The sequence below is a fragment of the Photorhabdus antumapuensis genome (assembly GCF_020387775.1).
GTDB classification, from domain to species: Bacteria; Pseudomonadota; Gammaproteobacteria; order Enterobacterales; family Enterobacteriaceae; genus Photorhabdus; species Photorhabdus antumapuensis.
Genome location: NZ_JAHZMK010000033.1, coordinates 1 through 115343, shown reverse-complemented (window position 1 = coordinate 115343; position 115343 = coordinate 1). Strand labels below are relative to the sequence as shown.

The 115343-nt window shown below is 43.8% G+C and carries 58 protein-coding genes (1 of these 58 running past the window's edge); 19 read left to right on the top strand and 39 right to left on the bottom strand.

What is annotated here, in order from left to right; translation table 11 throughout:
• The 3 genes from epd to fbaA all read left to right on the top strand — a co-directional run.
• A protein-coding gene (gene epd, locus KZ793_RS14270; RefSeq protein WP_225815945.1) for an erythrose-4-phosphate dehydrogenase crosses the window boundary here: on the top strand, nucleotides 1–27 show its final stretch. Its footprint begins 993 nt before the window's first position; 27 of the gene's 1020 nt are visible here — the last part of the coding sequence; its start codon lies off the left edge, out of view; its stop codon occupies nucleotides 25–27.
• Between the two features lie 82 nt (nucleotides 28–109).
• Nucleotides 110–1273, top strand: coding sequence for a phosphoglycerate kinase (gene pgk / locus KZ793_RS14265; protein WP_225815944.1), 1164 nt, complete (start codon nucleotides 110–112; stop codon nucleotides 1271–1273).
• Between the two features lie 62 nt (nucleotides 1274–1335).
• Nucleotides 1336–2412 (top strand): class II fructose-bisphosphate aldolase, encoded by a 1077-nt coding sequence (fbaA, locus tag KZ793_RS14260; protein ID WP_225815943.1) that lies wholly within the window; start codon nucleotides 1336–1338, stop codon nucleotides 2410–2412.
• 96 nt (nucleotides 2413–2508) lie between these two features.
• On the opposite strand, the gene KZ793_RS14255 is transcribed toward fbaA, so the two are convergent.
• Nucleotides 2509–5256, bottom strand: coding sequence for an RHS repeat protein (locus tag KZ793_RS14255; RefSeq protein ID WP_225815942.1), 2748 nt, complete (start codon nucleotides 5254–5256; stop codon nucleotides 2509–2511).
• 672 nt (nucleotides 5257–5928) lie between these two features.
• On the opposite strand from KZ793_RS14255, the gene KZ793_RS14245 reads away from it, so the two are divergent.
• From KZ793_RS14245 to KZ793_RS14235, 3 genes are read left to right on the top strand one after another with little or no spacing between them, the layout of a single operon-like run.
• Nucleotides 5929–6129: a hypothetical protein gene (locus KZ793_RS14245; RefSeq protein WP_255619362.1), complete on the top strand. Its 201-nt coding sequence runs from the start codon at nucleotides 5929–5931 to the stop codon at nucleotides 6127–6129.
• 29 nt (nucleotides 6130–6158) lie between these two features.
• Nucleotides 6159–6566: an MFS transporter gene (locus tag KZ793_RS14240; protein WP_225815940.1), complete on the top strand. Its 408-nt coding sequence runs from the start codon at nucleotides 6159–6161 to the stop codon at nucleotides 6564–6566.
• A gap of 32 nt (nucleotides 6567–6598) precedes the next feature.
• Nucleotides 6599–6886: an SDR family NAD(P)-dependent oxidoreductase gene (locus KZ793_RS14235; protein WP_225815939.1), complete on the top strand. Its 288-nt coding sequence runs from the start codon at nucleotides 6599–6601 to the stop codon at nucleotides 6884–6886.
• A 367-nt stretch (nucleotides 6887–7253) separates the two neighbouring features.
• On the opposite strand, the gene KZ793_RS14230 is transcribed toward KZ793_RS14235, so the two are convergent.
• Both KZ793_RS14230 and KZ793_RS14225 read right to left on the bottom strand, forming a co-directional pair.
• Nucleotides 7254–11699, bottom strand: coding sequence for a SpvB/TcaC N-terminal domain-containing protein (locus tag KZ793_RS14230; RefSeq protein WP_225815938.1), 4446 nt, complete (start codon nucleotides 11697–11699; stop codon nucleotides 7254–7256).
• Between the two features lie 56 nt (nucleotides 11700–11755).
• A complete protein-coding gene (locus KZ793_RS14225) occupies nucleotides 11756–19312 on the bottom strand; it encodes a Tc toxin subunit A-related protein (protein WP_225815937.1) in 7557 nt (2518 codons plus the stop codon).
• A gap of 694 nt (nucleotides 19313–20006) precedes the next feature.
• Here KZ793_RS14225 and KZ793_RS14220 point away from each other — a divergent pair.
• Nucleotides 20007–20921, top strand: a complete 915-nt coding sequence (locus tag KZ793_RS14220) for a LysR family transcriptional regulator (protein WP_225815936.1) — start codon at nucleotides 20007–20009, stop codon at nucleotides 20919–20921.
• A 187-nt stretch (nucleotides 20922–21108) separates the two neighbouring features.
• Here the strand turns inward: KZ793_RS14220 and KZ793_RS14215 are convergent, their stop codons facing one another.
• Nucleotides 21109–28245, bottom strand: coding sequence for a Tc toxin subunit A-related protein (locus KZ793_RS14215; RefSeq protein ID WP_225815935.1), 7137 nt, complete (start codon nucleotides 28243–28245; stop codon nucleotides 21109–21111).
• A gap of 728 nt (nucleotides 28246–28973) precedes the next feature.
• On the opposite strand from KZ793_RS14215, the gene KZ793_RS14210 reads away from it, so the two are divergent.
• Complete coding sequence (locus KZ793_RS14210; RefSeq protein ID WP_225815934.1) at nucleotides 28974–29885, top strand: LysR family transcriptional regulator; 912 nt, start codon at nucleotides 28974–28976, stop codon at nucleotides 29883–29885.
• A gap of 78 nt (nucleotides 29886–29963) precedes the next feature.
• Here the strand turns inward: KZ793_RS14210 and KZ793_RS14205 are convergent, their stop codons facing one another.
• The 9 genes from KZ793_RS14205 to hpaB form a co-directional block, all read right to left on the bottom strand.
• Nucleotides 29964–32861, bottom strand: coding sequence for an RHS repeat protein (locus tag KZ793_RS14205; protein WP_225815933.1), 2898 nt, complete (start codon nucleotides 32859–32861; stop codon nucleotides 29964–29966).
• 160 nt (nucleotides 32862–33021) lie between these two features.
• Nucleotides 33022–33342 carry a phage holin family protein gene (locus tag KZ793_RS14200; protein ID WP_225815932.1) on the bottom strand — a complete coding sequence of 107 codons (321 nt, stop codon included), beginning with the start codon at nucleotides 33340–33342 and terminating at the stop codon, nucleotides 33022–33024.
• 52 nt (nucleotides 33343–33394) lie between these two features.
• Nucleotides 33395–37813, bottom strand: a complete 4419-nt coding sequence (locus KZ793_RS14195; RefSeq protein ID WP_225815931.1) for a SpvB/TcaC N-terminal domain-containing protein — start codon at nucleotides 37811–37813, stop codon at nucleotides 33395–33397.
• 56 nt (nucleotides 37814–37869) lie between these two features.
• Entirely contained in the window at nucleotides 37870–44667 is a 6798-nt protein-coding gene (locus KZ793_RS14190; RefSeq protein WP_225815930.1) for a Tc toxin subunit A-related protein, read from the bottom strand.
• 484 nt (nucleotides 44668–45151) lie between these two features.
• On the bottom strand, nucleotides 45152–51703 hold the full coding sequence (locus KZ793_RS14185; RefSeq protein WP_225815929.1) for a Tc toxin subunit A-related protein: 6552 nt from the start codon (nucleotides 51701–51703) through the stop codon (nucleotides 45152–45154).
• A gap of 431 nt (nucleotides 51704–52134) precedes the next feature.
• Entirely contained in the window at nucleotides 52135–59655 is a 7521-nt protein-coding gene (locus tag KZ793_RS14180; RefSeq protein ID WP_225815928.1) for a Tc toxin subunit A-related protein, read from the bottom strand.
• A 448-nt stretch (nucleotides 59656–60103) separates the two neighbouring features.
• Nucleotides 60104–61573, bottom strand: a complete 1470-nt coding sequence (dtpB, locus tag KZ793_RS14175) for a dipeptide/tripeptide permease DtpB (RefSeq protein ID WP_225815927.1) — start codon at nucleotides 61571–61573, stop codon at nucleotides 60104–60106.
• Between the two features lie 326 nt (nucleotides 61574–61899).
• Nucleotides 61900–62418, bottom strand: coding sequence for a 4-hydroxyphenylacetate 3-monooxygenase, reductase component (gene hpaC / locus KZ793_RS14170; protein WP_225815926.1), 519 nt, complete (start codon nucleotides 62416–62418; stop codon nucleotides 61900–61902).
• 19 nt (nucleotides 62419–62437) lie between these two features.
• Nucleotides 62438–64000 (bottom strand): 4-hydroxyphenylacetate 3-monooxygenase, oxygenase component, encoded by a 1563-nt coding sequence (hpaB, locus tag KZ793_RS14165; RefSeq protein WP_225815925.1) that lies wholly within the window; start codon nucleotides 63998–64000, stop codon nucleotides 62438–62440.
• 1099 nt (nucleotides 64001–65099) lie between these two features.
• Between hpaB and KZ793_RS14160 the strand changes: the two genes are divergently transcribed.
• From KZ793_RS14160 to KZ793_RS14145, 4 genes are all read left to right on the top strand, one after another.
• A complete protein-coding gene (locus KZ793_RS14160) occupies nucleotides 65100–65294 on the top strand; it encodes a hypothetical protein (protein ID WP_225815924.1) in 195 nt (64 codons plus the stop codon).
• 151 nt (nucleotides 65295–65445) lie between these two features.
• On the top strand, nucleotides 65446–72090 hold the full coding sequence (locus KZ793_RS14155; protein WP_225815923.1) for a type I polyketide synthase: 6645 nt from the start codon (nucleotides 65446–65448) through the stop codon (nucleotides 72088–72090).
• Between the two features lie 92 nt (nucleotides 72091–72182).
• Nucleotides 72183–76436: a hotdog fold thioesterase gene (locus tag KZ793_RS14150; RefSeq protein WP_225815922.1), complete on the top strand. Its 4254-nt coding sequence runs from the start codon at nucleotides 72183–72185 to the stop codon at nucleotides 76434–76436.
• Nucleotides 76437–76438: 2 nt separating this feature from the next.
• Nucleotides 76439–79453 (top strand): PfaD family polyunsaturated fatty acid/polyketide biosynthesis protein, encoded by a 3015-nt coding sequence (locus KZ793_RS14145; protein ID WP_225815921.1) that lies wholly within the window; start codon nucleotides 76439–76441, stop codon nucleotides 79451–79453.
• A gap of 289 nt (nucleotides 79454–79742) precedes the next feature.
• On the opposite strand, the gene KZ793_RS14140 is transcribed toward KZ793_RS14145, so the two are convergent.
• On the bottom strand, nucleotides 79743–80489 hold the full coding sequence (locus tag KZ793_RS14140; protein WP_225815983.1) for an SDR family oxidoreductase: 747 nt from the start codon (nucleotides 80487–80489) through the stop codon (nucleotides 79743–79745).
• Between the two features lie 1429 nt (nucleotides 80490–81918).
• On the opposite strand from KZ793_RS14140, the gene KZ793_RS14135 reads away from it, so the two are divergent.
• The 5 genes from KZ793_RS14135 to KZ793_RS14115 all read left to right on the top strand — a co-directional run bounded on the left by KZ793_RS14135 (nucleotide 81919) and on the right by KZ793_RS14115 (nucleotide 87196).
• The gene (locus tag KZ793_RS14135) at nucleotides 81919–82287 is read left to right on the top strand and encodes a histidine phosphatase family protein (RefSeq protein WP_225815920.1); all 369 of its coding nucleotides are present in this window, start codon (nucleotides 81919–81921) and stop codon (nucleotides 82285–82287) included.
• A 19-nt stretch (nucleotides 82288–82306) separates the two neighbouring features.
• A complete protein-coding gene (locus KZ793_RS14130; protein WP_225815919.1) occupies nucleotides 82307–86002 on the top strand; it encodes a hypothetical protein in 3696 nt (1231 codons plus the stop codon).
• Nucleotides 85956–86159, top strand: a complete 204-nt coding sequence (locus tag KZ793_RS14125; RefSeq protein ID WP_225815918.1) for a hypothetical protein — start codon at nucleotides 85956–85958, stop codon at nucleotides 86157–86159. Before KZ793_RS14130 ends, KZ793_RS14125 begins: the two co-directional genes overlap by 47 nt.
• Nucleotides 86144–86419, top strand: coding sequence for a DUF6137 domain-containing protein (locus KZ793_RS14120; RefSeq protein ID WP_225815917.1), 276 nt, complete (start codon nucleotides 86144–86146; stop codon nucleotides 86417–86419). The genes KZ793_RS14125 and KZ793_RS14120 overlap by 16 nt, the downstream gene beginning before the upstream one ends.
• Nucleotides 86420–86539: 120 nt before the next feature.
• Nucleotides 86540–87196: a glycosyltransferase gene (locus KZ793_RS14115; protein ID WP_225815916.1), complete on the top strand. Its 657-nt coding sequence runs from the start codon at nucleotides 86540–86542 to the stop codon at nucleotides 87194–87196.
• A gap of 75 nt (nucleotides 87197–87271) precedes the next feature.
• Here the strand turns inward: KZ793_RS14115 and KZ793_RS14110 are convergent, their stop codons facing one another.
• The 15 genes from KZ793_RS14110 to KZ793_RS14040 all read right to left on the bottom strand — a co-directional run bounded on the left by KZ793_RS14110 (nucleotide 87272) and on the right by KZ793_RS14040 (nucleotide 100516).
• On the bottom strand, nucleotides 87272–87580 hold the full coding sequence (locus KZ793_RS14110) for a hypothetical protein (protein ID WP_225815915.1): 309 nt from the start codon (nucleotides 87578–87580) through the stop codon (nucleotides 87272–87274).
• 51 nt (nucleotides 87581–87631) lie between these two features.
• A complete protein-coding gene (locus KZ793_RS14105; RefSeq protein WP_225815914.1) occupies nucleotides 87632–87934 on the bottom strand; it encodes a contact-dependent growth inhibition system immunity protein in 303 nt (100 codons plus the stop codon).
• A 179-nt stretch (nucleotides 87935–88113) separates the two neighbouring features.
• Nucleotides 88114–88593 (bottom strand): Hcp family type VI secretion system effector, encoded by a 480-nt coding sequence (locus KZ793_RS14100; protein ID WP_225815913.1) that lies wholly within the window; start codon nucleotides 88591–88593, stop codon nucleotides 88114–88116.
• A 263-nt stretch (nucleotides 88594–88856) separates the two neighbouring features.
• Nucleotides 88857–89168, bottom strand: coding sequence for a YjeO family protein (locus KZ793_RS14095; RefSeq protein WP_225815912.1), 312 nt, complete (start codon nucleotides 89166–89168; stop codon nucleotides 88857–88859).
• A 438-nt stretch (nucleotides 89169–89606) separates the two neighbouring features.
• A complete protein-coding gene (gene hpaA, locus KZ793_RS14090) occupies nucleotides 89607–90497 on the bottom strand; it encodes a 4-hydroxyphenylacetate catabolism regulatory protein HpaA (RefSeq protein WP_225815911.1) in 891 nt (296 codons plus the stop codon).
• 25 nt (nucleotides 90498–90522) lie between these two features.
• Nucleotides 90523–91899 (bottom strand): 4-hydroxyphenylacetate permease, encoded by a 1377-nt coding sequence (gene hpaX, locus KZ793_RS14085; RefSeq protein ID WP_225815910.1) that lies wholly within the window; start codon nucleotides 91897–91899, stop codon nucleotides 90523–90525.
• 97 nt (nucleotides 91900–91996) lie between these two features.
• Nucleotides 91997–92803 carry a 4-hydroxy-2-oxoheptanedioate aldolase gene (gene hpaI / locus KZ793_RS14080; protein WP_225815909.1) on the bottom strand — a complete coding sequence of 269 codons (807 nt, stop codon included), beginning with the start codon at nucleotides 92801–92803 and terminating at the stop codon, nucleotides 91997–91999.
• Between the two features lie 11 nt (nucleotides 92804–92814).
• A complete protein-coding gene (gene hpaH / locus KZ793_RS14075; protein WP_225815908.1) occupies nucleotides 92815–93618 on the bottom strand; it encodes a 2-oxo-hept-4-ene-1,7-dioate hydratase in 804 nt (267 codons plus the stop codon).
• A gap of 4 nt (nucleotides 93619–93622) precedes the next feature.
• Entirely contained in the window at nucleotides 93623–95095 is a 1473-nt protein-coding gene (locus KZ793_RS14070; RefSeq protein ID WP_225815907.1) for an NAD-dependent succinate-semialdehyde dehydrogenase, read from the bottom strand.
• The gene (locus tag KZ793_RS14065) at nucleotides 95085–96314 is read right to left on the bottom strand and encodes a Bcr/CflA family multidrug efflux MFS transporter (RefSeq protein WP_225815906.1); all 1230 of its coding nucleotides are present in this window, start codon (nucleotides 96312–96314) and stop codon (nucleotides 95085–95087) included. Before KZ793_RS14065 ends, KZ793_RS14070 begins: the two co-directional genes overlap by 11 nt.
• 2 nt (nucleotides 96315–96316) lie before the next feature.
• Complete coding sequence (locus KZ793_RS14060; RefSeq protein ID WP_225815905.1) at nucleotides 96317–96703, bottom strand: 5-carboxymethyl-2-hydroxymuconate Delta-isomerase; 387 nt, start codon at nucleotides 96701–96703, stop codon at nucleotides 96317–96319.
• A gap of 13 nt (nucleotides 96704–96716) precedes the next feature.
• Nucleotides 96717–97595 (bottom strand): 3,4-dihydroxyphenylacetate 2,3-dioxygenase, encoded by an 879-nt coding sequence (hpaD, locus tag KZ793_RS14055; protein WP_118985478.1) that lies wholly within the window; start codon nucleotides 97593–97595, stop codon nucleotides 96717–96719.
• Nucleotides 97596–97659: 64 nt separating this feature from the next.
• Nucleotides 97660–99126, bottom strand: coding sequence for a 5-carboxymethyl-2-hydroxymuconate semialdehyde dehydrogenase (hpaE, locus tag KZ793_RS14050; protein ID WP_225815904.1), 1467 nt, complete (start codon nucleotides 99124–99126; stop codon nucleotides 97660–97662).
• Nucleotides 99126–99887, bottom strand: a complete 762-nt coding sequence (locus KZ793_RS14045) for a fumarylacetoacetate hydrolase family protein (RefSeq protein WP_225815903.1) — start codon at nucleotides 99885–99887, stop codon at nucleotides 99126–99128. The genes hpaE and KZ793_RS14045 overlap by 1 nt, the downstream gene beginning before the upstream one ends.
• Complete coding sequence (locus KZ793_RS14040; protein ID WP_225815902.1) at nucleotides 99884–100516, bottom strand: fumarylacetoacetate hydrolase family protein; 633 nt, start codon at nucleotides 100514–100516, stop codon at nucleotides 99884–99886. Before KZ793_RS14040 ends, KZ793_RS14045 begins: the two co-directional genes overlap by 4 nt.
• 511 nt (nucleotides 100517–101027) lie before the next feature.
• On the opposite strand from KZ793_RS14040, the gene hpaR reads away from it, so the two are divergent.
• The gene (hpaR, locus tag KZ793_RS14035) at nucleotides 101028–101480 is read left to right on the top strand and encodes a homoprotocatechuate degradation operon regulator HpaR (RefSeq protein ID WP_112879420.1); all 453 of its coding nucleotides are present in this window, start codon (nucleotides 101028–101030) and stop codon (nucleotides 101478–101480) included.
• Nucleotides 101481–101557: 77 nt separating this feature from the next.
• Here the strand turns inward: hpaR and KZ793_RS14030 are convergent, their stop codons facing one another.
• From KZ793_RS14030 to KZ793_RS14000, 7 genes are all read right to left on the bottom strand, one after another.
• Nucleotides 101558–102301: a 4'-phosphopantetheinyl transferase family protein gene (locus KZ793_RS14030; protein WP_225815901.1), complete on the bottom strand. Its 744-nt coding sequence runs from the start codon at nucleotides 102299–102301 to the stop codon at nucleotides 101558–101560.
• A 45-nt stretch (nucleotides 102302–102346) separates the two neighbouring features.
• Nucleotides 102347–103378: a fimbrial protein gene (locus tag KZ793_RS14025; protein WP_225815900.1), complete on the bottom strand. Its 1032-nt coding sequence runs from the start codon at nucleotides 103376–103378 to the stop codon at nucleotides 102347–102349.
• A 227-nt stretch (nucleotides 103379–103605) separates the two neighbouring features.
• On the bottom strand, nucleotides 103606–104574 hold the full coding sequence (locus tag KZ793_RS14020; protein WP_225815899.1) for a fimbrial protein: 969 nt from the start codon (nucleotides 104572–104574) through the stop codon (nucleotides 103606–103608).
• 152 nt (nucleotides 104575–104726) lie between these two features.
• The gene (locus KZ793_RS14015) at nucleotides 104727–107207 is read right to left on the bottom strand and encodes a fimbria/pilus outer membrane usher protein (RefSeq protein ID WP_225815898.1); all 2481 of its coding nucleotides are present in this window, start codon (nucleotides 107205–107207) and stop codon (nucleotides 104727–104729) included.
• 23 nt (nucleotides 107208–107230) lie between these two features.
• Nucleotides 107231–107899 carry a fimbrial biogenesis chaperone gene (locus KZ793_RS14010; RefSeq protein WP_225815897.1) on the bottom strand — a complete coding sequence of 223 codons (669 nt, stop codon included), beginning with the start codon at nucleotides 107897–107899 and terminating at the stop codon, nucleotides 107231–107233.
• Between the two features lie 56 nt (nucleotides 107900–107955).
• On the bottom strand, nucleotides 107956–108480 hold the full coding sequence (locus tag KZ793_RS14005) for a fimbrial protein (RefSeq protein WP_225815896.1): 525 nt from the start codon (nucleotides 108478–108480) through the stop codon (nucleotides 107956–107958).
• A 1324-nt stretch (nucleotides 108481–109804) separates the two neighbouring features.
• On the bottom strand, nucleotides 109805–110812 hold the full coding sequence (locus KZ793_RS14000; RefSeq protein WP_225815895.1) for a glycosyltransferase family 9 protein: 1008 nt from the start codon (nucleotides 110810–110812) through the stop codon (nucleotides 109805–109807).
• 704 nt (nucleotides 110813–111516) lie between these two features.
• Between KZ793_RS14000 and KZ793_RS13995 the strand changes: the two genes are divergently transcribed.
• Complete coding sequence (locus tag KZ793_RS13995; RefSeq protein WP_225815894.1) at nucleotides 111517–112275, top strand: SDR family NAD(P)-dependent oxidoreductase; 759 nt, start codon at nucleotides 111517–111519, stop codon at nucleotides 112273–112275.
• 96 nt (nucleotides 112276–112371) lie between these two features.
• Here the strand turns inward: KZ793_RS13995 and KZ793_RS13990 are convergent, their stop codons facing one another.
• The 3 genes from KZ793_RS13990 to KZ793_RS13980 all read right to left on the bottom strand — a co-directional run bounded on the left by KZ793_RS13990 (nucleotide 112372) and on the right by KZ793_RS13980 (nucleotide 115269).
• On the bottom strand, nucleotides 112372–113109 hold the full coding sequence (locus KZ793_RS13990; protein WP_225815893.1) for a hypothetical protein: 738 nt from the start codon (nucleotides 113107–113109) through the stop codon (nucleotides 112372–112374).
• Nucleotides 113110–113413: 304 nt separating this feature from the next.
• Complete coding sequence (locus KZ793_RS13985; protein WP_225815892.1) at nucleotides 113414–114310, bottom strand: LysR family transcriptional regulator; 897 nt, start codon at nucleotides 114308–114310, stop codon at nucleotides 113414–113416.
• A 128-nt stretch (nucleotides 114311–114438) separates the two neighbouring features.
• Entirely contained in the window at nucleotides 114439–115269 is an 831-nt protein-coding gene (locus tag KZ793_RS13980; protein ID WP_225815891.1) for a phosphoenolpyruvate hydrolase family protein, read from the bottom strand.
• Nucleotides 115270–115343 lie beyond the last annotated feature (74 nt).

The window sequence follows — 115343 nt, the reverse complement described above, 5'->3', positions numbered from 1 at the left end:
ACAATGGCTGCTATGGGTTTCAGATGATCTGTTGTTGAACGACGGTCCATAATAGATCCGCACACGGCGCAAGATTAAATAATTTAGAGAATCAATGAGAGGATTCACCATGTCTGTAATTAAGATGACCGATTTAGATCTGGCGGGTAAGCGTGTTTTGATCCGCGCTGACCTGAACGTTCCGGTAAAAGATGGCAAAGTCACCTCTGATGCGCGTATCCGTGCTTCCTTGCCGACCATTGAGGCAGCATTAAAACAGGGTGCCAAAGTCATTATCACTTCTCACCTTGGCCGCCCTACTGAAGGCGAATACAATGAAGAATTCTCGCTGAAACCAGTAGTAGACTATTTAGAAGAGAAATTATCTTCCCCGGTTCGACTGGAAAAAGAGTATCTGGAAGGCGTGGATGTCGCGGAAGGTGAACTGGTTGTGCTGGAGAATGTTCGCTTTAATAAAGGTGAGAAGAAAGACGACGAAACCTTGGCTAAAAAATATGCTTCCCTATGTGATATTTATGTCATGGATGCATTCGGTACTGCTCATCGTGCACAGGCTTCTACTCACGGCGTGGCTAAGTTTGCTCCTGTGGCTTGTGCCGGTCCTTTGTTGTCCGCAGAGTTAGAGGCATTAGGTAAAGCGTTGGATAATCCAGCCCGTCCAATGGTAGCTATCGTTGGGGGTTCTAAAGTTTCAACCAAGCTGACCGTTTTGGATACGCTGTCTAAAATTGCTGATCAATTGATTGTCGGTGGCGGTATCGCGAATACCTTTGTTGCCGCGGAAGGCCACAATGTCGGTCGTTCTCTCTATGAAGACGACTTGATCCCGGAAGCGAAAAAATTGCTGATAAGCTGTGATATTCCGGTGCCAACTGATGTTTGTGTGGCGACAGAATTTTCTGAAACGGCCGAAGCAACCTTGAAATCTACCTGCGATATTAAAGATGATGAGCAGATCCTCGATCTGGGGAATGAATCTGCTCAACGGCTGGCAGATATCTTGAAAAGCGCCAAAACGATTCTGTGGAATGGCCCGGTTGGTGTATTTGAATTCCCTAATTTCCGTCAAGGAACTGAAATTGTCGCGCGCGCCATAGCTGATAGTGATGCCTTCTCTATCGCCGGTGGCGGCGATACGCTGGCAGCGATCGACCTGTTCGGTATTGCTGACAAAATTTCTTATATCTCTACGGGTGGCGGTGCTTTCCTTGAGTTCGTGGAAGGGAAAAAACTGCCTGCGGTTGTGATGTTGGAAGAACGTGCAAAACAGTAATTAAGTCATGACGGGTAGCGGCCGGTTGGCTGATTACCCGCTCTAAACAGGACCCACGTAACATGTCTAAAATTTTTGATTTCGTAAAACCGGGTGTCATCACTGGTGATGATGTTCAAAAAGTGTTCGCTATAGCCAAAGAAAACAACTTTGCTTTACCGGCGGTCAACTGTGTAGGTACTGATTCAATCAATGCCGTGTTGGAAACCGCTGCCAAAGTTCGTTCTCCCGTTATCATTCAGTTCTCTAACGGCGGTGCTGCTTTTATTGCCGGTAAAGGTTTGAAAGCTGAAGGTCAACACGCGGCTATTCTGGGTTCAATTTCTGGTGCTCACCATGTTCATCAAATGGCTGAACACTATGGTGTTCCTGTGATCCTGCATACTGACCACTGCGCACGTAAATTGCTGCCGTGGATTGATGGCCTGTTAGATGCGGGTGAAAAGCATTACGCAGCGACGGGTAAACCCTTATTCTCTTCTCACATGATCGATCTGTCAGAAGAGTCTCTGGAAGAGAATATTGAGATTTGCAGCCATTATCTGGCTCGTATGGCAAAAATCGATATGACGTTAGAGATCGAATTGGGTTGTACTGGTGGGGAAGAGGATGGGGTTGATAACAGCCATATGGATAGCTCTGCTCTGTACACTCAACCGGAAGATGTTGCTTATGCTTATGAGAAACTGAATGCTATCAGCCCACGTTTCACTATTGCTGCTTCTTTTGGTAACGTTCATGGTGTTTATAAGCCGGGTAACGTTAAACTGACGCCAAAAATTTTGTGTAACTCTCAAGACTATGTTTCTGAGAAATTCAATCTACCGCATAACAGTTTGAATTTTGTTTTCCACGGTGGTTCCGGTTCTACGGCGGAAGAGATCAAAGAAGCGGTCAGCTACGGCGTTGTTAAAATGAATATCGATACTGACACCCAATGGGCGACTTGGGAAGGTATTTTGAATTACTACAAAAAGAACGAAGGCTATTTGCAAGGCCAGTTAGGCAATCCAGAAGGCGCGGATAAACCTAATAAGAAATTCTACGATCCACGGGTATGGCTGCGTGCTGGTCAGGTTGCTATGGCTGCCCGTCTGGAACAGGCTTTCAAAGAATTGAACGCGATTGACGTGTTGTAATTGGTGAAAGAGTTCCCTCTGAGTTTTCATTCAGAGGGAACGTTAGCCGCATTCATTAAATGATATTATCTTCTATTGGAAATCCTATTACCAAATTTATGAAGCTCTCCGCATTCCTAAATTTTCAGCGATAGCCGCAGAGCGAATATTAATAGCCTCTGTTGATATTCTATTGATCTTCTGTCCTTTCAATGATTTCTTAATTGCTTTCATTGTCAGGAATTTGCCAACGCCTTTGAAATTATATTCTCTATTTATTGCAATAGCGGGTTCTGTTTCTTGCAGTCGCGCTCTTTCTTCATTACTAAGTTGCGTATAGGGATGAGCCAGTGCATAGTTGACATGTAATTCTGATTGTTTATTTTTTAAATCATGATAAACCTTAACTTCCATTGCGGCATAAATTTTTCTCTCGCCTGAATAATCATTTTTTTCGCTTTTATCCATTAAAGCAAAGAAATCTGTTGCTGCATAAAAATCAGGATGATTGCTTCTGTATCTATGCCCTTCTGCATATTCTGATATCGTATCTTTTATCGTTCTTGCCATATAACCGGATATTTCAGATCCCAAAGAAAGATTTGTTTTTGATTTCTCTGAAAGGGATCTATTTTCTTCCAGTCGGCTATATATTATTTGACTTTGTTCTATACCCTTTAACAATTCTTCATGACTTAGCAAATAACCCGATGGATCGGAATCACCAACACGAACCACTTTCAATGATTTATTTTTTGTATAACTGCTTTCTTTCTCGTTCCATTTGACAACATGTGAATTTTTGGCTGCCAATTTAAATTTTAATTCATCAAGGAAACTCACCTCTTTGGTATATTTTCCTTTTTCAGGTGCTAATCCATTTTCATCCTGCAAATTCACTGGATTATTTCTCACCATCCGGTATAAATTCAGCCCATCAATTGTTCCTGCTGGATCTGCACTTAACCATCTACCTGCCCACGGTTGATAATAGCGGTAACCGTAATAATACAGCCCGGTGGCATCCCGCTCTTTGCCTGAATAGCGAATAGTTTTATAGCTGGCTTCTGTTTGGCTGCTGGCTGCCCACAGCGCTGTGCCGCCGAATGGATAATACTCTTCCTCACTGATAATTTGCCCTTGATTGTCCAGTTCAAGCTGGCTGGAACCGATCAGATTATCGTAGCTGTAACGTAGTTGGTTGTTGCTGATACCTTCTAGTTTACCGCTCTCCCAATGCAACACTCGAACCTGTGCGCGACCCGCTTCACCTAGCGTGATAACGTGTAACTCTTCTGTTATCGCGGTGCTGTTCTGGGTTGTGCGTAGTTCTAGCCCCGGTAAATAGATTACCCGCTGTTGCTGCGTGCTATTTTGGGTTTGCTGTTCACTCACTTTCAGTTGTCTCATTTGGTTGCTGCCGTAGCGGTACCATTCATTTCCTGGGCCGTTATTGACTTGCTTTAACTCTCCTCGTGATGTCCAGACCAGTGTCTGGCCGGGTAATAAACTGGTTTGGTGGCCTCCGGCATCAAATAACCTATCCACTTGATTAGGATCTGTTGTCAGCGTACTGAGAACGCCTCGGTTGCTGCGATTTGAGATGGTGATAGCGGTGGTATAGTTGTTTTGGGAGGCCGGTGAACTGTGCCGAATTTGTGTCAGATTACCGCTGTGATCATAGTTGTAGCTGCGAGTATAGTTAGTGTAGGTATTGTTGTCGGAAGGTAGCGCAGGGGAGGGAAGTTGGTTATTTTGCTGACCTATATTGGCCATTTCACGCCCGGTGGCACTGATAAGCTGATACAGGGAATCGTAGGTGTAGGTATTTTCCGGGACCACTTTCTGATTGCGCCAAAAGCGGGTGGCTTCCGCATCGTTACGGATACTGATGACATTGCCTACCGGATCATATTGATAGCGTAAATCTTGCAACACTTTGGCGTCTGATAGACGGCGAGTGGTGATACCAATAAGCCGTTGGGTTTCGGCTTCATAGCTGTATTCGGTGATAACTCCGTTACCGTGTTCTTCACGTAATTTTTGTCCTGCGGCGGAATAGGTCAGCGATTTGATAATCACTTTTTCGGCTTGACCTTTAAGTGTTAACCAACAGCCCTTTAACTGCCCGGCTACATCATAGGCCAATCGCTGGATGTTGCCTTTGGCATCGGTCTGGATAAGTAAAGCTCCGGTGGCATCAGTACTATTTTGAGTGGTATTAACGTCACTGTTCAGTTTTTGCTGCCAGAGGCTTTGGTCTTCACCTGTCCAATCAGCATTTTGGTCATCGACGAGCAGTTGTTGAGATTGTGATAGCACAACGCCGGCCAGAGAAAGACTGTTGAGTTGAGTGAGTCCTGCGGTATCGTAATATCGGACACACTGACCAGCAAGGTTGTAGCCTTTTTCTTGCGGCGTGTTTCCGGCCCAGATCAAGCGCTCGGTGGTTTTCTCTTCGGACTGCACCTGTTCAGTGATAGCGAGTAGACGACCGGGTAAGGTGTTATCTTCGTAGCGATGGTTTTGGCGGACACCGGTTGCATTGATGGTCAATACCGGGCGACCTTCAATATCATGGAGGGTGATAGTTCGACCAGCATCAACACCTTCTTCACGTAGAACCTGACCAGCAAGATTAAAGACGCGAATGAAATTTGGGCCGCTCTGGTTTTTATTCTTACGCGGATCGGTACTTTTTACCTGAAATCCCGGAGTACTGAACTCGTAGAGAGTGATTAATTCATTACTGTTTTCATCAGCTTGAGTGCGTAGATATTCTAAAGTACGTACATTTAACTTCCGGTTATCCAATACACTGATCGATGGTGTTTTTGGGTCGATTGCAGAATGATAACTGCTCATATTTTAACTCCTTAGACGGTATTAATCTTCAAAATAATTTAAGTTACGGCAACAGCCAAACGACCTTATATCACTAAATAGACAAGGAAAGAGATTTATCGAGATGCTATTAATGCAAACGCGTTGGTAATTTTTGAGATTGTATTAATAGAAATTCAGGTATCAGATAGCGGGCGTGATCGGCCAACCATTGGGAAAACAAGTGGTTGGCCGATTTGATATATCGATAGCGCTTAAATAGCGAATCACTTGTATAAAGGCCGAGGGATCTCTCTGTACACTCTGATAGCCAATTATGTTGTCGTGAATGCGAAAAATATCGGGCTGAATGAGTATGAAGGCCACTCTCTCTATGACATGGTTTACAGCAATAAAAGTGTTGGAAGAGCATGTGAAACAATATTTTTGGAACGATGAATAGTCCTGACTTGTGATTTTCGGGGACTTTTACACTGGATACAAAGATAGTATTTAATCGTGATAATAAAAATATATTTATATTACTCTTGTTATGAAGGTTTATATGAATATAAATTTTAATCAAAATTAAATCCATATATATGTTAGTTAACTACATTTTATAAAGTTTGATATTTTTTATATGTTAAATTAAATAATTTACTTACTGATAAAATTAAGACGGAATTATCAAAATCACTGGCAATTTTTTCTATGGCATCACAAGTTTCTCCTGCTTTTGCCCCCATTATTGGGGGATATATCACAGAGTATCTGCTGTGGAAATTTAATTTTATCGTGCTAGCCATCATGATGTTGTTAGGTGCGATTTTTGTCAAAATGACACTGCCAGTCCTTTCGTATTCCAGACCCAATTTGGGTTATCGTCATCACAGAACGGATATCTGTTTATAATCTATTCTGCTGGAATTGTAATAGGTTCATTGTTAACAAAAAAAGGATTATCACACGCCACACCTGAATACATTCTTAAAATATCTTTGCCATTATTACTGTCATTCACGGTAATAGCGCTCATTTTTATTCACTTCACTCAGATATTATCAATTGGCTTCATCATTATTTATAGTTTTGCGATAGGGTTGGGGTGTGGGTTATCTTCCCCTTTATTACTCGGGATAAGTTTACATGGTCATCCTGAATTATCAGGAACGGGTAGCGCTTTGCAGGGGGCACTCAAAATGGCCGGAGCAGCTATTGTATTATGGTTTTTCTCCAGTGGTCATACAACGACTGCGACTGGCTTGATGTGGGGACTTTTTGCTCTTGCTCTGATTTGTTTCATTTTAATAGTTTGTACCCAATACTGGGTGTCTGAAACAGAAAACTGACGTTTGTAGAACTATTCATATATGGAGAGAATATGGATCTTAAAATAACGGGGCGTTGGGCTGTTATATATGCAGCCAGCGAAGGTCTGGGTTTTGCTTGCGCGGCGGCGTTAGTTGCAGAAGGTGTAAATGTTGTCATTAACGCACGACGAACTGAACAATTGGAAATGGCAGCGCTACAGTTGCAAGAGATAAATTCAGCCGTGTCGATAAGATGGATATCGGGTGATATAACTCAACCGGAAACACAAAAGGCAGTGTTAACAACTTCACCTATGGTGGATATCCTTATCACAAATAGACGTGATAAATTTAAGTAAATGTTATAGGAAAAGTAATTTAAAACATCAATTAGATTACTATACCTAATAGATTTCGAGTTGCAGCGCGGCGGCAAGTGAACGAATCCCCAGGAGCATAGATAACTATGTGACTGGGGTGAGTGAAAGCAGCCAACAAAGCAGCAGCTTGAAAGATGAAGGGTATATTTAAATGGTTTTGGTATATCTAATTATTCTGGCATTGAATATGGTCAAATGTCACTTGGGATAAAAAAGAAATTTTTATTGACATCAGCTTTTATTACCGATGCGGATGTTTATATTTTTGATGAGCCAACAAAGAGGCAACTTGAAAGATAACGGGTATATCCGCTCGTTAACATTAAACGAGCGAATATTGATTCAATTATACGATTGCGTCAGCGGCCAAATCATTCTCATCCTCACTCACGGTAAACCACGGGAAATATTGGCTCTGTCGCAGCCAGCCTTTTGCGGTAATAACCCGGATTTCCCGCCCAATCGGATCATAGATATGTGTATCGGCATAGGCTTCTTTTCTGGCGCTGTCATCACTCACATACCGCCAGTCGTTGAGGAAATAGGGCTGATAAGTTCGTATCGTCTGCCCCTTATTGTCATATTCGGTGCGTCCCGTGACCGCCCAACGCGTCTTGGTATCCTCCATTTTTGTCACCAGAGCACCGTCTTGGTTGCGTTGCCAGGCTTCGCCTGCCTCATGCCGTACAGACGCTTGCAACAGGCGGCCAAAACCATCACTGAATGCGACTTGTTGGCGAATTTGCTGTCCAGAATCGCGGTCATAACGGTCCGTGGTCAGCGTAAGGTTATGGGGAGGTAAACCGATGCTGTTGGTTAACAGCTTAACCAATGGTGTGCCGGTCTGTTGACTTTGCACCCAACGGCGGCGAGCCAGTGCGCAAATACGCCAATCTTCCGTGATAATCCGTAAATCACGCAGCGTCTTCTGCTCTTCCAGAGGCAATGTGTTGAAGGTTTCCTGACTGAATAGTGGCATCCAACTGTCCGGGGCATAGACCAGACACTGAGCTACAGGGAGTGGTCCGGTCAAATCAATAGCTGTACTGACATTGGTTGGCGGAGTGAACGGTTTTTCTTCTGGCGAAGAATAACCTGTGGCTACACCATTTTCGATCCCCCAGAAACGTTGCGTAACAGGGCGCCCTAGTGCATCCAAAGTTATGAGATGAACATTATCATTGATATCAGTCAGTTGCACCGGTGTGAGAAAACGCCAGTCATAATTGGCTGAGACAGTCAAACCAGCAGCGTCTTGGGTTTGAGTGATGACACAGTAGTGGGTATCCCATTTCAGCGTCGTTTTCCCGGTTAACTGAGTGTTACGTTGTGCGACAGGACGCCAAAATTGTGCCTCAGTCCCGTAATCGGTATAGCCTTTACGTGCTACCCAGACTTTGTCTTCGCCGGTGCGTGGGAACAGATAAGGTTCTTGTTGATATCCTGCTTGTGTCAGAATGCCGGGTAATTCATCTGGCGTGATACCGCCATCAAATGCGGATAACAGGGATTCCGTTAATACCGCCATTTCGGTAAAGGCGATTAAAGCTTGTCGTATCGGTGTTTTCAGTAGTGCTTGGTTTTTTCCATCGATTTTCCCATCGGTATAGAACGTTCGTTGCTGGTTGAGGTATTCGCGTGGTTTATCATCGGCAATCAGGCTATTTTCAGCACATAGGGCTTCCAGATTTAAACCGTCAACAGGCACGTGTTTGGCATCGTAAGTAAAGGCATCACTGCGTGTACCATCCGGTAATCCCAACACTCTGAGTTCATTACCGGTTAGGTGATACCAACTGGACTGCTGGCAGGTTAACCGCAATCGCTGTTGTTGGTCGTCATAACTGCTGGCAAACAGAGTATCCGGTAGTGTGTCAGGATACGGATTAGTTGTCGGTTTACTGCGGCGGGGATATTGCACCGAAACTTGTTTCAGTGGTTGCCCGAACAGGTCACTGGACAGAGTGATGTCCTGATTGCATTGGGGGTCACTGATAATGCGTTCATAGTGATAACTACGGCTTTCCACGATTGAGGCCCAGAGCACTGGGGAAGCGGTAGTGTCATCTTGTAATTGGCGCACCTGTGGGCGGGATTCCGTAACTGTATAGGGGATCTTTTGCTGTTCGCTGCCGTCTAGCCCGTAGAGTTCACTACGTAGTGGCTGACCTTTTAATGCCCGGTTTAACCAGTACAGATTAGGGTCATCTTCCGGTGTCAACAGAACATCTTTGTCCTCTTTCCAGAGAGTAAAGCGTGGCGTAAAACCGGTGAAAGCTTGCTTATCACCGTGCCAATATCCGGTGGATAGCGTGTTATCTACCGCAGGGACTCCGGTGGCATACCAGTTTTTGGTGAGTGATGGTGGTGCACGTTCCGGCGCATTGCCTTGAGCTAGTTGATGGCTGTCTGTCTGTTCAACATAACCAAAGCCACGAAATTCCCGTTCACGTCCATCCCAGGCACCGTGGGCGTAACGTAGAGTGGTCACTAACTTATTGCCACTGATTTCATCCTCTGTCTCTGTTTGCCAAAGGGTATGGACTGGGAAAGGCAGATAACAGACCGGTATTTGTCCGGTAGCTAAGGCTGCGGCTTTTTCATCCAGCCAGAATTGGACGGAGCTACGGTAATGCAGGGTGTGATGAGCGCCCATGTTGTTGTTCATTTCACTGAGCAACCACGGTTTCGTGTTGGTCAGATCGCAGCGCCAATGATGTGGTGCCATATGCGGTACGCTCAGGATCAGGCTGACAGCCCCTAACCCTTGTACATCGGCCACCTGTAGCTGGCAAGTATCATCAAAACGCAGGCCGTCAGGAAAATGAAGTGTGAATGGTTTTGTAAAACCGTTACCACTTTCATTTCTGAAAATATCCAGATGGTCAGCATGAACATAAATCAAATCGGCAGGACCACTGCCGTCCAGATCGGCCAGATGAACCCGGTTGGGATTAAAATTGGCGGCGGATTGGCTGAATCCCGGCAATGTGATGGGCTGACCAAAACGGCCATGTCCCAGATTTGGCCAACAGGTGACTTTGGTTGCACTAACTTCAACCAGATGTGCTTGGCCCGAACCGAGTACGTCACTAAATGCCACTAACTTACGGGCATCGGCACCCGGTAACGGCAGGGTGATATCACCAGATTGCACCACATCCCGCCCTTCGGTAAAACCATCACGGTTATTAGCATACAAGCGCACACTTTTGGGACCAATCAGCACCAAATCGGACAGTCCGGCCCCCATTAAATCGGCAAGTTGGGCACGGGGATGAGAATATTCTATCGGCAAGGCATGTAATGGTGTAAAACGTGTCCAGCTACCATCCGGGTGTTGGCTGTGATAGCCCCTTAGCCCCGGCCCGGTGATAACCCAGTCCAGTTGCCCGTCACCGTTAATATCCATCAGTGAGGCGTTGTCCTGAATAGCGGGTGTGATGGGAAGGAGTTGCATTTTCCCCCAGGTGACCGCATTCATCTCTTCCCCTGTTTGACGTTGGGCAGCTCGATACCACCAGCCATTTCTATCCTGATACAGAATACCGGGCACGCCTTCTCCTTTCAGGTCAAGCAGTTGCCAGCGCTGAATGGTGTTGAAATTTGCCAGTACATCCATTGGTTGCCAGAGTGCTTTTTGTTCTGGCTCAAAAGGCTGATAAGCCAGCTCCAATGGTGGCAGGGTGACCGCTGTTGTGCCATCTTGCTGATGTCCCACTCGGCGGACAGAAACGAGCGTACTGACCACCGTGTTCTCGTCATAATCCAGTATCAGACGTGAAACCAACGCGGGTTCATCGTCCCCTTTTGCCTGATCAGACAGGGTTTGTAGACGGTGAAACATCAATATTTGGCGGCATAGGCGACGGGTGCGCAATTCAAAACCGTACTCATAACGGGAAAAACGGTCTTGGCGGCAAAGCCAGTTACTTGTGACTTTAAATGATGGCATTTCAGATAAGCTGTTTTTGCGCTCACCGTAATCAAATACTAAACAGAACAACCAGCCAGATTTAAGTGGGTCATCTCCGTTCAGTGTGGGAAAAACTTCGCTGGCGGTCAGGTTACCGTAATGGACTGCTTGCAGATAGCGTTGAACGGTTGCGTTCGGGTGGGCTGTGAGCTCGTCAGTTGCGCAATCTGTTTCATTTTCGGCTCGATACTGATAATAAATCTGCTCACCGTGGGATGATACTGAGGCTTCCAACAGCCATTGCGCTGTTTGGGCAACATTTAGTGGATTGCTGATACGTGCTTGAGGATTTTTGCCCAGTAAATGGACCTGTCCGTCGGGGCTGTATATCAGCCAGAAATCGGTTGTGCTTGCTGTTTTGGGTTGCCAGTATTCCAACCGGCTAAAGTGGCTTTCCAGACGGGAGCGATAACCGGTCACGGTGAAGGTCGTTCCCAAATTGATGCCTTGCAATGAGGATTCACTGCGGATATCAGCTTGACCTCCCTCATTTAATGCTACGACCAACACTTCACCTTCTGGACCCAGAAAAGTATCGGTTTCATCGTAACTTGGCACGCCGGTACTGGTGCGACGACGAATTGTCATGACGTTGCAGTCCCAACCGAGACCAAATGGGCTGTTACCGGTTCCACTGTTGTAATTCAGAGTGAGCGAGGGTGCATAACCCCGCCCGGCAGAAATGGGTAATGGCAGGGATAAGGCAGCCATACCATCCGGCCCGGTTGGTGTTAACGCTTCACCCATACCGGTAATGGCACCGCCGCCTTTGGGTAATGACAGCTCGGTCACACTGAATGTCTGTGAATTCTGCATAGAAACTCCTTACCAGGCCCCGATTCGGGGCCTGCCTTAGTTCTGTATTGGGACGGTTATTTAATGGTGTAGCGAATATGCAAAATGATATCGCTCAGGGTTTTTAGCATAGTGGCTTGTTTACCTTTGTCTGGCGTTGATGCATTTGGGAAATTCAATGTCAGCGTGCCTTGATCAATGACGATACCTTCGAATGGCAGGAATTTGCCATCGTTGAAATCGAGCTGGAATTGGCCGCTGTCATTCATACCGTGGGAAACTGCTAGCGCTTCGCAGCCGTTAGCTAATCCGGCTTTATCGCCGTAAGACAATATTGCCTGCACATCCTGATAGGGCCCCAGTAGCGCGGGCAGGGTAACGCTGATCTGTTTGATACGTCGAATTTTGCCAAGAGATGCCGGGTAATCCTCACGAATTTTCAAATCAGCTAATGAAACTGATGCTTGCAAAGAGGTTTTAGTGTCCGTGCCGGTGCCAAATGCCAAATTATTATTACCACTGCCGGCACTGCCTGAGCCTTCATTCACTAGCTTCTCAATTTCTTGAGCCAGGGAGAATGGGCCTTTATCTTTTGGTAATCCAGCATAAATTTCGGCCAGCGACACTGTGCGTTCAACCTCTAGTGCGCGTTTATCTCGTTTCAGATGGGCATCTTCCATTTGTGCCAGACTCAGCATCAAGGTTTCACCCGCAAGCAGACCGGCATAGGTGCCTTGCCAGGCGCCCGGTTTGACAAAGCGTGCAGAGTTATCATTGAGTTCCCACCGGTAAGCCTGTTCTGCCATGAGACAACGCGCCACAGCCAAATCGTAGAACTGGAAATAAATCGCCGCCAATCGCCCACGTAGCCAGTTGTACAATGCCTGATTGCTGAACTTACGTTGCAGGAAGGCCAATTGGGATTGAGTCTGTTCTTGTTGGGTTTTCAGACTGGTTTTCTGCAATACGGCGGCTTCACGGCGTATTGCCAGCGATTTAAACTGAGCGTCGATTTGCTTCAATTCCGCTTCAGCATTATTACGCTGGATCTCCCACTCCTGACGGCGACGACGGTAGGTTTCAGATTGGCTAATTTTATCCGCTTCGGTGTTCATAACATTAGCGGAGAATTCCATTACATAGCCGGTTGCCTCAGCGATAGCCCCCCAACGGCTACCTCCACCGGCGAAGCCGAAGATGTTAGGCACCAGATCAGCCGCTGCGCCAGCCAGACGGGCTGCTTGAACTGCCGTGGTAAGCCCGGCTGCGGACGCTCGTAGCGTCATAGCTTGGTTTTCACCGGCATTGATGTTTTCATCATACAGTTTGCTATAGCTATCAAAGCGCGATTGGGCTCCCGCTTTGGATTTTTCCAGTGCGGCTTTCTCGGCATCCAATTCTTCAATGGTTTTGTCTTGAATGCTCAGGTTAGTCAATATCAGCTCTGCGGCCTGATTTTGTAATAACGCATTAAGCGCCTCTGCATCCTGACGTTCGATAATATTTTGTAACGTAGAGCCGAACTGGGTGAGCTGGCTAACCATACTGCGAGCATTTTCCAGCATGTGCGGGAAACGCCACAGGGACATAAATGACTCTGGTAGCTTGCCTCCACCTTGAGAAGTGGCAACAGCGGCACTGAGTAACGCTTTCGGGTCCGCCGGCGTGGCATAGATTGGCAGATATAGCGGTTGACCGTCGATAGAGAGGTTATGACGCAGGTTGTACAATCTCTGAGCCAATGTCTGCCAGTAATTCATCATCACTTCGTTGATTTGCGGCAGGAAGAGATCAGTCAGGGTATTGGCACTGCGTAATGATAAAAGTGCCGGTGTGCTCTGTCGCAGGGCGACTATTGAGCTTGAGTAAGCATTTTGGGTAGTAATATCTGCGGCTCTGTCCAACCGTGGATCACTCCATGTCGTACTCAGCGGCAGATAAGGTTTATCGCCTAACAGATGCAGCGCTTGCATATACCACATCTTCGCTTCGTTAAGTGTATCTCGCTCCAGTTGGCGGTAAGCATGATCGCCGCGTGCTATCAATAGATCAAGGGTGCGCATAAAGCTTGAGACTTTGTAATGCATTGGATCGTGTTGTGCCACCGCGTCAGGATCGACGGAATCCAGAGGATCACTGTTCCAACTGGTGTCTTCCAGTAACGGGCGGACGTTCCAGTGGTAGTTCTGAATCTGGCCGTGAACAATATACCCGGATGGGCTCCAGACATATTTCAGCCAGCGGTTCGCTTCGTCAAAGTTTTGTTCATGTAGCAAACGTTGGGCAACCAGCATCGGGGTATAGTAGAACAGTTCCCAGAAATAGAGGCTGTTAGCGCCACTGAAATCCATTGGTTCTGTGAAAGTGGGCACGACTCTGGTTGATGCAAGCCCTGGGAAAGTCCCATTCTTATAGGTAGTGTCGAATATAGCGAGTTCATTATTATCCTTTTTAACAAAGCGGATAGCATTTGTTTCCTGTTTTTGATAAACCGCATAGACATAGAGATTATCTTTGTTTCCATGAGCATCATCAAAACGGGATAAGAATAATGGTATTTTTATTGGCGCGGTATCGCTTAATGTCCCTTGATAAATAGGGAACTTATCACCTGATTTAAAAATATCATAATACATAATCGTAAAGGATTTATTAGAACCGTGGATTTCTGGATTATATTTATCCATAACTAATTCCACGTAGGCGCCAATTCCCATCATAGATTCTTGGATATTCTGGGTTTCCATGCTGAGAATTGTATCGATTCCGGTGGTAGCGCGTGCAACCAATTGGCGGGCGAATAGAGTATTCAGGCGAGTACGATAGGCTTTCCATTGCATATATTGCGCACCATTTTCATTATGGTGAAGGGTCAGAGCATTATCGGTATTCACCTTGCGGGTAACAGGAATACTGAAACTTTCATAACCCAGTTTGCGCCCATCCTCCGCAAATGCAGTAAAGGTGACATCAATACTGGCTGAATTATTAATAAAATTCAGACCAGAGCCCTCTATTTCGAGAGAATTAAATTGATAATTCATTTCATCAAAGCTAGGTGATGGCTGAATGGAGACATCTTTATCTGCGGTAAAGGTTTGTTCTTTACTACCCGCTTTTACTGTTATCTGAACTTTTGCGGCAGGAATTGCAGTTTTGATCTCTTTTGCATTATTGACATCAGTGGCAATAATACGGAATCCATTATTTGTGTCCTCCATATAGAGATATTGTTTAAACAAAGGTTCTTGGTTAGAAGTATCTATAATATAGCCGTTATTACTATTGGTAGTTTCTGAATGTAGGCTTTGCCCCCAATTAGGAAGAAAGAAACTTACTTTACCAGTTTGGTTATCCCGATAAAACAGTAATCTACTTTCTCTATTATTAGTAGCGTTTCCACTATATTGATAAACCGGGTATATTAACTTTTTATTTGATGTCCAATCTGTATTGACACTCAGATTGGTATAGATAATGAATTTATCACCCAGTTTGCCATATTTTTTTATCAGGCTGCACTGATTACGTGTTCGTTCATCGGCTCCTTCATGGGTAATTCTTAACTTAGGTGAGATATGGATTTTTAAATCACTTGATGAGGCTTGATAACGGATAATAGGAATATCTCCGCCATGTACCATACTGAGATTATATTCTCCTCGGCCATAACCTTTATTGCTGTTTACCGATGAAGGAATCTCATAATTTTCCGCATAGCGGTTATTCACTCTTCTGACGTTGTTGGTATCAAATTGTTGATAGCTGTTGTCCCGATAAGCTTTGCATTGTTCATCGGTCATATCTTTGGATGCCATATCGGCAAAGATATATAGCCCTTGCATTGAAGCAGTTTTATAACTATCGAGTGTATCTTGTTGGTTATAAAACATAACTAGCAACGTATCTTCACCTTGATAACCCGCACAATAGAGCCCAGGCGCTTTATTTTTTGCCAGTCCTAGCTTGGATATTTTTTCATTGACATCAAAGGTGATTGGCGTATTCCAGGTGCCGTCATAACGGATATGTGCCAATTTCAGTTCATAACGATAATCCGTTTCGGTTTGATAGCCATCTTTGCTATTTCCTGTCTGTTTGGTGATCTCCTTTTGCTCCAGCCAGAGCAGATAGAGGCGGGATTTATGTATTACTGGCCGAATCGTGCTTTGGTAAGGATTAATTGGGCAATCAATTTTGTGCCACTCACTCCAGGCATTAGCCGCGAACTTGCCATCGCTGAATTTACTATGATCGACACTGCGCCAATAATATTCACCGGTATCAGTTTCACTGAGGCCGATAAAATAGGTCAGCCCTTGATCGTTGTTAATATTATCGTGATACGCGCTAATAACTTTAAGATTAGCCACCTGTTCAAACGAAGTCAGATAAGACATAAAGGCGTCTTCGACGGTATCGGCGTTTAATTGGCTTTGGCTGACGGATTGCAGTAATGCGTCCATCATTTTGGTTTGGCCGATGCGCATGGTCGGATCAATATAGTTTTCTGGGTAGTAAACTAATTGAGAAACACCCGCCCAGGTGCTGTAGCGTTTGTTATATTTGTCCCAGTCAATAAAGAACTGGCGGCTAATAACCCCTGAATTGGCATTTTCTTCCACATTTTCCAGCGTTCGGTTGACATACAGTTGAATACTGGCAATAGCTTCGGCGATCCGGGTAGTTTTGATTGCAGCGGAAACTTGATTATCAATCAGTAAATACTGATACAGGTCATCACGGCTTTTAATGGCCGCCGCTGCTTTTGCGACTTTACGGATATAGTAGGTGCTTAATGCGGCACTGCGAGATTCATCCAGAAAAGCGTGTAATGTATCGGCCTGTTGTGAATTCAATCCGGCGGTTAATACTCCCGCAGCGCTTTCCCACTGGGCATAGGTCGGTATTTTTTGATTTAATTGAATATAATCCAGTCCGACCAAAGCGGAAACGCCCTGCGGGGCGACATTCAATTGTTGTGCAACATTAATCCATTGCAGGATAGTGTTGATAGATGTCCAACAGGAGAAAGCATTTTCTTGCGTCACTGGAGGAAGATGTGGATGGTTTTGTGCTTGAATACTGGCTTGCAATAGCAAATTGGCATCAAGATTCATGGCGTTAGCCAGTTGTTCCGCCGTTAAAGTGTTAGCTTCAAATGCCGCTAATACGGAAGAGGCTTTTTCACCTAGCGCGTTAACCCAATCAGCAAAACGCGTCAGCATGATCAGTGAAAGTGCATCATGCGCAGGTGCGGCCCCAGTAGAAGTGCCAAACATCTCTGGTTTTGTCACAAACAGACGGAAGGCGTTTTCGTTGATGCCGGTGGAATGGTAAACCATTTCCAATTGTGCTAACGCCTGACAATATTGAACAATATGTTCCTGTGTTTCTAATACTTCCGATGAATCTGGCGTATATTGAGTATTCAACCAGTCCCAGAATTTTTCTGCTGTCATTGCGCCGTCGCCGGGCTGTAACTTATCTGCCCAAAGCAGCACGGAATGGGCGACATTTTCCGATGATAATTGTAAAGTGGCTGCAATATAGGGCGCTATCACAGGTAGTAAATCTGCCTTGTCTTTATCAAAGCCTTGTAAACCGTGGTAGACGGTATCTAGCAGATTCTTAATTTCAGGCGTTAGTATTTTATTATAGCTGGTGGCGGTCATGACAAATAATTGGAACACACTCCACTTCTGTGTCTGTAGCCAGCCGGTAATGGTATTGAGTTTTCTGATCAGTGTCGCCAGTTGTTTATCACTGATAGCGGATAAATTAGTTTTCCCTTCACCCACGGCAACCAGTAATAAATCCAATTCATCAATGGTTAATTGATGAATTTCTGCCAGTAATTTCCCAATATATAAGTCGGACAGATTCTCTAAGTCATTTTTAATCTTTCCATCTTGATTATTATGGTTGGTAATTTTAAGCAGACGGTAGAGCGAGACATCATCAATATTAAATGCACGTTTAAGTACCGCCTTTCGCCAATCGCCAGTGCTACCTGGATTTAAATCAATCTCTTCATCTCCGGTAGAAAAATATTGGCCGTTCAGTAATGGCGTATTAAACAGGCGATCAAATTGGCTAGGTTGATTATCATATGAACGTTGTGAAATAAGGGCATTGGATAGTATCAGGGCAGTTTCAGCATTAATAGTATAACGCTGCATATAGTATTTAGTCAGAAAAACTTTGCCTAATACTTCTGTGTTGATATCCAGTTGCGGATTAACACTACGTACAATACTTTCCAGAATGGTGGGTGATAATTCTGTCGCACGGGAAAGACGGATAGCTTTATTGAGCTTTAGCAGGAAAGAGTATTGGTTATACTCTTCAACGGTAAATTTTGCGGCAGCATACGCGTAATTAGTATTAGGATATACTCGTGTCAAGCCAATTTCAAAAGGCTGGCTAATATCAGTGGTACTTAATGTGATATTTGCGGAGTATTCTATATTGACCTGAGGAGTTCCTTCAGTTCGAATAAGTTCTCTTTTGTCATTTAACTTGATAGATAAATAGGAAACATCCCGAGAATCTTTGAATTTATAATTTAACTGATAATTCTCACCACCGTAGGGAAAGAGCTCTACGTCTACTTGATTGGCATTTGTTGTATATTCGCGGGTAATCCGATATACCTTGACTGTGCCATCATTGCTGTTGACTACTGGAGTAATGAGCTGGTTATTACTATATTCCTGTTGACCAAAATTGCTGGCTTTACCAATAAACTGGCTAAGTTCTTCATCACTTAAATTATAATAACGTTTAAGGTATTCCGGCATTGCCAGTGAAGCCGGTTCGATATTACCAAAATTTTTCTTATAAAGTTCCTCGGCATTACCTTCGGTAATCTCTTCCGTCAGAATATTAAACAGCTCGGGTGAGATTGAAGCGTTAATACCCAATAGGGAGGCTTGATGCATCAGCCCGGCAATGGCTGGTGAAGCATTTAATTGCTCAAGCCCAGGATCTTGTAGCTGGATAACTTTACGCACATTTTCGTAAGCATCGTGATAAGGCGTCGCGCCGGAAGGACGGAAAGTAGAGAGCATTTCCATCACTTTAGTATAATTATCCAGCTCAGGCTCAGTTTTAATGCTTTCTAATAACAGCTCATTGGACAAAGAAAGAGTAGAAAGTTCCGTATCCATATTTTGCTGGCTGAGCGCCATCGATTTGAGATCTGGACGGCGGGTATCCAGATGGTAAACGGAATCGTCCGCATGCAAATTGCATGCTTCACGATAAAGTTCAGTCAAATAAGCGGCGGGTGAAAACATAGAGGAAACAGTACCCGGTGCGACATATTGACTGGCTCTACCACTAAATTGATTGTTATAGCCTATCAGTTCCGTATTAGGTGCTACGATGGCAAGATGTACAGCATTTTGTAATTGAGGATTTGCGCGTTTAAGAATACGCGCTTCATACAGCCGGTTATCCTTTTGGGCCTGTTGTGCATCATGATATAAGTCGTGTGCTTCGGACCAGGAGAGATGTTCGGATACTTGCTGGTGAAATTCGTTAAAAGAGCTGTGGCTAATATCCGTCAGGCAATTAAAACCACACTGGCTTTTTAATACATCAGGTATCTCTTTTACAGGAGAATTCATATTTATTCCTTTTAAATCATAAAGTAAATGAAACATCCGTGTTGTCTTTACATCATGGATCAATCAGAGAATGATTCCGTTCCATCGGAAGAAGAGATAATCAAATATAGATTTTGAGAAATAGCTGAGATAGGCATAGCAATAACTGGCGAGTGAAAAACAGACATACCTTTATCTCTCAGAGAATCACTATCTCACTGTTTTTTTTAAATAGCTGTTGCAAAAAAAGCAGATGCAAAATTTGCAACTGATTTTCTAGTCAGGGTTGGCTGGAAATAGTGCGCTGTTGTTTACCTGATGAACTGTACGAGGAAAGCGAAGTTTAGTAATAACGAATATAAATTGTGCAATTTATCTAACATTAAAATTGCACTCATTACATATTGAGCATGATGGTGTTTTGTCAACCAATTGAAATGTTTAATTAAATGGTCAATCGTGCCTATTTTTACTTAATGACAATATGTCAAATTTATTTATGATCATTATTGTAACATAAAGGGAGGGTATATTTATTTTGCAATAATAATGAAAATTGTTTGATAAGCGCTAAGAATAAAGATGATAAAACTCAAGCTCAGTTAATACGTACCTCAATGTTAAATAATGCAAGACAGAAAAGTTGTTGTCATGTTTTGTTGTTAACATTCCATTCTATTGCGGATGGAACGATGAATTAAAATAAGAAGGATATATGATGCTATTTTGTTCAAAGCACTTGAAGTATTTTATGGAATCAGCGAAAAAAGAATCATTCACTTTAGCCGCGGATACGCTTTGTATTACTCCCTCTCCCTTAAGTAGGATCATATACCAATTGGAACAACGTGTGGGTTGTCAATTATTTGAAAGATTACCGGGCAGGACCAAACTCACTGAGGAGGGGAGGGCATTATATCAGGAGTTATTGCCGTATTATGAGAGAATTCAGCGAGTTGAGGATAATTGGCATTATCGTAGAAGTGGGAAATTAACAAACGCGGGCAAACTGGTTATCGGGACAAGTGGAGAATATATTAATAATATCCCGGCAGTGATAAAAAGAGCCGTTCAACGTTATCATTATCGTGATATTTACATAAGAAATAATTTTCTTATTGATGATTCGGCAAGAAAAGAGGCAATATTTTCTTCTTTAATGAAAGGAGAGATAACGGTCCATGTGACGACTGAACATTATCCTGACAACGATAATATTATAAGGATAGATGGAACTTATCAGGTGCTGCGTCTTGCTATCGCTAATGATATTTTAGGATCGGAAAGTCATGCTGATGATATTATATCCACATTGCCTTTGGCTCAGCATAATAGTGCTTTCTTGAAACAGTGTGACGGTTTTATTCCACTGAATTGTCTACCGGAGTATCACAATTTAACTCTGTTAACTGTTCCTGATTTCACTAATCGGTTGGATTTAGTGAAATCAGGTGTTGCGATAAGTTTAATGACACCGAATGAAGTGCTCTGTTCTGCTGACCTTCATAAAGGCATTACCTTTTTGAATTTTAAATCGTATCCAACACCATCAGTGAAATATTGTGCTTATACTCTTAGAAGTAAGTATAACGAGCCGTTGAATTTATTAATTTCCGATTTAATTCTTTAGGGTTGTTTATCATTGAATTAATTAAACCACTGGTCTGGATTAATGAAATATTATCGTGATTGAATTCAGTCCTTTTACATAATAGGGATAATTTTTCTATTCAGATACTTGAAATAACAATGGCACGTAAGGTGATTTTTAATGACAGGCCCTGATTAGGGCCTGTTGCAGGTGATGTTGGGGCTGGTTATTCGAGAATAGTGTAGCGAATATGCAGAATAATATCGGTCAGCATCTGTAATATGTTTTTTTGTTTACTGGTGGCATTAGGGAAACTTAGCGTTAATGTACCCTGGTCATTAATATCGATCCCTTCAAATGGCAGGAATTTGCCATCGTTGAAATCGAGTTGGAACTGACCATTGTCATTCAAGCCGTGAGAGACCGCCAAGGCTTTGCAGCCTTTAGCTAGCCCGGTGGCCTTACCACCATAAGACAGGACAGCTTGAACATCTTGATATGGCCCCAATAGTGTTGGTAAGGAGACACTAATTTGTTTAATGCGCCGTGTCTTACCTAACTGCATGTGATCCGGGTAGTCATCTTTGATTTTCAGGTCTTGCAAGGTTAGCGTCGCGGACAGCGTATTGTTAGTCGTTAATTTCAATTGGTTGCCGTCGTTACCGGCGGAAGTGCCTTCACTTCCTTGTAGCAACGCTTCAATCTTATCTTTCAATGCAAAGCTTTTCTCCCCTAAGGATTGGTACACCTGCGCCAGAGAAACGGTGCGTTCCACTTCTAGCGCACGTTGCTCTTGTTTCAGGTGGGCATCTTCCATTTGTACCAGATTCAACATTAAGGTTTCTCCGGCGAGCAGGCCGGCATAGGTTCCTTGCCAGGCTCCCGGTTTAATAAAGCGTGCGGAGGTATCATTAGTTTCCCAACGGTAAGCTTGTTCTGCCATCAGACAACGGGCGACGACTAAATCGTAGAATTGGAAATAAATGGCGGCTAACCGACCACGTAACCAGTTGTACAGCGCTTGATTGCTGAATTTTCGTTGCAGGAAGGCCAGTTGCGCTTGGGTTTGTTCCTGTTGAGTTTTTAGGCTGGTTTTCTGTAATAGTGCTGCTTCACGGCGTACCGATAATGATTTGAGTTGAGCATTGATTTGTTTTATCTCTGCTTCGGCATTATTACGTTGGATCTCCCACTCCTGACGACGACGGCGCCATATTTCAGATTGCGAGACTTTCTCCGCTTCAATTAATAGACCATCTGCGGCGATACCACCACCAATGGCAATGGCATTGGCAATCGCCCCATAGCGTGTTCCCCCGACCGCAAAGCCGTAGATATTGGGCACCATCTCCAGTGCTGCGGCAGCCATATGCAAGCCTTTCAATCCGGCGGTAATACTTTGGGAAGCTATTCGCATATCCAGAGCTTGGTGTTCACCAGCGTTGACATCTTCATCGTATAGCTTGCTGTAGTTGTCAAAGCGCGATTGTGCTCCGGCTTTAGATTTTTCCAGCACGGTTTTTTCAGCATCTATTTCTTCGATGGTTTTGTCCTGAATGCTTAGCGTCGTTAATAACAATTCTTTGGCTTGATTTTGTAGCAAAGCGTTTAGAGCCTCAGCATCTTGGCGTTCAATAATATTTTGCAACGTGGAACCGAACTGTGTGAGTTGAGTGACCATGCCGCGGGCATTTTCCAGCATATGCGGGAAGTGCCACAGTGACATAAATGACTCTGGTAGTTTGCCTCCACCTTGAGAAGTGGCAATGGCGGCGCTGAGTAACGCTTTCGGATCGGCCGGTGTGGTATACATTGGCAAATAGAGCGGTTGACCATCGATAGAGAGATTATGACGCAAGTTATACAGGCGCAGTTCCAGCTTGTTCCAGTAGCTCAACATGACGTCGTTGATTTGTGGCAGGAAAAGATCGGTCAGGGTATTAGCGGAGCGCGGTAATAATGATTCCGGTGCGCCTTGTCGTAGGGTGGTTATTGTGTAGGAATAGGCTTTTTGTATGGTAGTGTCCGCCGCATTGTCCAGACGTGGATCATTCCATGCGGAACTAAGCGGCAGATAGGGTTTATCACCCAACAGGTGCAGTGCCTGCATATACCACATTTTGGCTTCGTTCAGCGTATCCCGCTCCAGTTGGCGATAAGCGTGATCACCGCGGGCCATCAGTAGATCGAGAGTACGCATAAAAGTGGCTACTTTATAGTGCATTGGATCGTGCTGTGCCACTGCGTCAGGATCGACGGAATCCAGAGGATCACTGTTCCAACGGGTATTTTCCAGTAATGGGCGCACATTCCAGTGGTAGTTTTTAATTTGACCATGAACAATATAACCGGATGGGCTCCAGACATATTTTAGCCAACGGCTGGCTTCATCGAAGTTTTGTTCATGTAGCAAACGTTGAGCAACCAGCATCGGGGTATAGTAGAACAGTTCCCAGAAATAGAGGCTGTTGGCGCCGCTGAAATCCATAGGTTCGCTACTAACATTATTCAGGATATTGACGCTCTCAAAATGGGTCAAAATGGATTTAGGGTTTATTGTTACTATTCCTTTATTATCCCTAATAAAGTGAGGGCCCGACCAGGTATCATCTGACGGTGATTGCTTGAAGGTCATATAAACCTTGGCGTGATAATCTTGATTCAGTGGAACATCATCAAGAGGAATAAATAGCGTGGTGCTTACACTTGTATCTTTTAGCTTGCCTGAATAGATAATGTGTGAATTATTATCAGCAACATGTTTGATATAAAGCTTAAACCAACGTTCATCACCATGAGTTGATTGGTTATAGGGGGGTATAACAAACGTAGCATAGAAACCTTTACCTAACTGTGGTTCCTGAATATTCTGAGTCTCCATACTTAGAATCGTATCAATACCCGTAGTGGCACGTTCAACTAATTGGCGAGCAAATAGGGTATTAAGACGAATATGATAGGCTCCCCATTGCATATATTGAGCGCCATTTCCGTCATGGCAAAGAGTGAGCGCGTTATCGGTTTTAACCTTTCGGGTAACAGGGATATTGAAACTTTCATAACCCAGTTTGCGCCCATCATCTGCCAATGCGGTAAAGGTGACATCAATACTGGCTGAATTATTAATAAATTCCAAATTAGAACCATTTATTTCAAGAGTATTAAATTGATAACACATTTCTTCAAAGCTAGGTGATGGTTGAGTGGAGACATCTTTATTCGCAGTAAGAAAGTATTCTTTACCAGCTTTGATTATGACTTGAACCTTTTCAGAAGAGATTGCGGTGTTGATATCTACTGGTCCTGAGACATCAGTAGCAGTCCCTTTACTGTCAGTCATATAGATGTATTGCTTGAGATCATCCGGTTTATTTAGAGAATCTGTTGCATAATCATCACCAATGGCTGCATTTTGATTAGTAAGAGAACGTTCTGCTCCAGGAATCCAAGCTCCTACTTTAGATGAATAATTGGTATCTCGGTGGAATAATAGTCTCCCTTGGTTGAGTTTGCTAGCGTTTTCGCCATATTGATAGACGGGGTAAAATATGAATTTATTTGATGAGTTGTTTGGATTAATTCCCAGGCTGGTATAAACAATGAATTTATCACCCAGTTTGCCGTATTTCTTTATTAGATTGCACTGAATACGCTCCCGGCCTTCTTTTCCATCATGGATTATTCTTAATTTTTGTGAAATATAAATTTTTAAATCACTTGATGCAACTTCGTAATTGATAACTATACTTCCGCCATATACTTGGCTGAGATTATATTCTCCCCAATCATGGCTGTTGCTATGATTTATCAATGGAGGGATTTCATAATCCTCTGCATATCGGTTATTTATTCTTATAATATTATTAGTGTCGAAATGTGTATAACTGTTATCTCGGTAAGAGTTGAGTTGTTCATTGGTCATATCTTTGGAAGACATGTCAGAGAAAATATATAATCCTTGCATTGGCGCAGTTTTATAATCATCCAATTTATCTTTTTTTCTATAAAACATGACCAGCAGGGTATCTTCCCCTTGATAACCTGCGCAATAGAGTCCGGGAACTTGATATTTTTCCAGTTCTAATGCTGATATTTTGTTATTTACATCAAAGGCTATTGGTGTATTCCAGGTGCCGTCATAACGAATATGAGCCAATTTTAATTCATAGTGATAGTCTGTAATGACTTTATTATCCTTATCCTGTTTAGCGACTTCCTTTTGTTCCAGCCAAATCAAATATAAGCGGGATTTATAGATAACTGGGCGGATGGTGCTTTGGTAGGGATTAATTGCGCAGTCGATTTTATTCCATTCACTCCAGGCATTAGCAGCGAATTTACCGTCGTTAAATTTACTGTGATCGACCCTTCGCCAGTAATATTGATTAACTTCTGTTTTACTGTGTCCGATAAAATAGGTCAGCCCTTGGTCATTATTAACATTGTCATGATATGCACTAATGACTGCTAAATTTGCTATTTGTTCAAACGAGGTCAGGTAAGATTTAAATGCATCTTCTACCGTATCGGTATTTAGTTGGCTTTGGCTGACGGATTGCAGTAGCGTGTCCATCATCTTCGTTTGTCCAATGCGCATTGTCGGATCGATATAATTTTCGGGATAGTAAACTAATTGTGAAACGCCAGCCCAGGTGCTGTAACGTTTATTATATTTATCCCAATCGATAAAAAATTGACGGGTAATAACATCAGAAACGGCATGGGTTTCTATATTTTCCAGCGCCCGGTTGACGTACAATTGAATACTGGCAATGGCTTCAGCAATGCGTGTGGTTTTTATTGCAGCGGAAACTTGATTATCAATCAGTAAATATTGGTACAAATCGTCACGGCTTTTAATCGCTGCTGACCTGTTGGCGATCTTACCAATATAATAGTTGCTTAATGCAGTACTGCGAGACTCATCCAAGAATTTGTGTAGGGTATTAGCCTGTTGGGTATCTAGCCCGGCAGTTAATACCATAGCTGCGTTTTCCCATTGGTCATAGGTCGGTGTTTCTTGAACTGGTTTTATATAATCCAATGTTATCAGTGCTGAAATACCTTGCGGGGAGATATTTAAACAGTTCGCTACATTAACCCATTGCAGAATAATATCGATGGATTGCCAATTGGAGAATGTATTTTCTTTAGTAACCTGTTTGTGATTTTGTGCTTGAATACTGGCTTGTTCCAGTAAATTAACGTCAAGATTCATGGCATTAGCCAGTTGTTCCGCCGTTAATGTTTTATTTTCAAAAGCAGTGAGAATAGGAGAGGCTTTTTCACCTAGTGTGTTAACCCAATTGGCAAAGCGGGTTAGGATGATTAATGTTGGTGCATTATGAGCTGGTGCTACTTTATCAGGTTCATCAGGAATGCCAAACAGGGTTGGTTTTGTTACAAATAGGCGAAAAGCATTTTCGTTAATGCCAGAAGAACGATAAATCATTGTTAATTGTGCCAGACAGTGGCAATACTGAATAATTTGCTCCTGCATTTCCAGCGGTTTTGATGCTCCTGGAAGATATTTATCTTGCAACCATTTTTGGAATTTCTCTGTTGTTATTTCTTTTTCGCTTGGTTTGATTACATCGGCCCAGAGAAGAATAGAATGTGCAATATTTTCAGACGGTAATTGTAGGGTTGCGGCAATATAGTGGGATAAGGTAGCTAATAGATTTTTTTCCTCTTTGTTAAAGTCTTGTAAGCCGTTGTAGGCAGTATTCAATAAGTTTTGGATTTCAGGCGTTAGCGTTTTGTCATAGTTGGTGGTGGTCATCAAAAATAACTGATAGACACTCCATTTTTGTGTACGTAGCCAATTGCTTAGGAAGTCGAGTTTATTTATGAGTTTCTCTAGCTCTTTATCATCAATGGTATATAAATTTCTCTTATTTTCACCGATAGTAATCAGTAGTAAATACAGTTCATCAATCGTTAATTGATGAATATCCGCCAGTAATTTAGTCATATAAAGATTGGAAAGATTTTTTATATTATTAGCAATTTTCCCATCTTTATTGTCATGATTAGCAATATGGAGCAATCGATAAAGAGAAATATCATCGGCATTAAAAGCACGTTTAAGTACTGTTTTGTGCCAGTTATCGGTACTGTTCAGACTTAAGTCAATATTGGTGTTTTCGGTGGCAAAAGGTTGTCCGTTGAGTGGTGGGGTATTAAATAGGCGATCAAATTGGCTAGGTTGATTATTATAGGAATACTGTGAAATAGGTGCGTTACATAGTATTAAGGCCGTTTCAGTATCAATGTTGTATTTCTGCATATAGTATTTAACTAAAAAGATTTTACTTAATACTGTTGGGTTAATATTCTGTTCTGGAATAATTTCATCTGGTTTTAGAAATGGCAGGTTTACGGCTCGTGATAATAAAATAACTTTATTGATTCTTAGTAAATGTATTTTCTGAGTATTCAGTTCATGATCTGGATATTTACGAATAAATTGGCTGAGCTCTTCATCACTAAAATTATAATAACTTTTTAGACATTCTGGTATTGCCAGCCAGGTAGGGTCTATTTCGCCAAAATTCTTTTTATAAATTTCCTCTGCATTAGCCTCGGTAATCTCTTCTGTCAGGATATTAAACAATTCCGGCGAAATAGAGTTATTAATCCCTAGCAGTGAAGCTTGATGCATTAATCCGGCAACAGCGGGTGATTTCTGAAATTGCTCAAGTTTAGGATCTTGTAATTGGATAACTTTACGCACATTTTCATAAGCATCATGATAAGGAGTCGCGCCGGAAGGACGGAAAGTGGATAACATTTCCATTACTTTAATATCGCTGTCCAGATTAGCTTTAATCCCTGCTAATAAAAGCTCATTGGACAGAGAGAGAGTAGAAAGCTCGGTATCCATATTTTGCTGGTTGAGCGCCATTAATTTGAGGTCAGGGCGGCGATTATCCAGATGATAAACGGAGTCGCTGGCGTGTAAATTACGTGCTTCACGATAGAGTTCAGTTAAATAAGCTGCGGGAGAGAACATAGAGGAAACCGAACCTGGCGCGACATATTGGCTGGCTCGGCCACCGAATTCATTATTATAGCCTCGTAATTCAGCATGAGGGAGAGTAATACCGAGGTGCACTGCATTTTGTAACTGCGGATTAGCCCGCTTAAGAATACCCGCTTCATATAAGTGATTCTCTTTTTGTTCCTGTTGTGCATCATGGTATAAGCGGTTAGCCTCTGACCAAGAAAGGTTATCACCGACCTCCTGGCGGAATTCATTAAAAGAATAGTGGCAGATATCGGTCAGACAATTAATACCACACTGGTTTTGCAATACATCAGATATTACTTTCACGTATGAGTCTTTTACGTATGAATTCATGTTTTATTCCTTTTAAATCATAAGGTAAATGAAACATCCGTGTGATCTCTGTACCATCAATACAATAAGAGAATGATTCCGTTCTATAGGAAGATGAGGATAGTCACTATGTCACTGTTTTGTTTAAATAGCTGTTGCAAAAAAAGCAGCCGCAAAATTTGCAATTGTTTTTTGATCAAAGCTGTAGGGAATAAACTGTTATTGTTGACATTATGATTGATGAGCAATGAAAGAATAGTGAAATTCAGTTGTGGTGAGTATTAATTATGTAGTTTGTTTAATGTTATACTGGAATTCATTTAATGTAAATATTATCGGAATATTTGTAACTAATTGAAGTATAAAATATGAATGATAATGAGATATATTTATGTTCAATAAGGTAATGTTATTATTCATTAAAATAATTACCCTAATGTAGTGGTCAATTATATTTATTTTATAATAATTATATAAGTATTAAATAAATATTAAGAATGGAAGTGGTGAAATCCAATATCAATTAATGCATGTTCTAATGTAAAAGAATGCAAAGTAGAAACATCGTTGTCATGTTCTATGGTTAATATTCTATACCTAATAGATTTCGAGTTGCAGCGAGGCGGCAAGTGAACGAATCCCCAGGGGCATAGATAACTATGTGACTGGGGTGAGTGAAAGCAGCCAACAAAGCAGCAGCTTGAAAGATGAAGGGTATATTTCTGGAATGAAAACAAGGAGGGTATGTGATGATATTTTGTTCAAAGCAACTAAAGTATTTTATGGAGTCAGCTAAGAAAGAGTCATTCACGTTAGCCGCGGATACGCTTTGTATTACCCCCTCTCCACTTAGCAGGCTCGTATATCAACTGGAACAGCGTGTGGGGTACCAATTATTTGAGCGACTACCGGGAAAAACCAAGCTCACGGAAGAGGGCAAGGCACTATATCAAGAGTTGCTGCCGTGTTATGAAAGGATCCAGAAAGTTGAGGATAACTGGAATTGTCGTAGAAATTATAAATTATCAAACAGAGATAAACTGGTTATTGGCACAAGCGGAGAATATGTTAATAAGATATCTACGGTCGTAAAAAGAGCGGTGCAACGTTATCATTACCGCGATATTTGTATAATCAATAATTTTCTAATTGATGATTTGATAAGACAAGATGCGGTATTTTCTTCCTTAATGAAAGGCGATATAACAGTTTATGTGACGACTGAATGTTATCCAGATAATGATGATATCATCAGGATAGATGGTGCTTATCAAATTCTGTCTCTTGCCGTATCCAATGATATTTTAGAACCGGAAAGTCATGCTGATGAAATAATATCTGGTTTTCCTTTGGTTCAGCATAATAGTGCCTTTTTAAAACAATGCGATAATTTTATGCTATTGAATTATCTGCCTGAATACCAGAATTTAGCGTTATTGGCGGTCCCTGATTTTACTAATAGGTTAGAATTGGTAAAAGCGGGTGTGGCGATAAGTTTAATGACACCCAATGAAATGCGCTATTCTGCCCATATTGATAAAGGTATAGCATTTCTGAATTTTGAATCACGTCCAGCACTATCGGTAAGGTATTGTGCTTATGTTCTCAGAAATAAATATAAAGAACCATTAAATTCATTAATTTCTGATTTGATATTTTAGAGTTTGATTTAATATTGAATGCTACAGTAAAAAATAAGTAAGCCATGAGGTAAATATTCTCTCATGGCTTGTTATTAATTATTTCTGGATAAAGTTTATTTTACTGTTGTATCCCTTTCTATAAGCGTGACGAATTTCAGAGAAAGTTATTGCTTCGGCATATTCATTCGGACCTTCTTTCCTTCTTTTTCCTGTTTTCCAGGGTTGATCTGATTTTAACTGCTCGATAGTCAATTTTTCACCGTTATATCCAGCCATAACAAATCTGAAATCAGGTGATGCTAGTTGTTTTATAAACCAATCCATACCTAATTTACTTGTTTGTCTAAAGAATGCCGTGGCAATAGTATTTTTTAGCCATGATTGGTCTTCTGCTGATAAGGTGCTTTCAAGTTCTCCTGCATTTCCGGCGGAAGCAAATTTCGTTAATATATCTCTCTGTCTTTGAATAGGGAAATCGTTACCATCGCTATTTTTTAAAATGAACGCATCTAATTTCTTGAACCGTTCTTTGCCGGAAAATCCGCTAAAAAAACCCTTTTTGGGTAGAAGATTATTTACCTTATTCTGAATATCTAATTTTCCTTTATTTTCCACCATATGAAAACTCCATGATGCAGTGTAAGCATATTGTTGTTCATAGGCTTCCTGTTTAATTTTATCCGTAGCTGAATCCACCTTTATATCCATAGCATCCAGATATTTAAGTGAGTTGGCTCTTATATTTTCCTCATTCAATTTAGGCGGACTGTCTTCTTTAAGATTTTGAGAAATTCTAAAATAATCAGACAGACTTAATTCACCCATGATACCAAGCCCGGCATTATACTCATCGATGGTAACCGGATTCTTATTAGTAGCGAATGCCTTTCCCATCTCAGATCCGCGGTGATGACTGAAACCATATATAACAGTGTGTTCGACATCTTTAATTTCAGGGGCTCTACCATCAGTATCATGATATTTAATTGGATTATTCCTCACCATCCGATATAAATTCAGCCCATCGATTGTTCCCGCCGGATCGGCACTTAACCATCGTCCTACCCACGGTTGGTAATACCGGTAACCATAATAATATAGCCCGGTGGCATCCCGCTCTTTGCCTGAATAACGGAGGGTTTTATAACTGGCTTCTGTCTGCTTCCTTGCTGCCCATAATGCAGTTCCACCATAGGGATAGTACTCTTCCTCACTGATAATCTCTCCTTTGCTGTCTAATTCAAGCTGACTGGAGCCGATAAGATTATCGTAGCTATAACGCAACTGATTATTGTCGATATCTTCTGGTTTACCGCTCTCCCAGTGTAATACTCGTACCTGTGCCCGGCCCGCTTCTCCTACGGTGATAACTTGCAAATCTTCGGTTGTGGTCGCGCTGTTTTGTGTTAGACGGAGTTCTAAGCTTGGTAAATAAGTTATGCGCTGTATTTGAGCGTTGTTGCTGGCCCGTTGTTCGTTGACTTTTAATATCCTTCTTCCGTCACCACTATAACGATACCATTCCCGATCATCGTTGGCGCCCTTGTCCCGTTTCACCAGTGTTACTTGTTGCAGCTCACCGCGTGTATTCCAGTTCATATTTTGTCCTGGTATCAACGTGTTCTGATGTCCGCCTGCATTAAACAAAGCATCTACTTGCGCCGGATCCTCGGTCAGTGTGCTCAGCACTGCGCGATTGCTCTGGTTAGAAACCGTGATATACGTGGTGTAGTTGTTTTGCGTAGCCGGTGAACTGTGCTGGATTTTAGTCAGATTGCCGCCACGGTCATAAGTATAAGTGCGGGTATAATTGGTGTAGGTGTTATTGTCAGAAGGTAGAGCCGGGGAGGGAAAGTGGTTACTGTGTTGACCGATATTCGCCATTTCGCGTCCGGTTGCACTGATAAGCTGATACAGGGAGTCGTAGGTATAACTGTTTTCCGGTACTACTTTCTGATTGTGCCAGAAACGGGTGGCTTCTGCATCGTTACGGATACTGATGACATTGCCTACCGGGTCATACTCATAACGTAGGTCTTGCAACACCTTGGTGTCTGACGGACGGCGGGTTTTGATACCGATAAGCCGTTGGGTTTCCGGTTCATAACTGTATTCGGTGATAACACCATTGCCGTGTTCCTCGCGTAATTTTTGTCCGGCAGCGGAATAGGTCAGGGATTTGATAATCACTTGTTCTGGCTGGCCTTTTAGTTTTAACCAGCTCCCGCTTAGCTGCCCGGCCACATCATAGGCTAGCTTCTGAATGTTCCCTTTCGCATCGGTTTGAATGAGTGAAGCGCCGGTGGCATCAAAGGTGCTCAGGGTTGTGTAGATGTCACCAGCCAGCATATTTTGCCAGACGGTTTCGTTATCACCTGTCCAGTTTGCCGCTTGAGTGTCGATCAATAGTTGGCTGGATTGAGATAAAACAGTACCGGTCAGTGACAAACTCTCTAACCGGGTAACTCCCGCTGTGTCATAGTGGCGTACGCACTGGCCGGTAAGGTTATGGTTTTTCTCTGCTTCGGTATTGCCAGCCCAAATCAGGTGTTCGGTGATACGGGATGTTTTTCCCTCTGGTGCTTGTTCGGTAACAGACAACAGACGACCGGGCAGGGAAGACATTTCATATTGTCGGGTTTGTATAACACCTGTTGAAGTTACCGTCAGCAGCGGACGGCCTTCAATATCATTCAAAGTGACAGTGCGGCCTGCATCAATGCTCTCTGTACGTAAGGTATTACCGGTCAAATCATACTGCCAAAGAAAATTGGGTTTGATCGTACGGTTGGCTTTCCTGGCCTCATATAGGCGCGGATCGATGCTTTGACTGAGGTGTCCGTGAGTATTGTATTGATGGTGGGTAATACGGGTATCGGTATCGCCATTTGCGGTGGTACGGTGAAAATTGATGTTACGGATCGTCAGACCTCGGTTATCGTGGACGTTGACGACAGGGGTTTTTTGATAAAGTTTAGGATCAATGTTTTTCATGATTTACCTCGTTGTTGAGTTGTTGTGTGTCATCTTTTCTGTAATCGCAATTTTTGTCTGTATGTTAGTTTTTCTACCTATTAGTTTTCCTACAATAGTGTAGTAGATAATTTCCCGATTTAACTGGAGGCAGAGGGTTTGTTGTGGCAGCGGAAATGTTTTATTGCTTTCTGCCATGATCATGATGATGCATAACGAGGCGGCGCCAGAGCCAGTTCAATCCGGTACTTCCTGTTGTGCCGAATAAACCTGCAATCGCAAAAGTCATATAGATGCTGCCGCCACTTTCAAAACTCAGCAGTCCTCCCAGTACACCGGTAAAACAGGAGATGATGAGTTGACAGAATACGTTGATCCAACTCCATTTATATTGTTTGTTTTGCATATCAATGAGGTACCTTACTAATCCGCCCCAGGCCGCAATAAAACCAATGATCAACCAGATAATAAGTTGAGTATCTGACGGTATTATGAGCAACACCTTTCACCTCTATCTATGTTTCCCGCCTGTTAGTCAGGCGGGATTGATCAAGTTACATTTTCACCTCAGCAGCTGTGTCATTTTCATCCTCATTGACAGTAAACCAGGGAGTAAACAAGGTTCGACGGAACCAACCTTTTGCGGTGATAACCTTGATTTCTCGGCCAATGGGATCATAGACATGGGTATCTGCATAAGCTTCTTTTTCCCGCCGGGCACTGTCATTGCTGACGTATCGCCAGTCATTGAGGAAATAGGGCTGATAGGTGCGTATCGGTTGTCCCTTATTGTCATATTCCGTCAGTCCAGTCACTGCCCAACGAGTCTCAGTATGCTTGACATCTATAATCAGAGATCCGTCTTCATTGCGTTGCCACGCCATGCCTGCCTCATGTCGGGCGGCCGCTTGCAACAAGCGGCCAAAGCCATCACTGAATACTACCTGTTGGCGTATCTGTTGCTCAGGATCATGGTCATAACGATCCGTAGTCAATGTGAGGCTGTGAGGAGGTAAACGGGGACCGTTGTTTAACCGGCCAATGAGTTGAGGGGCTGCCTTTTGACTTTGTGCCCAGTGGCGATAAGCCAGTGTGCAGAGGCGTCCGTCTTCGGTGATGATTCGGGCGTTATATAACTTTTTCCGGTCTTGCTCTGCCAGTTTATTGAGGGTTTTCTGACCTAATACTGGCATCCAGCTTTCGGGGGCATAGACCTGACACTGTGCTACAGGGAGCGGTTTTTTTAACTCAATAGCGGCGTTCACATCGGATGGTGGAGAAAACGATGTTTTTTCCGGTGAAGAGTAACCGGTCATCTTGCCGTTTTCAGTTCCCCAAAAGCGCTGTGTGATTGGCCTACCCAGTGCGTCCAGCGTGATAAAGTACTGATTGTCATTGATATCTGTGAGTTGCACAGGAGTCAGAAAACGCCAGTCATATTTGGCTGAGGTTGTTAGTCCAGCAGCATCCCGGGTTTGTGTGACAACGCAATAGTTTGCATCCCAAGTGAGTGTGATTTTGCCCGTGAGTTGGGTGTTGCTCTGTTTTTGCGGGCGCCAGAACTGCTCGGCTGTACCGTAATCGGTATAACCATGATGGGCTACCCAGACTTTATCTTCTCCAGTGCGCGGGAATAGATAATTTGTTTGCTGGTATCCGGCTTGTTCCAGCGTCGTTGACAATTGAGCAGATGGGATACTCCCATCAAACGCTGATAGTGTGGGTTGACTAAATACCGTTGTCTCGGTAAAGGCAACCAGAGTTTGTCGTGTTGGCGTTTGCAATGGCGCGGCATTTTGCCCATTGGTATAAACGGTTTTTTTCTGGCCAAGGTATTCTCGCGGTTTATTATCCGCAATCAGGCCATCTTTAACACTCAGGATTTCCAGATTTAGATCACCAGCAGATACATGTTCAGCGCTGTAAGTAAAGGTATCGCTGCGGGTACTATCCGGTAATCCTAACACCCTAACGTTATTGTCGGTCAGATGATGCCAACTGAACTGTTGATAGGTGAGCCGTAATTGGCGTTGCTGGTCATCATAGCTGTTGGCAAATAAAGCATCAGGTAACGTATCTGGATACGGACTGATTGTCGGTTGCTGGCGACGCGGATACTGTACCGAAACCTGTTTTAACGGTTGACCGAATAGGTCACTGGATAGCGTAATCTCTTGGCTGCATTGCGGATCGCTGGCGATACGTTCGTAATGATAGTTGCGGCTTTCAACTACAGATGACCAAAGCACAGGGTATCGGCTATCGGTATGCTGTAACCGACGTACCTGTGGGCGAAATTCAGTGACTGTGTAGGGAGTTTTTTCCTGTGCACTGCCATCCTCGCCGTATAGTTCACTGCGTAGCAGTTGACCTTTCAGTGCCCGGTTTAGCCAGTACTGACTGTTATCATTTTCCGGTGTTAGTAGAATATCTTGGCCGTCTTGCCAAGTCGTAAAGCGTGGTGAAAAACCGGCAAAAGCCTGATTATCACCATGCCAATACTCTGTCGATAATGTGTTATCTATTACAGGCAATCCGGTGGCATACCAGTTTTTGGTCAGCGCAGGTGGTGTGCGTTCTGGCGCGTTGCCTTGGGCCAGTTGATGGCTGTCTTTCTGCTCAACATAACCAAATCCGCGAAATTCCCGCTCACGTCCATCCCAGGCGCCATGCGCATAACGTAGTGTTGTTACTAATTGGTTGCCGCTGATTTCATCCTTTGTTTCCGTTCGCCACAGGGTGTGTACCGGGAAGGGTAGATAACAAACCGGTGTTTGTTTGGCAGACAGTGCCGCGGCTTTTTCATCCAACCAGAACTGGGCAGAACTACGGTAACGCAAGGTGTGATGAGCCCCCATATTGTTGTTCATTTCACTGAGTAACCACGGTTTTGCGCTGGTCAGATCACAGCGCCAGTGACGCGGAGTCATATGCGGCACACTTAATATTAGGCTGGCGACGCCTAACCCTTGTACATCGGCCACTTGTAACTGACAGGTATGATCAAAACGCACTCCTGCTGGGAAGAATAATGTCACTGGTTTGGCAAAACCGTTGCCGCTTTTATTCAGGAAGATATCCAGACGGTTTGTGTGAACATAAATCAGGTCAGTCGGGCCGCTGCCATCCAGATCGGCCAGATAAACTTGAGCAGGATTAAACGTTGTTTCTGGCTGGCTAAATCCCGGAAGGGTAATAGGTTGACCAAAACGTCCATGCCCCAGATTAGGCCAGCAGGTGACTTTAGTCGCGCTCACTTCAACCAGATGTGCCTGACCGGAACCCAGTACGTCACTAAACGCCACCAACTTATGCGGATCGGCGCCCGGTACTGGCAGTGTGATATCACCGGATTGCACCACATCTTTTCCTTTGGTAAAGCCGTCGCGAGTATTGGCATATAAACGCACACTCTTAGGGCCGATCAGCACCAAATCGGAGAGCCCGGCTCCCATTAAATCGGCGAGTTGCGCGCGTGGATGAGTATATTCCACCGGCAGAGCGTTGAGTGGGGTAAAACGTGTCCAACTGCCATCTGGGCGTTGACTATGATATCCCCGTAATCCTGGTCCGGTGATAACCCAGTCAAGTTGGCCGTCTCCATTGATATCCACCAGCGAGGCGTTACTTTGCAAGGAAGGGACAACAGACAAAGGTTGCATCTTTTCCCAAGTGACGGCATCTGAGCCAATGTCGCCAAGACGTTGTGCGGAGCGGTACCACCAGGCGCCTTTATCTTGATATAGCAAGCCGGGTAATCCTTCGCCTTTAAGGTCAACTAGCTGCCAGCGCTGAATGGCATTGAAGTTTGCCAGCACATTCATCGGCTGCCAGTGAGCGTTATGTTGCGGTGAAAAGTCCTGATATGCCAATTCTAATGGTGGCAGGGTGATGGCAGTACCGTTTTGCTCGTGTCCCACTCGACGAACGAATACCAGCGTGCTGGCGATTGCGCTTTCGTCATAATTGAGTATCAGGCGTGAAACCAGCGTTGGTCCGTTGTGTTCTTTTATCTTATTATCCAGCGCTTGTAGGTGGTGATACATCAATACTTGACGGCATAAGCGGCGGGTACGAATCTCAAAGCCATATTCGTAACGGGAAAAACGGTCCTGACGGTAAAGCCAGCTACCTGTAGGCGAAAATGCTGGTGGCGCTTTCAGGTTGTTACTGCGTTCGCCGTAATCAAATACCAGATAGAATAACCAGTCTGCTTGTGATGGGGCGCTGCCATCCAGACCGGGTAACGTTTCGCTGGCTGTTCGATTGCCGTAATACACGATATGTAGGTAACGTTGTGCTGTGGCCTGTGGATGGAGCGTAATTTCATCAGCTTCGCAACCAGTGTCATCTTCGGCACGATATTGATAATAAATTTGTTCACCGTGTGGTGACACAGAAGCTTCCAGCAACCATTGTGCTGTTTGAGTAGTTTGGAGCGGGTTGCTGATCCGCGCTTGCGGTGATTTGCCCAGTAAATGTACCTGCCCATCTGGGCTATATATCAGCCAAAAATCGGTTTTGCCTGTTGTCTTGGGCTGCCAATATTCCAAGCGGCTGAAATGACTTTCCAGACGGGAACGATATCCGGTAACGGTAAAGATGGCGTCTAAATTGATACCCTGTAATGTCGATTCATCACGCGGTTGATCCGCTACCACCAGTACTTCGCCTTCCGGCCCCAGAAAGGTATCGGTTTCGTTATAATGGGGAACGCCAAAATGCGTGCGGCGGCGGATGGTCATAACGTTGCAATCCCAACCCAGACCAAATGGGCTGTTACCGGCACCGCTGTTGTAGTTCAGGGCAAGTGGAGGGGCATAACCGCGCCCGGCGGAAATAGGCAATGGTAGAGATAGCGCGGCCATACCATCCGGTCCGATGGGGGTTAACGCTTCCCCCATTCCTGTGATAGCGCCTCCCCCTTTGGGTAATGATAGTTCTGTAATACTGAAATCTTGTGAATTTTGCATGAAAGACTCCTTGCAGGCCCCATTCAGGGGCCTGTTTTAGCGCTTAATTAAAATCGTTATTGGCGAATGGTGTAGCGAATATGCAGAATGATGTCGTTCAGACTCTCCAGCATGGCTTGTTGCTTTCCGGTTGCGTTCGGGAAGCTTAATGTCAACGTACCTTTATCGATTCCGATTCCTTCAAATGGCAGGAATTTGCCATCGTTGAAATCCAGTTGGAACTGACCGCTGTCATTCATCCCGTGAGAAACCGCCAATGATTTGCAACTTTCAGCCAATCCGTGGGCATCTCCGCTGTGAGATAGAATCGCCTGCACATCCTGATAGGGGCCTAATAGAGCCGGCAGGGTGACACTGATCTGTTTAATCCGTCGGACGTTACCTACCCCACTGTTTTCTGGGTAGTCGTTACAAATTTGTAAGTCAGCTAACGAAACGGATGCTTGCAGAGAGGTTTCGGCATTTCCTGTACCAAACGTCAGGGTATTACTTCCGCTACCGGCAGTGCCTGATTTATTCTTCACCAGTTTTGCAATTTCCTCAGTCAGGGAAAATTGATCTTTCTCTTTATAGAGATCTGCTAATGAAACAGTACGTTCTACCTCCAGCACGCGTTTATCCTGTTTCAGATGGGCATCTTCCATCTGTGCCAGATTCAGCATTAAGGTTTCACCCGCCAGCAAACCCGCATGGGTTCCCTGCCAGGCACCGGGTTTGATAAAGCGTGCATCGGCATCGTTAGTCTCCCAACGATAGGCCATTTCGGCCATCAAACAACGGGCTACCGCTAAATCATAGAACTGGAAGTAAATGGCGGACAATCGACCACGCAGCCAGTTGTACAGCGCCTGATTACTGAACTTATGTTGCAGGAAGGTCAGTTGTGCATGAGTCTGCTCTTGTTGGGTTTTCAGGCTGGTTTTCTGTAATACGGCGGCTTGGCGGCGTACTGCTAATGATTGAAACTGAGCATCGATTTGTTTCAGCTCTGCCTCGGCGTTATTACGCTGAATTTCCCATTCCTGACGACGCCGACGGTAGGCTTCAGATTGGCTGATTTTATCCGCTTCGGTGTTCATAACACTGGCGGAGAACTCCATGACATTACCTGTGGCTTGGGCAATTGCTCCCCAATGGCTACCACCATCAGCGAAGCCGAAGATGTTAGGTGCCAAATCAAGTGCTGCGCCCGCCAGATGTGATGCTTGAAGAGCAGTAGAGAGGCCAGCGACGGAAGCACGCAACGCCATTGCCTGTTTTTCGCCTGCGTTGATGTCTTCATCGTAGAATTTGCTATAGCTATCAAAACGCGACTGGGCTCCGGCGCGGGTTTTTTCTAGTACGGTTTTTTCAACATCCAGCTCTTCAATGGTTTTGTCTTGTATGCTGAGGTTGGTCAATATCAGTTCTGCCGCCTGATTCTGCAACAGCATGTTTAATGCCTCCGCATCTTGGCGTTCGATAATATTTTGTAACGTGGAGCCGAATTGGGTTAGCTGACTGACCATACTACGGGCATTTTCCAGCATATGTGGGAAACGCCAAACCGATATAAATTCTGACGGAAGATTACTTCTACCTTGTGAACTGGCGACAGCGGCGCTGAGCAACGCTTTTGGATCTGCCGGTGTTGCGAAAATAGGCAGATGTAAAGGTTGACCATCAATAGAGAGGTTATGGCGCAGGTTATACAATCGTTGTTCTAGTTTCTGCCAGTAGCTCAGCATCACTTCGTTGACTTGCGGCAGGAAAAGATCTGTGTTGCTTCCACTTGTAGGCTGGCCTTGTCGTAAATCTGCTATTGCTTTGGCATGTGCCTGTTGTTTTTCAAGAGCTGCGGTTTCTCCTAGCTCTGGATCACTCCATGTTGAACTGAGTGGTAAATGAGGTTTATCACCTAATAGATTCAGTGCCTGCATATACCACATTTTGGCTTCGGCGAGTGTGTCCCGCTCCAATTGGCGATAGGCGTAATCTCCGTGTTCGATCAACAGATCAAGGGTGCGCATAAAGGTGGTGACTTTGTAGTGCATTGGATCGTGTTGAGCTATGGCATCGGGATCAAATGAATCTAAAGGATCATCGTTCCAACTGGTGTCCTCTTGTAATGGGCGGGCATTCCAGCGGTAATTCTGCATTTGACCATTGACAATATAGCCAGATGGATTCCAGACATATTTCAGCCAACGGTTAGCCTCATCGAAGTTTTGCTCGTGCCGCAAACGCTGAGCAATCAGCATTGGGGTATAGTAGAACAGTTCCCAGAAATAGAGGCTGTTGGCGCCGTTGAAGTCCATTGGTTCCGTAGCATTAGGTGAATTTCCCCCTAATTTAGGTTCCTGAATATTTTGAGTTTCCATGCTCAAAATAGTATCTATCCCCGCGTTGGCGCGGCTAATTAATTGACGGGCAAACAGTGTATTAAGGCGAATGAGAGAGTTTCCCCACTGCATATATTGCGCCCCGCTAGGATCGCTGTGAAGGGATAGGACATCATCCGTATTGACTTTCTTAGTAATAGGAATACTGAAATGTTCTTCTCCCAGCTTACGATCATTATTATCACCGTCAAATTTCTCAGCAAATGCGGTAAAGGTGATATCAACACTCGCTGAATTATTAATAAAATTCAGATTCGAAACGTCTATTTCGAGAGGCTTAAACTGATAAATCATCTCTTCGAAGCTGGGTAATGGTGTATTAGAACCGTGTGTTTTAGCTGTAAAAGTGTTCTGCTGATTACTCTGACTGCCAGAATTCACTTTTACCTGAACTTTTTCCGGGAGAATGGTTGTATTGATGTTTATTGGTCCAGAAACATCGGTATCAATACCGCCGTGGTCATCCATATAGAAATATTTTGTGAATAATCCTTCGTCTGTAAGCGAATGGGTGATATAGCCATCATTACCACTGATATTATCTGTGGATATTTCTTGTGCTTGTTGTGATCCAGGAATAGGGAACCAGGCTCTTACAAAGTTCGTGGCACTATCCCGATAAAATAGTAGCTTCCCTTTTTTGGCAGTGTCCCCATATTGATAAACAGGGTAGATGAATTTTTTATTTGATAAGTTATTTGGATTAATACCTAGCGTAGTATAAATAATAAATTTATCACCAAGCTTACCGTATTTCTTCATCAGGTTGCATTGATTGCGTTGCTGACCCTCATATCCATTATGAATAATTCTTAACTTTGGTGAAATTCGGATTTTTAAGTTATTTGATGTAGATTCCAGGCTGATGGCTGAAATATTTCCGCCATACACCATACTGAGGTAGCCTTCTCCCCAATCATAACCGTTATTACTGTTTACTGATGAAGGGATTTCGTAGCTTTCTGCATAGCGGTTATTGACTCCAATAATATTATTGGTATCAAACTGTTTATAAATATTGTATCTATAATTACCAGGGGCCATCTCTTCTTCTGACATATTAGAGGAGATATATAATCCTTGCATAGCAATAGATTCAAGTTTGTAATCTGCATCTTCTGGCCGTTTTGGATAAAATATTACTAGTAGTTTATCTTTGCCTTGATAACTTGCACAATAGAGTCCTAGTACATTATTCGGTTCTAGATTTAGATCAGATATTTTTTTATTTACATCAAAGGTGACTGGTGTATTCCAGGTACCGTCATAACGAATATGCGCTAGTTTCAGTTCATAATAATAACCCGAGGTGGTTTTGTCACCTTCCTGTTTAGTCACCTTTTTCTGTTCCAGCCAGGTAATATACAGGCGGGATTGGTAGACTACCGGGCGGATAGTATCTTCGTAGGGGTTAATTGGGCAGTCAATTTTGTGCCACTCACTCCAGGCATTAGCGGGGAATTTACCTTCGCTGAATTTATTGTGATCCACACTGCGCCAATAATATTGATTGACTTCTGTTTTACTGCGTCCGATAAAATAGGTCAATCCTTGGTCATTATTAATGTTGTCATGATAGGCGCTGACGACTTCCAGATTAGCCACCTGTTCGAATGACGTTAGATAAGATTTAAAGGCATCTTCTACGGTATCGATATTTAATTGGCTTTGGCTGATGGATTGCAGCAGTGCATCCATCATTTTTGTCTGACCAATACGTAGCGTCGGATCGATGTAATTTTCTGGGTAGTAAAGGAGTTTAGCCATGCCGGCCCAGGTGCTGTAGCGTTTGTTGTATTTATCCCAGTTGGTGAAGAATGAGCGGCTGGTGACACTTGTGACAGTATCTCCCTCCATATTTTTCAACGCGCGGTTAATATACAGTTGGATACTGGCGATAGCTTCCGCAATCTCTGTGGTTTTGATGGCGGCGGAAACCTGATTATCGATCAATAGGTATTGATATAGGTCATCCCGGTTTTTAATTACCGTATGTTTTCTTGCTTCTCGATCTTTTTGGTTATGAGAATAAATATAGTACGCGCTTAACGCAGTACTGCGAGACTCATCCAGAAACGCATGTAGAGCATTGGCTTTTTGGGTGTCCAGCCCGGCGGTTAATATCTCAGCGGCGTTTTCCCATTGGGTATAGTTATTGGAGGGAGGTTTTGCAGTCAGCATTTTAGCTAATGTAGAAACACCTTGTGGGGAGATGTTCAATTGACGCGAGATGCTAATCCATTGCCGGATAGTGTCGATAGATGACCAGTTGGAAAAATCAGCTTCTGCTTGAGTCTTGGCTTGCTCCAGTAGATTTTTATCAAGATTCATGGAGTTAGCCAATAGTTCTGCTGTTAATGTTCCTTTTTCAAATTCGGTCAATACAGAAGAGGCGTTTTCGCCTAGTGAGTTAACCCAGTCAGTAAAACGCGTTAGTGACATTAGTGTTGATACGTCATGTGTTGGTGTTGTTTCAGTTGTTTTGTTTTTGATAACAAAGAGTCGCGGCTGTGTCACGAACAGACTTAAGGTGTTTTCGCTAAGGCCGGTAGAACGGTAAATCAACGCTAGTTGTGCCAGGCATTGGAAGTACTGGACAGCCTGTTGAATTGGCGTAGTTTTTTCGGCTGCTTCGGCTGCTTCGGCTGCTTCGGCTGCTTCGGCTGCTTCGGCTGCTTCGGCTGCTTCGGCTGCTTCGGCTGCTTCGGCTGCTTCGGCTATTCCAGCTACTCCAGCTACTCCAGCTATTCCAGCTATTGCTGCTGTTCCTGTTGGTTTCGATTGAGTTCTATCGGGATTTTTCCGCAACCAGTTCCAGAGTGTATCTACCGTCATTTTGTTTGCTTTGCCAGAATTTAGTTTATCTGCCCAGTCCAGCATGGAGAGAGCAACATTCTCAGATGGTAATTGCAGAGCTGCGGCGATATAAGGAGATATGGCTTTTAATAGCTCTTCTTTGGTTTTTGCCTTTTTCTTGTCAAAATCTTGCAGACCGTTATATACAGTATCCAATAAGTTCTGGATTTCGGGTGTCAGGGTTTTGTCATAGTTGGTGGTGGTCATTACAAATAACTGATGGACACTCCACTTCTGTGTACGTAGCCACCTGGTGACGTTATAAAGTTTGTCAATCAAAGTCGCCAGATCGGTATGACTGATGGTAGATAAATTAGTTGTTTCTTTACCGATGGCGTTCAACAGTAACCCCAGTTCATCAATAGTTAACTGATGGATGTCTGCCAGTAATTTGGTTAGATTGGAATGAGAAGGATTTTCTGAAATTGGTGCTTTGCATAGTATTAATGCAGTTTCAGCATCAATACCATAACGTTGCATATAGTATTTAATATGAATAGCTTTCCTTAATACGCCTACATATGTTTCTGGTTCGTCATTAAGGTTAAGGTTTGCTGGAAGTGCTTTTTGGAGAATATCAGTGGCGATGCTATTCAGGATTGTTGGTGAAAGTTTGGTTGCCCGAGATAGATGAATATCCTTATTGAATTTCAGCAGATAACGTTGGGTAATACTCTCTTTCTCATTCTTTAGTTCATCTATTTGTTTAATCTTTTTGCTGAAATAATTAAATTCCCCATCGGTCAGGTTATAGTAGTTTTTTAGATATGCTGTTTTTGTTATCGAAGGGGAGGGGATATTGCCAAAATTTTCTTTATAAATTTTACTTAGCTTCTGTTCATCTTTTATATTTAGATCCTCCTTTAAAATTTCGAAAAATTCAGGAGATACAGAAGCATTAATCTCCAACAGAGAAGCTTGATATTTTAGTTCATCGATAGTTGTTTCTAGTGATGTACTAATGTGTTCAAAGATAGGAGCCTGTAACTGAATAACCTTACGCACACTTTCATAGGCATCATGATACGGCATCGAACCAGTAGGGCGGAAAGTTGATAATATTGCCATTACCTCAGTATGTTGGCCTAATCTAAGCTGAGTCTTAATACCTTTCATCAACATGTCGTTAGACAGAGAAAGTGTGGAAATCTCCGTATCCATACTTTTCTGGCTGAGCACCAGTGATTGTAGATCTGGACGCCGTTTATCCAAATGATAAATAGAATCTTTGTCATGTAAATTCTGTGCCTGGCGATAAAGTTCAGCCAGATAAGCCGCAGGAGAAAACATAGAAGAAATTGCGCCAGGGGCTGCATACTGACTAGCGCGGTTGCCAAATCTGCTATTATAACCTTGCTGGTCAGCATGAGGTGTTGTCAGGGCAAGATGTACCGCACTTTGTAATTGAGGATTAGCGCGTTTCAGAATGCGGGCTTCATGCAGGAGATTTTTCTTTTGTTCTTGCTGTGCTTCAAGATATAAGCTTTGGGTCTGTGACCACGAAAGTTTATCTTTCACTCTTTTGCGAAGCTCTTCAAAAGAGAGGTGGCAAATATCAGTCAGAGAAGTAAAACCCTTTCCTAATGCTTGTTGATATTCTATCTTGAGTGTGTTCATGCTTATTCCTTTTAAATATTGAGTCTATAAAACATTTATGCTGGTCTGAGTATCATGGATATAAATAAGGTTATTAATATCCATCAAAACAAAGGCAACACAGGTAACGTCTGATAGCGGTTTGAAATTAGGTTGAAAATAACGGCAAATAAAAACACCATTTAACTATCAACTATTTCTCAATGTTATTATTTAGTTAAATGGCTATTGAGATGCAATAACAAAATTTATAATTGCATTGTAAGTAATATAATTGATTGACAATAACAAATTGAAATAGTTGCTTTTGTTACATATGGCATGCTATGAAAAAGAAGAGGGTTGATATTTTATAGTAGGCAATGGGACTCACGAGAAAAGGAAATATCTCTGTTATAACGAGCGCCAGACAGGTTAAGAGAGCAGACTGTGGGTGTGGTATATATTCGTGCAAGGTTCAGGCCCCGTTTAGGAGCCTGCCTTTAGTATTTAATTGAGATGGTTATTAGCGGATGGTGTAGCGAATATGCAGAATGATATCGCTCAGTGTCTGCAACGTGGCTTGCTGTTTGCTAGTCGCATGCGGGAAACTGAATGTCAATGTGCCGGTATCGTTAATCGCTATCCCTTCAAACGGCAAGAACTTACCGTTGTTAAAATCCAATTGGAATTGACCGCTGTCATTGATTCCATGAGAAATCGCCAGTGATTTACAGCTTTCAGCTAATCCGGTTTCACTTCCTCCGTAGGACAGAATGGCTTGTACATCCTGATATGGCCCTAACAGGGCTGGCAGGGTGACACTAATCTGTTTAATGCGTCGAATGTTGCCTACGCCGTTGCCTTCTGGGTAGTCATTATGTAATGACAAACCTGACAGAGAGATTTTGGCATTTAGTTGGTCGTTTTCTAATGTAACGGAATGATTATCAACGGGGTCAGTTGTACCACCTGCTATCAGGGCAGAAATCCGGGTGGTCAAATTGAATGATTTTTCTGGCAGTGCTCCATAGAATTGCGCCAGTGAAACGGTCCGCTCTACTTCCAGAGCGCGTTGATCCCACCTCAAATGGGCATCTTCCATTTGTGCCAAATTCAGCATCAAGGTTTCACCAGCCAGTAAACCCGCATGGGTTCCCTGCCAGGCGCCGGGTTTGATAAAGCTTGCTGCGGTATCATTAGTCTCCCAACGATAAGCCATTTCAGCCATCAGACAACGCGCTACGGCCAAATCGTAAAATTGGAAGTAAATAGCAGCTAGCCGACCACGTAGCCAGTAGTACAACGCTTGATTACTGAATTTACGTTGCAGGAAAGTCAATTGCGCCTGAGTTTGTTCCTGTTGGGTTTTCAGGCTGGTTTTCTGCAATACCGCAGCTTCACGGCGTACTGTCAGTGATTGAAGTTGAGCATCGATTTGTTTTATCTCTGCTTCGGCATGATTACGCTGGATTTCCCACTCCTGACGACGACGGCGATAGGCTTCTGACTGGCTGATTTTATCCGCTTCGGTGTTCATCACACTGGCGGAGAATTCCATAACATTACCTGTCGCTTCGGCAATTGCCCCCCAACGGCTACCGCCATCAGCAAAACCGAAAATGTTGGGTGCCAGATCAAGCGCAGCACCGGCCAGACGTGATGCTTGCAGGGCGGTGCTGAGGCCAGCAACGGAGGCATGCAATGCTATAGCCCGGTTTTCACCCGCATTGATATTTTCATCGTATAGCTTTTTGTAGCTGTCAAAGCGTGATTGCGCCCCGGCTTTGGATTTTTCCAGTACGGTTTTTTCCGCATCCAGCTCTGCGATGGTTTTGTCCTGTACGCTGAGATTGGTCAATATCAGTTCTGCTGCTTGATTCTGCAATAGTGTGTTTAAGGCTTCCGCATCCTGACGTTCGATAATATTTTGCAACGTGGAGCCGAATTGAGTGAGCTGGCTTACCATACCGCGCGCGTTTTCCAGCATCTGTGGGAAACGCCACAGTGACATGAATGACTGTGAGAGAGCTACTCCACCTTGGGAGCTAGCGACAGCGGCGCTAAGTAATGCTTTTGGATCTGCCGGTGTAGCGTAAATAGGCAGATGTAGCGGTTGGCCGTCAATAGAGAGGTTGTGGCGCAGGTTATACAGTCGTTGTTCCAGTTTCTGCCAGTAGTTTTGCATCACTTCATTGACCTGTGGCAAGAAAAGATCTGTCGGGTTGTTGTGCCGACTAACATCACCTTGTTGCAGGGCGGTCATTGCTTGGGCGTGTTCTTCTTGCTTTTCCATTTTGGCAGCGTTACCTAAACTTGGCTTACTCCACTCTGAACTGAACGATAAATCGGGTTTATCGCCTAACAGATGTAGTGCCTGCATATACCACATTTTGGCTTCATTGAGCGTGTCTCGTTCTAACTGACGATAGGCGTAATCTCCACGGTCCAGTAACAGATCAAGGGTACGCATAAAAGTAGCGACTTTGTAATGCATTGGATCATATTGCGCTATAGCATCGGGATCGACCGAATCCAGTGGATCATCGTTCCAACGGGTATCTTCCAGCAACGGGCGAACATTCCAGTGGTAATGTTGAATCTGACCATGTTTAATATAACCAGACGGATTCCAGATATATTTTAGCCAGCGATTAGCTTCATCGAAGTTTTGTTCGTGTAGCAGGCGCTGAGCAATCAGCATTGGAACATAGTAGAACAATTCCCAGAAATAGAGACTGTTGGCACCGCTGAAATCCATGGGTTCCGTGTGCTGATCGATAAGAATAGAAACATCAAGAAAGCCTTTATATTTATTGACGATTGCATCAGCATCGTTTATCACTACTGACTTATTATCAGCGTCATTAACCAACACAAATTTCTCATTGGTTTTATCAAAATGGAATAAAGCGGTTTCCCCGTTTTGTTGATCTCGATAGAACTTCCTCTGATATTCTACCGCGATTTCGACTCGCTCTTGTGTATTAGCCCAAGGGATAAAAAGAGTGGCGCTAGTTTCGCTATCAGTTAATGTTCCCTTGTAGTATAAATTCATCAGTTTATTGTCATTTCTTATATGAATGTTAAACCAGCGCTCATTGCCATGTACGGTTTGATCATATTTAGGAAGAATGAGATGAGTAAAAAAACCTTTCCCTAACTGAGGTTCTGGCAATTTCTGCGTTTCTATACTTAAAATAGTATCGATCCCGGCTGTAGCGCGACTAATTAATTTACGGGCAAACAGCGTATTAAGACGGATACGATAACCTCCCCACTGCATATATTGCGCCCCGTTTGTGTCGTGGTAAAGGGTCAGGATATTATCGTTTTTAATTTCATGGGTAATAGGATCCCGGTTATTCACCCTTATGACATTGTTAGTGTCAAATTGACTATAGGTGAGTTCATAAATAGTTTTGTGCTGTTTAGGCTCTATACCTTCAAATAACATATTGGAGGAGATATACAGTCCTTGCATTAATTCTTCTAATTTTTTTTCTGCTTCTGCTTCTGCTTCTGCTTCTGCTTCTGCTTCTGCTTCTGCTAACTTTTCTACTTTTCTCTTATACTCATCCAAGTCATCTCGTTTGCGATAAAACATTACCAGTAATTTATTGTCTTGATGATTTGCACAATAGAATCCTAGTTGTTGTTTCATTAGCTCCAGCTCTAGTTGTTCTTGTAGCCTTTGTATCCTTTCTTCTTCTCCTTGTTTTGCATTTAGGTCAATTTGATATTGAGGATTATTTTTATCATCATATTGCTTCATATTTTTTTCTAATTGTTTATGGTATATTCTCGCTGCTGTCAATTCTTTCAATATTTTTAATAAATTCGGTGTATTCAAAACATCAGATACTTTACTACTAACATTAAAGGTTATTGGTGTATTCCAGGTACCGTCGTAATGGATATGTGCCAGTTTTAGTTCATAATAATAATCTTCAACGGTTTGATTATTATCTGCCTGTTTAGCAATTTTCTTTTGCTCTGGCCAGATCAGATACAGGCGGGATTGGAAAATTACCGGGCGAATAGTGCTCTTATAGGGATTCATTGGGCAGTCAATTTTGAGCCACTCACTCCACGCGTTAGCGGGGAACTTACCGTCGCTGAATTTATTGTGATCCACGCTACGCCAATAATATTGATTAACTTCGGTTTTACTGTGCCCGATAAAATAGGTTAATCCCTGATTGCTATCGATGTTGTCATGATAGGCGCTGATGATTTCCAGATTAGCTACCTGTTCGAATGACGTCAGATAAGACATAAAGGCGTCTTCTACCGTATCGGTATTTAATTGACTCTGGCTGATGGATTGCAGCAACGTATCCATCATTTTTGTTCGCCCAATTCGTATTGTCGGATCGATGTAATTTTCAGGATAGTAAATGAGCTTAGTAATACCGGCCCAGGTGCTGTAGCGTTTATTATATTTATCCCAATCGGTAAAGAATGGCCGGGTGACAGCCTGCGAAACTGCGTTTCCCTCCATGTTTTTCAATGCCCGGTTAATATATAACTGGATACTGGAGATTGCCTCAGCAATCTGAGTCGTTTTTATCGCGGCGGAAACCTGATTATCAATCAATAAATACTGATACAGGTCATCACGGTTTTTAATCGCTGGATTTTGACGAGCAACTTTACCGATATAGTATTTACTCAATGCGGCGCTACGAGACTCATCCAGAAAAATATGCAGGGCATCGGCCTTTTGGGTGTCCAGTCCTGTGGTTAATATGGCTGCTATGTTTTCCCATTGGTTATAGTCAGAGGGAGATTCTATATCCAATACTTGCGCCAGTGCAGAAATGCCTTGTGGAGAGATGTTCAATTGGTGCGCGATATTAACCCATTGCCGGATGGTATCGATAGATGACCAGTTGGAGAAATTAACTTTGGCTTGAGTCTTGGCTTGCTCCAGTAGATTTTTATCAAGATTCATGGCATCAGCCAACTGTTTTGCTTCTAATGTCCCCTTTTCAAATTCGGTCAGTACAGAAGAAGCTTTTTTACCCAGAGAGTTAACCCAGTCAGTAAAACGCGTCAGTTTTATCAGCGATAATGCATTGTGTGTTGACGTTGTTCCTGCGGTAAGACCAAAAAGTTGCGGTTGTGTGACAAACAGACGTAAAGTGTTTTCGCTCAGGCCGGTGGAACGATAAATCAGCGCCAGTTGTGCCAGACATTGGCAATATTGGGCTGCTTGTTCTGGTGTGACAGCAGTTGATTGTTTTGGATTGTGTTGAGCTTGTAACCATTCCCAGAGTTTTGTTGCTGTCATTGTACCCGCACCAGGCTTTAGTTGATCTGCCCAAATGAGTACATAGTGAGCGGCATTTTCAGATGGCAATTGTAGAACGGCGGCGATATAAGGAGAGATCTTCAACAGGAGATTTGCCTCGTTTTCACTGTTAAAGCCTTGCAAACCATTATAGACAGTATCTAGCAGATTCTGGATTTCCGGCGTCAGGATCTTGTTATAGTTGGAGGTGGTCATCATAAACAACAGGTATGTATTCCATTTCTGTGTATGTAGCCACTGGGTAACGCTATAAAGTTTGTCGATTAAAACAGACAGATTGTTATCACTGATCCCAGATAAACTGGTTGATCCTTCACCTATGGCAACCAGCAGTAAATTCAGTTCATTAACAGTTAACTGATGGACATCTGCCAGTAATTTGGCTAAATAGAGATAAGAAATATTAGTTAAGTTATTGGTTATTTTTCCATTGTCATTGTCACGATGAATCATCTTTAATAATTGATAAAGCGAGATATCATCGACATTAAATGCACGTTTAAGCACTTCTTTTTGTTGGTTATCAGTATTGTTTTGGCTTAAATCAATCTCTTCATCCCAAACGTGAAAATCCTGGCCATTCAATGGTGGGGTATTAAATAAACGACTAAATTGATTGGGGCTACGGCTATAGTAATTTTGTGAAATGGGTGTATTGCACAGTACTAATGCAGTCTCAGCATCAATACCGTAACGCTGCATATAGTATTTAACGCGAAAGATTTTCTTTAATATCTCTATATTGATGTCTGGTATATCGTTCAGGTCATCGTATATAGTAGGGCTATATTCTAGGGTGACTTCTATAGGTTGGGATATTGCCTGATAAGTGCTACTAAAGGCAATGTTTTTAAGGAGTTCCGGTGCCATTTCTGTGGCTCGTAACAGAAGAATAATCTTATTAAGCTTGAGTAGATAATATTGAGCCGGTTGTTGGCTACCATATTCGGAATTCATTTCCTCATGTATTAGTTTAATATTTCGTTGGTCAATAAACTGGTTAACTTCTTCATCAGTCAAATTATAATAGCTTTTTAGATATTCTAGCGTTGCCATTAAAGAAGGCTGAATATCGTCAAAGTTTTTTTTATAGAGCCTTTTAATCTCTTCATCATCATCTGTAATCTGCTCTGTTAGGATATTAAATAGTTCTGGAGAGATGGAAATATTCATCCCCAACAGGGATGCTTGATATTTCAGTTTAGCGATATCTGTTTCTGGTGATGGACTAAATTGGTCGAATACCGGATTTTGTAACTGAATAACTTTACATATATTTTCATAAGCATCGTGATACGGCATCGAACCAGCAGGGCGAAAGGTTGATAGCGCTTTCATCACATCAGTATGGCTTTCCAGTCCGGCCTGCTTCTTAATCCCTTCCAGCAACACCTTATTAGATAGAGAAAGTGTAGAAACTTCATCATCCATATTTTGTTGGCTGAGTGTCAGTAATTTTAAATCAGGGCGGCGTTTATCCAAATGATAATCGGAATTATCTGCATGTAAACCGAGCGCTTGCCGATAAAGTTCGGTCAGATAAGCGGCGGGAGAGAACATGGAAGCAACTGCGCCGGGGGGAACATACTGGCTGGCGCGGCCACCAAATTTACTGTTATAACCTTGTTGATCGGCATGGGGGGTGGTTAAAGCAAGGTGTACCGCATTTTGTAATTGAGGATTAGCGCGTTTGAGGATACTCGCTTCATGCAGTCGGTTCTGTTGTGTTATTTCAGGGCGTTCTGGCGTGATTGTGCTCATGATTATTCCTTTTAAATGTTAAATAAATAAAATATTTATGCTGCTCTGAGTCCCATGAATGCAGTAAAAAGATTCTTAGTATTCATTAAAAGAGGGCAGCCAATATGACGACTGATAACAAAATGGAATAGGTTGAAAATGGCTGAAAAATAAAAAGATATTATTCAATAATTAACTATTTCATAAAGTTATTATCTATAATTTCTTTAAATGGCCGTTGTGATGCAATAACAAAAAATATAATTGCGTATATGATAGTTGAAATTATATATAGTAACTATTTGTAATAATTACATTTGTTATAAATGGTATTTTATGAAAAATAAGATGTTTAATATTTTGTGATGAGTGAAGGAAACTTTTGGAAAATGCATTATTTTGGTTGTTTGCAGGCCCCGTTTTGGGGCCTGTTTTGGTGTTATGTTGAATGATTATTCAATAATCGTGTAACGAATATGCAGAATGATATCGTTTAACGTTTGCAACATAGCTTTCTGCTTGCTGGTGGCATTTGGGAAGCTCAACGTTAGTGTACCCTTATCATCAACGGCAATTCCTTCAAACGGCAAGAATTTGCCGTCGTTGAAATCGAGCTGGAATTGACCGCTGTCATTCATCCCGTGAGAAACTGCCAGCGCCTTACAGCCTTTGGCTAACCCGGTGGCATCTCCGCCGTAAGACAGAATTGCTTGTACATCCTGATAGGGTCCCAATAATGCTGGCAAGGAGACACTGATCTGTTTGATACGACGGGTTTTACCAATAGATGCTGGGTAATCGCTGCGAATGTTCAGGTCAGACAACGAAATAGATGCTTGCAGAGAGGTGTTGGTATCGGTACCGGTACCAAACGCCAGCTTATTACCGCCGTTGCCGGCGCTGCCTGAGCCTTTAGTCACTAATTCTGCGATTTTCTCCGCAAGCTTGAATTTATCGCTGGATAGTCCAGCATAAACTTCGGCCAGTGAAATAGTTCGCTCCACTTCTAGCGCACGTTGATCGCGCTTCAGATGAGCATCTTCCATTTGCGCCAGACTCAGCATCAAGGTTTCACCGGCGAGCAGACCGGCATAGGTTCCTTGCCAGGCTCCGGGCTTAATGAAGCGAGCAGCGGTATCATTAGTTTCCCAACGATAAGCCAATTCAGCCATTAAACAGCGGGCTACCGCCAGATCGTAGAACTGGAAGTAAATAGCCGCCAGCCGACCGCGCAGCCAGTTATACAGCGCCTGATTGCTAAATTTACGTTGCAGGAAGGCCAGTTGAGCTTGAGTCTGTTCTTGTTGGGTTTTCAGACTGGTTTTCTGCAATACTGCGGCTTCACGGCGCACTGTCAGTGATTTAAGTTGAGCGTCAATTTGTTTCAATTCCGCTTCGGCATTATTACGCTGGATTTCCCACTCCTGACGACGGCGGCGATAAGTTTCAGACTGACTAATCTTATCTGCTTCGGTGTTCATGACATTAGCGGAGAATTCCATCACATAGCCTGTTGCTTCGGCAATGGCGCCCCAACGGCTGCCGCCGCCAGCGAGGCCGAAAATGTTAGGTATCAGATCAGCCGCCGCACCTGCCAGACGTGATGCCTGAACTGCTGTGGTGAGACTGGCGGCGTTGGCACGCAGCGACATCGCGCGATCTTCACCTGCATTGATATTTTCATCGTACAACTTACTGTAGCTGTCAAAACGCGATTGTGCTCCGGCGCGGGTTTTCTCCAGTACAATTTTTTCGGCATCCAATTCTTCAATGGTTTTGTCCTGAATGCTGAGGTTGGTCAATATCAATTCTGCCGCCTGATTTTGCAGTAAGGCATTTAGCGCTTCTGCGTCTTGACGTTCGATAATATTTTGTAATGTGGAGCCAAATTGAGTAAGTTGACTGACCATATTGCGCGCGTTTTCCAGCATGTGAGGGAAACGCCATAGCGATATGGACACTTGAGGAAGAGGGTTTCCACCTTGAGAAGTAGCGACGGTTGCACTGAGCAATGCTTTAGGATCTGCCGGTGTGGCATACATTGGCAGATACAGCGGTTGGCCGTCGATAGCGAGATGATGACGCAGGTTGTACAGCCGTTGATTCAACGTTTGCCAGTAGTTCATCATCACTTCGTTAACTTGTGGCAGGAAGAGATCGGTCAGGCTGTTTGCGGTGCGCAATAATGATGGTGTTGGTGCACCTTGTCTCAAGGCGATCATGGAACGGGAGTAGGACTGTTGTGTGGTTACATCAGCCGCCTTATCCAGACGTGGATCGCCCCAGGTCGGGCTGAGTGGTAGATAGGGTTTATCACCTAATAGGTTCAGCGCCTGCATATACCACATTTTGGCCTCGTTGAGCGTATCCCGTTCCAGTTGGCGATAGGCGTAATCTCCGCGGGCTATCAGCAGATCAAGGGTACGCATAAAGGTCGAAACTTTATAGTGCATGGGATCATGTTGCGCCACTGCGTCAGGATCGATGGAATCCAGTGGGTCACTGTTCCAACTGGTATTTTCTAACAGTGGTCGCACATTCCACTGATAATTCTGAATTTGACCATGCACAATATAACCGGATGGGCTCCAGACATATTTCAGCCAGCGATTAGCTTCATCAAAGTTTTGTTCATGTAGTAAACGCTGAGCAACCAGCATCGGGGTGTAGTAGAACAGTTCCCAGAAGTAGAGGCTGTTAGCGCCGCTGAAATTCATCGGTTCTGTGAAAGAAGGTACGACTGTGGCTGATGCGAGCCCTGGGAAAGTGCCTTTGTTATGAGTTGTATCGAGTATAGCGGGTTCATTATTATTCTCTTTAACAAAGCGGATATCATTTGTTTTTCCCTTTTGATAAACCGCATAGACATAGAGGTTGTCTTTATTTCCAAAAGCATCATCAAGACGAGGTAAGAATAACCTTACTGTTGTTTGTGTTATATCACTTAATGTTCCCTGATAAATGGGAAAATAATCACCTGATTTAAAAATACCAGAATACATAATCGTAAAGGACTTATTAGCACCGTGGATATCATGGTTATATTTATCCATAACCAATTCTATATAAGCGCCTATTCCCATCATCGGTTCCTGAATATTCTGAGTTTCCATACTCAGAATCGTATCAATTCCGGTAGTAGCACGTTCAACTAATTGGCGTGCAAATAGAGTATTAAGACGAATACGATAAGCTCCCCATTGCATATATTGCGCACCATTTTCATTATGGTGGAGGGTCATAGCATTAGCGGTATCAACCTTACGGGTGACAGGTATATTGAAAATTTCTGAACCTAGCTTACGGCCATCCTTGGCAAATGCTGTGAAGGTGACATCAATACTGGCTGAATTATTAACAAAGTTTAGACCTGAGCCATCTATTTCTAGAGCATTAAATTGATAATACATTTCTTCCAGGCTAGGTGATGGCTGAATAGCGACATGTTTATCTGCTGTAAAAGTTTGCTTATTACTGCCCGCTTTTAATGTTACCTGAACTTTTTCCGGGGAAATTTCAGTGTTGATATCTATTGGTTCTCGAACATTAGTGACTATTTCTTGCCCGTCAGACATTATAAAGTTTTTTTTAAAATCAGGTGATTCGTTTGGTATGTATTTAATATAGTCATAACTGTTTTTACTTTCTTTATATGAGGTGAGATTTTCAGTTTCATCCGCTAAAATTACAACTCCGGAATTGCTATTCCGATAGAATAACAGTTGCCCTTCATTTAGATTATTGGTGTTTCCATTATATTGATAAACAGGGTAAAACATCTGTTTACTTGACGCCTCTGGATGAATACTCAAATTTGTATAGATAATAAACTTATCACCGAGATTACCGTATTTCTTCATCAGGTTACACTGGTAATGTTGTTGTTCTTCACGGCCATTATGAATTATTTTTAATCTTGGTGAGATATTGATTTTTAAATCACTTGATGTGGCTTGGTAATTGATGACTGGAATATTTCCGCCATATACTTGGCTAATGTAGTAATCTCCCCAGCTATAATCTTTTCGGTTATTTACCGATGAAGGGACTTCATAATTTTCTGTATATCTATTATTTACCCTTCTAATGTTATTGGTATCAAACTGTTTATAGACATTACTGAGGTAAATTTTGCTTTGTTGACTAGACTTATCCAGGTCTTTTGACGCCATATCAGAGAAAATATGCATTCCCTCTACCAAGGCAGTTTTATAATCATCCAGTTTTTGTTTTTTGCAATAAAATAGTACCAGCAAAGTATCTTCTTTTTGGCTACTGGCACAATAGAGACCGAGTGCTTCATTTTCCAGTTTTAAAGCAGATATTTTGCTATTTACATCGAAGGTGAACGGCGTATTCCAGGTACCATCATAACGGATATGTGCCAGTTTCAATTCATAACGGTAATCTGCCTCAGTTTGATTGCTACTTTCCTTTTGTTTAACAATCTCTTTTCGTTCCAGCCAGATCAGGTACAGACGGGATTTATAAATAACCGGGCGAATAATGCTCTGATAGGGATTAATTGGGCAATCAATTTTACTCCATTCACTCCAGGCATTAGCAGCAAATTTACCGCCACTGAATTTACTGTGATCGGCACTACGCCAATAATATTCACCAGCGTCAGTTTCACTGCGCCCGATAAAATAGGTCAGCCCTTGGTCATTATTGATATTATCGTGATAAGCACTAATCACTTGCAAATTGGCTATCTGTTCAAATGATGTCAGATAGGACATAAAGGCGTCTTCGACGGTATCGGCATTCAATTGACTCTGGCTGACGGATTGCAACAGCGTATCCATCATCTTCGTTTGCCCGATGCGCATCGTTGGGTCAATGTAATTTTCCGGGTAGTAAGTTAATTGGGATACGCCGGACCAAGTGCTATAACGTTTATTATATTTATCCCAATCGATAAAGAATTGGCGACTGATAGCGCCTGAATTAGCACTTTTTTCTACATGTTCCAGCACTCGGTTGACATACAGTTGAATGCTGGCAATGGCTTCGGCGATCCGAGTGGTTTTGATTGCAGCGGAAACCTGATTATCAATCAGCAAATATTGGTATAGGTCATCGCGACTTTTAATCGCAGCCGCTGCCTTGGCGACTTGACGAATATAATAGGTACTTAATGCAGCGCTGCGGGATTCATCCAGAAAAGCGTGCAAAGTATCGGCCTGTTGTGAGTTCAATCCGGCAGTTAATACCCCTGCCGCGTTTTCCCACTGAGCATAGGTCGGTGTTTTCTGAATTGGTCGAATATAATCTAGTGCAACCAACGCCGAAACGCCTTGTGGGGAGGTATTTAATTGACGTGCGACATTAACCCATTGCAGGATGATGTCGATAGATTTCCAGTTGGAGAAAGCATTTTCTTGAGTAATCTGTTTGTGATTTTGTGCCTGAATACAGGCTTGTGACACTAAATTAGCATCCATATTCATGGCATTAGCCAATTGTTCTGCCGTCAATGTTTTATTTTCAAAAGCAGTCAGCACAGTGGAGGCTTTTTCACTCAGTGTGTTAACCCAGTCAGCAAAACGCGTCAGCATTACTAATGACAGCGTGTCGTGATTAGGTGTGGTTTCGGTCAGAAACCCAAATATCTCTGGTTTTGTTACAAATAAGCGGAAAGCGTTTTCGCTGAGGCCGGAAGAATGGTAAATCATGCCCAATTGTGCCAATGCCTGACAATATTGAACAATATGTTCCTGCATTTCTAATGTTTTTGATGAACCCGGAATGTATTTATCCCGTAACCAGAGCCAGAATTTTTCAGCTGTTATTGAACTATTACCAGGTTTTAGTTTATTTGCCCAAATGAGCATTGAATGGGCGACATGCTCGGAGGGTAGTTGCAGAGTAGCGGCGATATAAGGAGACATGGCATCCAGCAGATTTGCTTGTTGCTTATCAAATTTTTGCAAACCATGATAGACGGTATCTAGCAGGTTTTGGATTTCTGGTGTAAGTGTGGTGTCATAGCTGGTGGTAGCCATAACAAACAGTTGATATACACTCCATTTTTGTGCGCGTAGCCGGTTGGTAATAGTGTAGAGTTTGTTAAGCAGAACGGCCAGTTCATTATCTTTGATTTCAGATAAATTATTTTTCTCTTCACCTGTGGCAACTAGCAGTAAATCCAGTTCATCAATGGTTAATTGGTGGATTTCAGCCAGTAGTTGGATTCGATAGAGAGCAGAAAGATTTTTTGTGTTATTAGCAATTTTCCCACTGGAATTGCCATGATTAGCTATTTGTAATAAGCGATAAAGTGAGATATCGTCAACATTAAACGCACGTTTAAGTACCGCTTTGCGCCAATCATCAGCGCTACCTGGGTTTAAATCAAGTTCTTCATTCTCAGCGGAAAAATATTGTCCATTCAGTGGTGGGGTATTAAACAGACGATCAAACTGACTGGATTGATTATCATAGGCACGTTGTGAAATGGCAGCATTGCATAATATCAAAGCAGTTTCTGCGTTAATACCGTAACGCTGCATATAGTGTTTAACCAGAAAGACTTTTCCTAATGCTTCCGCATTAATATCTAGCTCTTGATTGACACTAAGGATAATTCTCTCTAGTACCATTGGTGGCAATTTTGTTGCGCGGGACAGACGAATAGCTTTATTCAGTTTTAGTAGGAAAGCGTGTTGATTATATTGTTCAACAGTAAATCTTGCGGCTGTATGTGCGAAACTCCCATTAGCCAATACGCGTCTTAAATAAATCTGGAAAGATTGATTAATATCAGACTTATTTAGAGTAATATTGGTTTTATATTCAGTATTTACCTGAGGAGCGCCATCTTTTCGTAAAATTTCTTTTTTATCATTTACTCTGATGGATAAATAGGAGACATTCCAAAAGTCTTTGAAATTATAGTTTAGCTGATAATTATCACTACCAAGGGGGAATAAACTAATATCATTTATTTGATTAGTATTTACAGTATATTCCCGGGTAATTCGATAAATATAGACTAAACCATCTTTGTTGATTATCTTGGTGATTAGCTGATTATCACTATATTCTTGTTTATTGGTATCGAAATAATATTTTTTGCCAATAAACTGACTAAGTTCTTCATCGCTTAAATTATAATAACTTTTAAGATATGCGGGTATTGCCAGTGAAGCGGGTTCGATATTGCCAAAATTCTTCTTATAGAGATCCTTGGCATTTTTTTCGGTAATTTCTTCCGTCAGAATATTAAACAATTCCGGAGAAATAGAGGCATTAATTCCCAATAGAGAAGCTTGATTCATCAGCCCGGCGATGGCTGGTGAGGCATTGAATTGTTCAAGACCGGGATCTTGTAATTGGATAACCTTACGCACATTTTCGTAAGCATCGTGATAGGGCGTCGCACCAGAAGGACGGAAAGTGGACAGCATTTCCATCACTGTCGCATGACTGTCTAATTTAGACTGATTTTTAATCCCTTCCAATAGTAGTTCATTAGACAGAGAAAGTGTAGAAAGCTCTGTGTCCATATTTTGTTGGCTAAGGGCGAGAGATTTCAAATCTGGACGACGATTATCCAGATGATAAACAGAGTCGCTGGCGTGTAAATTACGTGCTTCACGATAGAGTTCAGTCAGATAGGCGGCAGGAGAAAACATAGAAGAGACTGCACCCGGAGCGGCATACTGATTGGCACGGCCACCAAATTCATTATTGTAACTTTGCAGTTCAGCATGAGGGAGAGTAATGCCAAGGTGCACTGCATTTTGTAACTGAGGATTAGCACGTTTGAGAATGCGCGCTTCATGCAGTCGATTATCCTTTTGTGCCTGTTGTGCATCACGATATAAGTTGTGAGTCTCTGACCAAGAGAGATGATCACAGACTTCCTGACGGAATTCGTTAAAAGAGTAGTGGCAAATATCTGTCAGGCAGTTAAAACCACACTGGCTTCTCAACACTTCAGGGAGTTCGGATATCGGTGAGTTCATTCGGGTTCCTTTTATAAACATATGAGATAAATAAAACATCCGTGTTGCCGGGCATCGTCGGTATCATGAAAAAGTTACTGATACCCATTAAGAAGAGGCAACAAATGTAATTTCTGACGATTGAATAAAATGTGATCGCAAATGGCTGAAAAATAGCAGGATCTCACTCAATTCTTTCAGAAAGTCACAGTGCTATTATTTTTTTTAAATAGCATGTAAACGCAATAATAAAATTTATAACTGTGCTTCTAATAATAAAAATTGTAATAATAATTAAATAAAATAGTGAGCATATGTGTTTAATCGGTGGTTCTTAGAAAAAGTAACAATATTGGAAGTTATGTCGTAAGTAGCGGGAAAATTTGAAAAAGGTACTACCCGCTCGCATAAAAATGCTTAAACGAGCGGTATTTCCTCCTTTGGCGAGGTTTTTTTATTTTAGATCAAATCATATTTTTTGTTTTTCACCCATCATACGGTTCAGCCACGGCACGGTAACCGCCATGATGATAGCGACGATAAAAGTAGCAATCCCAATTTTGCCGAATACGCTGGTATAGATTGGCAATGTTTGCAATGGGTCCGTAATACCTTTTGGTGCGGCCGTAAGGGCTGCGACATAGCCGCCGAGTAAAGAGGAAGTTGCCTGCGTTAAATACCACATACCGAGAATAAAACCCATCAGGTACTGAGGAACGAAAGCCGCAATCATTGCCAGGCCCAACGCACTGATCATCAATTCACCGACGCCTTGGAAGAGATAAACCAGAACGATAAACCAAGGGGAGGTCAAACCTTGTTCATCTGCAAACCACAAACCGGCAGCGGCGGCGGTCAGGAAACCTAAAGAGCACAAGAACATACCCACCGTAAACTTAGCTGGCATTGTGAGGTCTTTACCTTTAGCACCCAAGTGAGTGTATAAGGCGGCGAGTATCGGGCTGGCAACAACGATCCAGAACGGGTTAAGCGCCTGGAAACTGACCGGGTTAATGTCAAAACCAAGCAACTGATGGTGAACGTTATGGATGGCGAAGAAGTTTAGAGAAGTTGGCATCTGAGCATACAGGATGAAGAATACAATCGCTTGCAGCATCAAAATGAAAGCAACAAACATTTTGTTGCGGCCAGCTTTATCCTGTTTTAATGCTTCACGGAAGAAGATAAACACCACGATAACAGATAGGGTAATCAGCACAATATTCGCTATTTTCACGTTGTGCATCAGCCATGCACAGACGTAAACCATTGCGACACTGCCTGCTAATACCAAGAATAGGTTTTTATAGTTGATTCGTTGATGGTCGGGTTCAGAACCAATATTACGTACCGTATTGCGACAAAAAATATAGACCAACAACGCGATAATCAGACCAATACCACAAATATTGTAAGTAACGGCATAACTAAATTTTTCCGCAACAACGGGAGCGAGAGCGAGTGAGAACAGCGAGCCGAGGTTGATTGACATATAAAATAGTGTAAAAGCCCCATCCAGACGAGGATCTTTGGGTGGATAGCATTTAGACAGTAGGCTGGCTGGATTGGCTTTGAACAGGCCGTTACCAACGGCGATGGTTCCCAAGGCGTAGAAAATTAAATCAGGGTGTAGGATAGAAAGGCCAGTCATAAAATAGCCAATTGCCAGGACAATGGCACCCAACACAATGGTTCGTTTAGTTCCCAGTAAGTGGTCACCTATATAGCCGCCAATCGAGATCAAACCAAAAACCAAAGCAGCAAATGCACCGAAGGTAATAAACGCTTGTTCCTGGGAAAATCCCAATTTTTGTACAAAATAGACAGCAAGAACGCCTTGTAAGCCGTAGTAGCCGAATCGTTCCCAAAGCTCGACGAAGAAAATCATAAAGAACGGCTTGGGTTGTTGTAATAAACCGATGGATGCGGGTTTATTCATAGTTGATTGCCTCTGATTGGTCATTATTGATTGAAATACACTCGGGAATGTACAGGGACGTTCAGTGACATGAACTGTCGCTAAAGTGGTTTTTTTATGTACTTTATCCAAGTGATCGGAGGACGGTAGATTATTATATGGTTAAAATATGTTCCTAGTTGGCGATCACACTAACATAAAGATATTAGTATTGAATTTAATAGCATATTCATCAGATGAATATCAAAAATAATCAGAAGCTTAATGGAAGTGTTGATAAAAAACGCTATTCAGGCCGTTTAAGGCCTGAATAGTGGATGAACAATCACTGCCTGATGGAAAAGTAGTTAAACTGTGGCGGCTTCAATTTCCAACATAACTGGACGGAAATTACGCTTGAAATAGATGAGACCGTGGCCTTGTTCACTTGCCGTGATATGTTTAATGTGAACCAGATACACGTTATGTGTTCCCACTTCTTGAACCTGTTCAATTTCACCTTCAAGGCTGGCGAGGGTGCCGGTTAACACCGGTTGACCTAATATTCCTTTCTGCCAGATATTCCAGCGAAAGCGCTCTTCCATGCTGACTCCAGTCATACCGGCAAAGTGGCGTGCCATCAATTCTTGTTCGTGGTTTAAAATATTTACACACAGGCGGCCATTTTCCTGAAAAACGGTATTCATAGCACTGCTGCGGTTAATGCATACCATCAGCGTGGGTGGCGTATCGGTGATTGAGCATACCGCTGTGGCAGTGATGCCACAACATCCGGCATGGCCATCAGTGGTAACGATATTCACCGCTGCTGACAGACTCGCCATCGCATCTCTGAAACGCAGGCGATGTTCATTTTCTAAGGACATGTTGGCCTCCTGCTACCGATTATTTCAGCAGCTTATCTAACTGGTTAATATCGCTATTGTTGTATAAATGTGGCCTACGCCAGCCATGCTGATCATAATCAGCAAGGCAGCGATCAACCATATCCATCATTTTTTTCATATTGCCAGAGCCATGAGCATGGCGCAGACATTGCATACGAATTTCATCCTGACTTCCGGCATAGTTGATTTCGTACAACTCATGACGGCCACCAAATTCACTACCAATGGCATCCCACATCAGTTTTAAAATCTTAATGCGCTCAACGTGATCGATACCATTGGAACCCCGAACATACCGGGCCAGATATTTATCAATTTCTGGGTTATTCATATCACGTACACTGGATGGTAGATAAATTAGGCCGCTGGTGACGTTACTTTCAATAATATTCTTAATTTTCGTGTAGGCCGTTGGTGCCATAACGCGATAAGTTTGTATTGCCTGAGTATCTGGCAGATAAGCGCCACCTTTCCACGGTTTGGCTTCTGCCCACATTGCATCACTCAGTGACCAAAACAGGTTACGCCAGGCAACCACTTCACCCAAGTTAGCCTGGACACCACGGAATTCTATCACGCCGGTACATTCCAAACTCTTTTGTAGCAGGGCAGTGATGAAATCCAGCTTCACCGCCAGTCGTACACAAGCCTGTAATGGGAACAGACTGGTGAAACCCGCTTGAATTGCCCAGTTACGTGCACGGTCAAAATCACGGTAAATCAGGACATTTTCCCAAGGGATAAGTACCTTATCCATCACCAGAATCGCGTCGTTTTCATCGAAACGGCTGGATAAGGGATAATCGAATGGGGAACCTGTTGCGCCTGCTACCAATTCATAGGAGCCGCGGGAGATCAATTTCACGCCTTCCGCATCCATTGGCGCGACAAACATCAGGGCGAAATCAGGGTTATCCCCCATTACTTGTGCGGAGCCAAAACCGATAAAGTTATAGTGAGTCAGGGCTGAGTTAGTTGCTACTACTTTTGCGCCGCTGACGATGATACCGGCATCAGTTTCTTTTTCTAGCTTAATATAGACATCACGTGTCTGATCAGCAGGTTTATGGCGATCGATGGGTGGATTGACAATGGCGTGGTTAAAGTAAACACCTGTTTCCTGAATACGTTTGTACCAGGTACGGGCGTTATCAGCGAACTGACCATAATATTCAGGAAATGCGCCGAGTACATTGCCGAAGGCCGCTTTATAGTCAGGTGAACGGCCCATCCAGCCATAAGTTTGACGTGACCATTCAGCGATAGCATCACGTTGTTGGCGCAGATCATCCACACTGGTAGCAAAGCGGAAGAATTTGTGAGTGTACCCGCCATTGCCGGTATCGGTATTCCAGCACAGGGTATCATGGGTTTCCGGGGCATGCAGGGCATCGTACAACTGACCGATTGAAGCAGCAGAATTGCGGAATGCGGGATGTGTAGTGACATCTTTTACGCGTTCGCCATAAATATAAATTTCGCGGCCATCCTGAAGGCTTTTTAGGTACTCTTCACCGGTGAAAGGACGTTTTTTGTCGGCGCGAAAATTTTCTGGTTTCATGTCTACCTCACAGTCGTCATAAAAAGCGCCTGTCTTGATATAATATAATCAATATTGGCACGGAAATGTTAATTTAATGTTTGTTTTGTGTTTCTTAATTGAAGCTTTAGAACGGCTTTTCTTGAAGAGATTTTCGGAAGGTTCGCGGGTACTTTTCGTTGAAAAGGATGCTTTGTTATTTAAAGTGTGATCCAGGCGATATTTTTGTAGCGATTATTTAATCTGTTTTTCGCCGGTTGAGTAGATAAGATTTCTTACGGGATTGACTACTGCACGGTGGACAGCGAATTCGGGATTACTACCGAATACGTATGTCGCTCCAGGCAATATTCGTGATACTCAATTTTGTATTGAACGACTTGGTCGCCAGATGGTTTGCTTCACGTTTTCAATGGTCACGGTAGGTCTGGATGCCAGCTATTTTACGGTTACTTCCTGTCATCTCGTTGAAACTCGCCATATCATATCGGTTCTGGGGGGGAGCGCCGCCCAAATAAAAGGAATAGGATTAACTAAGCAACCTCAATACCGCATTATATATTTCCAACTATCGCACCTCGTATCATTTTATGTAAAGATTTTTTGATGAATTTTTTATTAAAATCCAATCTACCTCACGTAATTGTTGCGACTTTATTATCTATTTTGTTGTGTTTTTTAAATTTTAATTTAATTTGATATAAAATTTTATTTTTTGTTTTTTTTATGGTTTTTATGGTCTTATCTTCCATTTTTTTACCATTGTTAATACATATAATGATTTGTTAATGTTTTATTTTTTTTGTATTTGATTGATTTAAAAGGACTATGTTGTCTTTTTCTTTTAATATAAGCCAATTTTTACTGAGGTTTGAAAGTTAAGCTAAACCGATGTATACCAGTTATCTATAAAGATTAAAATCAGTTTTATTGCCTTGAAAAATACGAGATAGACCAATATAACTTACACACGCCATTACGAATGGTGGGGTATATCTATTCGTAAGTTAAGAGAATGTCATGATCGTGATTTTTAGGGGATCTGGATTGGTTTTCTTTAATATTGTGATTCGTAGCGTTATTGACACTGTACCTATTGGTGGTGTTTTTTTCTCAGCACATGGCAGGAGGACCACTATTCTATTTACTGGTGGTGATTGTTTCTGTTTCAGCAGAAGTTATTTTTGACGGTGTGTTGCAGATTGTCAGAAAATATGAATGCGAGGATAAGAATAATCTCAGTAATAATATCCTTATAAAAAAATCAAGGTTATCAGGCATGGGGGAAATTCAACTGTTATTGCAGAAAATATAACAATATTGCAGTAAATAATTTTTAATGAGTCATTAAACGATCATGGAAAGATCATTTTGGTGTAACCAACAGCGGTGAATTCACTATGCATAGCACAATTTATTGGTGTGTGTTGCGTATGGGATTATTTCACCTAAAGCGTGAGGAGTATATGTCTGAGACATATTTAGTGCACGATAAAAAAGGCCAGGGCGATATTGCTATTATCGGCATGGCCAGCCATTTCCCTGATGCCTCAAATCTGCATGAGTTCTGGGAAAACATAATGGCTAAAAGAGATTCTTTGACTGATATTACCACCGTGTCAGAGATAGAATATTGGAGCAAAGAGGATTTTTATGATCCAGATGCGTCGGCTGTGGATAAAACGTATGGTCATAAAGCCGGTTTTGTTCCCGCTATTGATTTTGATCCGGTGGAATTTAAAATTCCACCGGCCATTGTTGATTCAATTAGTACCGTACAATTATTTTCATTGTATGTGGCCAAACAGGCAATGCAGGATGCGGGATTAATTGGTCAAGAGAACAAGCGAGTGAACCGCGATCGCATCGGCGTTATTCTGGGCGGCGGCGGTAACGGCAATACCTTATTCTCGCTGGCAGGCCGTCAGCAAACCCCGTACCTGCGTAAAATCATGATCAAGTCCGGTTTGCCGGAGGCGGTTGTGGACGAAGTGATCGACCGGGTGCATGATTCATGCCTTGAATGGAATGAGGACTGTTTACCCGGTTTCCTCGGTAATGTGGCTTGTGGTCGCATCGCCAGCTATTTTGACCTTGGTGGGACGTCCTACATGGTGGATGCCGCCTGTGCGAGCAGCCTGGCGGCGATCAAAGCTGCTATCGGTGAGCTCAATTCAGGCAGCTGTGATGCTGTACTGACGGGAGGCGTTAACCTGGAGAATTCAGCGTTCTCTTTCGTATGTTTCAGCAAAACCCCGGCACTGTCGAAAAGCAACTTGTCGCGCCCTTTCGATCGTGACTCCGATGGCATCATGCTCGGTGATGGTGTTGGCATGCTGGTGCTGAAACGTCTGGAAGACGCCGAGTTGGATGGTGATAATATCTATGCGGTGATCAAATCGCTCGAGGCATCCAGTGATGGTAAAGCGAAAAGCATTTTTGCCCCCCGTTATGAAGGCCAGGTAAAAGCACTCAAGCGTGCTTATGCCCGTGCCGGCATCACTCCAGCGGACATTCAACTGGTCGAGGCGCATGGCACCGGGACGGCCACCGGTGACAATACAGAGCTGAAAAGTCTGCGCATGGTTTTCGATGAGCACAAGGTGGCGGCGAAATCGGTGGCCATAGGCAGCATTAAGTCACAGATTGGTCATACCCGCAGTGCGGCGGGGGCAGCATCAATGATCAAAGCGACGCTTGCCCTGCATCACAAAGTGTTACCTCCCACGATCAATGTCACTCAGCCTGGCGAAATGCTGTCCGGGGATAACGGTCCATTCTATGTCAACAATGAGCCTCGTCCCTGGTTACGATCTCTTAACGGCGCGCCACGCCGCGCTGCCCTCAGTGCTTTTGGTTTTGGGGGAACAAATTTCCATGCGATCTTGGAAGAGTATGAGCGAGAGCCGCGTGGCGCCTATCGTCTGAATGGACAGGTAGTCACGTTGCTGTTCAGCGGCGAGAACCCTGAACAACTGCTAACTAAGTGTGAGGGGGCGCTGGCGCATTTTGGCCGCGCGTCGTCTGCCGGGCAGGCGTTACGCGAGCATCTTGCACATCAGGATCTTAACGGGTTGCAACCTCATCAAGCACGTCTGCTGTTTGTTGCCACATCTGGCGCACAGGCGGCGGAGATAATGGTGGAGGCAGTAAAACAGTTGAAGCAAAGGCGTGAAAGTGGCTGGGAGCACCCTCTGGGAATTTACTACCAGCCCTCGGCCAAAGACTTGGATGGAAAAGTGGTGGCGCTGTTTCCTGGACAGGGATCGCAGTATGTCAATATGGGCCGTGACATTGCCAATGACTACCCTGAGATGCGCCAGGCGCTGGAGGCTTTGGATGTGCTGGCGGCCAACGAGCGTGGTCAGGGGCTGTCCCATGTGATTTATCCCACTCCGGTATTTTCCGATGCTGAACGGCAGCAACAAAACGAGCTCCTGACTGATACGGCCAATGCCCAACCGGCATTAGGGGCTATCAGCGCCGGCTATTTTGCGATTTTGAAAGAGAATGGTTTTAACCCAGATTTTGTTGCTGGTCACAGTTATGGTGAAGTTACCGCTTTATGGGCGGCTGGCGTGCTGTCTGATGCTGATTTTTACCGTGTGTCACTGGCGCGGGGAACGGCTGCGGCGTTTGCTGCCGCTGACCAGGGAGCAGACTCGGATACCGGGGCAATGTTGGCGGTGTCTCTAACACCAGAGCAACGTGAAGATGTGCTCAAACTCTATCCGGGGATTACCGTCGCTAACGATAACTCTGCCTTGCAGGTGGTGCTGGCCGGTGCCACAATATTGATCCGTCAGTTGCATGATGAACTGAAGGCCAGCCAGATTCATTGCCGCATTTTACCCGTGTCGGCCGCGTTCCATACCGAATTTATCCAGTCAGCTTATGCACCATTTCGCGAACATTTGGCGCAAATCAACTTCCAGCCACCTCAGTGCTCACTGTTCTCAAGCGCGACGGCGGTGCCTTACGGCGAGTCGCCGGCAGACATTGCCAGCCTGCTGGCGGAACAGTTGGTCATGCCAGTGCGTTTCCGTGAAACGATCGAAACCATCTATCAGCATGGTGGCCGCCTGTTTGTCGAAATTGGGCCAAAAGGGGTGTTGAGTAAGCTGGTCGCGGACATCCTCAATGGCAGAGAGCACAGCATCATCTCGGTCAGTACCAGTAATAAAGGCGAGGAGAGGTTACAACTGGCGAGAGCTCAGGCTAGGTTACTGGCAGAGGGAGTCAGGTTAAATACCCTGGACCGGCATGCCCGTGTACAACCGCCATCGGAGGAAAAAAACAATCATCTGACTTTCAAGCTCAGTGGCGGTTTTTTCATGTCAGATAAGAATCAGGAACGGCGTGAACGTGCGATGCGTGACGGCGACACCGCTGTGGTGGAACGGTTCATCACCAACCGTGCACCTGAGGCAGCATCAGTGATCTCCAGGCCGGCTCCGGCGTCGGTGGTCAAGACGGGAGCGCTAAAGGGTCCTGCTCCATTTATTCAACAAAGCACGACGGTTGCAATTCAGAAGCGAGGCAACGCTATGGGACAGAATAATCAATTGAATGAGAACATGGGTAAGAGCAATTTGGATGAGCTGTTGCAGGCGCAACGGGTCATGAGCCAGCTGCATGAACAGTTCCAAACCAATCAGAAAGAGTATATCCAACTGCTGGGGCTGTTGTTGAACAAGCAATACACCCTGTTGGAGAAGTTCCAGGATCACCAGAACCTGCCGGCCATGTTGTCTAGCCTGGGGCAAAGTGTGCAGTTGTTGGATAAAAACCTGGAGCTGTATCACGCCAACCATGAGCGATATTTTGCCACCCAGCAGAGCTTATTCCAGCCGGGGCAGGCTATGCAGCCGGCAGTTGCCGTCGTAGCGCCTAAGGCTGCTCCTGTCACCGCGCAGGTCCCAACTATGGGAGAAATTGCCGCGCCGCGCCTGACCATGCCAGCCACCACTTCTGAGCCGATAGTGAGTCAGCCGGTTGCGCCGACTAAATCCAGCGTGAGCGACCCGGAACTGGAAAAACAAATCAAACATTTTGAGCAAATTACCGAGGCGAAAATCATTGGCAAATTGGTTGCCATCGTCAGCGACAGAACCGGTTACCCGCAGGATATGATTGATGCGGAAATGGATCTTGAGGCCGATCTCGGCATTGATTCTATCAAACGTCTGGAAATTTTCGGCGTGATGTTTGATGCCTTTTCCGCAGACACCGGCATTTATCACGATGCGTTGAAGAACAAGTATCTGGAAACTTTCGATATCGAAGTACTGAGCAATATCAGTAAGATCTCCGTGTTTTTTAAACAAATGAACGATGAGATTATCGCCGATATCCGTCGTAAAAATTCGGGCTATGCGCCAAAGGATTCCTTTATTGAAGACAATCCCAGTGAACAGGATAGCGGCCAAGTTCTGCACAACCTAAGAGCGTCAGAAGATGTGAGGGCAGAAACACCGCAGCGTACGCTGGGCTTTGTTACCTCAACCGCCTCTGTGTCAAAGGCCGCCAGCGCAAAAAAGTCTTTGGCTGAATCGCAACTGAGTGTTACACCTGCGGTTCAGCCTATTCCTGCCGAAGAGGTTGTGCCAGTTGAACCTCGGGTTGCTCGTTATACGGTAATGTTACGATCGTTACCGACTCCAGACTGTTACCCGCTGACGTTTGCGTTGTCGCGCCTTTGGTTGGTGGTGGATGAGGGTAAAACAGTCGTCGATGAGGTGGTTAAACAGCTGAAACAGCGGGGCCAGCGGGTGGCGGTACTGACTCTGAATGCGGGAATGGCAAAAAATGAAAAGTATGTCAAAACCGCCGGTCACTACGTACTGAACTGCACTGATGAAGCCACATTGGATGCGGCAATCAGTGAAATTGAACAGGAGCAGGGGCCGATCGATGGTGTGATCTACCTTCAGACGCCACGGCAGAGTGTGAAAACGCTGGCTAAGGTGTTCAGCGCGCAGGGTTATCTCTCGGTTGAAACTACATTCCTGCTGGCCAAGCGTTTGCAGGGCAGTCTGAACCGAGATGAAAACCTTGCGGGCTACTTCTTTATCGTAGGCCGTGGGGACGGCGCGCTGTCCACATCGAACGACAACGGGCTGGCTGAAGTCGTCGCAAGTGGGGTCAGCGGGTTGACCAAATCATTGAATATTGAGTGGAAAAACGTATTCTGCCGTACTCTTGACATCAACGCACAAGTGAAACCGTGTGATGTTGCCCTGATCCTGATCGAAGAGTTGCAGGATAGCTGTACCGATCTGACCGAAGTTGGCCGTGGTGTGAATGGCGAGCGCATGACGCTGGCGCTTGCAGCGAAGGAACCTGTTGATACACCGCTCCAGGTCAGCCGTGAGGACGTTTTTGTGGTGACCGGCGGGGGACGTGGCATCACGGCCCAATGTATCATCGAGATGGCGAAACTCAGCCAGGCATGCTTTGTCCTGCTGGGAAGAACCGATTTGGACGCGCCTTTGCCGACATGGGCACAGGGTGCCACCACGCTCAATGAGCGCAAGGCTGCGGCGATCGCCTATCTGCAATCCCAACAGGTCCAGCCAACGCCGGTGAAAATTGATGCCATGTTGAGAGGGATGTTATATGCCGATGAGATTAACCAAACCTTGCAAGAGATCAGGCAGGCTGGGGGAGATGCCTGTTACCTGCACTGCGATATTACCGATGTACAGCAGGTTGCGGCGGCGGTTGCCGCAGCTCAGCAGGCATTTGGACCAGTGACGGGTATCATTCACGGTGCTGGCAACCTGGCGGACAAGCGTATTGAGAAGAAAATGCTGGATGATTTACGCTCAGTGTTTGACGTTAAGGTCAAAGGGTTGGAAAACCTGTGCCAGGTCGTGGATATTGCTAGTTTGCGCCATGTAATGCTGTTCTCATCCATTGTCGGTTATTTCGGCAATGCCGGGCAAGCCGATTATGCGATGGCTAATGAAACCCTGAGTAAATTTGCTTACCTACCACTGAAAGGTGACAGTCGTCTGGTCGTCCGTGCCATCAACTGGGGGCCGTGGGACGGAGGCATGGTCAACGACACATTAAAACGTACCTATAGTGCCCGCAACATGGTGATCATTCCTGGTAATGTGGGAACACGCTATTTCGTACAGGAATTTACTGATACTGAATCTAAGCAGGTAATTGTTGGTGGTGAAAACTACAAGGCCACGCGTCAGGTGAAATCGCTGCCGGATGAGGAGCAAGTTAAGCGTTTGTTGACGCTGGAAGCCAATCCGTTCCTGCACCACTATGTCATCTGCGACAACCCGGTATTGCCGGCCACTGCCGCTATTGGCTGGATGACGCGCATTTGTGAAGAGCGTTTTCCGGGCTACCAGCTTCAGGACGTGGTGGATTTCAGCGTATTGCAGGGGATTGTGTTTGATGGTACCCAGCCTAGCGACTACACTGCGGTGTTGACGCCCAACTGCGGCTATGTGCGAGGGGATGAGCGGCTGGCGGTAGATATTTCTATCACCAGTCAGCAGGGAAAAAGCACGGTTGAACACTATCAGTCCACGCTATTCCTCACCACTCAACGCCGGTCAGCGGCCTGCGAAGAACTGCATACCGATTTGCACACTCAGATTGCCTTAGCTCATCCTTTGTATGGCGATATGCGTCAGGGCAGAATGTTGTTCCACGGCAACATATTTCAGGGAATACGCAAGGTTATCCATATTGATGATCAATACCTGATATTGAAATGCCGACTGGATGACGTAGCGCCTGAATTACAGGGACAGTTCCCGGTCAATTCTTTCAACCTGTTTATCTATGATGTCGCTTTGCAACTGCCCTTATTCTGGCTGATGCAGCGCTTGGATAAAGCAGGTCTGCCATGCGCAATTGGGAAAATTGAACAATATGCTACCTTGGCATTTGGTGAAGAATTCTATGCTGCTATGCGAATTAATACCAAAACCGCCTTGGCGCTGGTTGTTGATATTACCTTGCATGACTTAATGGGGAATATTTACGGTCGTTTGCATAATGTCAAATTTACCGTTTCGGCTGCGTTGAGGGAATTATTCACCCAAACCGACTCGAAACAGGTGGAAAAAAACACAAGGTAATCTTTCCGGATAAAACAAAATCAGTTTGATATGTACCTGGGGGCAGTCGTAGCGCTCAGGAGAATCTTGTCATGCTTAGGAGTTACTCTGTCATGGAAAATATTGCGATTGTGGGGCTGGGCTGTCTGTTTCCTGAGGCAGATACCATTGAAAAGTACTGGGCAAACCTTTGCCTGAAAAATGATAGTACAACCCCGTTATCTGCTAAGGAAGTCGGTGTTGATCCTGCATTTTATTATCATCCGGTTTCAGGCACAGTTGATAAAATAAGCTATAACCGAAATGGACACGTTCGCGATTTTCACTTTGACGCGAAAGGTTATGCACTGCCTGAGAATGAAATACTGACTTTGGATAATTTGTTTAAATGGACGATTTATACGGCGGCAGAGGCGCTGAATGATAGTGGATACCGTGATAAACAGGCCGTGTTAAAAAAGACGGGGTTGTTAATTGGTAATATAGGTATGCCGACGCATAGTGGCAAGCGTTTGATGAGCCCGTTTTACCATCGTTTATTAACGCCATATATCCAGCAATTAATTGGACGACCAGATTTCAGCTTCGATCAATTCTGGCCGGAAGAGGTGCATTCAGATCTTAACCTGATAACGGGTGGGCATAATGCCACCATCGCCGCCCAGGCATTGGGTTTGCAGGGGCCGAGTTATGCCCTGGATGCCGCTTGTTCATCGGCACTTTACGCAATAAAAATGGCCGCAGATTACCTTGCTTGCGGCAAGGCAGAGATGATGCTGGTCGGCGCTGTTTGCCATGCCGATCATATCTACGTTAACCAAGGGTTTAATATCCTGCGGGCCTTCCCGGATGGTGGTGCCTCGGTGCCCTTTGAACGCACCTCCGAAGGGTTGAAAGCGGGTGAGGGAGTTGGCATTGTGGCGATCAAACGTTATGCCGATGCCATTCGTGATAATGACAAAATTTATGGCGTAATTGAATCGATCGGTTTATCCAACGACGCTGGGGTTAAGCACATTCTGGTGCCAGACGTCAACGGACAGCGCTTGGCGCTGGAGCGCGCCTACCGCAACAGCAGCCCCGAGATAGACTATCTCGAATGCCATGCCACCGGTACCCCGGTGGGTGATCAAATCGAATTGGCGACGGTTGAAGCTTTCTTTGATTATGCGAAAAAGAGGCCACTACTGGGGGCTAACAAGGCCAACAATGGTCACATGCTGACGGCGTCTGGTATGGGCAGCTTGTTGAAGGTGATCCTGTCCATGCAGCACGATCTGATTCCTGCGACCCTTGGTGTGCAGCAACTGGTGGCCACGCCGGCGGGTCAGCTTGGTCTGGAACACGTGGTTCGTAGTACCCAGCCGTGGCCTGCCAATGGCCGGCCAAAGCGTGCCGGAATTAATGCGTTCGGTTTCGGTGGTGTCAATGCCCATATGGTAATCAGTGAGGATCATCCACGGTTGCGTGCCACGCAAAGCGAATCCTGGAGCCCACTGGTGATCGCGCCTCTGGCGCTGGTGGGTATTGGCGTACACTTGGCGCAGACGGAGGATACTGATACCTTGGACCAGGCGGTGCAACAAGGGATACAGCATTTATATACGCTGCCGCCAACGCGCTGGATGGGCATTGAACAACGTGCTGATGTGTTGGCGATGCGTGGGGTAGAGCAACCGCCGCTAGGTTCCTACATTGAGAAATTTGAGTTCGACTGCAAACGTTTCAAACTGCCACCGAACGTAGTCGGCCCGTATCTGCTTTCCCATCTATTTTTATTGCCGGTGGCCGAGCGTGCCTTCATCGACGCGGGTTATGCGTTGGACGGCAGTAAACGCAACATTGCCGTGATTGTAGCCGGAGGGGTGGACTATGGCTGCTTACGTAACCAGGCACGCAATGAAATCAGCTGGCAATTGGCGCAGAGTCTGTGCAGTCACGGCATCGAACTGCCTGACACTGATGTGCAGGCGTTACAAACCATCCTGAAGGATAGCTTGTGCCCGACCCCGTACCCGGAGGGCATTACCGGTGGGATTGGTAACGTGGTGGCGAGTCGGCTTGCCGCTCACTTGCACCTGAATGGCCCGGTATTCTCGTTGTACAGTGAAGAGAGTGCACCGTTCAAAGCCTTTGAACTGGCACAGTTTATGCTCGCCCGCCAACAGGTTGATGCCGTGATTGTTGCCAGTTGTAGTTTTGCCGGCGGGGTAGAAAACGTCTTGTGGGACCATCAGTCGTGTCAGGCGAATCAGGCGGTGGGTGATGGTGGTGGTGTCGTGGTGCTGCGGCGCGAACAGGATGCTCTGCGCGAGACCATTCCCATTTATGCGGTGGTTGAAGGCTTGGCGATCGGTCATGCGGCGGATCACCAACTGGCGTTCAGCGCCGATGAAGAGGAGATGGTTACGGCGATGACGCAGGGGCTGGCGGCAGCGGGTTGCACCGAGGAACAGATAGATTACCTTGAGATTTACGCTGGTGGGCGGCCTGATGAGATTGCCACCGAGCTGGCCGCATTGGGCCGGGTGTATGCTTCGCCACAGCGCCAGGCACCGCTGACCCTCGGTACATTGAAGGCGCATTATGGTCATCTGTCGGCAGCCAATGGCTTGCTGGGAATTATCAAAGCGGCGTTGCAACTTACCCAGCGCTATCTGCCGGCGTTGCCCGATTATGCACAATCAACTCAGTTGACCTACAGCGCCGGAGATAATTTTTCCCTGCCGAGACAAACGCAGTTCTGGCCGCAACCGGCACAGGGGCTGCGGCGTGCGGCAATCAACCATGTCGGTATCGACCGCGCCTACAGTCATATGATCCTGCGCGAATCGCAGGATGGGCCGCGTGCCCGGCCTGCAAAAGCTACGGTACCGGCTGCGGGGGAGTTTAAGGTCACGGTCTATACCGCCAGGGAGAAAATGCTGGCCGATTTCATCATCAACGAGGCCAATCTGGCATATTTCTCGGGGGCGGTGAACGTCGCGACGAACCTTGATACCCAGGTGACTCCTGCGGCTACCACGCTCAAGTACTTGGTGCGCAATGCACAAACCCAACTACAGTATCTGCGCCTTGAGCAGTCCTATTATCAGTTGCTCAATCACATCCTCAGTGAGCATTCCTCAGCAGCTGCTAGTGCGCCGCTGTTCGATGAGAGCCAGATTATTGAGCTGACTGACGGTTTGGTCGCGAATGTGCTAGGGGCAGAGTATGCCAAGGTGGACTGTTATCCGGTACGCACTCGCATGCCGTCCCCGCCGTACCTGTTTGTCTCGCGTATTACCGCGCTGTCAGCGGTTAAGGATCGGCTTGAGCCTTGCTACATTGAGTGGGAGTACGACATTCCTGTTGATGCCTGGTATGTGGTAGACGGCAAGGCTCCGGCTTTTATCGTCGTGGAATCCTCCCACGCGCTGATAGTGGCTTTCACTGTCATCGGCTGCGACCACCTGTTCAAAGGACTATTGGGCTACCGCGCGGTAGACAGTCAGACCACGGTGTACAGCGAGATGCCAAAGGCGGGTGAGGTGCTGCGTGGTCGGGTCGATATCAACTCCTGCGTGCGCGCTGGAGGGATGGTCTTGATTGCCTATGAATACCACTGCTACGTCGGTGAGCGGCTGGTGTTAAAACAGGTAGGTAACTCCGGCTTCTTCACCATGCGTGAGATCGCCAAAGTCAGGCAGATAGATACCGCGCCGTATTTTGCCGCCGCAAAACTGGCCCAACCCTTCACGCCGCCGTTGCGCTGCTTGCGTCAACGCTTTGACGAACAGCATATCAGTGCCCTGATGCAAGGAGACATCGCCGCCTGTTTTGGTCCGCAGTATGCCCATGAAGGTGCCGTCAAATTTTCTGCTCCACATTCACGCATGCTTAGTCGGGTGCTGAATGTTGATTTGTCCGGCGGTGCTTTTGGCTTGGGGGAGGTGATCGGTGAGGTGGATATTGATCCTGGACACTGGGTATTCAAAGTGCATTTCAAAAACGATCCGGTCATGCCGGGAACGTTATTGGTTGAAGGCTGCGAACAGTTGGTAAAGTTCTACCTGTATTATCTTGGGCTGAACTCGCAAAGCGATTTGGTCTCCCACACGCTGTACAACCTTCAGTGCAGCGCCAAATTCCGTAGTGAAGTGAAGTGCGAACGTGACGTGTTGCGTTATCGCCTGACCTGTAAATCGATCGATGCTCAGTACCAGGGTGATAGCACTACTTTGACGGCTATCTCGCTGATCTTCATCGCTGAAATCATCTATCGCGGCAACGTCATTGGTCTGTGTGATAACCTGGGTACAGGCTTTACCCGGCGCCTGCCTCTGCCTTCCACTGCCTCTGCGGCGCTGTTGACACAGGGAGCATGAAAATGAGTCATCGTTTATCTGTTAACCAATCCGGTAGCCGACACCCAGCATCTGCGCTGCCGCTGACGGCGGGTTCTGCCAGTTTGTATGATCTTGATCACGCCCTGCAAGTGGTGCAATTGGGTGACAGGGTGGCGCTGTTACCGGCCAATGAACCACTTCCTTCCGGGCAGGCGGCCGTGCTCGGCATGTTACCAGCGGTGACGGCAGCCGATCTGGGGGATAATAGTTTCCGCCGGGATTATGGTGTACGTCTGGCCTATTACGCTGGGGCGATGGCAAATGGTATTCATTCAGAAGAGATGGTGATCGCCTTGGGTCAGCACGGTATCCTCGGTATTTTAGGTGCTGGCGGGTTGAGCATTCCGCGTATTGCCAAGGCGATTACCACGCTGCGTCAGCACCTGCCCAACGGGCCATTTGGTGTCAACCTGCTGCACAACCCCGGCAACCTGGAGTGGGAAATGGCCTGTGTACGGTTGTGCATGGAGCACCAGGTCAGGGTGGTTGAGGCCTCGGCCTATATCAAACTGAGCATGGCATTAGTGTACTACCGCACTTGTGGGCTGAAGCAGCAACAAGATGGCGGCATTCTGCGCCAAAACCGCATCATTGCTAAGGTATCACGCCGTGAGGTTGCTGAGTGTTTTTTGCGTCCGGCACCGGAAAATATCCTGGAAAAACTGCTGGCTGAGGGGGTGATTACCGTAGAACAGGCAGCGTTGGCGCGTCAGGTGCCGATGGCGGATGACATTACCGTAGAAGGAGACTCAGGCGGCCATACTGATCAAGGGGTGCTGTCCTGCATCTTCCGCTCCGTAGTGCAGTTACGCGACGACATTGAGCACGAGTCCGGCCACCGTTTCCGGGTGCGGATTGGCGCAGCAGGCGGCTTGGGAACCCCTCATGCCATTCTGTCTGCCTTTGCCCTCGGCGCGGCGTATGTGGTGACTGGCTCAATAAACCAGGCTTGCGTGGAGGCCGGCACTTCTGAGGCGGTAAAACAGATGTTAGGCAAGGCGCAGATAGGTGACGTGGCGACGGCGCCGTCGGCAGATATGTTTGAGCTGGGCGCTAAAGTACAGGTGCTGAAACTGGGCAGTATGTATGCGGTACGCGCCCAGAAACTCTATGCGCTGTATAAGCAGTACGACAGCCTGGACGTGCTCCCCGCTCAGGACGTGGCCCAGTTGGAAAAGCAGATCTTCCATAAGCCGCTGGCTGAAATCTGGCAGGAGACGGTAGCTTATTTCCAGCGTTGCAACCTGTCTGCGGTGATTGAAAGGGCGGAGCAGCAGCCAAAGAAAAAAATGGCGCTGCTGTTTCAGTGGTATCTCGGCCAGTCATCTCGTTGGGCGATAAGCGGTGAAGCGACGCGCCATATGGATTATCAAATCTGGTGCGGTTCGGCGATGGGGGCGATGAACGAGTGGCTACAGGGTACGCCACTGGAGGATGTGGAGCAGCGCAAGGTGGCGGAACTTGCCCAGCTGCTGATGAGTGGCGCCGCCTACCTGACTCGCATTGCACTGCTTGAGCTTATGCATGTCATGCTTCCGGAACCGGTTAAGCGGTATGCGCCGTTTAACTTATCCAAAGGTGTGGATTATGCTAACGGCAATTCGATACCACAAACACAGGCGGAAAGTAAGCAATCTATAGACGCAGTAACAAAACTGTCATTGAAAAGTTCAAAGGAGTTTTATAAAAAGTGCTGGGATCTGCTGCCTGGTGGCACTCATTACAACTTCAGCGATCCTGAACGGTCACTGGTGATCCCGTTCAACCGTGGGCGCAACTCGCGCATCTGGGACCTGGATGGTAATGAACACCTCGATCTATTCTGTAAGTTCGGCGCACTGTTTGTTGGTCATCACAATGAAGCCTACAACGAGTCGTTAATTCAGTACATGGGCAAGGTCACGTCGGTGGATACCTGCGATCTGGAAGTGGAAGTGTGTGAAACCATGGTGAAGTACATCCCCTGTGCCGAGATGGTCCGCTTCTGCCTGAGTGGTACCGAGGCAGTACAGAATGCGTTACGTTTGGCACGCGGCTTTACCGGCAAAAATTGCTTTATCCGTTTCCACGGCCATTACCATGGCAATGCCGATAACATGATGGGGTGGTGTAATAAGCAGGATCTTCGCTATCCGGCACCGGAGCAGTTCCAGGGCGATTTGCCCGATACCTGGGGACAAGAGAGCGGTTCGAGTATTGGTCAGTCTTTTATGCTGCCGTGGAATGACATTGATGTGCTCGCGACGACTATTGAGCGCTATCACGACGAAATCGCTGCTGTGCTGATGGAGCCTATCTGTATCAACGGTGGCGGCATTTTCCCGCGTGAAGGCTATCTGGAGAAGGCCAAGGCGCTGTGTGAAAAATACAATATTGTGCTGATTTTCGATGAAGTTATCACTGGTGTGCGCCTGGGCCTCGGCGGTGCGCAGCAACTGCTGGGCGTCACCCCGCATTTGGCGACCTTCGGCAAGGCGTTGGGCGGTGGTGCAATGCCGATTTCCGCCATTGCTGGCCGCCGCGACATTATGAACCTGTATACCCGTGGCAAAGTAATTCATACCGGTACTTTCAACGGTTATCCGCTGGGGCTGGCGGCTATCAAGGCAACCTTTTCACTGATTGAGCGTGATCTGGGCTGCTACGACCGCATGGCCGGCATTACTTGTCAACTCGCGAATGTCTTCGTCAAGGCGGCTGAAGCGGTTGATCTACCTCTGGTGATTCAGGGCATGCCAACCGCGCTGGTGTACCACTCCCAGCAGGAGCCGGTAGAGCAATCCCTAGGTTACAGAGAGAAAGTAAAGTTCTGCGGCGGCATTATCCGCGAGACGGCTAAACACTACGGCATCCAGTTCTCACCGTTGTCGCGTATCTATTCCAACTTGCTGATGTCACAGGATGATGTGCGTTTCTTCGAAGAACGTATCTTCGATGCCATGGCTAACGCCCGCAAGATTATCGACACTACTTTCAAAGAAGGGATTGATACATGAGTCGGCAAATTGCCGTCATCACTGGTGAGGCAGGCGGTTTTGGTTCGGCAGTTGTCGAGGTGCTGCTGGATATCGGCTATCTGGTGACCGCGAAGGATATGCACTAAGCTGGATGAGCGTTCTGGCATATTATTTATCCAGGCAGCAGCAATTTGCCTTGCTATTAATATGCCAATTCTGCTTTATCCCAGAGGAAATCTGAGTAAATGTCGATTGTTTACTGTATGAGTTTCCCCATTTCAGGTTTGATGAAACGGGCAGTGTATTTGCCCTAATAATTTTGATTTTTTTATTTCCCTCCGGCCAGATCAATAAAATTTCCGGTGACGTATGAAGCTTCATCCGACAGCAACCAGGCTATAGCCTGTGCAACTTCTTTCGGTTGTCCACCTCGTTTCATCGGGAGGAAATTTTTCACCCGATCAACGCGATTTGGCTCGCCACCATCGGCGTGCATATTGGTATAGATAAATCCGGGACGAACGGCATTTACCCGGATTCCCTGATCGGCCACTTCCAGGGACAGGCCGATGGTCAAAGTATCGATTGCACCTTTCGATGCGGCATAATCTATATATTCGTGCGGTGATCCCAGTCGGGATGCTGCGGATGAAACATTGACAATTGAGCCGCCTTGTCCACCATGTCGGAAAGACATTCTTTTAACTGCTTCCCGTGCACAGAGAAAACTGCCTACAACATTGACGGCAAGAATATCATTCAGACGGTCAGCGGTGAGTTGTTCAATTGATGCTTGTGGTTTGAGAATACCGGCATTATTCACCAAACCGGTTATACATCCGAATTCTTTATCAATTCTTTGGAAGAATTCTACAACTTGTTTTTCATCAGCGACATTGACCTGAATGGCGATAGCTTTACCGCCGATATTATGGATAATTTCTGTGACTTCCAGCGCTTGAGCTTGATTAGTGTGGTAACCAATTCCAATATGATGCCCTTTTTCTGCCAGATAAAGCGCTGTTGCGCGACCAATACCGCGAGATCCGCCCGTAATTAATGTGATTTTCTGCATAGTGTTCTTATTTAAAGTTTTATACCCGTTATCTTTCAAGCTGCCTCTTTGTTGGCTGCACTCACTCACCCCGGTCACATAGTTATCTATGCTCCCGGGGATTCGCTCCCTTGCCGTCGCGATGCAACTCGAAATCTATTAGGTATATATTAAGAAATTAAATATCAAACGAATCAGTATTAATAAAGTAAAATTGAATAAAAAGCAAATTTTTGCATATGGCATGGGAATATTTATAATGTCGATATTATTATTTGTATGATTGTTTTTAGTTAAAAATAAAATAATCTAAGTGTTATGCTGTGGATATTATGAAAATATATTTATAGATGGAGTGGGTTATTATGGGATGGTGATTTTACCTGAAGATTTTATGGATGGAAATTCGATTTATTTATCCTTTTTAAGATATTTGTTTATATAAATTTTAATTATTTTTGATGAATGATTCAGATGTTATAATATAGCAACACCATGAATTAGTGCTGGTTATTAGGTATCAAACTTCCGCGGCTCAGGCATCAATCAAATTGACTACTGTATCGGTATTACGAAATGCTATTTAGTTGGAAAATAGTTTACTCAGTGTATAGAGCTAACTAACTTGAATGCCAGAACTCGAAGCAAGCGATTGAACCGAAAAACCATTTTTTTCAAAATAAGAAGAAATGCACGATAAAGTCATAGAGACTTTCATTGAGCGTAAAAAATGCATTTTATATATACATCTAATTATTTGATGTATAACCTTAATTATTAAAATGAAATATATTGTCTGGTGTGTGACTCTAATTGGAAATATTATATGTGAATTTATGGTATTTACATGTGATTAATTATGACGTGAATCACGATATTGAAAATTAGATTATTAATTTATTGATTTTTTATATGGTTTGTATTTTTATACAGGATTTAAAATAAACCACGGATTGAGAAATTAAAAAATCTAACCAGATAATACATCTTCTAGTAAGAAACAGGATGCCCAATGTTAATGTTTTTCAAATCTTGTGATTTTATTTAAATTAAACTTAAAAATAGTGTAACACCTTGCATTAAAGTGAAAGCCTATAGCTATAACTGAGTTTAAGGACTGAGTGTAGCGGTGCTATTGGTTATTTAACTTAGTAAACCGTCGGTAATTCACATAGGATATTCTATACCCTATGGATTTCAAGATGCATCGCGGCGGCAAGGGAGCGAATCCCCGGGAGCATAGATAACTATGTGACCGGGGTGAGTGAGTGCAGCTAACAAAGAGGCAACTTGAAAGATGACGGATATATGTAAATGAAAGAGGGACATATCCCTTATAACTTAACGATACCTATGGATTTTTCGCTGGATCAATATCACTTCTTATTTGAAAAGGAGATTACTCATCGTGTCTAAACTGGCAATACATGGAGGCTCTTCCATTCGAACAATGTCTTGGCCTGAGTGGCCTACAAGTTCTCCCGAAACTGTAGATAATCTACTTTCTGTTTTAAATAGTCCCACAATTAAAGTAAGACCTGAAGTAGAAACTGTTATTGAACAACGCGCACGAGTGACCGATTTTTTGCGTCAACGACACCAACAGCGTGGCCGGGAAAAGGTCACGGTGATCGTTTCCCATGCATTCACTATAGAGCTAGCAATGTTTGTGTTGTTAGGGCTGGAAAGCTCCCTATTACAACGCTGGCATATGCGTATCAGTAATACGGCATTGCACGTTATAGAGAATGAAGAGATAGGTGGAAAATCGAGGCTTGTCCTTGTTAACGCGAAAAATCATTTGAGATTATGGCTTTAAAGGTAAGAAGATAAAACGTATGGCTGCAAAATTTGAACGATTACAACAACTTTCCCGGCACCCTGATTTTTCAGCATTGGTTCCACCTTTAGTGGGATTTGCGGCTGATAAAGCGCTTGCCATTGTAAAGTATTATCCGCAAGCAGATACCGCGCTGCTACGTACCCTCTACAGTCAGTACATCACTGAGCACCCCGATTGGATAAAACAGGTTGAGAAAGTTTGTGGCCCTGCTCCCTGGATTATTCGCAGTGCGGGCTTAGAGGATGGTGATACTTTCGTGAATGCTGGAGGCTATGCCAGTATCATCTGTCATTGTCCGGCAGATTTTAGTGATACGCTTTCTACGGTGGCTTTCAGCGGATTTGAACCTCAATCTATTGAACAGCAACGGTTAAGTGATCCGGGTTATCAACCGCAGCCAATCACTTGTTTTGTTCAAAAATTGATTGAGGGTACGCCATCTACAGTGGACGCCTTACAGGCTCCGTATCTGACAGCCGATGCATGCCATGATTTAAATAAAATCATCAATCAATTACATCAATATCTCTCTGAAATTGCGTTAGACACTGAGTGGGTTTTGGAAACGGATCATGGCCTGGTTTCCGTGACCGGATTGACTTTACATGCCTCTGAAGGTATCCGGGGAGAACTGGCGTTCGGTTTTGGTTTTGCGTCTGCACAATCTCCCGGCTCAAGGGCGAACTCTGTGGCCTATCATTGGCCAACGTTAGCTGCACCTCTGTGGTATGGCGCTCAATTATGTCAGGTTCGCGTGGATAAGATTTGGTTAGTACAGGCACGCCCCGCGCCGGGTTATGTACTTGAACGTCAGGTTGAACAGTTAACCGCTGAAGTGAAAGAAGAGCTGACACGCAGTATGCGGGCGGTTCCCGTAACAACATTACTGCATCCTGCAAAGCCCAATTTAGGCGTTTTCCTTTCGGCATCCACATTAGACGATGCTTGGTCTCGTTATCTGCGTCTTCCTTTGCCAGTGCGATCCACTCTTGTGGCTGTCTTCGTTGAATCAGGCGTTGCTAGTGAACATGCTGGCATCATGTTCCGTCAACAAAAATTGCCCGTTTTTCTTACCCAGTTAACTAATATCCCCTCAGTTCCCTTGGTCATTATTAATAGTGTAGGAGAGCAAGCCTACTTTAGTGCGCAAAAACCACTTATCGAATTGGAAACGGAAACCATTGAATCGGTTAATTTGCCTGCGGCTGTACAGCATATTTTTGACGATAGAGAATCTCTGCCCACTACGGCGCTGTCTTCTCAAGATATTTCGGATGTTTTGCAACGTGCGCTGGCTGGCTTACCGGTATTAGAGGAAAAAATCGGCGCCTCACTCAGGCAACGTACTCTTTTTCCAATGGACACGTGGTTACAGCATGGTGACATTGTCCGAAGCCCAAGTTTAACAGGTTGGCTCCTTGCACAAGTAGGTGAGAGAGCGATGACGCTCTACCCTGCTCATTGGTCGGCAACCGATGCAACAACAGATTATCTCTGTGCTTTCAGAGCCAAAACCGATCCGCAGTCGACATTACCGCACTTATGTAAGGCTATCCCAACATTGGCAGACAAGGTCAGGCAACTCAATGACCTGCGCTTGCTAATGTTATTTATCAAAGCCGAATCATGGATTGAGAAAATTCCCGCGATGCCATTGGCGCAATGGGTTGATGTTGCGATAACGACCCCAAATGGGGATGGGCGTCTGCTACTGGAATGTCTACTTCATGTGCTCGCAGATACAGACATTATTCCCATTTATGAAGATGCAGACCGGATCAACATTTTACACGCGTTAACCCAGGCAGCAGGTTCTACACTTTCTGTTCACGAATTGTTTGAAGTTATCCATCATCGCCAATTGTCACCGACTGCACTGGCGAATCTGGTTCGTGCGCCCAAAGCGTTTGCTGACTATGTGGCTTTCCTGTCTCCACTTAAGCGCTTTAAAGCAGCCGCAGCACTGGCAGGAGCGAGTGAAGCCGCTGATTTGCTACAAGCTACGGATAGCCTGATGAAAGAGTTACATCATGCGAAATTACCCACTTTGAGGGCACTTTGTCGCATAGATTTAGTGGATACTTACGATCAGGTACTCAAGGCGGTATTAGCCGATGTTGTTGATAGACACGAGCTGATCACGTATCAAAATTATCTAGATTTGCTCAGTGGTTGGATGGAATTTGCCCAGCTATCAACGCTTTCTGCCACAGAAAAATCGGCATTATGCGCTTTCCAGGGATGGGTAGAACATGTTCGTCATAACCCCATGCCGGACACTTTTTTTCTTGAATTAAAAGAAGATGTTGTAGAAATCTTGGGGGATGATTTCTTACGTTGGCAGGCTTTAATGCCTGTTGCCGGTAATATGACACCGGAACAACTACCGATAGAAAATGCCCACCAGTTACACAATCTATTGCATCAATGGATGCTGGTTCGTTTTCGGGCTGAATCAGGGCCTGATCTGCCCGCGCCTTTACACAAATTGATCAATATCGCTGATGGTTTTGGTGATGCCCGCTCTTGCCTTTTAAGGTTAACTAATAACCTCTTTGAGATTTCTCTGCCCTTTGTCGTACACAAGGCCAGTTTCCTCTTTAATGAGAAGGAATTGGTTGTTGAATTCTGCGAGCTTCCGAATGCCCCGGAAGAGGAGATTGGTCGCTTATATGTCTTCGATGCATTGGCATCACGTATTTCAGAATGGAAACCACAATGGCAGATATCATCAAATCGGGTCTGTCAATTAGGCACTTGGACACTTTTCTTGCGCTTAAAACGTGCTGATGGTTTACATTGGCAGAGACAGGATCTCGAGGAACTGGTGCTTTGGTTGCGAGTGCTATTCGATACTGCTTATGATTTCTCCTATGTGCCTAATGATGAAGTTTCCCATGTATATGACATGCTGGGGCACTCTCCCTGGTGTGATCTATTCCACGCTTATGTCAATTACCGGGCTGTGATTGATTTCTCTGTTCAGCGTATCACGGTTTATTCGTTGCCCTTTGCCTCAACGCTCGCTGCACTCTGCCTGAATGAATCTATACGTGATGAGGTTACCAGCGCTTGCCTTGCTGGTTTTGACCATGCCTGGGATGCTTTTCACCGAATTATTGAGAAGCTGGAAAAAACAGAGGATGACCAAGAACAGTGGGAATGCCTTCACACCACCGCAGGGCAGATAGGATTACTCCTTTCAGCAATATGGCCAGAGCATACGCTGATGCGGATGGTACAAAAACCACTTTCCCCGGTTGGGGCTGAACGGATCGCTGTCAGCCTGTTACATCGTCGTGATTTGTCGGCCACATTGCAGCAGTTGGTTACTGCTCCAGAAAATGCCGGATTGCGTAATTTAGTTTTGCACCACGTTCCTGAAATCGCGGTAAATGCAGGTTCTGCTGCCTCAATCGCAGATGAAATCGCGATTTGGCAAAGTCAGTTTAAACGCTGCAAAGAGTACTTGCTTGCCTATCATGCAAATGTACTTTCTGAGAGCCAATGTCAACAATTTGTCAGACAACTTAGTCTTATCCCTTATGGCATCACAGAGGAAATTGAAACGTATATTCAACGTGCTCTGCCCCCTATAGCCACAGAGGAGAAAGGCCGTTTTAAATTGTCTGAAGTTGATCCGATTGCGATTATTAGAAGCCATCAGTATCGATCAAACATTAGCAGATAAATACGCAGCACTATCTAATTATGCCAGCCAAACCGATCAGGAAACGATTGATGCAATTATTGTCCATGCACAACGTCTGGCACAAACATGTTTCCATACCGGGCAAGCAGTTTACCTTGCAGAAAGATTTTGGGAGAAATCATGTCAATATCAGTAAGTTATATTCGTCAATTAATTATCAAAATCGCCTGTGAGACAACGGGAGATGACGCAGAAGAATTAATCAAGCGAGGATGGTTAGAGATCCCTGCACGGGATGCCATTGAATTTATGGTACGTCTGGAAGCACTCCTTGACTGCACGCTGGGCTGGTCGAAATACGAACATCTATCAATGGAAATCAATAACCTCGCGGAAATAATAAACAAGAAGCTTAATGCACAATCATCTGATGAACCAATGCCATTATCACCTTAATCACAGGTAAAAAAATGATAAATACCGAAAAAAGTGGTATTGATATACCTTTTAATAACAATGAGTTACCTGAAAAAAAGCAATGTGTCATCCTGTTCACTTCAAGATAATGCGTATTCTATGCATAAAATTGAATTGCGTTTTGAAGATGTTGCTTATCCTTTCTGGATCGGGAGCCACTGCACAGAGGAAATTTCGGCGCATTTAGCTGAGATGTCGGCGTCTTTTCTGCATATCATTACTGACGATACCGTAAACCAGCTTCATGCTGCTCCTTTCGTACAACGGCTAACTCTAAAAACAAAGGTGCCGGTTTGGGTCTGGTTAATTCCAGAAGGAGAAGCAAACAAATCACTCAATACATTGGATTATTTGGCAAATCAATTGCTTAATGCGGATGTTGATCGCAAAAGTGTTATTGTCGCGATGGGAGGGGGGGGCATCGGCAATATAGCAGGGCTGCTGGCTGCGCTACTATTTCGTGGTATTTTTTTAGTCGTGGGAGATGGCCCGCAACGGCATAGACTCGAAGAGACTATTGCTCAACATCAGTTAGAGTCCCAATTTACTATCACGGGATTTATCCCCAATGATCAGGTGGCAACCGCGATTGCGGCCTGTCATGTCATTGTCATGCCGTCAGAACACGAAGAGTTTGGTGGTGTTTCCATTGAAGCTACTGCGGTAGGAGTGCCGGTGGCTGCACTCACTCACCCCAGTTACATCGTTATCTATGCTCTTGGGGATTCTCTCCCTTGCCGTCGCGATGCATCTTGAAATCCATAGGGTATAATGTAGCTTTTACCTCCAAAAGCGTTTTTTACTTGAAAGTTTCATGGATACAAAGTTGATTTATTTGTCCTTTTCATGGTGTTTATTTATATAACTTTGCATTATTTTTGATGACTGATTCAGATGTTCTAATACGGCGGAAATAGTTTCACATAACTTTGGATCAGCTGCATCATAATCACGGATGCTAAAACATCCTTTTATATTTTTGGCGGCCCGGATAAGATGATTAATATTGTCTAATAATATTGGTGGTGCAATATTAAGATAATTTCCTTGCAACTCATTGAATATTTTGTGAAATGATTCAAAATCATTCTTATCAATAGAATTTGTAAGCTTATCTATGTACTGCAATTTTTCTCTCATTTACATTATATTTTACCTCTTTATTTACTGTCATATTAAAAATGACTATGATTAGTCATCTTTATCCAAATATTCTTGTGCTAATTTTGATGCATGCTCTAAAAATTCAAGTGCTGTGAGTCCCCATATGTCAGGGAAAATGTCAGCATCATGATAATCAAATGTGTTCTCTACATCTTCAGAAGAGCCAACAAGATCATTGATTTCTTCTATTAACCCTTTTCTCATTCCTTGAGATGCGTCATTAAGAAAATCATTGATAACATCATCAAGCTCGGGACCTGATATTATATCGAAGTCCTGATTAAAATAAGCATGCATTAAAATGTCTAAAAATGGATATTGTCCGGTCATTTTAATTAAACCTTTTTATATGTTGGAGTGTATAATCTTAGTCTTTTAAATTTTGTCTCTGTAAATCCTAATATCCGACAAGATCGCCGCAAGTTGCACAGGTGATAAAACAATGCGTAACCCATTCTCAGATTCTGAATCAACAGGGGTATCAGTTAAATAAGCGGCATTATTCATCGTCAATAAACCCTGTCATCCCAGAAGCTATAAGAACCGGTTGAGCAGGCAAGATTGTTCCACGTGATATTTTTATAAGTGAAGCAGATAATTTCTTGTGGTACACCGGCATTATTATCTCTGGAATGCGGAAAATTGCATTTTATGCTGGAGATAAAGGCATGGCCTAGCCTGATGGAATAATTTTTTTCTAATCCTCCGGTTAGTGATGTTCGATAATTTTCAAACAGGCATTCCAGTTCTTCATTTTCATCGAAGCTTCGCGCTAGTAAAGGCGAAGATTTATCAATGGGTTTTATTACCATAACCGGATGATGGGATACGTGTTGTTCCCTTGTCATTAAATGTTGAAGCGAGTAAATAAAAATCTCATTTTCATGGCCGTGCTGGTAATTATTTCCTATGGAGTTTAAGGAGCCGCAGCCAGCGGAGATCAGCCCCTGCTTTTTGCCTTTCAATGTTAGATAAATGATATTTGCCATACTGGTTGCTCCTCTAATGCGCTTTTTTATCCTGTTGTAGGGTGTGTGCAAAAAGCAATCAAAAATTTATAAATTTAATATAATTTACATTTGTAAGAGGAATAAAATCTTATAAAAACGGAATACTTAAAAATATGGCGTCGAAGTATTAAGAGGAACTTAAAAATCTGAACTGTTCAGGTGTCGTATTTGTGACAATCGCATAGCGTGAGTTGACATTCAGGTAACACTCGGTGGCTGTTACCTGAATGTTTGAAATTATTCTAAATGCATACTATTAATCTGATGAAAAAACGCCATATCCAGTATCCCAGTAAAGCGAATGTAATGGCATTAAGAGAAAAGGACTTGAATCTTTTCTTCATGGCCGCATAAAGTAAGGGAGACATAATCAGTAAACATGTTGGAGCAAATACATCACGATTATCATCTATCAGCTCTCTGTAAACAGTACAGAGATTATCTATATCCTGACCACCGATATAATGCTCTTCTTCTAAGTATGACATCATATATATAAATAACGCACAAAAGATAGCATAAGTGATATTTAAAACTATGGCTGATTTGCTCATTCTGAAATTCTCGTGATTATATGAAGTCTATGACATCAAAAAGTGGGAATCCGAATTCACCTGCCATATAGTAAGGATTTTGCATATGTTGTGTTTCCTTTTCTTAAATAAATTTATACCCTTCATCTTTCAAGCTGCTGCTTTGTTGGCTGCTTTCACTCACCCCAGTCACATAGTTATCTATGCTCTTGGGGATTCATTCACTTGCCGCCTCGCTGCAACTCGAAATCTATTAGGTATATTTATATCGGCACTCCGGTTGCCATCATTTATCCTTCAAAAAGTTCCAGTGAGTTACAGAGTCTCAGTATATTCAGAATTTTAATTCTTGGAAGAGATTTTGTAATAAAAACGAGTAAGTTTAGCACGAATTAATAGCACGAGGTTTGCTGCATAAGCAGAATAAAATGCCGGGTTTGGTATAATTAGCATGGATATTTATTTTTCGTGAATATTTTTTTCTCGCCAATGACTAGGAGAGCAGCCAACTAATCGATTAAAGAAACGGGCAAAATAGGCTGGATCTTTAAATCCGAGCTGATAAGCCACTTCAAATACTGGGCAATCACTGAATAATAATAGCCGTTTGGCTTCACGCAGTTGACGGTCGAAGATGAGTCGTTTCGGTGGACGGTTGGTAAACCGACGGCACATATCTTTTAACCGCGATTCTGTAATATCTAACTTATGGGCATATTCCGGTACGGAAAGATGATGATGATAATGATTGTCTATTAATTGGTTAAAGCGCTGAAACAATTTAATTTCTCCTCGCACGCCATTAATCGGGTGATCATCAAGAGGAATGTTGCGCAATAACAAGGTAAATATGGCTTGTGCTAAGAATGTCAGCGATTGCTCTCGACCAATAAAGTTATTAGATGATTCGCGGGCGATTAACGCCCAATAGTGATTAAAAGCGGCCAGCTCTTCCGGTTTATCGGCGACGGATAAGCAAATAGCCGGAATATCAAGAATATCTTTATTAGCCGGATAGAGTGATTCTAATAACGGTAATATCAGATCTTGCCGTACGGTAAGGACATATCCGTCACTGTCATCTTGAGTGAAAAAAGCGTGAGGAACGGAGGGTGGAGTCAGGATAAACAGCGGTGCCTGTACAGAATAGTGTTGAGCATCCAACTGTAATTCAATATGGCCGGTGATCAAAAAATGAAGTTGGAAGAAACCATCGTGACGATGAGCTTGCATATTACGACCGAAAAATGCCGCCATTCGGCCAAAGGTCTGATAATGCACATCATCGGTGCCTTGGGTTTCATCATAATCCTTGCTGATATCAATATTGGCAATGATAGACTCAGCCATGATGGTTTTTCCTTTTTATTGAAAATTACGGCGCTGTTTTCTGTCTGGCGTGTGTCATTGGGATCAGCCAGATAATGGCTGCGCCAACGACCAGCAATCCGGCAACGAAATAGAGACCCGTATTAAAGCTCCCGGTCTGATCTTTCAGCCAACCGATTAATAACGGGCTAAGTGCTGAACCTATGTTACCTGTAGCGCTAATAACTGCAATGCCGATCGCTCTTGCGCGTAAGCTGATAGCTTGATCCGGCGTTGTCCAGAAGATCGCCATTGCAGTAAATGAACCGGTTGAAGCCATAATAATCCCAATAAGCTGAATGACACTGTGGTTGGTTAATGAGGTCAATACCCAGCCCACGGCGGCGAACAGATAGGGTAGGGCCGTATGCATTTTACGTTCTTGTAACCGGTCTGAACGGCGACTCCAGTAAACCATCCCGATGATGGTACAAAACTGAGGAATAGCGGTCAGAATGCCGATCATGATGTTACTGCTGCCCTGATTGAAGCTTTGCACAATCTGTGGCGTCCAGATATTAATCGCACTCAGGGTATTGGTTAGACAGAAGTAGGCCAGGGTATACATCAGCATGATCGGTGCGAAAATCTCATGCCATATACTGCGTTTTTGCATTGCCTGATAAGTTGGTGAGCCTGCTGGTTGAACCAGAGCGGGCTGGTCGTTATCCATCATCTCTTGTAAGCATTTTTTGTCTTCATCTGTCAGCCATTTAGCGCGTTTGGGTGAATCATCAAGATAGAACCAAACGACAATTCCCAGTAGTACCGAAGGAAAACCTTCCAGCAGGAATAACCACTGCCAGCCGTGAAGGTTCATGAGGCCATCCATTTCCAGAATATAACCGGAAGCCAGAGAACCAAAAGCCATAGTTACCGGCATTGCCACCATAAACAGCGCATTGGCCCGGGCGCGATAGTAAGCCGGGAACCAGTAAGTCAGATACAACAGGATACCCGGCACAAAACCTGCTTCGGCGATACCGACCAGCATACGCAAGATATACAGACTGGTTGGTCCGGTGGCGAACATGGTGGCCGTGGAGGCGATCCCCCAGAGCACCATAATCGCGGCTATCCAGCGTCGCGCTCCGACAATGCTAAGCATGATATTGCTAGGAATACCGAAGATGACATAAGTAGCATAGAACAGCGTTGCCGCCAGACCGAACATGGTTGCGTTCAGTCCAAGATCTTTACCCATTGTCAGGCCGGCAAACCCGATATTAATTCGATCCAGAAACGAGAATACAAATAAGACGAACAGGAAAATAATCAGGCGACGGAATAACTTGTTAATGACGGATTGCTGTTGTGCCGTTAGCGGTTTATGTTGACCAGCCGGAAGTTCCGGCTGTTGCACGGCAGTTGATGAATCGCTCATTATCATTTTCCTTAATTACTGTTTTATGTGTATTACGTTGTTTAGGAAATTAAAAGCTGGTTGAGTAAATCGGTTGTTAATACTGTGATTGCTGAAATTAATAAACACCGGATGAAGGTGCTGCCGGCGGTTCTTTATCCGAGATAAATCGTGCCGCCAGCGCTTCCGCTGTCCGAGCCAATAAAGTTGTATCAATACCAACCGCCACGAATAGGGCGCCAAGTTTCAGGTAATGCTCGGCAACATTGGGTGCGGACATCAGAATGCCCGGCGCTTTACCCGCCGCTTTGATTTGGGCAATGGCTTGCTCAATTGCAGCTTTCACTTCAGGATGTTGCGGATTATTGGTAAAGCCCATATCGGAACTCAGATCCGCCGGACCGATAAAGACACCATCCACACCGTCTACTTTGAGGATCTCCGGCAGGTTACGGAGTGCTTCACGGGTTTCTACCTGAACCAGAACGCAGATTTCATCGTTGGCACGGTGCAGATAATCAGGAATTCTGTTCCAGTGGGAAGCTCTTGCCAGAGCGCTACCTACACCACGGATACCCGCCGGTGGATAACGGGTTGCGCGAACAGCTTCGTAAGCCTGCTCGGCGTTTTGTATCATGGGGATTAATAACGTTTGGGCACCGATATCCAGTAGTTGTTTAATGATGACCAGATCATTCCAGGGCGGACGCACAACGGGATGGCTTGGATAAGGGGCAATCGCTTGCAACTGGCTTAGAATCGTCTGAACATCGTTCGGTGCATGTTCGCCATCAATAAGTAGCCAGTCGAAACCGGCTCCGGCTACTAATTCAGCACTGTAGGGGTGACAAAGTCCCAACCATAGGCCGATTTGTGGCTGACCTGCTTTTAATGCCTGTTTAAATTTATTGGTTAACCGATCCATATTTTTCCTCTTTAAACAAAACGGCAACTGATAGCACCGATGGGGCCGTAATCCACATGGAAGGTATCCCCTTTATTTGCTGGAACCGGGCGGGTAAACGATCCACTGAGAATGATTTGTCCTGCTTCAAGCTGAACACCATGTGGAGCCAGTTTGTTTGCCAACCATGCGACACCGTTAGCCGGATGATTAAGTACCGCAGCCGCGACACCGGATTCTTCAATCACGCCATTGCGATAGAGCAGGGCGCTGATCCAGCGCAGATCAAACTGATCGGGTTTAATCGGGCGCCCGCCCATGATGACGCCGCCGTTGGCGGCATTGTCAGAAATCGTATCGAACACTTTGCGTGGACGTTTGGTTTCCGGATCGATGTTATGGCAACGGGCGTCGATCAATTCCAATGCCGGAATGACATAATCGGTCGCATTGTAAACATCAAACAGTGTGCAGTTCGGGCCACGCAAAGGTTTTGCCAGAATGAATGCCAGTTCGACCTCAATACGGGGCACAATAAAGCGATCACATGGAATATCACTGCCATCAGGGAAAAACATATCGTCCAGCAGAGCGCCATAGTCCGGCTCACTGATTTGTGAACTGGCTTGCATGGCCTTTGAGGTCAAGCCAATTTTATGGCCTTTGAGTACGCGACCTTCGGCAATTTTCAGCTCCACCCAGTGACGCTGAATGGCATAAGCATCATCAATGGTGATTTCAGGGTAATCCAATGAGATTTGGCGTATTTGTTCACGGCTTTTTTCTGCTTGATGCAGACGATGTGCAACCTGTGATACGACTTCTTTCTGTAACATGCAGTTAAACTCCTGTGTCTTCTATGCCACCAAAGCAGAGGTATTTCACTTCCAGATAATCTTCGATGCCGTAACGTGAACCCTCACGTCCCAGTCCCGACTGTTTAATGCCGCCGAATGGAGCTGATTCATTAGAAATCAAACCTTCATTGATCCCGACCATGCCGCTTTCCAGCGCTTCTGCCACACGGTAGATCCGGCCGATATCGCGGGAATAAAAATAAGCTGCCAGACCAAATTCAGTATTATTTGCCAGATGGATGGCTTCTGCTTCATCACGGAATTTGAAGAGTGGTGCAATAGGCCCGAATGTTTCTTCTTGGGAGATAAGCATGGATTCATTGACATCAGCCAATACGGTAGGTTCGAAGAACAAACCGCCCAAAGCGTGTGGTTTACCCCCTGCCAATATGTGCGCGCCACGGGAAATGGCATCACTGATATGTTCTTGCACTTTATCAACGGCAGCTTGATTAATTAGTGGGCCTTGTTGTGATTTGGCATCGCTGGCTGGGCCAACCTGCAACCGATTAACTGCTTGCGCCAGACGTTCGGCGAAAGTGTCATAGATAGTTTCCTGCACCAAAATTCGGTTAGCGCAAACACAGGTTTGACCGCTGTTGCGGAATTTAGCTATCAACGCCCCCTGTATAGCGGCATCAATATCAGCATCATCAAAAACGATAAATGGCGCATTGCCGCCCAATTCCAGCGATAGCTTTTTCACGGTGTCGGCACTTTGTGCCATCAATAGCTTGCCGACACGGGTTGAGCCGGTAAAAGAGAGTTTGCGGACAATCGGGCTTTGGGTCAAAACACCACCGATGGTTTTTGCATCAATGCCAGTCACCACATTGAATACCCCGGCAGGAACGCCAGCTTGCTCTGCCAGCGCGGCCAGAGCCAAGGCTGAAAGTGGGGTTTCTGAGGCGGGTTTTAGGATCACCGTGCAGCCCGCTGCCAGAGCAGGGCCAACCTTGCGGGTGATCATGGCGTTGGGGAAGTTCCACGGTGTGATGGCTGCCACAACGCCGATAGGTTGTTTGATCGTGACGATCCGTCGGCCTGGCATCGGGCTTGGGATAGTTTCACCGTAGGTGCGTTTACCCTCTTCCGCAAACCATTCGATGAAGCTGGCGCCATAAGCAATCTCTCCCATGGCTTCTGCTTGCGATTTCCCTTGCTCCCGGCTCAACAATTCAGCCAGTGCTTGTTGATTTGCCATCATTAACTGAAACCAACGTTGCAGGATCTGGCTGCGTTGCTTGGCTGTCATTGCTCTCCAGGCAGGCAGGGCTTGTTGAGCGGCTGCAATTGCGCATTCTGTTTCAGCCGCACCCATATTACTGACGTGTGCAATAACTTCACCATTTGCCGGGTTAGTCACCTTAAAAGTGGCTTGGTTGTTGGCATCAACCCATTGCCCGTTGATATAAGCTTGTTGGCGTAGTAATTCTGTATTGACATTATTTGTCATGATTTTTTTCTCCTGAAGACACTTGTGTGAGTGGTTTTCGCTGGTAGAACGTTGCTAGCTGCTGGCATAACCAACTCAATCCAGCGCAAACTGCCATTACAAGGGCCATAGCAAAAGGGGTTTCATCTTGTAGTAAAGAGACGGCGATACTGGCGAATGCGGCCATAGCGAATTGTGCGGAAATAGCGAGCGCGCTGGCGCTGCCAGCAAGTTGGCCTCGATGTTGAAGTAATAAAGAGAGGCTGTTAGTACCAATGGCATTCACCAGCGAGATAAACAGTACGACCAGAATGACGATCACCGAAAGACTTTGCTGATAGAAAATAACCAGTAAGATGCCAAACAGTAATTGCGCGCTGGTTTGGATCAATAGCAGACGGGAAAGATCGTAGACCTTTAGTAAACGGACATTGAGTAGCACCATTGCTATCATGCCTAGCGCATTACAGGCGAACAGTAAGCCGTAGTAATTCGCCGGAACCTGAAAATAGTTGATATAGACGAAAGGGGAACCACTGATAAATGCGAACATGGCGGCACAAGTGAATGCCAATGTGCCGATAGTTGCCATAGCTTCACCGTCAGTCAGTAACTTGCCGTAATTTTTAAAAGCGGTGATAAGTTTTCCATTGTTACTCTGAGCGGGCAGCGTTTCTGGCAATAAAAATAGTAATAATATCCCACTGATACAACCGAACAGACCCAATAGCGTAAATATGGCTTGCCAATTGAAATAGGTTAACAGTAAGCCACCAAGCAATGGGGCGATAAGTGGCGCTATCATGGTCACTAAGGTCATGAGTGATAGCACGCGTGGTAATTTCTGCGGACCATAGATATCACGGGCGATAGCTCTGCCCATGACCACCGCGGCGCCACTGCCAAATGCTTGTAATGCGCGGAGTAAAATCAGGTGTTCAACTTGTGTCACCAAGGTACACAACGCACTGGCAACGACAAATAATGCGATACCGCTGAGCAGCAGTTTTCTGCGCCCAAAATGGTCGCTCAGTGGGCCGTATAACAGCATGCCAATACAGAAACCGGCGAAAAATGCGCCTAAGGTATGTTGCATCTGCCCTTGTGTTGCCTGTAATTGCCTTGCCATTTCTGGCAAGGCTGGCAGGTACATATCAATCGACAGAGGCCCGAAGGCCACTAGCGCACCTAATAAAGGGATCAACCAACGAGGAGGATGCTGATGAAAGGATTTCGGCATCACTACTCCTTACGAAACAAAGCGTGGACGTTGTTTTGTTTGTAGTTCAATACCGGGTCTAATTCTTCCATCGTAAAAGAGAGGGCAAGGTAACGCTGTGCCATCAGCGAGGCAAAATGTTGCTTGATCAGGGGAAAGAGTATCTCACCAACCTGTTGACGGCTTTCAAGGCTGCGTCCCGCGCCGATTTTTAGTGTCATATGGACGAATGCATAATCTTGTTTACCGTCGGCCATTTGCCAGGTATCCAGCCAGATAGCACGGCTGCGTATGCCGCCTAATGGGAAAATGCCGGTATCTGCCAGCGCCTGATGCACTTTGGCAAACAGCTCAGGCAAATTGGCTTGTTCGCGGATATTTTCCGTACATTCAGCATAAAAATGTGGCATAGGTTGCTCCTAATCAGGGGATCGCGGGTTTATCGGTGATGTAATCAGGTAGTGGAAATACGGCGTTGACTTGCCCGGTACCAGAACTGGCAAACAGTTCAGTCAGAAATTCCACTTTACCATCATATTTATCCCAACCGAGTAGACCTAATAGCATCACTGTGTCGTGCATATTGCCTTCGCCATAACAATAATCTGCATATTCCGGCAGCATCTTGCAGAACTCTTTGAATTTGCCCTCTTTCCAGAGCTGAACCACCCGATGATCCATCTGTTCATCAAATTCTCGGGTGTAGCTGTTCATGCCCTCTTCGGCGCGTTGATCATCGATAAAGCGGTGAGACAGGGAACCGCTAGCGAGTACAGCAACGGTGCCATCATATTTCTCAATCGCGGTCAGAATGGCCTCTCCAAGACGACGACTGTCTTCAAAAGCATGGACAGTACAGAATGCGGAGACCGAGATAACTTTAAAATGTCGGTCACTGTTCATGTAACGCATTGGTACCAGCGTGCCGTACTCCAGTTTCAGGCTTGGGATTTCATGCGCTTGAGCGCGCACGCCGACATTGCGCGCCTCTTCTGCGATCATTTGTCCCAATTCAGGATTGCCGTCATATTCATAACTCATATCCCGGATGAAGTGGGGTAACTCATTGCTGGTATAAATGCCGGAGAAATGGTCGGCACAATTGATGTGATAGGCACTATTCACCAGCCAGTGTGTATCAAACACAATAATGGTATCGACACCCATTTCACGGCAACGGCGACTGATCTCTTTGTGACCATCAATAGCTGCCTGACGGCAACCGTGATGCTTCCCCGGTAGTTCAGACAGATACATGGATGGCACATGTGTAATTTTGGCTGCTAACGCTAACTTACCCATAAAATCCTCATTTGATATCAGGACGGCGAACCGGAATTCGCCGTGGTTAACGCTGATGGAACGGTTATACCCCCCAACGTGGGATTGGATGATCCCCCATGGAGATACAGACGTTTTTCATCTCAGCAAACACTTCAAAACTGTATTCACCGCCTTCACGGCCGGTGCCGGAGGCTTTCACGCCGCCGAATGGTTGACGCAGGTCACGGACGTTCTGGGTGTTGACGAATACCATGCCGGCTTCAATATTACGGGACAGACGCAATACCTTGCTGACATCCTGGGTCCAGATGTAAGAAGCCAGACCGTACTCCACGTCATTTGCCAGGCGCAGACCTTCTGCTTCATCTTTGAATGGCAGCAGGCAGGCGACAGGGCCGAAGATCTCCTCCTGAGCAACCCGCATCCGGTTATCAACATCTGCCAGCACCGTTGGGCGCAGGAAATTGCCGTCTTTCAGGTGCGTCGGCAAATCAATTGGTTTATCTGGTCCACCGGCCAGCAGTGTTGCGCCTTCCTCTATTCCCAGACGGATGTAACCGGAGACTTTTTCCCAATGCGATTTGCTGATAAGTGCCCCAATCTGGGTGTTTGGATCTTGTGGATCACCCACCCGCAAACGATTAGCCCGTTCAGCAAAACGCTTAATAAACTCAGGGTAGATACTTTCCTGAATGAAAATGCGTGAACCGGCGGTACAACGTTCACCGTTGATAGAGAAAATAGTGAACAGGGCGGCATCCAGTGCCCGCTCAATATCCGCATCTTCAAAGATCAGAACCGGAGATTTACCCCCTAGCTCCATTGAATATTTTTTCAGGCCGGCGTTTTTCATAATCTGACGACCGGTTGCTGTGCCGCCGGTAAACGAAACTGCCCGTACATCGTGATGTTTCACCAGTGCGTCACCAGCGGTAGCACCATATCCCTGAACCACATTCAGCACACCGGCAGGGATACCGGCTTCTAGTGCCAATTCCCCTAAACGGTTTGCGGTTAATGGGGAGAGCTCTGACATTTTCAGCACGGCGGTGTTACCTAGTGCTAAACAGGGAGCAACCTTCCAGGTAGCGGTCATAAATGGCACGTTCCACGGAGAAATCAGTGCACAAACACCAACGGGTTGCACCAGCGTATAGTTGAGCATCTTGTCATCAACGGGATAGGTACGGCCGTTCATTTGCTGACAAATTTCAGCAAAGAAATTGAAGTTGTGAGAAGCGCGTGGGATCAAGACATTTTGTGTCTGATGAATGGGCAGACCGGTATCTTTGGTTTCCATTGCCGCGATTTCAGGCACATTCTCATCAATCAACTCACCTAAACGGCGCATCAGGCGTGCACGTTCTTTCATCGGCAAATCTGCCCATTTTGGGAAGGTTTCCTTTGCGGCGGCAACGGCTTGATCAATCTCTTCCTGACCACCGGAAGCGACTTCAGCCAGCACTTCGCCGGTAGCAGGATTTGTGGTTTCAAAATAGGTTTTACTGCTGACGTTTTTGCCGTTGATCCAATGGTTAATCATGGTCATTACAGGCTCTCCTCATACTCTTGCTGGCTGACAATACGGTTAACCAGACGCCCAACACCTTCAACTTCAACAATAACTTCATCTCCCGGCACCACATCGGATAATCCTTTTGGCGTGCCAGTGGCGATCATGTCTCCCGGTTGCAGCGTCATAAAGTCACTGAGATAAGCGATCAAGAATGGAATATTGAAGATCAGATCAGCGGTTGTGCCACGTTGACGTAATTCACCATTAACCCAGGTGCTTAATGTCAGATTATGCGGATCGGGCACATCTTCTTTATCAACGAACCACGGGCCGATGGGGGTCAGTGTATCGCGGCTTTTTACCCGGAGATTAGGGCGATAGTAGTTTTCCAGATAGTCACGGATTGCGTAATCGTTACAGACGGTATACCCGGCAACGTAATCCATAGCGTGTTCTTTAGTGACTTTGTGGGCGGTTTTGCCGATGACAACAACCAGCTCAGCTTCATAATGCATATATTCCACATTATCAGGGCGAACGGAAACCTGACGATGACCGGTTAGTGTATTAGCGGCTTTGATAAAAACTAAAGGTTCTTCGGGGGGCTTAAATTCCAGTTCAGTGGCGTGATCAGCGTAATTCAAACCGAGGGCAAACAGGGTACCGTTTGCGGGTGGCAGCCATTGAACGGATTTGCCGCTGATTCTACTGCCATCTGGCAGACAGACATTTTCCTGTTCATCAACGGTAACAAGCAAATCGCGACCTTGATAGTGAACTCTTGCGTGTTTCATGCTTTCTCTCCCGCTTGCACAACCTGATTTTCCAGTGATGGGAAACCTGCGGCCCGAATGACAACTTTGTCGCCCGGTTTGATAGCAACACGTTGGTGTGGCGTCCCAAGCAGGATCACATCCCCCTCTTTGAGGGTTGCGAAATCACTCAATGCTGCGACTAATTCCGTGGCTGAACGCACCAGATCGGCTGTTGACCAGCGATCGACTTCCTGACCATTGATTTCGGTAATGATATCTAACGCATCAATGGATTCGGGATTGGTCATTTGGCCTATAGGGCAAAAACCATCACGACACTTAGCTTTTATTGCCGGACGATAGAAAGCGGTTTCAGGCAGGCTGACTTCATTAGCTAATGCATAACCTGCGATATATTCGGCTGCATTTTCAATGGCAACTTTGCGAGCAGTTTTACCTATCACTAATGCCAATGTTGCGCCGCTTTGGACCTCTTCATTCGCAGGATGGGGAATTGTTTCACCGGAGGTGATAACGGTATTGCGTGGTTTAATAAACCACACCGGTGTTTTAGGTAAGGTGTTATAAGGTGCTTGCTGAAATGAGTCATGCCAGACATCTACCTGGCTCTGATGGTTGAGGGCGACGGCGAAGACAGTGCCTTTCATTAACGATTCCTCATGAACTTAAACGGGCGGTTTTAAGATGCATTTATTAATATATTAATAAACCAAGGATCGCGTTGTTGCAACATGTTAATGTGTTTGTTAATTTTAATTGTGATCTCAGTAACAATATCTCCACTAAATTTGTTTTTTATCATTATTAATCAATGTATTAATCTTTTTTTGGATAAAAGCATTACTCTAACATTAACTTTTTATTAACTTTATTTTTGCGGTTTATTTTTGTTTACTTATTAATATTTTTATGATTTTTTCTTTGTGGTTGATTGGATGACGTGCTAGTCTTTTTTATTGTGATTATAGGGTGAGGTATACCCTATGGATTTCAAGATGCATCGCGACGGCAAGGGAGCGAATCCTCGGGAGCATAGCAAACTATGTGACCGGGGTGAGTGAGTGCAGCCAACAAAGAGGCAACTTGAAAGATAACGGGTATAGTACTTTCAACAGAGAGTCAATCAGTGATTAACTAAGATAAGAGCCTTCATTACCCATGCATGAATCTCTGACAATTGCATTACTTCAGGCGCGAGAAACCGCAATGGGTTTTTTTCGTCCAATCCTTAAGAGTCATAATCTGACTGAACAGCAGTGGCGTATTATTCGTGTACTGTCTGGTAATCGGTCAATTGATTTTTATGATTTGTCTTGCCAGACCTGTATTCTTCGTCCAAGTCTGACTGGGATATTGACTCGCATGGAGCGTGACGGATTGATCTTTCGTCTTAAACCGATGAATGACCAACGCAAACTTTATGTTTCTTTAACGCCGGATGGCCAGAAACTTTATGAAAAGGCGAAAGAGCAGGTAGAACAGGGATATCAGGCGATTGAAAAAGCCTTCTCACCGGAGAAATTGGTTCAGCTTTCCGCTTTGTTGGAAGAATTAATTGCTGTGGGTAACAACTTACCGGTAAATATAAATACAGAAAAGGAAGTTAAGTAAATAAAATCTCCATTGGAAATGATGGTAATGAATAAAACTAATAATTGCTGAGTAGCATCAGCAATTATTAGTTTTAGCTATTGAATAATTAGCGTTAATATTTCCTGTGGGTAGATAATAAATTGCCCACGAAATATTGTACCTGTTGGGTAATGATGGGTGAGAGTTTCCCGCAACACTAACGTTATTTCATTATTTTTGAGGGATAGGGCAGTAATTTCAGCCGCTTCAAAACCAAAGAATCGTTTTACTTGTGGATAAAGTGCTTTATACAAGCTCTCTTTTACCGAAAAGGCAAGGGTAAACGCTTGTTCAAATGATAAATGACAATGTTTCAGAAGTTGGATTTCCCTGTCATTCACAATCATTTTTGTGATTTCATCTATATTTTGACGATCAACGATAGCTTCTACATCGACACCAATTAATCTGTTATTAGTTTGCGGTGCAGCCAGCACCATTGCACAGTAGGTTGAATGAGAAACGGAACCGCAAATACCTTCCGGCCAGATTGGCGCGCGATCATTACCAGAGATCAAATTAAATTCGGGTTGCCCTAATTGAGTTAAAAGTTGTCTGGCGCAATAACGTGCTGTCAGATATTCAGCTCGCCGTTTCTTGACGGCTTTGGCTAATGTAGCAGGGAAGGGGAGATTTAATTGATCGAACAATTTGTCGTGATAATGAGCAAGCTCAAAACGAGCCTGCCAGAAATGCACTTGGGGATGTTTAACAACCGTTCCATACTTGATTTGAGTGATAAATCCACCGCCATCTTTTGGCAGCGGTGCTTGATTGATGTGTATAACTGTTTGTTCCATGTTGATTATCCAGATAAGAAAATGCTACACAGTTTATACTTAATATCACTCATATTGAACGGTAAAATGTGCTGTGGCGTTAGCTGTACCACCTTTTATTCTATCATTGGTCTGGTAATAGCGGGCAGTGAAGGGTAAATTATAATCAGAATTCCTGTCAGAATAACCTACAATAAATGGTTTTCCAATAGGAATGGGTGTTCCCATATATAAGATTTGTACACCAACCCCTTTTGCTGTATTTGTTGCATTAGCTCTGTCTAATTGAATAATACTTTCTGGGGCGCCATTGATTGTTTTTGCTGAAAATGTAATTGTAGGTTTGATTTTTTCTGTACATTCAATGCTGATATTAAAATCAGCATGACCAGCAGTTGTTCCTATTCCTTTAAATAAATAACTAGGAACATTACCAAAATTTACTGTCGGTGTTGAGGCTATTGTCATACAGCCAGTAGCCTTAAATCTGTATAAGCCTGAATGCCTTATTGATATTAAACTTGTACTTCTTCTTTTTCCTGATGTTACTAATTTAAACATCATACCATTAGATAATGTTTTTTGTATATCAATTGCCCCTGTTTTGTAAAGATAGATATTAATACTGCCTATATCTTCCCAGGTGATGTTTCTTCTTGTTCCCAGATGATGTGAGTAATTAGATCCATCTGTTTGAGGATACCCTATTTCACCGATTTTCCCCCCTGAAATAGTAAAATATAAGTATAACCTATTTGGGATTATTTCTAATCCACCCGTTCCATGTGGCGTTTTAATTGATGCTCTTCCAGGGAGAACACTGTCACCAAACATTAGGGATACATTGTCTTCGTCTTCATCACATGAAAAAATCGGATCAGTTATACCAATTCCCATCTCATTAGCTATCTGTGCAGCACTGAAAGTTGTTACATAAATACTTTTCGTATTATCTGTGTTAAAACTCAATTTAAAATTATTTAAATTGAATGCTAAAGTAGCACTTCTCACTCCTGATTTTAACCAGCAATCAGCATATGATTTATTATTGAATAACATCAGTATAGAAGAAATTAATAACCATAAATATCGTTTCATATATATTCCAGTTGAGTTCTGTTCTTAATTACTGACAGTGTAATGAAGCGAGAATAGTGCCATTATTTTTTTTGGTATAATTTATTAGTGAGATTAATATGGCAGATTTATTTATCGTCTAAATCAGGTTTTAATTCTGCTGTATTATTAACCTCACGGAGGAAAACTTCTCTTTTTTATGTTAATTCAATGTTAATACTTTAAGTTAAATTAGATGATTTGTAAAGTTATTTGTATTCAATTGTAAATTGTACTGATGCATTAGCTTTTCCGCCGGTTATTTTATCATCTATTTGGTAATAATGGGCAGTAAGCGGTAAATAATAAAGATCTTTTTCACCTCTCCATTCAGTTATAGTAAGAGATGTACCCATATAAACAGGATTATTGTTATGTAACAATTGAACACCAATACCTCTGGCTGTTTTTCCCTCGCTGTATTGATGTAGTTTAACAATGCTATTTAGACTTGGGCTCACTGTTTCTCCTGTGAACCTAATAGTGGGAATATTTTTATCTTTACATTGAATGAGAATATAAAAGTCATTACGGCCAGCAGTAGAGCCTCTGCCTTTAAATGAAGAAGTATTGATTTTGCCAAATTTTATTTCTTGATAGGGGGTGGATGTCATACAGCTTTGACTGCCAATTATATTGTCCTTATTATATTTGATATTTATTAATTTTTTACCATCACTTGTTGATAAAGATGATATCATCCCTCTTTTTAGTATGGAGCCTGATTTGATATCGCTTGTTTGAATAAGATTAATTGTTATTTTACCGATATCTCTTAAAGTTATTTTTCTATTGATGCCATCATGAGAGCTACCTTTCCCATCTCCATCATAAGATACGGAAAAATATAAATTATCTACACTTGTTTTTATCCAATCACTCTCTTTGGATAATCCTATTCTACCTGATGTTGTTTCGAAAGAGATATTTTCATTATTATCACAGATAGCAATGGTTGAATCGGCTTTAATATTTATTTTATTAGCCAGCTCCATAGGGCCGTATTCAGCTATGGTAATATGTTTTCGAATATTATAGTCTGCATTGATAATTTCATTTATCTCAACATTTAAATCAATTGCTTTAAAATTATTGCTTAATTTACATGAGGCAATTGATTTTGTAATATTGAGTAGTGTTAGCAATAATGTTGCTAATATAATTAATCTATTTTTCATGCTTTCCCTAGATATACCTAATAGATTTCGAGCCGCAGCGCGGCGGCAAGTGAACGAATCCCCAGGAGCATAGATAACTATGTGACTGGGGTGAGTGAAATCAGCCAACAAAGCAGCAGCTTGAAAGATGAAGGGTATAAATATTATTTTAATCACTGACAACGTAATGAAGTCAAAATAATACCATTAATTTTTTGATATAATTTACTATCGAATTGAATATGACAGCTTTGTTTATTGCCTAAATCGGCTGTTAATTTTGCTGTGTCACTCACACCACTCAGGAAAACTTCTCCCCTTTCATTCACCATACCGTTGACACCATTTGGGCCTGTGATTACCGTGCCGAATGGGAGCTTCTTACCGTGATGTTGTAAAGTTAAAAATACTCGATGACCAACACGGATAGAATAATCTGCCAATACCAAAGCCCCTTTGGTTGGAATGACCTTAGTGGTTGGATTATCAATATCTATATCATTACCAAATGTATTGGTGTCAAGAGATAACATATTTTCCCGATATTGCGATATATAAGGCACAACGGTATATCCCCGCCAATCTGTACTTATGGACGTATTATTCAGTACCTTAGCATGGGTTGCCCCAGGGGCTCGAATTAAGGCACTAGCGCCGCTTTCGCTAATATTTTGCGCCAAGGTAATGCCATAGGGATGGGCAATAATTGCCCCCTCTAATCCATAATTAACCCGCTGATTTTTTCTATGATCAGTGGTGTAACCTACATTCATTGAACCATATGAGCCTCTGTAATATAGGCTGGCGGCATTACCTGATTCTTTTTCTTTCTCTGATTTTTCGTAGCTGTAATCTTGAGAAATCATATAGTTCAGATTTTGTTGTTCCAGTAAAGAGCCGGATAATGTCATTGAATGCTGGCTGTTACCGTTGGTGTGATAAGAGGTATCATAATCTACCGATGCACTGTGATTATCTGATGGCAGCCATTTATCCAGAGGAACACTGATATTGAATGAAAAAACTTGATCGTTATTGATTCCTGAACGATTACGATGGTAATTGTAGCTCAGTGACAAAGAGATATCATGAATATTAGTGTTATAGGACATAGAATATGACTGATTCTTACTGGCTTTATCCTGCCAGTAATCTTGTTGCCAGGCAGATAATGAAAGACTACCATATTGTCCTAAGCTTTGGCCCATCGTTATTTGCATCCGGTTTTTAGGTGTGCTATTTCTGTTATTATCAGCAAATTGGTAGGTATTATTGGCATCGCTAAAGCTGTAATAACCATTGGTATTGTAGCGATAACCCGCTAATGTCACTGTTGTATTGGTTTCAGTAAAACCTTTACTGTAGCGTATCTGATAAGATTGTCCGGTTTTCTTTTCTCCGTTTGGGAAATGAGTTGCTGCATTGGTAACATCAATTGATATTGCGCCAAATTTCCCCAGATTATGCCCCAGACCTAATGCATGACTTTGATAGTCAGAAGAGGCAATAACTCCACCATAAATGGTGGTGCTATCCCATAACCCGTAAATAGCTTCTGTCTGAATAAATCTTTTTTTACTGGCCTGTTTGCCACCGCTGAATTTACCGATATTAGCAGAATATTTCATTTGGCCGGTACGGATCATTAATGGCGAAGCGGCAAAGGGTTGAGTAAACTTTCTGACTTTACCATTTTCTTCATAAATGGATATTTCCAGATCACCGTTCAGGTTACTGGGATAAATATCGGTAATTTCAAAGGCGCCCGGTGGAACAAAAGTTTGATAAATAAGATTATCTTTCTGATGGACTTCTATCCTCGCGTGCGTCATGGCGATACCGCGGACAACAGGTGCAAACCCTTGCTGGCTATCTGGCAACATTTGGCTATCAGACATCAATTTAATGCCATTAAAAGTGAAACTATCGAATACCATACTGTCGGTGGATGTTTCACCCAATACCAGTCGAGATCTTAATGGACGAATATCCCGTTCAGCATAGGCTTTAAGCGATTTCCATTCAGATGTTGTACCCGTATGGTTGTAGTAACTATTATGACGAATTCGCCACGGACCTAAATTAAAGCCACTACGTAAGTTCAGATATTGATTCTGTTCACTTTGATTTTTATTCCAGGATTGCATTCCTGTCAGATGATAGTTGGTGAAAAACATCGGTAAACCATCATCCCATTGAGCAGGAGAGATATCTCCCCTGATTTGTGATTGCATGGCAGCCTGAGGAAAATTCAGGGTCAAAGTAAGCTGACTTAAATCCAGTTCTGCTGATGCATGTTGGATATATTTTTCTGGTTGAGAAATGATCTCTTGTTCAGCAAGTGAGGCTAATTCAGGGAAGCTTGCTGTTTTTACCCCGATTTCTTTCAGTAAATTGATAGATAATTCAGGGCAAAGTTTCTCACCGCAGTCAATAAAGGATAAGCTTTTAATGCCAATATCTTTTTTATTGACGATAACATTAACTTTATAGATGCCTGGAATGTAAGAATCTGTTTTTGATAAACTCTCCAGATTAATATTTTCTTTGTCTTTGTCTGATAATTGTAATGCATTGATATCGAAATACAGCTCTGCATATGCTGGCAACGATAAATAACAAATCATTAAAGCAAAACTGATTATTCTTTTCACAATACACTCATCAGATAATATTATCAGAAATTAAACCGGCGCTCTTCTGTTGTGCCACCGTAATCATTGATAGCAGTCAGAATCACGCTTTTTATGCCATTTTGAGCTGAAAATACCTTATGATTAAAAGGGGGAATAAATCCGGGTCTAGGTATTAATGTTCCGTCAATTTTCATCTCATTAAGATTAATGTAATAAGCCGTGGGGTTAGTTAATTGAACACCATTGGCATTGCGTGATGCTTCCAAACGATTAATGGCATTATTCGCATCATTATCAGATAGCCCTGCCGGGCGATAAATCAATTTGATAATGTTTTTTATCGTTATGATCATCTTGCTATTGTCATTTTTTTCAACTGCTGGAATCGCATTGACATTGAGTAAAAATATCGATTCCCGATCTGCTGGCAGGTGATTGCCGATATATGAAACACGAATCTGGTGCTCGCTCTCTTTCGACACCTTAAACAATGGCGGCGTAATAACGAACGGTACTTTGTTTTGACTATTATCGATATTATCTACCCACGACTGTACAAGATAAGGTCTTTCTGCATCCGAGTTAGTGATAGAAATAGTGGCTTCTTTTTGTGAGCCATTATAGATCAGGCGAGTGCCGCCTAAAGTAATCCCTGCTTGTACTTGTCCTATAAAAAAGACAAGCAAAAAGGGAGTAATAAAGCGAAGCATTTTTACTCCTTTAGTTATAAAAATATATAATTCTATTAAAGATGTTTATTCGATAATTATGGATATATGATTGTGAATTTGATATCTTTATTTATATTACCTGCTGTAATACTGGTATTTGTCGAAATTAGTTTTGCTATGAATTTTATATCAGTATTTCCATTTTTTACTGCTGTTGCAATTCCTGTAGCATATTCTTTTGGTCTTATTGCAGTTGTTCCGTTTTCCTTGAATATTTGGATACCTACGCCGGAAACGTTTGAACTGAAAACTTCATTATTGTGGGTATCGAGATCTCCATCAAAGAAGATACCTAGACTTCCTGCTACCTGACAGTTTTGTAAGGATATAGAAAAATTTTTACTCACAGCAACTATATTTGCAGTATTTCCAAATGCGCTTTTTGATAATGAACCGAAATTTACTCCAACTTCTTTACCTGCTTGTCCTGTGGCTACTGTACAGCCGCTTTCAAGAATAGTACCTCTAAATTTAATTGTTCCATCATAAGATAACGCACTGAAACTGCTAAAAACCCCTAATATTGTCATTAAAGAAGCCAAAATAAAATTCTTTTTCATTTAAAAATACCTTTACCTTAATAAATATGTGTTTTAGTTCTGTCTATACAATAAAAATATATATCTAACCATCATGATAGTTTAATGGCTGATGATATCATTAAAATCATTTTTATCATGGTATATAATGCAATCGCATTTTTAACCATTTTTTACATATATCTTTAGTTTATCCTGATTTAGTCATCATTTCTCACCATGTTATAGTCTGTGTATTTATATTCATATTGTTGATAATAAATTTCTGATATTAATTTTTTATAGAAAAGAATGGTTTTCTCTCTGAGATATCATCTATTATTGTAAGCTTATTCGTGTTGTTAATAATGATTCTTATTTTTATTTAAATGCCCGGAATCCTGTAGCATGATAAGTACCATATTGATAGCAAAATTCTTGTAAGGTACTGCTAATAACAGTGAAAAGCTCTTATAGGCAAGGTGCATAGTACATATGGATAAACTTATCTTCACTATTTTTATTGAAATGGAGATTCCATAGCGATATTAACAAAAGTAATCTATAGCTACTCAACGCACTAGTATCTTACTCAAAGAAAGTGAATATTCTGATTGGGTAAACCGTAATATGTAATGCCATCGTATTAATGATATTAATACGATCGGATAAATGGTCATCTTAACTGTGATTAAGATAACAAAAATTTCTTCTTATTTTTTTAGGAGCTAAGTTGATTTCCAATTCAGAGTTTCGTTTTTGCTTTAGGGTTATTCTCACTCGACGGAAAATAGTATTAACTAAAATATGATCTTTTTCAACAACTTAAACAAAAAAATAGTATTTTTTTTGAAATTAATTAAAATTTCTTTCTATTTCATTGTGTTATAAGATTAAATTAATCGATTGATTGAGTTAATTCAATCAAGAAATAATAATGATGTTTATTTAATGTCTTATTTTTCATCATGATATAAATTAGACAAATTGATTCATTTTTGTCTTATTATTAATTCGGATATTCTATTGTTATTGATGTGGCTGTATATTTCATCATCAAAATCATTAATCACAGTTTTAGTCATAGAAGAAATTAATCGGGCTGGAACAACTGTGTTAACAGATGTCAACTCCTGTTATCTGGTGTGTACATTTAGCGTTTCTGTCTGGCGGGTTGATATTGAAACAGTCAGCAAGTCACATAATGAAGAATTAGGTCATGGACAGTATTGAGGCTAATAGGGCTGATTTTCCAGAGACTTTAGTTGTAGTAATGAGGCATAAAGGCGTTCTATCTGGTAGAGGTAACACAATGAGAGAGTTAAAAAATTGGCACAATAATATGAATATTATTCATGTCACCTTGCTAATGCTTAATTTTGAACCAATAGTTGAGACGCTGGATTCGACTAATAAGTGCATTTTTTTCTGGGGAGAGTAATTTAAAAATGGCCTGAGAGATATCTTCCAGAGGAATATTGTTTACATTCTGGGGATCATAAAGTGTTACACATTGATTTTCAGAAACAAGGGGAGCCCAATTTTCCGGTTTAGTGACACCATAGAGGGCAACTAATTTTTTGTTTAACGCGGCTGCTAAATGGCATATTCCACCATCACCGACAATGATCAGATCGGTACTGTTGAGAAGTGACAAAAAAGATTGTAATGATTGACATTCTACTATCTGAGTTTGCTTTCCTATCATTGCTAACAACTTTTCAGCATTTGATCTGTCCTGCCGAAGAGTGGAGATAATAAAGCTGGCATCTGGAAAATATTTTTTAATTTTCTGGGAAATTAATGCCATTCGTTCATGAGTAATACTGCTCCTTTCCCGATTATTTGAAACAGAAAACAAGATAGTAGGAGAACCATGTTCTTTGACAGGCGGGAAATATTGAGATGAAATTTTAGGGAATAAATCAGAGGATAATTTGTTTATTTCAGGATTAAATACTCTTAATACTTTGAGTGCTTGATGATATCCTTTAATATATTGTGGACAGACTGAATAATTAATTAGTTTTTCATGCCATTGATGTGATTGTGTTACAGCATAACGTTTTTTAGCCCCCAAAAGCCATAAAAATAAGTTATTCAACTTCATAGGCGTGGGTTTTGCTGAAATGGCGATATCAAAATGTAACTTGCGCCATTTCAATGCAGTTCCTAAAGTAGTCGTATATTTATTCCCTTTGGGAATGATATGCGTTATTACTTCTGGGGAAAGATAACCAGCCAATTCTTTATTATTAGATTCGATGAATAGATGGATCTTTGCTGCTGGGAATCTGTATTGTAAGTATTTGATTAATGGCTGAGTGCAAATCAAATCACCAAGACCATTACGGCGTAAAATTGCAATTTTCATTTGTTGTTAACTGACATGTAGATGAATAGTACTAATAGTATCGTAAGTAAGAAAAAAGTAATACATAAACAACATTCTGTCTTGGATAACGCTTAACTTTTACCTTTAACTGTTTTCTTAAATAATTATTTGTTACCTTGTTCTTGGTGTGTGAAATCTCCGATACAGTGATGTGATTATGGTAACTTTTATATCCATAAATTGCATACCGTAGTTAATACGGTAATGCTTGAGATTACATACATCGAATGCGTCATTAGTTTATTGCCTGCGAACCAAGCACACTAAGCATTAAAATCGTTGTGAATGCAAACTCTGCCGCCACAATTGTTACCGAGGGTCATTGGTTACTTAACCGTGTGATTAACGTACAGACCTGATGGGTGTTTCGCTCATCGACATGGTGGTTTTGCTTTACCTATTTTGGTCATACGGCTGACAATGGACATATTTTTTGTTAGCTTCTTTCAGCGGCAATGTTGTTATTTCAATGGATATTATTTTTTCGCTACACGACGATTATCCTAATTGCTGAAATATCATCAGGGGCCTGTTTGTTATCCATATGAAATGGTGATAGCGACTATATAACGCCATTTCTCACAGTCAAATCTGGTGGAGTATGGGGGAGGTATTTACACTGCTTTTCCCCGCGTATCTGGATTTGTGACGAGCTTTGAAAATACATCAATGGGGGTAATAGCATGATTCGATTTGAAGATAAAGTTGTCATTATTACCGGTGCAGGAAGCGGTATAGGCGAAGCCACAGCAAAACGTTTTTCACAAGAAGGGGCTATTGTTGTATTAGCGGGGCGGAATACTGACAAGCTCAACCGTGTATGCAGTGAATTGCCATCCATCAAGGCGTTGGTTGTTCAGACGGATGTTGCAGATCGAGAATCGGTCAAAAATATGGTTGATGAAACTGTCAAGCATTTTGGCAGAATAGATATTCTGGTGAATAATGCGGGCATGTACCGTGCTGGTGATTTATTAAGCCTTTCGCTGGAGGAGGGAGATCAGGTGCTGGCTATTAATCTCAATGGGGTAATCAACTGTAGCTATTTTGCTTTGCCTTATTTGCTGAAAAGCAAAGGATGTATTGTCAATAATGCGTCTGTGTCGGGACTAGGAGCTGATTGGGAAGGGCTACACTATTGCGTGGCAAAAGGTGCGGTGGTTAACCTGACTCGTGCGATGGCGTTGGATTATGGTTCACGGGGTATCCGTGTCAATTCCGTTTGCCCAAGTCTGGTGCTGACGTCGATGACCGAACGTTTTAACGATGAGATCTTGCATCAGTTCAATGACCGAATTCCGTTGCAAAGGGCGGCAACACCAGCCGAAGTTGCGGCAGCCATTACATTTTTAGCGAGCGAAGATGCCAGTTTCATTAATGGAGTCAACTTACCGATAGACGGTGGGGTCACAGCATCAAATGGTCAGCCCCATTTTAATTGAAGATATTGCTGATCCACTATAGCTACAATATTTCAGAAATAACAAACCGGCTGTACATGAAGCGCCAGCCGGAAAATTAACTTTTATTTTAGAATGTTATTTTATTAATTTCGGGATATCACTGCTGAAATCAACCCACGGGTTGGTGCCCAGCATCTCTGCACCGTCAACACTGGGCTCGTTATAGCGCATAACGAAATGTTTCGGTCCATGGGCAAATGCTACGATCAGTCCATCCTCAGCATCCAGGAATCCAGCATGCATTCCGAGTCCGGGATAGCTGAGACGCCAAGCAGGATTGCCAGCTTCCACGCGTCCTAGCGACAGCTTTGCAATCACACCGTCCGGTAGACGGAAGAACCAGGTCCACGGACCTCCAGCCACCACTGTCATGACTTCATCAATGCCCATACCGTCTTCAGCGCTGTTCACATGCAGTTTGCCGAATTTTTCGAGAATGGTTTTTCTGGCTTCAACCGAGATTGCTTTCATATCATAAACTTTAGGATAAGGTGCAACACCGACTTCCGACGTCGACAGAAAACCGCCGCGGTGAGCTTCCGGCTGGCGACCAGCCAGTCGGATTTGTTCCAGGAGTTCTCCACGGTGTAAAGAAAATAGCGAAATCAGCTTCTCGCTCTCTTCTCCAGTGAGTGCACGCGTTTTTGATACTTCAAGAATGGGTCTGGCTTTTTCAGGGAGCGGCGTTGTACTGACTCGGACGCCAATGGAAAATAAAACCTTGTTTACGTTCTCAATGCCAATAGTCGGCTGACGTCCGTCAAGATAGGACAGGGCAAGATTTTCTGATGTTGAAATAATGGAATTGTTCATACCTACACCTCCTCAATTTTGATGTAACCGGTAAGTTCATCTGCAAAACCGAGTATAGGGAGATAGATAGTTCATTAAAATGCCTATTATGTGAAAACATTGTGCACTGACAGTAAACAATTTTAATAGCTTCTCTTATATGACCATTACTTTCCACAACCAATTTGCCTGGCGTTTATTTCAAGCGGAAATTTGCTATTTAAAGCAATTATCGGTATTCAGGGAAAGTGAATATGAAGGCAAGGCGAGTACTGTGATTCTGTAATAGAGTGGCCGTGAAAATCACGGATCACTCTTCAAATATTCAGCAGGTTTCATCCAACGCATTTATAAGGAAATCAATAAAAGCCCTTGCCTTGTTGGAACGTTCTTTATGAAAGGGTTGTATGGCATAAAGTGCCTGCGTGTCAGCTTCCCATTCAGGAAGTAGTCTGACAAGTTCACCTGACAGTAGCTCATCAGTGACCAGTAATTCAGGTAGCAAAACCACACCATGTCCGGAAAGAGCTGCCTGTTTGAGCGCAAGTCCGTTATTTACCACATAGGTTCCGGGCTTAAGGTCAATGATTTTCACATCATTTTGATTGTGAAACACCCAGCGTCGTGGAGAAGAAGATAAACTGTAGATAAGACAGTGATGAGAAGTGAGATTTTCAGGGATGAGTATTTTTTCAGAAGCCTCAATATATGCGGGTGAGGCGCACAAGACTCGCGGCACTTTTATCAGCTTCCTGGAACGAAGGCTGGAATCGCTTAGTTCACCTCCTCCGCGTATCGCAACATCTATTCCATGCTCAATAAGATCAATATATTGATCAATCATGACAACTTCGACAGAAATACCGGGGTGAGCATGCATAAACTGGCATATCAGTGGATTTAATACTTTTAACCCTATAGACATTGGAATACTCACTTTTATCGAGCCTGTTAGAGTGTGAGAAGTTTCCATAACTGATAAGTCAGCATTTTCAAGCTCGTCCAGGATGTTGCATACCTGATGATAGTAATTCCTGCCGCTTGCGGTTATATGCATGCTTCGGGTTGTTCGGTTAATCAAGGGGCTTTTAAGATGTTCTTCAAGCTCATTGATGTTCTTACTGACGGCAGCCTTGGATAAGCCTAGATCTTGGGCGGCGGCTTTGAAGCTGCCTAGTTCCACAACACGCCGGAAAACGCTGATTGCTCTTAACTTGTCCATAAGCACCACTGTTGAATGAAACCGGAAAATTTTTGGATGGTTTTTCGCTTTAAAGGCATAAACTATCGCTGACAGGGTGTTCGATACTGTCGGTACTCAGTTTCCACATAGCTTAAGTATAATTCTTACTAACCCCGATTAATTTCTTTAAATTTCTGGATCGTGTGTTTGATGGCTTGTTCTGTTGGCAAACGCTCCATTGCACTGGCGCCATAGAACCCATGGCAATCGGGGCAATGAGCTAAAATATAGGCTACATCTTCCGGTTCCGAAATTGGGCCACCGTGACACAAAATAATAATGTCATTTCGAATAGTTTTAGCTGCCGAAGCACAAGTATTAATGATTGGTATACAAGATTTCAGATCATATGATGTATTAGCACTGATATCCCCGCCAGTGGTTAACCCCAGATGTACGACGATGATATCAGCACCTGCTTGTGCCATAGCCTCAGCCTCTTTTGCATTGAAAACATAAGGAGTGGTAATCATTCCCTTTTCATGAGCCAAGCGGATTAGCTTCACCTCCAGTGCATAGCCCATGCCTGTTTCTTCCAGGTTTTTTCTGAACTTTCCATCAATAAGCCCTACTGTTGGGAAGTTTTGAATACCAGCAAAACCTTGTGCCTTCAGTTCATCCAGGAAAAGAGGTAAATTACAGAATGGATCAGTACCACAGACACCCGCCAATACAGGTGTTTCCTTAACTATCGGCAATATTTCATTACCCATTTCTCTGACAATTTCATTTGCATTACCGTATGGCATTAATCCGGCCAATGATCCTCTGCCAGCCATTCTGAAGCGTCCAGAATTATATACGATAATGAGGTCTGCCCCTCCTGCTTCCTCACAACGCGCCGAAAGACCCGTGCCTGCACCCGCTCCAATAATAGTTTCGTTACGTTCGACTTTTTGTTTTATAGTTTCAATAATTTGATTATATTTTTTCTTCATAAGAAATTCCCTGGTGTTGTACGATTTCCTTGAATTGTTGTATTACAAGAGCACAAAATTGTGGTGAATTTATG

Bases quoted from the DNA above. Each gene is read 5' to 3' on its own strand.
- pgk (WP_225815944.1), top strand. From the start codon at position 110: ATGTCTGTAATTAAGATGACCGATTTAGATCTGGCGGGTAAGCGTGTT.
- fbaA (WP_225815943.1), top strand. From the start codon at position 1,336: ATGTCTAAAATTTTTGATTTCGTAAAACCGGGTGTCATCACTGGTGAT.
- KZ793_RS14255 (WP_225815942.1), bottom strand. From the start codon at position 5,256: ATGAGCAGTTATCATTCTGCAATCGACCCAAAAACACCATCGATCAGT.
- KZ793_RS14245 (WP_255619362.1), top strand. From the start codon at position 5,929: ATGGCATCACAAGTTTCTCCTGCTTTTGCCCCCATTATTGGGGGATAT.
- KZ793_RS14235 (WP_225815939.1), top strand. From the start codon at position 6,599: ATGGATCTTAAAATAACGGGGCGTTGGGCTGTTATATATGCAGCCAGC.
- KZ793_RS14230 (WP_225815938.1), bottom strand. From the start codon at position 11,699: ATGCAGAATTCACAGACATTCAGTGTGACCGAGCTGTCATTACCCAAA.
- KZ793_RS14225 (WP_225815937.1), bottom strand. From the start codon at position 19,312: ATGAATTCTCCTGTAAAAGAGATACCTGATGTATTAAAAAGCCAGTGT.
- KZ793_RS14220 (WP_225815936.1), top strand. From the start codon at position 20,007: ATGATGCTATTTTGTTCAAAGCACTTGAAGTATTTTATGGAATCAGCG.
- KZ793_RS14215 (WP_225815935.1), bottom strand. From the start codon at position 28,245: ATGAATTCATACGTAAAAGACTCATACGTGAAAGTAATATCTGATGTA.
- KZ793_RS14210 (WP_225815934.1), top strand. From the start codon at position 28,974: ATGATATTTTGTTCAAAGCAACTAAAGTATTTTATGGAGTCAGCTAAG.
- KZ793_RS14205 (WP_225815933.1), bottom strand. From the start codon at position 32,861: ATGAAAAACATTGATCCTAAACTTTATCAAAAAACCCCTGTCGTCAAC.
- KZ793_RS14195 (WP_225815931.1), bottom strand. From the start codon at position 37,813: ATGCAAAATTCACAAGATTTCAGTATTACAGAACTATCATTACCCAAA.
- KZ793_RS14190 (WP_225815930.1), bottom strand. From the start codon at position 44,667: ATGAACACACTCAAGATAGAATATCAACAAGCATTAGGAAAGGGTTTT.
- KZ793_RS14185 (WP_225815929.1), bottom strand. From the start codon at position 51,703: ATGAGCACAATCACGCCAGAACGCCCTGAAATAACACAACAGAACCGA.
- KZ793_RS14180 (WP_225815928.1), bottom strand. From the start codon at position 59,655: ATGAACTCACCGATATCCGAACTCCCTGAAGTGTTGAGAAGCCAGTGT.
- dtpB (WP_225815927.1), bottom strand. From the start codon at position 61,573: ATGAATAAACCCGCATCCATCGGTTTATTACAACAACCCAAGCCGTTC.
- hpaC (WP_225815926.1), bottom strand. From the start codon at position 62,418: ATGTCCTTAGAAAATGAACATCGCCTGCGTTTCAGAGATGCGATGGCG.
- hpaB (WP_225815925.1), bottom strand. From the start codon at position 64,000: ATGAAACCAGAAAATTTTCGCGCCGACAAAAAACGTCCTTTCACCGGT.
- KZ793_RS14160 (WP_225815924.1), top strand. From the start codon at position 65,100: ATGGCAGGAGGACCACTATTCTATTTACTGGTGGTGATTGTTTCTGTT.
- KZ793_RS14155 (WP_225815923.1), top strand. From the start codon at position 65,446: ATGTCTGAGACATATTTAGTGCACGATAAAAAAGGCCAGGGCGATATT.
- KZ793_RS14150 (WP_225815922.1), top strand. From the start codon at position 72,183: ATGGAAAATATTGCGATTGTGGGGCTGGGCTGTCTGTTTCCTGAGGCA.
- KZ793_RS14145 (WP_225815921.1), top strand. From the start codon at position 76,439: ATGAGTCATCGTTTATCTGTTAACCAATCCGGTAGCCGACACCCAGCA.
- KZ793_RS14140 (WP_225815983.1), bottom strand. From the start codon at position 80,489: ATGCAGAAAATCACATTAATTACGGGCGGATCTCGCGGTATTGGTCGC.
- KZ793_RS14135 (WP_225815920.1), top strand. From the start codon at position 81,919: ATGTCTTGGCCTGAGTGGCCTACAAGTTCTCCCGAAACTGTAGATAAT.
- KZ793_RS14130 (WP_225815919.1), top strand. From the start codon at position 82,307: ATGGCTGCAAAATTTGAACGATTACAACAACTTTCCCGGCACCCTGAT.
- KZ793_RS14120 (WP_225815917.1), top strand. From the start codon at position 86,144: ATGTCAATATCAGTAAGTTATATTCGTCAATTAATTATCAAAATCGCC.
- KZ793_RS14115 (WP_225815916.1), top strand. From the start codon at position 86,540: ATGCATAAAATTGAATTGCGTTTTGAAGATGTTGCTTATCCTTTCTGG.
- KZ793_RS14110 (WP_225815915.1), bottom strand. From the start codon at position 87,580: ATGAGAGAAAAATTGCAGTACATAGATAAGCTTACAAATTCTATTGAT.
- KZ793_RS14105 (WP_225815914.1), bottom strand. From the start codon at position 87,934: ATGACCGGACAATATCCATTTTTAGACATTTTAATGCATGCTTATTTT.
- KZ793_RS14100 (WP_225815913.1), bottom strand. From the start codon at position 88,593: ATGGCAAATATCATTTATCTAACATTGAAAGGCAAAAAGCAGGGGCTG.
- KZ793_RS14095 (WP_225815912.1), bottom strand. From the start codon at position 89,168: ATGAGCAAATCAGCCATAGTTTTAAATATCACTTATGCTATCTTTTGT.
- hpaA (WP_225815911.1), bottom strand. From the start codon at position 90,497: ATGGCTGAGTCTATCATTGCCAATATTGATATCAGCAAGGATTATGAT.
- hpaX (WP_225815910.1), bottom strand. From the start codon at position 91,899: ATGAGCGATTCATCAACTGCCGTGCAACAGCCGGAACTTCCGGCTGGT.
- hpaI (WP_225815909.1), bottom strand. From the start codon at position 92,803: ATGGATCGGTTAACCAATAAATTTAAACAGGCATTAAAAGCAGGTCAG.
- hpaH (WP_225815908.1), bottom strand. From the start codon at position 93,618: ATGTTACAGAAAGAAGTCGTATCACAGGTTGCACATCGTCTGCATCAA.
- KZ793_RS14070 (WP_225815907.1), bottom strand. From the start codon at position 95,095: ATGACAAATAATGTCAATACAGAATTACTACGCCAACAAGCTTATATC.
- KZ793_RS14065 (WP_225815906.1), bottom strand. From the start codon at position 96,314: ATGCCGAAATCCTTTCATCAGCATCCTCCTCGTTGGTTGATCCCTTTA.
- KZ793_RS14060 (WP_225815905.1), bottom strand. From the start codon at position 96,703: ATGCCACATTTTTATGCTGAATGTACGGAAAATATCCGCGAACAAGCC.
- hpaD (WP_118985478.1), bottom strand. From the start codon at position 97,595: ATGGGTAAGTTAGCGTTAGCAGCCAAAATTACACATGTGCCATCCATG.
- hpaE (WP_225815904.1), bottom strand. From the start codon at position 99,126: ATGACCATGATTAACCATTGGATCAACGGCAAAAACGTCAGCAGTAAA.
- KZ793_RS14045 (WP_225815903.1), bottom strand. From the start codon at position 99,887: ATGAAACACGCAAGAGTTCACTATCAAGGTCGCGATTTGCTTGTTACC.
- KZ793_RS14040 (WP_225815902.1), bottom strand. From the start codon at position 100,516: ATGAAAGGCACTGTCTTCGCCGTCGCCCTCAACCATCAGAGCCAGGTA.
- hpaR (WP_112879420.1), top strand. From the start codon at position 101,028: ATGCATGAATCTCTGACAATTGCATTACTTCAGGCGCGAGAAACCGCA.
- KZ793_RS14030 (WP_225815901.1), bottom strand. From the start codon at position 102,301: ATGGAACAAACAGTTATACACATCAATCAAGCACCGCTGCCAAAAGAT.
- KZ793_RS14025 (WP_225815900.1), bottom strand. From the start codon at position 103,378: ATGAAACGATATTTATGGTTATTAATTTCTTCTATACTGATGTTATTC.
- KZ793_RS14020 (WP_225815899.1), bottom strand. From the start codon at position 104,574: ATGAAAAATAGATTAATTATATTAGCAACATTATTGCTAACACTACTC.
- KZ793_RS14010 (WP_225815897.1), bottom strand. From the start codon at position 107,899: ATGCTTCGCTTTATTACTCCCTTTTTGCTTGTCTTTTTTATAGGACAA.
- KZ793_RS14005 (WP_225815896.1), bottom strand. From the start codon at position 108,480: ATGAAAAAGAATTTTATTTTGGCTTCTTTAATGACAATATTAGGGGTT.
- KZ793_RS14000 (WP_225815895.1), bottom strand. From the start codon at position 110,812: ATGAAAATTGCAATTTTACGCCGTAATGGTCTTGGTGATTTGATTTGC.
- KZ793_RS13995 (WP_225815894.1), top strand. From the start codon at position 111,517: ATGATTCGATTTGAAGATAAAGTTGTCATTATTACCGGTGCAGGAAGC.
- KZ793_RS13990 (WP_225815893.1), bottom strand. From the start codon at position 113,109: ATGAACAATTCCATTATTTCAACATCAGAAAATCTTGCCCTGTCCTAT.
- KZ793_RS13985 (WP_225815892.1), bottom strand. From the start codon at position 114,310: ATGGACAAGTTAAGAGCAATCAGCGTTTTCCGGCGTGTTGTGGAACTA.
- KZ793_RS13980 (WP_225815891.1), bottom strand. From the start codon at position 115,269: ATGAAGAAAAAATATAATCAAATTATTGAAACTATAAAACAAAAAGTC.